This is a genomic window from Blattabacterium cuenoti (genome assembly GCF_014252015.1).
Taxonomy (GTDB): Bacteria; Bacteroidota; Bacteroidia; order Flavobacteriales; family Blattabacteriaceae; genus Blattabacterium; species Blattabacterium cuenoti_U.
In genome coordinates this window covers 1-115,343 of the sequence record NZ_CP059206.1, presented here as the reverse complement: position 1 = coordinate 115,343, position 115,343 = coordinate 1, and the positions used below count along the sequence as shown (strand labels likewise).

Annotated in this window: 95 protein-coding genes, 5 tRNA genes, 1 other RNA gene and 1 pseudogene (1 of these 102 running past the window's edge); 35 read left to right on the top strand and 67 right to left on the bottom strand. The window is 24.8% G+C overall.

The features are described 5' to 3' along the window. The 3 genes in view from fabD to H0H50_RS00495 are tightly spaced (at most 49 nt apart) and all read left to right on the top strand, a layout consistent with a single transcriptional unit that may run on beyond the window. Positions 1-138 carry the 3' portion of an ACP S-malonyltransferase gene (fabD, locus tag H0H50_RS00505; protein ID WP_185867232.1) on the top strand. The gene continues 723 nt to the left of window position 1, outside the view, so only the last 138 of its 861 coding nucleotides appear in the window; its start codon lies off the left edge, out of view; it ends in the stop codon at positions 136-138. 16 nt (positions 139-154) lie between these two features. Next, positions 155-1,090, top strand: coding sequence for a GYDIA family GHMP kinase (locus H0H50_RS00500; RefSeq protein ID WP_185867231.1), 936 nt, complete (start codon positions 155-157; stop codon positions 1,088-1,090). Positions 1,091-1,139: 49 nt separating this feature from the next. Continuing rightward, positions 1,140-2,390 carry a citrate synthase gene (locus H0H50_RS00495; RefSeq protein ID WP_185867230.1) on the top strand — a complete coding sequence of 417 codons (1,251 nt, stop codon included), beginning with the start codon at positions 1,140-1,142 and terminating at the stop codon, positions 2,388-2,390. Here the strand turns inward: H0H50_RS00495 and H0H50_RS00490 are convergent. From H0H50_RS00490 to H0H50_RS00480, 3 genes are all read right to left on the bottom strand, one after another. Next, positions 2,391-2,473: transfer RNA gene (locus H0H50_RS00490), tRNA-Leu, on the bottom strand. Positions 2,474-2,501: 28 nt separating this feature from the next. Continuing rightward, positions 2,502-4,049 (bottom strand): Rne/Rng family ribonuclease, encoded by a 1,548-nt coding sequence (locus H0H50_RS00485; RefSeq protein WP_185867229.1) that lies wholly within the window; start codon positions 4,047-4,049, stop codon positions 2,502-2,504. A 162-nt stretch (positions 4,050-4,211) separates the two neighbouring features. Beyond that, the gene (locus H0H50_RS00480; RefSeq protein WP_185867228.1) at positions 4,212-4,505 is read right to left on the bottom strand and encodes an HU family DNA-binding protein; all 294 of its coding nucleotides are present in this window, start codon (positions 4,503-4,505) and stop codon (positions 4,212-4,214) included. 82 nt (positions 4,506-4,587) lie between these two features. Between H0H50_RS00480 and mutY the strand changes: the two genes are divergently transcribed. The 6 genes from mutY to H0H50_RS00450 all read left to right on the top strand — a co-directional run bounded on the left by mutY (position 4,588) and on the right by H0H50_RS00450 (position 10,677). After that, positions 4,588-5,637: an A/G-specific adenine glycosylase gene (gene mutY, locus H0H50_RS00475; RefSeq protein ID WP_185867227.1), complete on the top strand. Its 1,050-nt coding sequence runs from the start codon at positions 4,588-4,590 to the stop codon at positions 5,635-5,637. Between the two features lie 94 nt (positions 5,638-5,731). Further along, positions 5,732-7,060: a gliding motility-associated protein GldE gene (gldE, locus tag H0H50_RS00470; RefSeq protein WP_185867226.1), complete on the top strand. Its 1,329-nt coding sequence runs from the start codon at positions 5,732-5,734 to the stop codon at positions 7,058-7,060. 61 nt (positions 7,061-7,121) lie between these two features. Continuing rightward, positions 7,122-7,736, top strand: a complete 615-nt coding sequence (locus tag H0H50_RS00465; protein WP_185867225.1) for a tetratricopeptide repeat protein — start codon at positions 7,122-7,124, stop codon at positions 7,734-7,736. A gap of 9 nt (positions 7,737-7,745) precedes the next feature. Further along, complete coding sequence (gene ribH / locus H0H50_RS00460; RefSeq protein ID WP_185867224.1) at positions 7,746-8,234, top strand: 6,7-dimethyl-8-ribityllumazine synthase; 489 nt, start codon at positions 7,746-7,748, stop codon at positions 8,232-8,234. Further along, positions 8,231-9,976 carry a DNA mismatch repair endonuclease MutL gene (mutL, locus tag H0H50_RS00455; protein ID WP_185867223.1) on the top strand — a complete coding sequence of 582 codons (1,746 nt, stop codon included), beginning with the start codon at positions 8,231-8,233 and terminating at the stop codon, positions 9,974-9,976. Before ribH ends, mutL begins: the two co-directional genes overlap by 4 nt. Then, positions 9,973-10,677 carry a rhomboid family intramembrane serine protease gene (locus tag H0H50_RS00450; RefSeq protein WP_185867222.1) on the top strand — a complete coding sequence of 235 codons (705 nt, stop codon included), beginning with the start codon at positions 9,973-9,975 and terminating at the stop codon, positions 10,675-10,677. Before mutL ends, H0H50_RS00450 begins: the two co-directional genes overlap by 4 nt. Positions 10,678-10,679: 2 nt before the next feature. Here the strand turns inward: H0H50_RS00450 and lepB are convergent, their stop codons facing one another. Together lepB and dapB are read right to left on the bottom strand one after the other, a co-directional pair. Then, complete coding sequence (gene lepB, locus H0H50_RS00445; protein WP_185867221.1) at positions 10,680-12,161, bottom strand: signal peptidase I; 1,482 nt, start codon at positions 12,159-12,161, stop codon at positions 10,680-10,682. A gap of 5 nt (positions 12,162-12,166) precedes the next feature. Next, on the bottom strand, positions 12,167-12,877 hold the full coding sequence (gene dapB, locus H0H50_RS00440; protein ID WP_185867220.1) for a 4-hydroxy-tetrahydrodipicolinate reductase: 711 nt from the start codon (positions 12,875-12,877) through the stop codon (positions 12,167-12,169). A gap of 140 nt (positions 12,878-13,017) precedes the next feature. On the opposite strand from dapB, the gene H0H50_RS00435 reads away from it, so the two are divergent. Next, a tRNA-Leu gene (locus tag H0H50_RS00435) sits at positions 13,018-13,103 on the top strand. A gap of 18 nt (positions 13,104-13,121) precedes the next feature. On the opposite strand, the gene ilvA is transcribed toward H0H50_RS00435, so the two are convergent. The 15 genes from ilvA to atpB form a co-directional block, all read right to left on the bottom strand. Beyond that, a complete protein-coding gene (ilvA, locus tag H0H50_RS00430; RefSeq protein ID WP_185867219.1) occupies positions 13,122-14,390 on the bottom strand; it encodes a threonine ammonia-lyase in 1,269 nt (422 codons plus the stop codon). Positions 14,391-14,416: 26 nt separating this feature from the next. Further along, positions 14,417-15,472: a ketol-acid reductoisomerase gene (ilvC, locus tag H0H50_RS00425; RefSeq protein ID WP_185867218.1), complete on the bottom strand. Its 1,056-nt coding sequence runs from the start codon at positions 15,470-15,472 to the stop codon at positions 14,417-14,419. Positions 15,473-15,510: 38 nt separating this feature from the next. After that, the gene (locus tag H0H50_RS00420; protein WP_185867217.1) at positions 15,511-15,822 is read right to left on the bottom strand and encodes an acetolactate synthase; all 312 of its coding nucleotides are present in this window, start codon (positions 15,820-15,822) and stop codon (positions 15,511-15,513) included. Positions 15,823-15,841: 19 nt separating this feature from the next. Continuing rightward, a complete protein-coding gene (ilvB, locus tag H0H50_RS00415) occupies positions 15,842-17,536 on the bottom strand; it encodes a biosynthetic-type acetolactate synthase large subunit (protein WP_185867216.1) in 1,695 nt (564 codons plus the stop codon). Between the two features lie 6 nt (positions 17,537-17,542). Beyond that, positions 17,543-19,228: a dihydroxy-acid dehydratase gene (gene ilvD, locus H0H50_RS00410; protein WP_185867215.1), complete on the bottom strand. Its 1,686-nt coding sequence runs from the start codon at positions 19,226-19,228 to the stop codon at positions 17,543-17,545. A gap of 260 nt (positions 19,229-19,488) precedes the next feature. Further along, on the bottom strand, positions 19,489-20,715 hold the full coding sequence (gene mnmA / locus H0H50_RS00405) for a tRNA 2-thiouridine(34) synthase MnmA (RefSeq protein ID WP_185867214.1): 1,227 nt from the start codon (positions 20,713-20,715) through the stop codon (positions 19,489-19,491). Between the two features lie 155 nt (positions 20,716-20,870). Further along, a complete protein-coding gene (gene dnaJ / locus H0H50_RS00400) occupies positions 20,871-21,989 on the bottom strand; it encodes a molecular chaperone DnaJ (RefSeq protein WP_185867213.1) in 1,119 nt (372 codons plus the stop codon). 14 nt (positions 21,990-22,003) lie between these two features. After that, on the bottom strand, positions 22,004-22,573 hold the full coding sequence (locus H0H50_RS00395; RefSeq protein WP_185867212.1) for a nucleotide exchange factor GrpE: 570 nt from the start codon (positions 22,571-22,573) through the stop codon (positions 22,004-22,006). A gap of 85 nt (positions 22,574-22,658) precedes the next feature. Beyond that, entirely contained in the window at positions 22,659-23,648 is a 990-nt protein-coding gene (trpS, locus tag H0H50_RS00390; protein WP_185867211.1) for a tryptophan--tRNA ligase, read from the bottom strand. A gap of 22 nt (positions 23,649-23,670) precedes the next feature. Continuing rightward, positions 23,671-24,543: an ATP synthase F1 subunit gamma gene (gene atpG, locus H0H50_RS00385; RefSeq protein WP_185867210.1), complete on the bottom strand. Its 873-nt coding sequence runs from the start codon at positions 24,541-24,543 to the stop codon at positions 23,671-23,673. Between the two features lie 14 nt (positions 24,544-24,557). Then, a complete protein-coding gene (atpA, locus tag H0H50_RS00380) occupies positions 24,558-26,138 on the bottom strand; it encodes a F0F1 ATP synthase subunit alpha (protein WP_185867209.1) in 1,581 nt (526 codons plus the stop codon). Between the two features lie 20 nt (positions 26,139-26,158). Further along, complete coding sequence (atpH, locus tag H0H50_RS00375; RefSeq protein WP_185867208.1) at positions 26,159-26,698, bottom strand: ATP synthase F1 subunit delta; 540 nt, start codon at positions 26,696-26,698, stop codon at positions 26,159-26,161. 20 nt (positions 26,699-26,718) lie between these two features. Further along, complete coding sequence (gene atpF / locus H0H50_RS00370; protein WP_185867207.1) at positions 26,719-27,207, bottom strand: F0F1 ATP synthase subunit B; 489 nt, start codon at positions 27,205-27,207, stop codon at positions 26,719-26,721. A gap of 7 nt (positions 27,208-27,214) precedes the next feature. Continuing rightward, positions 27,215-27,442 carry an ATP synthase F0 subunit C gene (gene atpE / locus H0H50_RS00365; RefSeq protein WP_185867206.1) on the bottom strand — a complete coding sequence of 76 codons (228 nt, stop codon included), beginning with the start codon at positions 27,440-27,442 and terminating at the stop codon, positions 27,215-27,217. A 15-nt stretch (positions 27,443-27,457) separates the two neighbouring features. Next, on the bottom strand, positions 27,458-28,528 hold the full coding sequence (gene atpB / locus H0H50_RS00360) for a F0F1 ATP synthase subunit A (protein ID WP_185867205.1): 1,071 nt from the start codon (positions 28,526-28,528) through the stop codon (positions 27,458-27,460). A 156-nt stretch (positions 28,529-28,684) separates the two neighbouring features. Here atpB and H0H50_RS00355 point away from each other — a divergent pair, with 156 nt between their 5' ends. Then, on the top strand, positions 28,685-29,836 hold the full coding sequence (locus H0H50_RS00355; protein WP_185867204.1) for a trans-sulfuration enzyme family protein: 1,152 nt from the start codon (positions 28,685-28,687) through the stop codon (positions 29,834-29,836). On the opposite strand, the gene cysS is transcribed toward H0H50_RS00355, so the two are convergent. The 3 genes from cysS to nadE form a co-directional block, all read right to left on the bottom strand. Then, on the bottom strand, positions 29,831-31,306 hold the full coding sequence (gene cysS / locus H0H50_RS00350) for a cysteine--tRNA ligase (RefSeq protein WP_185867203.1): 1,476 nt from the start codon (positions 31,304-31,306) through the stop codon (positions 29,831-29,833). The two genes, H0H50_RS00355 and cysS, sit on opposite strands and share 6 nt — an antisense overlap. 9 nt (positions 31,307-31,315) lie before the next feature. Next, entirely contained in the window at positions 31,316-32,017 is a 702-nt protein-coding gene (folE, locus tag H0H50_RS00345) for a GTP cyclohydrolase I FolE (RefSeq protein WP_185867202.1), read from the bottom strand. A gap of 79 nt (positions 32,018-32,096) precedes the next feature. Beyond that, the gene (gene nadE / locus H0H50_RS00340) at positions 32,097-32,882 is read right to left on the bottom strand and encodes an NAD(+) synthase (RefSeq protein WP_394798962.1); all 786 of its coding nucleotides are present in this window, start codon (positions 32,880-32,882) and stop codon (positions 32,097-32,099) included. Positions 32,883-32,919: 37 nt separating this feature from the next. On the opposite strand from nadE, the gene tsaB reads away from it, so the two are divergent. The 3 genes from tsaB to H0H50_RS00325 all read left to right on the top strand — a co-directional run bounded on the left by tsaB (position 32,920) and on the right by H0H50_RS00325 (position 36,132). Further along, a complete protein-coding gene (gene tsaB, locus H0H50_RS00335; RefSeq protein WP_185867201.1) occupies positions 32,920-33,561 on the top strand; it encodes a tRNA (adenosine(37)-N6)-threonylcarbamoyltransferase complex dimerization subunit type 1 TsaB in 642 nt (213 codons plus the stop codon). Between the two features lie 122 nt (positions 33,562-33,683). Next, positions 33,684-35,432, top strand: a complete 1,749-nt coding sequence (locus H0H50_RS00330) for a TrkH family potassium uptake protein (RefSeq protein ID WP_185867200.1) — start codon at positions 33,684-33,686, stop codon at positions 35,430-35,432. Position 35,433: 1 nt separating this feature from the next. Further along, positions 35,434-36,132 (top strand): potassium channel family protein, encoded by a 699-nt coding sequence (locus H0H50_RS00325; RefSeq protein WP_185867199.1) that lies wholly within the window; start codon positions 35,434-35,436, stop codon positions 36,130-36,132. A 46-nt stretch (positions 36,133-36,178) separates the two neighbouring features. On the opposite strand, the gene H0H50_RS00320 is transcribed toward H0H50_RS00325, so the two are convergent. Genes H0H50_RS00320 through H0H50_RS00295 form a run of 6 tightly spaced genes read right to left on the bottom strand, consistent with a single transcriptional unit; the run spans position 36,179 to position 44,346 of the window. Continuing rightward, positions 36,179-37,408 carry a hypothetical protein gene (locus H0H50_RS00320; RefSeq protein ID WP_185867198.1) on the bottom strand — a complete coding sequence of 410 codons (1,230 nt, stop codon included), beginning with the start codon at positions 37,406-37,408 and terminating at the stop codon, positions 36,179-36,181. Positions 37,409-37,444: 36 nt separating this feature from the next. Next, positions 37,445-38,059, bottom strand: a complete 615-nt coding sequence (locus tag H0H50_RS00315) for a c-type cytochrome (RefSeq protein WP_185867197.1) — start codon at positions 38,057-38,059, stop codon at positions 37,445-37,447. Positions 38,060-38,092: 33 nt separating this feature from the next. Then, positions 38,093-38,611 carry a DUF3341 domain-containing protein gene (locus tag H0H50_RS00310; protein ID WP_185867196.1) on the bottom strand — a complete coding sequence of 173 codons (519 nt, stop codon included), beginning with the start codon at positions 38,609-38,611 and terminating at the stop codon, positions 38,093-38,095. Further along, on the bottom strand, positions 38,608-39,984 hold the full coding sequence (nrfD, locus tag H0H50_RS00305; RefSeq protein ID WP_185867195.1) for an NrfD/PsrC family molybdoenzyme membrane anchor subunit: 1,377 nt from the start codon (positions 39,982-39,984) through the stop codon (positions 38,608-38,610). The genes H0H50_RS00310 and nrfD overlap by 4 nt, the downstream gene beginning before the upstream one ends. An 8-nt stretch (positions 39,985-39,992) precedes the next feature. After that, positions 39,993-42,971 carry a 4Fe-4S dicluster domain-containing protein gene (locus H0H50_RS00300; protein WP_185867194.1) on the bottom strand — a complete coding sequence of 993 codons (2,979 nt, stop codon included), beginning with the start codon at positions 42,969-42,971 and terminating at the stop codon, positions 39,993-39,995. Between the two features lie 49 nt (positions 42,972-43,020). Continuing rightward, positions 43,021-44,346, bottom strand: coding sequence for a c-type cytochrome (locus H0H50_RS00295; RefSeq protein WP_185867193.1), 1,326 nt, complete (start codon positions 44,344-44,346; stop codon positions 43,021-43,023). Between the two features lie 143 nt (positions 44,347-44,489). Between H0H50_RS00295 and H0H50_RS00290 the strand changes: the two genes are divergently transcribed. The 5 genes from H0H50_RS00290 to H0H50_RS00270 are packed head-to-tail and all read left to right on the top strand — an operon-like array spanning position 44,490 to position 48,888. Next, a complete protein-coding gene (locus tag H0H50_RS00290; RefSeq protein ID WP_238784202.1) occupies positions 44,490-45,821 on the top strand; it encodes a M16 family metallopeptidase in 1,332 nt (443 codons plus the stop codon). Beyond that, the gene (locus H0H50_RS00285) at positions 45,790-47,256 is read left to right on the top strand and encodes a M16 family metallopeptidase (RefSeq protein ID WP_185867191.1); all 1,467 of its coding nucleotides are present in this window, start codon (positions 45,790-45,792) and stop codon (positions 47,254-47,256) included. The genes H0H50_RS00290 and H0H50_RS00285 overlap by 32 nt, the downstream gene beginning before the upstream one ends. After that, positions 47,246-47,575, top strand: a complete 330-nt coding sequence (locus tag H0H50_RS00280; RefSeq protein ID WP_185867190.1) for an iron-sulfur cluster assembly protein — start codon at positions 47,246-47,248, stop codon at positions 47,573-47,575. Before H0H50_RS00285 ends, H0H50_RS00280 begins: the two co-directional genes overlap by 11 nt. A 12-nt stretch (positions 47,576-47,587) precedes the next feature. Continuing rightward, entirely contained in the window at positions 47,588-48,523 is a 936-nt protein-coding gene (locus tag H0H50_RS00275) for an SPFH domain-containing protein (protein WP_185867189.1), read from the top strand. Between the two features lie 11 nt (positions 48,524-48,534). Further along, positions 48,535-48,888: a DUF3127 domain-containing protein gene (locus H0H50_RS00270; protein ID WP_185867188.1), complete on the top strand. Its 354-nt coding sequence runs from the start codon at positions 48,535-48,537 to the stop codon at positions 48,886-48,888. 4 nt (positions 48,889-48,892) lie between these two features. Here H0H50_RS00270 and H0H50_RS00265 read toward each other — a convergent pair whose 3' ends face one another. From H0H50_RS00265 to sucC, 4 genes are all read right to left on the bottom strand, one after another. Next, a complete protein-coding gene (locus tag H0H50_RS00265) occupies positions 48,893-49,528 on the bottom strand; it encodes an endonuclease III domain-containing protein (protein WP_185867187.1) in 636 nt (211 codons plus the stop codon). Then, positions 49,525-51,642, bottom strand: coding sequence for an ATP-dependent Clp protease ATP-binding subunit (locus H0H50_RS00260; protein ID WP_185867186.1), 2,118 nt, complete (start codon positions 51,640-51,642; stop codon positions 49,525-49,527). Before H0H50_RS00260 ends, H0H50_RS00265 begins: the two co-directional genes overlap by 4 nt. Before the next feature lie 114 nt (positions 51,643-51,756). Next, a complete protein-coding gene (locus H0H50_RS00255) occupies positions 51,757-53,373 on the bottom strand; it encodes an AAA family ATPase (protein ID WP_185867185.1) in 1,617 nt (538 codons plus the stop codon). 23 nt (positions 53,374-53,396) lie between these two features. After that, the gene (gene sucC, locus H0H50_RS00250; protein WP_185867184.1) at positions 53,397-54,596 is read right to left on the bottom strand and encodes an ADP-forming succinate--CoA ligase subunit beta; all 1,200 of its coding nucleotides are present in this window, start codon (positions 54,594-54,596) and stop codon (positions 53,397-53,399) included. A gap of 77 nt (positions 54,597-54,673) precedes the next feature. Between sucC and H0H50_RS00245 the strand changes: the two are divergent. From H0H50_RS00245 to H0H50_RS00235, 3 genes and pseudogenes are all read left to right on the top strand, one after another. Continuing rightward, positions 54,674-55,350 (top strand): annotated as a pseudogene (locus H0H50_RS00245) (ABC transporter ATP-binding protein). A gap of 8 nt (positions 55,351-55,358) precedes the next feature. After that, positions 55,359-56,018, top strand: a complete 660-nt coding sequence (locus H0H50_RS00240; protein WP_185867183.1) for an alpha/beta hydrolase — start codon at positions 55,359-55,361, stop codon at positions 56,016-56,018. An 11-nt stretch (positions 56,019-56,029) separates the two neighbouring features. Further along, complete coding sequence (locus H0H50_RS00235; RefSeq protein ID WP_185867182.1) at positions 56,030-56,590, top strand: hypothetical protein; 561 nt, start codon at positions 56,030-56,032, stop codon at positions 56,588-56,590. Here H0H50_RS00235 and H0H50_RS00230 read toward each other — a convergent pair. From H0H50_RS00230 to H0H50_RS00170, 13 genes are all read right to left on the bottom strand, one after another. Continuing rightward, positions 56,587-57,717, bottom strand: coding sequence for an ABC transporter substrate-binding protein (locus H0H50_RS00230; protein ID WP_185867181.1), 1,131 nt, complete (start codon positions 57,715-57,717; stop codon positions 56,587-56,589). The two genes, H0H50_RS00235 and H0H50_RS00230, sit on opposite strands and share 4 nt — an antisense overlap. A 33-nt stretch (positions 57,718-57,750) precedes the next feature. After that, the gene (gene odhB, locus H0H50_RS00225; RefSeq protein WP_185867180.1) at positions 57,751-58,965 is read right to left on the bottom strand and encodes a 2-oxoglutarate dehydrogenase complex dihydrolipoyllysine-residue succinyltransferase; all 1,215 of its coding nucleotides are present in this window, start codon (positions 58,963-58,965) and stop codon (positions 57,751-57,753) included. A 10-nt stretch (positions 58,966-58,975) separates the two neighbouring features. Further along, positions 58,976-61,720 (bottom strand): 2-oxoglutarate dehydrogenase E1 component, encoded by a 2,745-nt coding sequence (locus H0H50_RS00220; RefSeq protein WP_185867179.1) that lies wholly within the window; start codon positions 61,718-61,720, stop codon positions 58,976-58,978. Positions 61,721-61,773: 53 nt separating this feature from the next. Continuing rightward, complete coding sequence (gene alaS / locus H0H50_RS00215; protein WP_185867178.1) at positions 61,774-64,440, bottom strand: alanine--tRNA ligase; 2,667 nt, start codon at positions 64,438-64,440, stop codon at positions 61,774-61,776. A 13-nt stretch (positions 64,441-64,453) separates the two neighbouring features. Next, entirely contained in the window at positions 64,454-65,248 is a 795-nt protein-coding gene (locus tag H0H50_RS00210; protein ID WP_185867177.1) for a lysophospholipid acyltransferase family protein, read from the bottom strand. 3 nt (positions 65,249-65,251) lie between these two features. Further along, positions 65,252-68,413 carry a cytochrome c biogenesis protein CcsA gene (gene ccsA / locus H0H50_RS00205; RefSeq protein ID WP_185867176.1) on the bottom strand — a complete coding sequence of 1,054 codons (3,162 nt, stop codon included), beginning with the start codon at positions 68,411-68,413 and terminating at the stop codon, positions 65,252-65,254. A 35-nt stretch (positions 68,414-68,448) separates the two neighbouring features. After that, complete coding sequence (locus tag H0H50_RS00200; RefSeq protein WP_185867175.1) at positions 68,449-69,219, bottom strand: MBL fold metallo-hydrolase; 771 nt, start codon at positions 69,217-69,219, stop codon at positions 68,449-68,451. Further along, a complete protein-coding gene (gene recA, locus H0H50_RS00195; RefSeq protein WP_185867174.1) occupies positions 69,216-70,202 on the bottom strand; it encodes a recombinase RecA in 987 nt (328 codons plus the stop codon). Before recA ends, H0H50_RS00200 begins: the two co-directional genes overlap by 4 nt. Positions 70,203-70,271: 69 nt before the next feature. Continuing rightward, positions 70,272-71,375: a lytic transglycosylase domain-containing protein gene (locus H0H50_RS00190; RefSeq protein ID WP_185867173.1), complete on the bottom strand. Its 1,104-nt coding sequence runs from the start codon at positions 71,373-71,375 to the stop codon at positions 70,272-70,274. Positions 71,376-71,454: 79 nt separating this feature from the next. Further along, positions 71,455-71,637 (bottom strand): Sec-independent protein translocase subunit TatA/TatB, encoded by a 183-nt coding sequence (locus tag H0H50_RS00185; protein WP_185867172.1) that lies wholly within the window; start codon positions 71,635-71,637, stop codon positions 71,455-71,457. Between the two features lie 46 nt (positions 71,638-71,683). Next, a complete protein-coding gene (locus H0H50_RS00180; RefSeq protein ID WP_185867171.1) occupies positions 71,684-72,703 on the bottom strand; it encodes a sugar nucleotidyltransferase in 1,020 nt (339 codons plus the stop codon). A 14-nt stretch (positions 72,704-72,717) separates the two neighbouring features. Next, positions 72,718-73,095: a dCTP deaminase/dUTPase family protein gene (locus H0H50_RS00175; RefSeq protein WP_185867170.1), complete on the bottom strand. Its 378-nt coding sequence runs from the start codon at positions 73,093-73,095 to the stop codon at positions 72,718-72,720. Positions 73,096-73,104: 9 nt separating this feature from the next. Next, entirely contained in the window at positions 73,105-74,562 is a 1,458-nt protein-coding gene (locus H0H50_RS00170; protein ID WP_185867169.1) for a lipopolysaccharide biosynthesis protein, read from the bottom strand. Between the two features lie 111 nt (positions 74,563-74,673). Here H0H50_RS00170 and clpP point away from each other — a divergent pair, with 111 nt between their 5' ends. After that, positions 74,674-75,345 (top strand): ATP-dependent Clp endopeptidase proteolytic subunit ClpP, encoded by a 672-nt coding sequence (clpP, locus tag H0H50_RS00165; RefSeq protein ID WP_185867168.1) that lies wholly within the window; start codon positions 74,674-74,676, stop codon positions 75,343-75,345. Here clpP and H0H50_RS00160 read toward each other — a convergent pair. From H0H50_RS00160 to H0H50_RS00135, 6 genes are all read right to left on the bottom strand, one after another. Then, a tRNA-Arg gene (locus H0H50_RS00160) sits at positions 75,343-75,416 on the bottom strand. The genes clpP and H0H50_RS00160 overlap by 3 nt on opposite strands. An 11-nt stretch (positions 75,417-75,427) precedes the next feature. Then, a tRNA-Pro gene (locus H0H50_RS00155) sits at positions 75,428-75,502 on the bottom strand. A gap of 10 nt (positions 75,503-75,512) precedes the next feature. Beyond that, positions 75,513-75,597: transfer RNA gene (locus tag H0H50_RS00150), tRNA-Ser, on the bottom strand. Between the two features lie 51 nt (positions 75,598-75,648). Then, positions 75,649-77,676: an HD family phosphohydrolase gene (locus tag H0H50_RS00145; protein WP_185867167.1), complete on the bottom strand. Its 2,028-nt coding sequence runs from the start codon at positions 77,674-77,676 to the stop codon at positions 75,649-75,651. A 118-nt stretch (positions 77,677-77,794) separates the two neighbouring features. Beyond that, positions 77,795-78,319 (bottom strand): Lrp/AsnC family transcriptional regulator, encoded by a 525-nt coding sequence (locus tag H0H50_RS00140; RefSeq protein ID WP_185867166.1) that lies wholly within the window; start codon positions 78,317-78,319, stop codon positions 77,795-77,797. Between the two features lie 355 nt (positions 78,320-78,674). After that, positions 78,675-82,478, bottom strand: a complete 3,804-nt coding sequence (locus tag H0H50_RS00135; RefSeq protein ID WP_185867409.1) for a translocation/assembly module TamB domain-containing protein — start codon at positions 82,476-82,478, stop codon at positions 78,675-78,677. Positions 82,479-82,506: 28 nt separating this feature from the next. Here H0H50_RS00135 and tsaD point away from each other — a divergent pair, with 28 nt between their 5' ends. Beyond that, a complete protein-coding gene (gene tsaD / locus H0H50_RS00130; RefSeq protein ID WP_185867165.1) occupies positions 82,507-83,538 on the top strand; it encodes a tRNA (adenosine(37)-N6)-threonylcarbamoyltransferase complex transferase subunit TsaD in 1,032 nt (343 codons plus the stop codon). A gap of 18 nt (positions 83,539-83,556) precedes the next feature. Here tsaD and gcvP read toward each other — a convergent pair whose 3' ends face one another. After that, the gene (gene gcvP, locus H0H50_RS00125) at positions 83,557-86,442 is read right to left on the bottom strand and encodes an aminomethyl-transferring glycine dehydrogenase (protein WP_185867164.1); all 2,886 of its coding nucleotides are present in this window, start codon (positions 86,440-86,442) and stop codon (positions 83,557-83,559) included. 72 nt (positions 86,443-86,514) lie between these two features. On the opposite strand from gcvP, the gene mdh reads away from it, so the two are divergent. Next, complete coding sequence (mdh, locus tag H0H50_RS00120; RefSeq protein WP_185867163.1) at positions 86,515-87,441, top strand: malate dehydrogenase; 927 nt, start codon at positions 86,515-86,517, stop codon at positions 87,439-87,441. 1 nt (position 87,442) lies between these two features. Here the strand turns inward: mdh and H0H50_RS00115 are convergent, their stop codons facing one another. Further along, complete coding sequence (locus tag H0H50_RS00115; RefSeq protein ID WP_185867162.1) at positions 87,443-88,081, bottom strand: thiamine diphosphokinase; 639 nt, start codon at positions 88,079-88,081, stop codon at positions 87,443-87,445. Further along, on the bottom strand, positions 88,071-88,814 hold the full coding sequence (gene lptB, locus H0H50_RS00110; protein WP_185867161.1) for an LPS export ABC transporter ATP-binding protein: 744 nt from the start codon (positions 88,812-88,814) through the stop codon (positions 88,071-88,073). Before lptB ends, H0H50_RS00115 begins: the two co-directional genes overlap by 11 nt. Before the next feature lie 50 nt (positions 88,815-88,864). Here lptB and H0H50_RS00105 point away from each other — a divergent pair, with 50 nt between their 5' ends. Then, a complete protein-coding gene (locus tag H0H50_RS00105; RefSeq protein WP_185867160.1) occupies positions 88,865-90,121 on the top strand; it encodes a peptidylprolyl isomerase in 1,257 nt (418 codons plus the stop codon). Here the strand turns inward: H0H50_RS00105 and H0H50_RS00100 are convergent. From H0H50_RS00100 to folK, 8 genes are read right to left on the bottom strand one after another with little or no spacing between them, the layout of a single operon-like run. Beyond that, on the bottom strand, positions 90,111-91,868 hold the full coding sequence (locus H0H50_RS00100) for an ABC transporter ATP-binding protein (RefSeq protein WP_185867159.1): 1,758 nt from the start codon (positions 91,866-91,868) through the stop codon (positions 90,111-90,113). The genes H0H50_RS00105 and H0H50_RS00100 overlap by 11 nt on opposite strands. Further along, entirely contained in the window at positions 91,865-92,176 is a 312-nt protein-coding gene (locus H0H50_RS03120; RefSeq protein WP_394798961.1) for a tRNA pseudouridine synthase A, read from the bottom strand. The genes H0H50_RS00100 and H0H50_RS03120 overlap by 4 nt, the downstream gene beginning before the upstream one ends. Continuing rightward, on the bottom strand, positions 92,136-92,612 hold the full coding sequence (locus H0H50_RS03115) for a tRNA pseudouridine synthase A (protein WP_394798960.1): 477 nt from the start codon (positions 92,610-92,612) through the stop codon (positions 92,136-92,138). Before H0H50_RS03115 ends, H0H50_RS03120 begins: the two co-directional genes overlap by 41 nt. Before the next feature lie 14 nt (positions 92,613-92,626). Continuing rightward, positions 92,627-93,814, bottom strand: coding sequence for an aspartate aminotransferase family protein (locus H0H50_RS00090; protein WP_185867158.1), 1,188 nt, complete (start codon positions 93,812-93,814; stop codon positions 92,627-92,629). 12 nt (positions 93,815-93,826) lie between these two features. Further along, positions 93,827-95,509, bottom strand: a complete 1,683-nt coding sequence (locus tag H0H50_RS00085; RefSeq protein WP_238784201.1) for an OstA-like protein — start codon at positions 95,507-95,509, stop codon at positions 93,827-93,829. 21 nt (positions 95,510-95,530) lie between these two features. After that, entirely contained in the window at positions 95,531-95,914 is a 384-nt protein-coding gene (locus H0H50_RS00080; protein WP_185867157.1) for a Rid family detoxifying hydrolase, read from the bottom strand. A gap of 17 nt (positions 95,915-95,931) precedes the next feature. Beyond that, entirely contained in the window at positions 95,932-98,136 is a 2,205-nt protein-coding gene (locus H0H50_RS00075) for a putative LPS assembly protein LptD (protein ID WP_238784200.1), read from the bottom strand. A 28-nt stretch (positions 98,137-98,164) separates the two neighbouring features. Next, complete coding sequence (gene folK, locus H0H50_RS00070) at positions 98,165-98,665, bottom strand: 2-amino-4-hydroxy-6-hydroxymethyldihydropteridine diphosphokinase (RefSeq protein WP_185867156.1); 501 nt, start codon at positions 98,663-98,665, stop codon at positions 98,165-98,167. 87 nt (positions 98,666-98,752) lie between these two features. On the opposite strand from folK, the gene H0H50_RS00065 reads away from it, so the two are divergent. The 7 genes from H0H50_RS00065 to lnt all read left to right on the top strand — a co-directional run bounded on the left by H0H50_RS00065 (position 98,753) and on the right by lnt (position 106,374). Then, a complete protein-coding gene (locus H0H50_RS00065) occupies positions 98,753-99,793 on the top strand; it encodes a rod shape-determining protein (protein WP_185867155.1) in 1,041 nt (346 codons plus the stop codon). A 6-nt stretch (positions 99,794-99,799) separates the two neighbouring features. Further along, a complete protein-coding gene (gene mreC / locus H0H50_RS00060; RefSeq protein WP_185867154.1) occupies positions 99,800-100,633 on the top strand; it encodes a rod shape-determining protein MreC in 834 nt (277 codons plus the stop codon). Beyond that, the gene (locus tag H0H50_RS00055; protein ID WP_185867153.1) at positions 100,633-101,142 is read left to right on the top strand and encodes a hypothetical protein; all 510 of its coding nucleotides are present in this window, start codon (positions 100,633-100,635) and stop codon (positions 101,140-101,142) included. The genes mreC and H0H50_RS00055 overlap by 1 nt, the downstream gene beginning before the upstream one ends. Beyond that, entirely contained in the window at positions 101,139-103,031 is a 1,893-nt protein-coding gene (gene mrdA, locus H0H50_RS00050; RefSeq protein WP_185867152.1) for a penicillin-binding protein 2, read from the top strand. The genes H0H50_RS00055 and mrdA overlap by 4 nt, the downstream gene beginning before the upstream one ends. A gap of 49 nt (positions 103,032-103,080) precedes the next feature. Further along, positions 103,081-104,256 (top strand): rod shape-determining protein RodA, encoded by a 1,176-nt coding sequence (gene rodA / locus H0H50_RS00045; RefSeq protein ID WP_238784212.1) that lies wholly within the window; start codon positions 103,081-103,083, stop codon positions 104,254-104,256. 27 nt (positions 104,257-104,283) lie between these two features. After that, positions 104,284-104,694, top strand: a transfer-messenger RNA (tmRNA) gene (ssrA, locus tag H0H50_RS00040). A gap of 102 nt (positions 104,695-104,796) precedes the next feature. Then, a complete protein-coding gene (gene lnt / locus H0H50_RS00035) occupies positions 104,797-106,374 on the top strand; it encodes an apolipoprotein N-acyltransferase (protein ID WP_238784199.1) in 1,578 nt (525 codons plus the stop codon). Here lnt and H0H50_RS00030 read toward each other — a convergent pair. Continuing rightward, positions 106,364-107,896 (bottom strand): NAD(P)H-hydrate dehydratase, encoded by a 1,533-nt coding sequence (locus H0H50_RS00030; RefSeq protein ID WP_185867151.1) that lies wholly within the window; start codon positions 107,894-107,896, stop codon positions 106,364-106,366. The genes lnt and H0H50_RS00030 overlap by 11 nt on opposite strands. 105 nt (positions 107,897-108,001) lie before the next feature. Here H0H50_RS00030 and H0H50_RS00025 point away from each other — a divergent pair, with 105 nt between their 5' ends. Both H0H50_RS00025 and H0H50_RS00020 read left to right on the top strand, forming a co-directional pair. Next, entirely contained in the window at positions 108,002-109,222 is a 1,221-nt protein-coding gene (locus H0H50_RS00025; RefSeq protein WP_185867150.1) for a dihydrolipoamide acetyltransferase family protein, read from the top strand. Positions 109,223-109,232: 10 nt separating this feature from the next. Continuing rightward, positions 109,233-109,730 (top strand): inorganic diphosphatase, encoded by a 498-nt coding sequence (locus H0H50_RS00020; RefSeq protein WP_185867149.1) that lies wholly within the window; start codon positions 109,233-109,235, stop codon positions 109,728-109,730. Here H0H50_RS00020 and aspS read toward each other — a convergent pair. The 3 genes from aspS to nusA form a co-directional block, all read right to left on the bottom strand. Next, a complete protein-coding gene (aspS, locus tag H0H50_RS00015) occupies positions 109,716-111,422 on the bottom strand; it encodes an aspartate--tRNA ligase (protein WP_185867148.1) in 1,707 nt (568 codons plus the stop codon). The genes H0H50_RS00020 and aspS overlap by 15 nt on opposite strands. Positions 111,423-111,427: 5 nt before the next feature. After that, on the bottom strand, positions 111,428-114,025 hold the full coding sequence (infB, locus tag H0H50_RS00010; RefSeq protein ID WP_185867147.1) for a translation initiation factor IF-2: 2,598 nt from the start codon (positions 114,023-114,025) through the stop codon (positions 111,428-111,430). A 64-nt stretch (positions 114,026-114,089) separates the two neighbouring features. Beyond that, positions 114,090-115,343 carry a transcription termination factor NusA gene (gene nusA, locus H0H50_RS00005; protein WP_185867146.1) on the bottom strand — a complete coding sequence of 418 codons (1,254 nt, stop codon included), beginning with the start codon at positions 115,341-115,343 and terminating at the stop codon, positions 114,090-114,092.

The window sequence follows — 115,343 nt, the reverse complement described above, 5'->3', positions numbered from 1 at the left end:
GAACAATTGACTTATCCAGTTAAATGGAAACAATCTATAAAAAATATGATGGATGATGGCGCTAGTACATTTACGGAAATAGGACCTGGAAATATTTTACAAGGTTTAATTAAAAAAATTTTAAGAAAATCTACCTAAAAAATATAAGTCCATAATGCATCGACATAGATATAAACATTTTTTTTATAGTCATGGAAAACTCCTGCTAACAGGAGAATATTTTATTCTGTGTGGAGCTTGTGGATTAGCTCTACCTACAGTGAAAGGACAATCATTAACTATCTTTAGACATAATTTATCTTCTATTTTACATTGGAAATGTTATGATGAAATTAATAAACCTTGGTTTGAAGGAATCTTTAAACTTCCTTCTTTAGATATTTGTTATGAAACAGAAAAAAATACAGCTCTTAAACTAAGAAACATATTATTAAAATCAAAAAAAATTCAAAAAAATTTTCTTCCTAATTCATTGGGAATATATGTTGAAACACAATTGGAATTTCCAAGAAATTGGGGTTTAGGCAGTAGTTCTACTTTAATTAATAACATAGCTAAATGGGCTAAAATAAATCCTTATATGTTATTAGGTAACTATTTTCCAGGTAGTGGGTATGATATAGCTTGTGTTTCAAGTTCAAAGCCCATAATTTATAAACTATGGAATAATAAACCTCATATTATTCCTATAGAATTTAATCCACCATTCAAAGATCAACTTTTTTTTCTCCATCTTAATAAAAAACAGAATACTTGTGATGAAATACGATTTTTTCGTTCTAATATATCTAATATATCTGATAAAAATATTGAGTCTATATCTTATATAACTCATAAAATTCCTTTTTGTCAAACTTTAAAAGAATTCGAAGAATTATTGCTACAACATGAAAATATTATATCCAAAATACTGAAACTTCCTACTGTTAAAGAAGTATATTTTCCAGATTATATAGGAGTAGTAAAAAGTCTAGGTGCTTGGGGAGGAGATTTTGTTTTGATAAGTTATAGAAAAGGAATGAAAAATTATTTTTCTAAGAAAGGATTTGATACACTTATTTCATTTGACGAAATGATTTATAAAATATAAAATTTACATTTTATTTTATATATTTAAAAAATTTATTAATTAATTTATTATGTGCAGTGTCGTGAATTTTAATATCAATGGATATCATTACCAACTTCCTGTAATTTATGGAACTTTTTATGAAAAAGCTATTAATATTTCTCAATTAAGAGAAAATACAGGTTTTATAACATTTGATCCTGGATTTAAAAATACAGGAATAACCAAAAGCTCTATTAGTTTTATAGATGGAGAAAAAGGAGAACTTTTATATAGAGGATATCCTATTGAACAAATTATTAATAAATGTTCATTTATAGAAACAAGTTATCTTATTTTAAATGGAGAACTTCCTAACACTGCACAACTCAAGTCTTTTTCTGAAAAAATAAAAAAATTTAATTATATTCATAGAGAAATAAGTCAAATACTTGATAATATTCCTAATTTTTATCATCCAATGGGGATTTTGTCTTCTCTTACTTATATTTTAGATGCATTTACAAATTGTTTACAGGAAGAAGACATGTATCTTCACTTGATAGCTCAATTACCTATATTAGCTGCTTTAACTTACAGAAAAAAAGTTGGATTACCTCCTTCTCATGCAGATCATCATCTTGATTATATTTCCAATTTATTAAAAATGTTTTTTTCTATTCCTAATAAATCTTATGAACAAAATCCGATTATTGCGGATGCTTTGAATAAACTTTTAATATTACATGCTGATCATGAGCAAAATTGTTCCACAACGACCGTTCGATTGTTAGGTTCTGCTCATGCTGGATTATTTTCGTCTATATCTGCAGGAATGAGCGCACTTTGGGGAAGATTACATGGAGGGGCTAATCAAGCTGTAATTGAAATGTTAGAAGCTATTTTAAATAGTGGAGGGAATATAAAAAAGTGGATAGAAAAAGCAAAAAATAAGAAAGATCCATTTCGTCTCATGGGATTTGGACATAGGATTTATAAAAATTTTGATCCTAGAGCTAAAATAGCTAAAAAAGTAGCTGAAAATGTTATTCAAAAATTAGGAATTTATGATCCAATATTGGAATTGGCAAAAAATCTTGAAGAAAATGCACTTCAGGATCCTTATTTTGTAGAAAAGAAACTGTATCCTAACATTGATTTCTATTCCGGAATTATTTATAAAGCTATAGGTATTCCAAAAGATATGTTTACTGTTATGTTTGCTTTAGGTAGATTACCAGGATGGATGGCTCATTGGAAAGAGATGAAATCAAATAGAGATCCTATAGGTAGACCTAGACAAATTTATATAGGATACAAAAAAAGAAATATAAAAAACTAGTGCGGGCGAAGGGATTCGAACCCTTATGCCTAATAGGCATCAGATCCTAATTCTGACGTGTCTACCCATTTCACCACGCCCACTTACTGGTTTGGAAATTTATAATAAATTTTAATGAAAATAAAAAGAAGATGATACTATTTCGTTATTTTTATTTAGAATTTGATATTCTGTGTATTTAAATGAATCTCTTGGAATTATTTTAATCCATTTTTTATATTTTAATAACCATTTTTGTTGAATAGAAGGGAATCCTTTTTTTAAATAAGCTGAAACAAAAGAATGAGTATGTAATTGAATTCCTTTGTGATTTTTTATAATAGTTTCTATAACAAATTCTAAATGATGAATATAATTTTCAGGATAATTTTTCGATTTTTTATTATCTATATTCATTTTTTTTAATTCAGGTCTGACTCTATGACGAGTAAATTGAACTAGACCAAATTTATTGGGAGGTAAAATTTGATGTTTTGCTCTATCATTTTTCATTTTATCTTTTAGATGTTCATATAATTGTTTTTTTTGCATGGAATCAGACATATCTATAAAATCCACTACAATGATACCTCCCATATCTCTCAATCTAAGCTGTCTTGCTATTTCAGTAGCCGCTAATAGATTTATTTTTAAAATATTATCAATTCTTTCTGATTCCGTACAGTTCTTCATCATGTGATTACTCATTCCACTATTAACATCTATGACATGTAAAGCTTCAGTATGTTCTATGATAAGATATGCTCCGTTATCAAGAGGGACATTTTTACCTAAAAAAATTTGTATTTGCTTTTCTATTCCATATTTTTCAAATATGGGAATATTTCCTTTATAATATTTAATGATATTGGTTTTTTCTGGAGCAATTATAGATAAATATGAATGAATTTCTCGGCAAAGAAAACTGTTATTACAATAAATAGATTTAAAATCGTCATTAAATATATCTCTTAATATACAATAAGTTTTACTGTTTTCACTTAATACCCGAACTGGAGGAAAAAGTTTTATTAAATTATTTAATGTTTTTTTCCATTTTTTAATTAAAAAAATTAGTTCTTTATTCAATACTTCTTCTATTTCATTATCAGCAGCTGTACGAATAATAATACCAAATTCATTGGGTATTATTTCTTTTATATAAGAAATTAATCTACTTCTTTCTTTTATGTTTTTTATTTTTTTAGAAATAGAAATTTTTTCTGAAAAAGGTATAAGTACTAAATTCCTCCCTGGAATACAAATTTTTGTAGTAAGTTTTAGTCCTTTATTAGAAATAGGTTCTTTTGAAATTTGAACCAATATTTTTTGTCCAATATGCAATATATGATCTATAGAATTTTCTTTTTCTTTATTTTCAAAATCATTAATAAAAGACTTTTTTTTTACTTTTATGTGATTTTTATATATAAAATCTAGTATTTGATTGGTTTGAAATCCTACATCATCATAATGTAAAAAAGCACCTTTTGAATGTCCTATATCTATGATCGCAGCATTTAATCCATATAAAATTTTTTTAACTATTCCTAAATAAATATCTCCTACAGAGAATTTTCTATCAAAAACATCTCTATGAAGCTCCCGTAACTTTCCTGCTTCCAAAAGAGCTATCTTAACTTCTTGTTCTTCTGCATTTATAATTAACTCTTTACACATACACAAAAACAAGGAAAAAAGTTTTAAAAATTATTATTTCTTTTTATGTCTATTTTTCCTATTTCTTTTTTTTCTTTTATGGGTAGCGATTTTACGTCTTTTTCTTTTTTTTCCGTTTGGCATAATTTTCATTTAGTAATGATATGATTCTATATTCCCATTTTATTTTTTTATAGGAACATTTTTTTTCACTAATTCTGTAAAAGATTTTGCAGGTTTAAATGCTGGTATATTATGCGCAGGAATTACAATAGACATATCTTTGGATATATGACGTCCAAGTTTTTTCGCTCGGTATTTAATAATAAATGACCCAAATCCTCTTAAATAAACATTTTCTCCTGATGTTAAACTTTGTTTAATTTTTTTCATAAATGTTTCTATAACCTTTTGCGTATTAATTCTCTCAGATCCAGTTTCTGATATGATTTCTGTTATTATATCTGCTTTTGTCATGTTAAATCATTATATCGAATAACAAAATTTGGTTTCCTAAATATACCAATTTTTTATAAAATTGCTCTAAAATTAAAGATATATGGATTTTTCTAAAAAAATAATAAATTGGTACGAAAAAAATAAAAGAAAACTTCCTTGGAGAGAAACCAAAAATCCATATTATATATTGGTTTCAGAATTTATGTTGCAACAAACAAGAGTTTCACAAATCATAAAGTATTATCTAAACTTTATCAAAAAATTTCCAAGTTTAGAAAAATTAGCTCAAGCAGAAGAAAAAGATGTGTTGAAAGAATGGGAAGGGTTAGGTTACTATTCTAGAGCCAAGAACTTACATTTTTTTGCTAAAAAATTAAAAAATGATAAAAAATTTTTTCCAAAAAAATATAAAGAATTAATAAAATATAAAGGAATAGGTCCATATACAGGGGCTGCTGTGGCTTCTATATGTTTTAAGGAAATAATCCCCGCTATTGATGGAAATGCTTTCAGAGTTTTTTCTAGATATTTTGGAATTTACAATGATATCACATCCACTGCTACAAAAAATATGTTTAGAGTTATTGTTTCAAAAATAATGGATTTTGAACAACCAGGAATTTTTAATCAAGCAATTATGGATTTAGGTTCTATTTTATGTACTCCAAAAAATACTAAATGTTTATTATGTCCTATTAAAGATTCTTGCTTTTCCATTCAAAATAAAACTGTATATAAATTACCTGTAAAAAAAATAAATAAATTTATAAGACATAGATTTTTTTATTATCTTTTCATATGCGATCGTAATAATAATATTTGTATAAATAAAAGATCAAGTAAAGATATCTGGAAGGGCCTTTATGATTTTCCTTTAATAGAATCGAAAAACAATCTTTTAATTAATGAAATAATAGATACAGTTTGGGAAAAATTTAGAATAATTGTTTATAAAACTTTAATTTATAAAATAGAACATAAACTCACTCATCAAATTTTATCAATTCGATTTTTTAATTGTGAAATTTTACAAGATTTAAATAAAAATATATTTTTTCAAAAATTTTTTTTTATACCACATAATCAAATAGGAGTCTATCCTTTTCCTCGTCCTATTATCTTATTTTTAAAACATAAAAAAATGATTTAGTTTTTATTTTTTGATGATCCCTAATCTAATATGAATTTAAGATCCATTTTTTATCATATTTTTTTTCTAAAAATTATTATCAAAATTTAATCTATTGGAAAAAGAATCTTCGACGAATATTTTTTTGGAAAAAACTTTATATTTAGTTTTTTATTTTGCATTGATAATAATACTGTTATTATTTTCTGCATTAATATCTGGATCAGAAACTGCTTTTTTTTGTATCGAAAAAAAAACTCTTGATAGAGAAAGAAAAAAAAACTCTTATAAAGGAAATATAGTGTTTCAAATTCTTAGAGATAAGAAAAAACTCTTAGCAACAATATTAATATCTAATAATTTTTCTAATATTGGAATAGTCATATTAAGTTCTTATTTAATAACAGAATTTTTACAAAACAAATATTTAATTATTTATAACCAATTTCATATCCCTATTAATTTCCTTTTAGAAGTGATTGTTCTTACTTTTATTTTACTTTTATTTGGAGAAATTATCCCTAAAATCTATGCTAGTAAAAATAATTTACGTTTCGCTATTTTCATGGCAAGACCCTTAATGATTCTTAGCAAAATATTAGATCCAGTCAGTAAGATTATAATCTTTATTTCAAAATCTATAGAAAGAAAAATAATAAAGAAAAAAAATATTATTTCTGTAGATCAGCTTTCGAAGGCTTTGAAAATCACATCTAAAAATCAAAAAAATGTGAAAGAACGTCAATTTTTACAAAGAATTGTTGATTTTGGAAATACAGAGACTCATCAAATTATGACTCCAAGAATAGATATGTTTGCTTTAAACAGTAAAGTAAATTTTTCTTCTGTTTTAGAATTAGTTCGGAATCAAGGATATTCTCGCATTCCTGTGTATAAAGATAGTATTGATGATATAGAAGGAGTTCTTTTTGCTAAAGATCTACTTCCGTTTATTTATGACATAAATTTTAAATGGAATAGACTAATTCATACTCCTTTTTTTGTTCCAGAAAAAAAAAAGATAGATGATCTTTTGAACGATTTTAAAAAAAGAAAAATACATTTAGCTATTGTAGTAGATGAATATGGAGGAACATGTGGTTTAGTTACTCTTGAAGATGTGATAGAGGAAATAGTAGGAGATATTATTGATGAATTTGATGAAGAAGACATGACTTATTCTAAACTAAATAAAAATAATTATTTATTTGATGGAAAAACATCTTTAATTAATTTCTATCGTATTATGGATATTAAAGAAGAAGTTTTTTTTGAAAATAAAAAAGGAGATGCAGATACTTTAGGAGGATTTATTATGGAAATAAGTAAAAAATTTCCCAAAAAAAAACAGGAAATAAATTTTTTAAATTATTCTTTTATTATAAGAAGTATTGATCATAAAAGAATCAGGACTATAGAAGTTATAAGAAAAAAAATGAATTAGAAAAAAAAATTAAATTTATGTAACATTATAGTTTTTTAATTTATAACATAAAATGAATATCATGAAAAAAAACATGATTTTTGTTTCTATTATATTTTTAATCATAGTAACTGCTGGTACATATTTTTTTTTAAAAAAATTTTTTTTATATCCTTCAGAAGAAAAAGCAATGAAAGAATTGAATTATGCTCAACAATATCTTTCTATGGGAGATATAAATAAAGCCTTAAATAGAAAAAATATTAAAATAAATTATTTAGGATTTTCAGGGATAGCTTCTAAATATCCTTTTACTAAAGCAGGAAATATTTCTAAATTTTATGCAGGAATTTGCTATTATAAATTAGGTTATTACAAAGAATCCATAAAAATCATGAAAAGTTTTTACGCAAAAGACGAATTTTTATCTTCTATAAAATACGGAATGATAGGCGATGCTTTTATTCAAATAAAAAATAAAAAGGAGGCTTTAAAAAATTATGTTATAGCAGCAAATATAAGAGATAATGAAATCACAACACCTCTTTATTATTATAAAGCCGGATTGTTAAATTTTTCTATGAAAAAATATAAAGATTCTAAATATTTTCTAAAAAAAATAGATAAAAAATATCCTTTGTTTTTGTATAAAAAAAATGTTGAAAAATATCTTATGTTTATTGAAAACAAGTTATAAATTATATGTATGAAAATAGATCCTGCTTATTCTTATTCATTAGATAAAAAAAAAATAAAAAATGCAAATTTAAAATTTGCTATTATAGTTTCTTTATGGAATAGAGAAATTACGAGTAGATTATATAAAGGTGCTTATGATACTTTAATTCAATCAGGGGTGTTAAAAGAACAAATTCAAACTTGGGAAGTTCCTGGAAGTTATGAATTAATTTATTCTTCTAAAAAAATAGCTCATTATTATAACTTTGATTCAATCATTGTAATAGGATCCCTAATACAAGGAGAAACACCTCATTTTGAATATTTATGTCAAGCTATTTCGCATGGAATTAAAGATATTAACATAATATATGATGTACCTGTTATATTTTGTGTTCTTTCTGATAGAAATCAACAACAATCTTTTGATCGATCAGGCGGAAAAAATGGAAATAAGGGAATAGAATGTGCCAGAACAGCTATATATATGTCTTTATTTAAAAAATCTATAAAATGAAAAATGTTATTCAATTTTTACCTGAAAAAGTTATTCAGCAAATAGCTGCAGGAGAGGTCATACAACGTCCTTCTTCTGTTTTAAGAGAACTTTTAGAAAATGCAATAGATGCAAACGCAAAAATGATTGATATTTTTATAAAAGATTCAGGAAAAACATTGATTCAATTAATAGATGATGGAATAGGAATGAGTATTCATGATGCTAAAATAAGTATTCAAAGACATGCTACTTCTAAAATTAAAAAAACTGATGATCTTTTCCAGATTAAAACAAAAGGATTTAGAGGAGAAGCTTTAGCTTCTATAGCACTTATTTCTCAATTAGAAATACAAACTAAAAATAAAGAAAATATTGTAGGAATTCAACTTTTTGTAGAAGAAGGAAAAATAAAAAAAAAAATTCCTTTAAATATGCTTCAAGGAACAAGAATTTCGGTAAAAAATATTTTTTATAAACTTCCTGTCAGAAGACAATTTTTGAAATCCTCTAAAATAGAATATCAACATATTATTCATGAATTTTATAAAATAGTTTTAGCACACAGAAATATAACATATCGTTTTTATCATAATGATAAAATTATTTTTTTTTTTAAAAAAGCTTCTTTAATAGAAAGAATACAAGAAATTTTTAAAAATAAAAAAAAAAATTTAGTTCCCATTTTTATAAAAAAAAATAGAATTCTTGTAGAAGGATTTGTTAGTGTTCCAGATGTTTCTATTAAAAAAGGAGATCAATTTTTATTGGTCAATCAACGTTGTGTTACGCATTTATTTTTACATAAAAAAATTATTCATGCCTATGATGGTTTTTTGAAAGATTTTAAAACAGCTTCTTATTTTATTTTTATTTCTATAGATTCTAGTTTAGTCAATTGGAATATACATCCAACAAAAAAAGAAGTAAAATTAGAAGAAGAAGAGATTATTGGTAAAATGATTCAACAAGAAATTAAAAATATTCTATTTTTTCAATATAAAGTAAAAAGCAAAGAATTGAAAAACTATGATGTTTTTTTATCTTGTAAATCACTTAAAAAAGATTATTTATTAAGTAGTTTTTATGATAAACTTTATAATAAAGAAAAAATTTTTCAATTAGAAAATTGGTTTCAGAAAATTAATGAATCTGATTCTGATACATTGACATTTAAAAATAATTTTCAATTAACAAATGAACTATGTTATTATATTTCTCGTAAAATAGAAATAAAAACTCTTCAGATTAATAGAAAATACATAATTTTTGTATTGAATAATGAGTATATGATATTAGTAGATCAACATAGAGCACATCAAAATATATTATTTGAGTTTTTTTTAAGGAAAAAAAATTTGTTAAGCCAACAATTTATTTTTCCCATAGAAGTTAAACTTTTGAATAGAGAATTCATTTCTTTGAATAATATTAAAAACGATTTGATAGATTTTGGATTTCATTTATATATTTGTAACGAATCAGTTTATTTATATTCTGTTCCTGAAAATATACATCAAAATATGTTGATTGAAGTTATTCAAAATATTATAACATATGATTTTATTAAAGGAGAAAAAAATAATAAAAAAAAACTTATTCAAATTATATCAAAATCCGCATCCATAAAATACGGGACAAAATTATATTCTGAAAGAATGGAATGTATAATTAAAGATTTATTTTCTTGTCATAATCCAAATTATACATATTCAGGAGATCCTGTATTTTTTGTTTTAAACAAAAATTTTTTTAAAAAGTGAATTTTTATACAAATTTCAATTCAGATGCTGTAAAACATTTAATTAGTATTAATATACTTGTATATACAGCTATTTTTGTTTTTTCACAATACAAAATAGAAAGTATCCTTTCTTTATATCATCCTTTAGATGAACGATTTGAATTATATCAAATTTTGACTCATATGTTTGTACATTCCAAACGGCTTTTTTTACATATAATTTTTAATATGTTAGCTTTATTTATGTTTGGAGGACAAATAGAAACTCTTTTGGGAGTAAAAAAATTTATAATTATATATTTTTTATCAGGTATTTTAGCTGCATTATTTCAGATCATATTTAATACCGGGGTGTTATATTATTTTGTTCAAACTTTAGATTTTTCACAAGCTAAAAAAACGTTAGATTATTTAAATGAAGAACAAAAAATAAATCTTTATAGTTCTATGTATTCTCCTATGATGGGAGCTTCTGGAGCCGTAAGTGGAATAGTAGGAGCTTTTGCTAAATTTTTTCCAGAACATAAAATTTTTATTTTACCTTTTCCTTTTCCAATAGCAGTTAGAAAAGCACTTGTAATTTTTATTTTTGGAAGTTTGGCTTCAGCTATTTTTAATTTAGCGCCTGGAGTTGCACATTTTGCTCATATTGGTGGTATTTTATCTGGTTATTTTATAGTAAGTTTTTTTATAAAAAATGAAAGAAATACTTTTTATTGAGTTTATTCGCTTTTAAATAAAAAAGAGGTCAAATATATAAATGACAATAAAGAAAATAAAGATAAATAAGAATATTTTCCATTTACTGTTCTCATAATACGATCCCAACGAAATTTCCAAAAAAATATATTCAAAGGACTTTTTCTATTCCAATCAATACTCATCCATATAAATATAGGTTTTCCTACTATATGATCTTCTGGAACAAAACCCCAATGTCGAGAATCAGATGAATTATGCCTATTATCTCCCATCATAAAATAATAATTATTTTTTACTTTGTAATATTTTTTTGAATCTATATTTGAATCTATATCAGATTTTTTAGCTTTTTCATAAGTAAAAATATCATTGTAAATATGAATATTTTTTAAACTTAATCTAATGAATTCTCCTTTTTTAGGTATGTGTAATGGACCAAAAAAATCCCTATTCCAACCATAATAATTAGGAGTTATACAATCTTCCTTAAAATCAATAGGAAGAATATACTCTTTTATAAAAACTATATTTTCGAATAAATTTTTTATCTGAGTTGCTTTTTTTTTGTTTAACATAATTTGATAAAAATATTCATCATTTTTTTCTCCAATATATTCAATATCTTCTATATCCATTTTATTTTTAATATATTCTATATTTAAAGGAATATTCACCGTTTTAATAAAATAAGCTTGTTGTTTTTCCAAAAAATATTTTTCTTTTTTATGGTTAACAAATAAAATTCCTTTTCTAATAGAAATTAAATCTCCAGGTAAACCTACACAACGTTTAACATAATGATCTTTTCGATCTATTATTTTATGATTAGAATCTTTAGGAAAATTAAAAACGACTATATCATTTCTTTGCACAGATTGTATAGATGGAAGACGAAAATAAGGCCATTGAAAAATGGAAATATAAGATTTTATATTTCCAATAATATTATTATGCGTGAAAGGGATGGAAATAGGAGATATAGGCATTCGTAATCCATAATGAATTTTACTAACTAATATAAAATCTCCGACTAATAAAGTTCTTTCCATAGAAGAAGTAGGAATGACAAAAGGTTGAATTATATAAGTATGAGTTATAAAAGAAAAAATAACAGCTAATAAAATTCCTCTATTATTTTCTTTTTTTTTTATATTATCTATTCTCGATAATTGTATTTTTTTAAAATAATTTATGTAATAAATATATAAACCTGCAGATAAAAAAAATAAAATAATATTTTTTTTTGTTTTTTTTAAAAAAGTATAAATTAGATCCATCCATAAAATAAAAATCAATATTATGCTAGTTAATGGAATAAGTAATAGAAAAATCCACCATATAGATCTTTTATAAATTTTTAAAAGAATGAAAATATTATATATAGGAATAAAAATTTTCCAATATTCTACCCCCAATTTTTTATAAAATTTCCATGTTCCTAAAACATGAATAATATGTTCAAGAAATAAAAAAATACCACTAAAAATAAAATATTGTAGCATAGATTTTATATTCCTAAAACCTCTTTCATAGAAAAAATACCTTTTTTATTTTGAATCCATTCTGCTGCAATAACAGCACCCAAAGCAAACCCTTCTCTACTATGTGCATTGTGTTGAATTTTGATATCCTCTATTTTAGATTCATATTTTACGATATGTATTCCTGTCACATTCTTGAATCTTTTTGATAAAATTAAGATCTGATTTTTTGTTTTTTTTTCATCCAAAATCCATGTTTTCTTCATTTTATTATGAATTATATCTTTTGCCAAAGAGAGTGCAGTTCCACTAGGTTTATCCATTTTTTCTTTGTGATGAATTTCTTCTATTGTTACTTCATAATCTTCAGAATAGAAAGATAATAGTTTTGATAATTTTTTATTAATTTCGAATAAAATATTCATTCCAATACTAAAATTAGAAGAATACAAAAAAGATCCATTTTTTTCTTTACATATTTTTTGAATGATTTCAAATTTTTCTAGCCATCCTGTAGTTCCACTCACTACAGGAATATTATTTTCTATACAAATTTTTACATTGTTAAATGCAGAATGAGGTTGACTAAATTCTATTGCTACATCTGAATTTGAATTATTTAATAAATGTAGAGTAGGAGTTTCATCATAACATAATGAAATTTTATGGTTTCTAATTTTTGCTATTTTTTCTATAGATTTTCCCATTTTTCCATATCCTATTATTGCTATATTCATATTATTTATTTTATGTTTATGATTGAAATAGAATTCATCATTCAAAGATAACTTATATTTTTTTTTGATGAAATATAAAGAAGTTCTATCTTTGAACAGATAGATATGAAAGAACAGTAATGATAATCAGGATTAGAAAAGCCCACGTGGTGAAAATGGTAGACACGCCACTTTGAGGGGGTGGTATCCGATATAGGATGTGCTGGTTCAAATCCAGTCGTGGGTACAAAATATAGAAATTTATTTATATCAGAATACGAAATAAATCTGGATTTTTATTCAAATATTGAAAATGAACTTTATGTTTTTTCATTCTTCCTATCAATCCGGAAAATTCGTTTTTATCTGCTAATTCTATTCCTATTACTGCTGGGCCTTCTTCTTTAGAAGTTTTCTTAGAGTATTCAAAATAAGCAATGTCGTCTTTTGGCCCTAAAATATTATTAACAAATTCTTTTAAAGCGCCAGCTCTTTGAGGAAATTTGACAATAAAATAATGCTTTTTTTCTTCATACAAAAGAGATCTTTCTCTTATTTCTTCCGTTCTGGTAATGTCATTATTTCCTCCACTTAGAATACATACGATAGTTTTTCCCTTTATTTCATCAGAATAAAAATCTAAAGCCGCTATTGAAAGAGCTCCAGCTGGTTCTGCTACAATAGCTTCTAAATTGTACAAATCTAAAATTGTTGTGCAAACTTTTCCCTCTGGAACAGTTCTTATATCAAATAATATTTGATTGCATATATTAAAATTTAATTCTCCTACTTTTTTTACTGAAGCTCCATCAATAAATCTATCTATTGTTTTTAACTCAACAATTTTACCTTTTTTTAAAGAATAACTCATAGATGGAGCCCCTTGAGGTTCTACTCCTATAATTTTAGTTTTAGAACTAAACTCTTGAAAATGACTACCCACACCAGAAGCTAATCCTCCTCCCCCAATAGGAATAAAAATATAATCTATATCCAAAACAGATTGTTGTAGGATTTCTAATCCAACCGTAGCTTGTCCTTCAATAATTTTAATATCATCAAAAGGATGAATAAAAATTTTTGCATTTTTTTTACAATCTTTCATTGCTTCATAACTAACTGCATCAAAAGTATCTCCTATAAGAATAATTTCAATATATTCTTTTCCAAACATTTTGACTCTTTCTACTTTTTGTTTAGGTGTAGTGCTGGGCATGTAGATTTTTCCAGGTATTTTTAATATGTTACAAGAATAAGCAACTCCTTGTGCATGATTCCCTGCGCTAGCACAAATAATTCCTTTTTTAAGTTGTTCTGTATGAGATAAACTTTTTATTTTATTATAAGCTCCTCTAATTTTGTATGAACGTATGATTTGCAAGTCTTCTCTTTTCAGAAAAACATTAGCTTTATATTTTTCTGATAAAAGATAATTTTTCTGTAATGGAGTTTCATAAATGATATCTTTTAAGATATTTTTGGCTTTAATTATTTCTTTGTAAGAAGGAAAATATCCTTTAAACTTATTTTTCAATATTTTAAAAATAAAATGAGTAAATATTATTGGTTTTTATCTTTTTCTTCCGGTCTAAGATTACGAATGATGGATCCTACTTTCCACAATTCACTTTTTTTAAGATTTTGCAATTCTTTTTGTAATTTTTCTCTATAATTTATATCACTATTAGCTTTTATAATTCTTTTTGCTTCGTTTCCAGAATAAACTTCATGATATAATTCTTGAAATATTGGAAAAGTAGCATCTCTAAATTTTTTCCACCAATCTAAAGCTCCTCTTTGCGCAGTCGTAGAACAATTAGCATACATCCAATCCATTCCTTTTTCCGATACTAGTGGCATTAAACTTTGAGTTAATTCTTCTACAGTTTCGTTAAAAGATTCTGAAGGAGAATGTCCTTTTTCTCTTAATATTTGATATTGCGCAGCAAAAATACCTTGTATTGCTCCCATTAAAGTTCCTCTTTCTCCTACTAAATCAGAATAGACTTCATTTTTAAAATTTGTTTCAAATAAATATCCAGAACCTATTCCAATTCCAATTGACAAAGTTTTTTCTAAACTATTTCCACTATAATCCTGATAAATAGCATAACTAGAATTAATTCCTTTTCCTTGTTTAAAAAGTTTTCTTAAACTGGTCCCTGATCCTTTGGGAGCTACTAAAAAAATATCTATATTTTTAGGAGGAAATATTTTTGTTTGATCACAAAAAGTTAATCCAAATCCATGTGAAAAATATAAAGATTTTCCTGTAGTTAAATATTTATTAAGAGTAGGCCAAAAAGATATTTGTCCTGCATCTGATAATAAATACATGAGTATAGTTCCTCTTTCAGAAGCTTCTTCCAAAGAAAAAAGATTTACATTTTCTATCCATCCGTCTTTTAACGCTTTTTTCCAAGAAGAAGAATGTTTTCTTTGTCCTACTATCACTTTAAATCCATTATCTCTTAAGTTCATAGATTGTCCAGGCCCTTGAACTCCATAACCTAATATAGAAATAGTTTCTTTTTTTAAAATTTCTCTAGCTTTAGATAATGGAAATTCATCTCTCGTAATAATAGTTTCTTCTATAGATCCAAATTTAATTTTCATATTTTATAATTTTTATTTAATTGTTTAAATTGATTAATTTAATATGTCGCTAGTGGTAAATCCATTTTTTTCCATGGATTTTTTATGGAATTTTCTTCTTCTAGTTTAGAATAGTAAACATGAATAATTCCAACTAACTTTTCTATTAATTTTTTGATTTTAAATAATTCATCTTCTTTACATTCTAAATCGAGAACATATTGAACATTATTGATTGCTTCATTATCATTATTACTAGATACATTAATATGATTAGTTTTTATATTTCTTCGATTTAATATAATAAGTATTCTACTTAATAATCTTGTTTCTTTTTCTCCTAAAATTATTATTCTGAATTGTTGCTTCATAGAGTTATATATTTATTAATTATGTTAAACGAATTTCATCTACAGCTGCTCCTGCAGGAATCATAGGAAAAACATTATCTTCTTTTTCTATTACAATTTCTAATAAAAAAGCTTTTTCATGATTTAATGCTTTTTTTACTGATTCTTTTAATTCTTCTCTTTTCTTCACTTTTTTTGCTTTAATGTTATAAGCATTAGCTAATTTTATAAAATCTGGATTAACTAATTCTGTACATGAATAACGTTTATCAAAAAAAAGTTGTTGCCACTGACGTACCATTCCCAAAAAATTATTATTTAATAATATAATTTTTACGGGAATATTATTTTGTAAAATAGTCCCCATTTCTTGTATTGTCATTTGGATCCCTCCATCTCCTACAACGCAAAGAACTTGCCTATCTTTGGCACCTAATTTAGCCCCTATAGAAGCTGGTAAAGCAAATCCCATAGTTCCTAAGCCGCCAGAAGTTATTTGACTTTTTTTGCAGGTAAAATTGAAATATCTTGAAGCAATCATTTGATGTTGTCCTACGTCCGTCACAAGAATTGCATTTTTTTGTTTGTATAGATTGATCCACTTGATCACTTCACCCATAGTAATCCCCTTTTTTTTTGGATTTAGATCTCTTTGTATTACAATGTCTTTTTCTTTTTTTTTAAGATGAAAAAATTTATCAATCCATTCTTGATGAATAGATTTATTAACATAAGAAATCAATTTTTTTAAAGATGCTTTACAATCTCCTAAAATTGGTATATGACATGAAATATTTTTATTTATTTCTGAAGAATCTATTTCTAAATGAATAATTTTAGCTTTTTTAGCATATTTTTTAACATCTCCAGTTACACGATCGTCAAATCGCATCCCTATTGCAATGAGAATATCACATTGATTAGTTAAAATATTGGGAGCATAATTTCCATGCATTCCTAACATACCTACATATAAATGATGATTACTATTCAGTGCTCCTAATCCTAATAGTGTGCTAGCTACCGGGATACCAGTTTTTTCAACAAAATTTTTGAACTCTTCTTCTGCTTCAGCTAAAATTATCCCTTGACCTACAAGAATCAAAGGTCTTACTGCCGAATTTATTAAATTTGCAGCTTCTATTATTCTTTTGTTTTCTATACAAGGATACGGATGAAAATTTTTCATATATTCGCAACGTGTATAGTGAAATACAGTTTTTTGAAACTGAGCATCTTTAGTAATATCTATTAATACAGGTCCTGGTCTTCCTTTTTTAGCTATAAAAAATCCTTTTTGAATTGATTTACAAATATCTTTAGCTTTTAATACTTGAATATTCCATTTAGTTACAGGAATAGAAATATCTATAATATTTGTTTCTTGAAAAGCATCAGTTCCTAATAAATGAGAAGAAACTTGTCCAGTAATACAAACAATAGGAGTACTATCTATCAAAGCATCTGCCAATCCAGTAATCAAATTAGTAGCTCCTGGACCTGAAGTGGTAAAACAAACCCCAATCTTTCCAGATGCTCTAGCGTATCCTTGTGCTGCATGAATAGATCCTTGTTCGTGACGCATGAGAATATGCGAAATAGAATTTAAATAATCGTGTAAAGAATCATATATAGGCATAATAGCACCACCTGGATATCCAAATATATATTCTACCTCTTCATATAAAAGTGCTTTTATTACTATTTCTGATCCATAGAATAACTTTTTTTCCATACACAACTAAAATTGATCTGTAATGCATCCTTCAGAAGCTGGAGATACCATTTTTGTATATTTATATAAATATCCTTTTTGAATTTTTAATAAAGGGGGAATCCATGATTTCCTCCTTTTTTGTATTTCTTCATTTTCTACTTCAAGAGTAATGGTATTATTTTCCGTATCTATTTTAATGAAATCATCATTTTTTACTAGAGCAATTAATCCTCCAGATTGTGCTTCTGGAGAAATATGTCCTACAACAAAACCATGTGATCCTCCTGAAAATCTACCATCTGTAATAAGAGCTACTTTTTTTCCTAATCCGGATCCCATAATGTATGATGTGGGTTTTAACATTTCTGGCATTCCTGGACCTCCTATTGGACCTACATATCGAATAACAATGACAACTCCAGGTAAAATTTTATTATTTAAAATAGCTTGATTTGCTTCTTCTTCTGAATTAAAAACATTTGCCTTTCCCCTAAAAATTGTTCCTTCTTTTCCTGTAATTTTAGCTATAGCTCCTTCGGGGGATAAATTTCCATACAAAATTCTAATATGTCCGTTTTTCTTTATGGGATTATCTAAAGAATGAATAATTTTTTGATTAAAAGTTATATTGGGAATATTTTTCATATTTTCAGATAATGTTTTACCAGTAACGGTTAAACAATCTCCTGATAATATTCCTTCATTCAATAAATATTTTATAATGACAGGCATTCCTCCTATATACATATGAATATCCTCCATTAAGAAAACTCCACTAGGTTTTAGATTTCCAATAAGAGGAACTTTATTGCTAATTTTTTGAAAATCTTTTAAAGAAAAATCAATATTTGCTGATTTAGCAATAGCTAAGAAATGTAAAACTAGATTTGTAGAACCTCCTAAACACATAGCTAATTTCACTCCATTTTTTATAGAAGTTTTTGTGACTATATCTTTTGGTTTTATTTTTTTTTTCAACAGATTTTTAATGTATATAGAAACCTCTTTACATTCCATCTTTTTATTTTCACTTGTTGAGGGAGAAGATGAAGAATAAGGAAGCATCATTCCCATAACTTCTAAAGCAGAAGCCATAGTATTGGCTGTATACATACCTCCACAAGCCCCTGGTCCTGGACAAGAATGTTTTATTATATTTTTATATTCATTTTCAGTAATTTTACAGGTATTTTTTTTACCTAAAGCTTCAAAAGAAGATACTACATCTAATTTTTTTCCATTATAATAACCGGAAGAAATACTTCCTCCATATACAATGATGGATGGTCTATTTAATCTAAGCAGAGCAATCATAACCCCTGGTATATTTTTGTCACATCCAGGGATGGCTATTACTCCATCATAATGATGAGAATCCACTACAGTTTCTATACTATCTGCTATAAGTTCTCTAGAAGGAAGTGAATATCTCATTCCTGATGTTCCCATAGTAATTCCATCACTTACTCCTATAGTAGTAAATTGAAATCCTACTAAATTTTTAGTTATAACCGATGATTTTATTTTTTTAGCCAATTGATCTAAATGCATGTTACAAGGATTTCCTTCGTACCAATTACTTACTATTCCTATCTGAGCCTTACAAAAATCTGATTCTTTCATTCCTGTGGCATATAACATAGCATGTGCCGCTGGCAAATTAGGTTCCTTTGTGATTTTTTTGCTAAAATCGTTAATTCTTTTTTTCATGAAATATTTTAATAAATCAAAAAGCCCTACTAATCTATCAAGTAGGGATAAAAAATAACACCAAACTTGAATAGTTTTATAAAAAAAACTAGACAAATTATAAATTATATAATATGCAAAAATATGAAAAAAATAGATTATATAAAAGCGGTTTTTAGGTATTTATTTTTATAATATTATTAATTTTTGACTAATTAATGAATATATTATAAAGTTTGCAATAAGAAATTATTTAAATTAAAAAAAACGAAATTTTATACTTATAAAATATATTCAATTTTTGAAAAAAATATAAAATATGAAATGATAGCAATTACTCCTGATCCTATCAATTCTTTTCCAATATACCAAACTGCAAATTGTCCTTCCGTAATAGCACACTGCATGTTATCAAACTCAATAAACATTCCTTTTTTTGTTTTATATAATTTTGATTTTTGTAACGGTTGTCTGTAACGAATTCTACAAAACACATTCATTTTTTCTCCTTCAAAAAGAGTAAGATCTTCCCGTATCCAATGAATATTCTTTTCCTGAATAAATAAAGATTTTCTATACAATCCTGGATGTTTTTTCCCCATACCTATATAAACAATATTTTCTTCTACATCAGTATCTATCACAAAAAGAGCCTCTTTGTAACCTCCTAATGCTATTCCCTTACGTTGACCTTTAGTAAAATAATAAGCTCCTTGATGATATCCAATTATTTTCCCATCTGATTTTTTGTATTTTTTTTTTCTTGATAAAAAAAATAATTCTTCTTCTTTAGAAGGAAAAATTTTTTTTTCTTGATATATTGAAGCATTAGAATTAATGTAAACTATTTCTCCTTTTTTTGGAAAAATTCTTTTTTTCAAAAATTTTGGCAAATTAATTTTTCCTACAAAACATAAACCTTGAGATTCTTTTTTATAAGCGTTCCATAATTTATGCATTTCTGCAATTTTTCTAACTTGATTTTTAGTTAGCGAACCTAATGGAAATAAAGATTTTTTCAATTGATATTGCGTTAATTGACATAAGAAATATGATTGATCTTTATTAAGGTCTTTTCCAATTAAAAGACGATAAATTGTTTTTCTATTTTTGACAATTTTTTCTTTATTAACATAATGTCCTGTAGCAATAAAATCCGCTCCTAAATCAAGAGCTTTTTTCAAAAAAATGTTAAATTTTATTTTTTTATTACATAAAATGTCTGGATTAGGGGTTTTTCCTAATCTATATTCGTCAAACATATAATTTATTACATGTTTTTTGTATTCATTTTTCATTTCAATTACTTGAAAGGGTATATTTAACTGTTTGGATACTAACATAGCATCAATACTATCTTCTTTCCAAGTACATTGATATTGATTAGAATTTTCCTCTTCCCAATTATGCATAAACAAGCCAATAACTTCATAACCCTTTTTTTTAAGAATTAATGCAGCAACACTTGAATCTACTCCACCTGAAAGTCCAACTACTACTTTTTGCATAAAAGTTCATAAATTTGTTTAATTTAATTCATATGATATGAATAAGTGATCATAATCATATTAAAATCAATCAAAATAGAATGAAATAACGCAATAAAAAATTCTTAATAAAAAAAAAAAAAGTAGAATCAATCAATAAAAATTGATCTTATAAATTAAGAAAACATCTCTCTTACACGATCAAAAAACGATTTTTCTGAATTACCAGGATGAGGAAGAAAATTTTCATTTTTTCTCATTTTTTCAAAAAATTTTCTTTGTTCTTCATTAATTTTTTTTGGTGTCCAAACATTAACATGGATTAAGAGACTTCCGTATCCATATCCTTCAAGATTAGGCAATCCTTTGTTTTTTAATCTAAGTGTCTTTCCTGATTGTGTTCCTGGATCTATTTTTATTCTTGCTTTTCCATTAATAGTAGGCACTTCTTTTAACGCTCCTAATATTGCATCTGGAAATGATATGTACAAATCATAATGAAGATTAATCCCCTCTCTTTTTAGTTTAGAATGAGTAATTTCCTCAATTAACACAATCAAATCACCAGGAATTCCTCCAAATGGGGCTTCATTTCCTTTTTCAGAAACTTTCAATTGAATTCCTTCCGTAAGACCTGCGGGAATTTTAATATTCACTAACTCTTCTTCTTTAATTAATCCATGTTTATTAGCTCCATAAGGAATATTTTCAATAATTTTTCCAGTTCCAGAACACATACCACATTGAGAAGTCGTTTGCATTCTTCCTAAAATAGTATTGGTAACTCGTATTATTTGACCTGTTCCATTACAAGATATACAATCTTTAAATTGTGTTCCTTTGGCTACTTTAAGTCTTTTAACTTTAACTTTTTTTTCTACTCCATTAGCTATTTCTTCTAATGAAAGTTTTACTCTGATTCTTAAATCACTTCCTTTAATAGTTTTATGTCTGCTTGATCTTCCAAATCCAAAACTAGAAAATCCTTCCCCAAATGCATCAGCGAAAATATCTCCAAAATTTGCAAAAATATCTTCCATGTTCATTCCTGAACCCGATCCACTTCCTTTTATTCCAGAATGTCCAAATTTATCATAACGTTGTCTTTTTTCTGAATTGCTTAAAACTTCATAAGCTTCAGCCGCTTCTTTAAATTTTTCTTCTGCTTTTTTTTTATTATCTAAATTCTTATCTGGATGATATTTTATTGCTAATTTTCGATAAGCTTTTTTAATTTCTTCTGGAGAAGCATTTCTAGAAACTCCTAGTACTTCGTAATAATCTTTTTTCATCATGAAGATAAAAATTATTAATTATTTTTTCCGGTAATGACTTTAGCATGTCGTATCACTTTTCCTTTTAGAATATATCCATTTTCTATGGTTTCTATAATCTTTCCTTTTAAATCTTCTGTCATAGCTGGAATTTGTGTTATAGCTTCATGAAAATCCGTGTTAAAATCATCTCCTTTTTTTATTTTTATTTTATTTAATCCTTTTTCTTTTAAAATTTTAATAAGTTTTTCCTGTATCAAAAAAACTCCTTTCACAAGATATTCATCTTTAGATTTTTTTAATTCTTTGATACCTCGTTCAAAATCATCCAAAATTGGAATTAAATCTATAAGAATTTTTTCATGAACATTTATAAAAATATCAAATCTTTCTTTTTGAATACGTTTTTTATAATTTTCAAATTCTGCAAAAAGACGCAAAAATTTATCTTTTTCTTTTTCTAATTCTTTTCTAAGAAATTCGATTTCTTTTTTTATTTCTATTTCTGATGAATCATGTATTTCTTCTTTACAGGATGATCTTTCATCATATATATCATTAGATGATTCTGACTGTTTTTCAGTGTTTTTTTGATTGATATTCATAATATAAAAAATATTATAATTCTATGTATTTTTTAGCAAAAGATTTGCCAAAAATTATAATTATGTCATTATGACATTCTCAAAATCAATCTATAGAATTGAATTTCAAATGTTTTCTAATCCAATTTAATCTCTCATGAGCTATACTCTTTGCTTTTTTAGCACCTAAAGCTAAAATATGATCTAATAAAGGCTTATTTTTCATAAAAGAAAAAAATTTTTTTCTTTCCGATGAAAATTTATGAATAATATATTCGTATAATGCAACTTTAGCCTCAAAATATCCATATCCTCCTTTTAAATATCTTTTTTTCATAATTTCTATCTTTTCTAAAGGAGCAATCAAACTGTATAAAGACATGATATAATCTGTTTCAGGATCTTTCTTTTCTTCTACAGATTTACTATCTGTACGGATACTCATTATTTGTTTTTTCAAAACTTCATCTGAAGAAAAAATATTGATATAATTTTTTTGAGATTTACTCATTTTCTTTCCGTCTGTTCCTAGAACAAACATATTTTTTTTTTGTAAAAAAGCATTAGGTAATACAAATAATTTTTTTCCTATTTTTTTATTGAAAAAATAAGCTATACGACGAGCTATTTCTATATGTTGTAATTGATCTTTTCCTACGGGAATAATTTTTGCATTGTAAAGTAAAATATCAGCAGCCATTAAAATAGGATAAGTAAATAAACCCACACTTATTTTTTCTATTTCTTTCATTTTATTTTTTTTAAAAGCATGTGATAATGCAAGTCTTTGGTATGGGTAGAAACAATTGAAATACCAGGCTAATTCAGTAACGTATGAAACATCAGATTGTCTATAAAATAAACAATTATCTATATCTAATCCAAAGGCTAACCATGCAGCAGCTATTTGATAAGTGTTATTTTTTATTATTTTTATATTTTCTATTTGAACCATAGAATGTAAATCCGCTATAAATATAAATGAAGAATGTTTTGCTTTTTTATTAGCTATGGATATAGACGGAATAATAACGCCCAAAATATTACCTAAATGAGGAATCCCTGTGCTTCTAATTCCTGTTAACATTTTTTCCATAATAATAATTGAAATTCTTTTTCTATTTTTTTTTACTTAAAGATTCTAATCCGCTAATAATTTCAAGGATTTCTTTAGTAATGGTAGTTTGTCTCTCTTTATTATAATTTAACATTAAATCCTGTTTAATATTATATGCATTTTCCGTAGCTTTATGCATAGATATCATACGAGATGTATGTTCTGACATAGTGGATTCTAAAAAAATTTTTAATAATTTCGCATCTAAAAATTTTGGAATTAGTATATTCAATATTTTTTTTTGAGAAGGTTCTAAAATATATAAAATTTCTGACCTTTTTCTTTTAAAATTTTTATCAGTAATTGGAAGAAACTTTTCTATTATTACTTCTTGAAATAAGGATTTTTTTAAATGATTATATATTAAATAAATTGAAGAAATTTTTTTTCTTAAAAAATCTAAAATGAACTCTGATCCCAAATATTGTATTTTTTGATTCGATAAATTGTTACTAATCCAACTTTTGTTGTACATATTATATTTATTACATAAAAAATCGAATCCTTTTTTTCCAATAGCAAAAAATACACACTCATTATGTAAATATTCTTTTTTTTGAAAAAAATGATTAATTTTTTCAAAAATTAAAGAATTAAAAGAACCACATAAACCACGATCAGAAGTAAATACAATAAATAATTTAATTTTTCCTTTCTCTGCAAAATATTGATTATTATTTAAAATATTTTCATATTCTGTAAATACAAGATCTAAAAAAACTGTTTCTATATAATCTAAATAAACTTTTGCTTGCGTAAGCTGATCTTTTATTTTACGTAATTTTACTATAGAAACCATTTTCATAGCTTCTGTAGTTTTTATAACGGATTCTATAGATAATATCCTTCTTTTGATTTCTTTTGGATTAGACATATGATAAAAAAAATTTAAGAAACATATTGATCACTTAATTCTAAAGCTACTGTTTCTAATATATCAGATATTTTTTCATCCAAAATTCCACTTCTTAAAGAAGTTAAGACATTTTCATGTTTTTCTTTTAAATAAAAAAGATATTTTGTTTCAAAATCTGAAATTTTATCAATAGGTATTTTTTTAAGAAGATTTTTAGTCCCAGCATAAATAATAGCGATTTGATCTGCTATATCATAGGGTGTATGAGGAGGTTGTTTTAATATTTCTATGTTAATTCTTCCTTTTCTCAAAATGTTCATAGTAGATCTATCTAATTCAGAACCAAATTTAGAGAAAGATTCTAATTCTTTAAATTGAGCTTGTTCTAATTTTAGAGTTCCAGATATTTTTCTCATAGATTTAATTTGTGCAGATCCTCCAACACGAGAAACAGATATACTTTCATTAATTGCAGGACGAATTCCAGAATGGAATAAATCTTTTTCTAAAAAAATTTGACCATCTGTAATGGAAATAACATTAGTAGGAATGTAAGAAGATATATCTCCAGATTGAGTTTCAATAATTGGCAATGCAGTTAAAGACCCTCCTCCTTTGATTTGTTTTCTAATAGAAAATGGTATATCATTCATTTTTTCAGCCATTTTCTGATCAGTTATAATTTTAGCTGATCTTTCTAAAAGACGAGAATGTAAATAAAAAACATCTCCTGGATAGGCTTCTCTACCAGGTGGACGTCGTAATAATAGAGAAATTTCTCTGTAAGAAACCGCTTGTTTTGAAAGATCATCATATACAACTAAAGAAGACCTACCTGTGTCTCTAAAATATTCTCCTATAGCTGTTCCAGAAAATGGGGCGAAAACTTGCATTGAAGCTGGATCCGAAGAATTTGCACAAACTATAATTGTGTAAGACATGGCTCCCTTTTCTTGTAAAATTTTTGAAATTCTTGCTATTGTAGAACCTTTCTGACTAATAGCTACATAAATGCAATAAACTGGCTTATTTATTTCAAAAAATCTTTTTTGATTTATAATAGTATCAATAGCTATAGTTGTTTTCCCAGTTTGTCTATCTCCAATAATTAATTCTCTTTGTCCTTTTCCTATGGGAATCATAGAATCTATAAATTTTATACCTGTTTGAATAGGTTCTTTAATAGGTTCTCTGTAAATAACACCTGGAGCTTTTCTTTCCAAAGGCATTTCAAATAATTTTCCTTCTATAGGACCTTTTCCATCTATAGGATTTCCTAATATATCTACAACACGACCTAACATACTTTCTCCTACTTTAATAGAAAATATTTTTCCTGTTCTTCTTACTATATCCCCTTCTTTCAAATTTTTTGATGGACTAAGTAAAACAATGCTTACATGATCTTCTTCAAGATTCAAAACCATACCTTTTGTTTCATCATGGAATTCTACTAATTCTCCGTAAAAAGCGGAATTTAATCCGAAAGATCTCACAACTCCATCTCCCATTTGAACAATCACACCAGTTTCAGATAATTTTGATTCAAATTGAAAATTTGATAATTCTTTTTTCAGAATTGATGATATTTCAGAATATTTTAAATCTGACATATGAAAATAAAAACTTTTATTTAATTTTGAAATATTTTTTTAATACTGAACAACTGTTTCTGAACACTAAAATTCCATTCTTTATATCCTACACGAAATATAAAACCTCCAATAATAGATTGATCAATTTTATTAATGATATGAAATTTTTTTTTGTTAGTTATTATTTTTTTTGCAATTATTTCTTGTATATCCTTATTCAAAGGAATAGCAGAAGTAATAATAGATTTTATAAATCCTTTTTGATTTTCTTCGTATATTTTTTGATATTCTAAAAAAATTTCTTGTAAAAAAGTTTCTCTCTTTTTTAGAATTAAAAGTTTAATAAATTGAAAAAGCAAAACATCAAAAGTAAAAAATATTTTTTTAAATATTTTTATTTTTTTTTCAGAGTTTAATAAAGGAGTACTAATAATTTTACCTATATCTAGATTTTTATTAAAAAATAAAGATATTTTTTTTATCTTATGGTAAAAAACTTCATGATTCCTCATATTCATAATAGAATACTCAAAAAGAACTCTAGCATAATGTTGAATTATTTTTTTATATGAAAACATTTTTATCCAATTCAATAAAATTAAGATAATTTTTCTACTAATTCTTTTATAAATTTATTTTGTTTATCGTTTTGATATAATTCTTTTTTTAATATTTTTTCTGCTATCTGAATAGAAATATTTCCTATTTTATTTTTTAATTTAGAAATTGCAATTTCTTTTTCTTTTTGAAGATTTTTTCTTGTTTCTTCTATAATTTTGATCTTTTCTATCATTCCTTCTTCTCTAGCTTTCGATTTTATTTTTTCTTTTATTTGAATAGCTTCTTTCAAAATCATGTCTCTTTTCACACGAGTTTCCTTTAAAATTTGATTTTTTTTATCTTCTATATATTTTAACTCTTTTTTCACTTGATCAGCTTTTTCAATAGATATTTTAATTTCTTCTTCTCTTTGATCAATAAAATTCATGATTGGTTTCCAAGCAAATTTTGAAAGAAAAAAAATAAGAAATATAAATATTATTGATTGCCAAACAATTAATCCAATAGAAGGTGTAATTAAATCCATTTAAATTTCATTTAAATACAGCTAATAATGTAGTAACTATACCAAATAACGCGGCTCCTTCAATTAGTGCAGCTGCTATAATCATAGCATTTTGTATTTTATTTGAAGCTTCAGGTTGTCTAGCAATAGCATTCATTGCAGAACTTCCAATATTTCCAATGCCTAATCCAGCCCCTATTACTGCAAGACCAGATCCCAAAGCAGCTAAACCTGAATAAGTTAAATCTATATCCATATTATTAATATTTTTTTAATGCGTTTCATTATCATAATTTTTAACAGACATTCCTATAAGTAAAGCAGATAAAGTTGTAAAAATAAAAGCCTGTAAAAAAGCAACCATAATTTCTAACATAGAAATAAAAAAACCAAAAATTATAGAAAAACCAGCTATGAAAAAATTTTTAAAAATAAAAATGAGACAAATAAAACTCAAAATAATTATGTGTCCAGCAGTGATATTAGCAAACAATCGAATACATAAAGTTAATGGACGAATAAAAATTCCAATCAATTCAATAGGAGCTAATAAGAATCTAATTCCCATTGGAATACCTGGCATACAAAAAGTATGTTTCCAGTAACTCGTGCTTGCATTTATATTGGATATAATAAATGTCATTATAGCTAACACTAATGTAACATTTATGTTTCCTGTTACATTTGGAAATCCGGGAATAATACCCATTAAATTATTAATTAATATAAAGAAAAAAGATGTTAATAAAAAAGGAAGAAAAGTTTTATATTTTTTATTTCCAATATTAGGAATTGCAATCTCATCCCGTATAAACAAAATGAAAAATTCTAAAACAATCCCCAAATTCCATTTCACTTGATGATTTAGATAACTACATTTCATTCTTATAAAAAGATAACATAACAAAAAAGAGGACATCAAAATGGATATCACATTTTTTGTAATAGAAAAATCCCAAGGTTTATCATTTTTTGGAATTCCTTTCGAATCTACATATAGTCTTCCACTATTATTAGTTTTATATATTTTTCCTCGAAACATTTTATAATATCCATATTTTCCTTTTACTATATTTTCACATGAAAATTTTGATGAAGAAAAAAATTCTAATCCATCGTTCCATAAAATAACTGGCAAAGAAAAAATAATTCCATGATTATGAGTTCCTGCAATATGCCATTCATGAGAATCACTTACATGATTAAAAATAGTACTAGCTATATCCATTTTATTATTCTTTTTATCCTTATCCATTCTAATATTAGTATTAGTAGTATTAGAAGATTCAACCAAAAAAAACAAAAAAAAGAATAATGAATATATTATTTTTTTTGAAATCATTATTAAATGATAGAAAAATAGAAAACAAATTTATATTTTTTCCAAAAAAAATGTTGTTTTTTTATAAAAAAAATTTTTTTCAAAAATTATATTTTCATTTTTAGTACATTTGCATACAATATTATTTATGAAATTTTATAATTACAACTTATAATAATGAAGGAAGAAACTCAACTTATTCAAAACATTTTATCTGATCCCCTTACAGGGGCAATATCTACTCCAATATATCAAACCTCTACTTACGTACAGGAAGCACCCGGGGTTCATAAAGGATTCGATTATACTAGAACTAATAATCCTACAAGAAAAATACTAGAAGATTTAATAACAAATTTGGAATATGGTCACGCTAGTTTAGCTTTTTCTTCTGGATTAGCATCTGTAGATGCCATACTAAAATTATTAAAATATGGAGATGAAATAGTCGCTGTAGATGATATTTATGGAGGAACATTTCGTTTACTAAATTTGTACAAAAAATTAGGGATTAATACCCAATTTGTAGATACAACGGATGCAGAAAAAACTATTTCTGCTATTTCCAATAATACAAAATTAGTTTGGTTGGAATCTCCAACTAATCCTACATTAAAAATTTCCGATATAGAATATATTAGTAAAAAATCTAAAAATAAAAATCCAACTATTTTAGTTGTTGTAGATAATACTTTCGCTTCTCCTGCCATTCAAAATCCTTTAAAATTAGGATCAGATATAGTAGTTCATAGTGCAACAAAATATTTAGCAGGTCATTCAGATGTATTAGCTGGATTAATTACAGTTAAAGATATAGATTTATATGAAAAGTTGAAATATATTCAAAATGCAACTGGTGGCGTTTTATCTCCTATCGATTGTTGGTTAACTATAAGAGGATGCCAAACATTATATTTACGTATAAAAAAACAATCTCAAAATGCATTTCAAATTGCTTCTTTTTTAAAGAATAAAAAAAATTCTGAAATAGATAAAATTTATTATCCTGGATTATCTCATCATAAAAATCATTTTATTGCAGTAAAACAACAACGATATTTCGGAGGTATTGTGTCTTTTAGTCTTAAAAAAAATACAATAGAATCAGCAAAAAAAGTTGTAACTTCTACCAAGTTATTCAAATTAGCAGAAAGTTTAGGAGGAACAAAAAGTTTAATTTGTCATCCAGCAACTATGACTCATAAATCCACTCCTTCAGAAATAAGAATTAATGCAGGAATACAAGATTCTCTTATTCGTTTATCTTTGGGGATAGAAAATGCAGAAGATCTTATAGAAGATCTTGATCAAGCTTTCAAATCATTATAATTTTTTATCATGCAATAAAATGCCTATATAAGAAAGTTCTTTACGAATCCTGTCCGATACAATCCAATTTCTTTGTTTTCTTGCCTCTGTATGAAATTGGATTAATCTATTTACGAGTATTTTTAATTTTATATAACTTTTTTCATAAGAATTCACTTCCTGAATTCCTAATATATCAAAAACAAAATAAACCATATATTCCTTTAATAAATTAACATGAGATTTCTCTATCTTATGAAGATAATTGTTATTAATAATACGGACAGCTTGAAATAGATGACTAATTAATAAAGGAATATTAAAATCATCATTAATAGCTTCATAACAAATGTCTATCCAATGATAGACATTAAAATAATTTTTTAATATATCTTTTGATGCTTCAGGTTCAAAATTTTTTAATACACTCATGGCTCTCATTATGCGATGATATCCTTTTTCTGCATCCACAAGTCCTTTATTGGAAAAATCTATAACATTTCTATAATGGGATTGTATAATAAAAAATCGAAAAATACTAGGAAAAAAAGTATTTTCACAAACCTTTTTGTGAATTACGTCTTTCAATTCTAAAAAATTTCCCGTAGATTTACTCATCTTCTTTCCGTTTAAAGTTAGCATATTAGTATGCATCCAATAATGTGCAAGATATTTTTTATTATAAATACCTATAGCTTGTGCTAACTCGCATTCATGATGAGGAAATTTTAAATCTATTCCACCCCCATGTATATCAAAAGTTTCGCCTAAATATTTTGTACTCATAGTAGTGCATTCTATATGCCAACCTGGAAATCCTTTTCCCCATGGAGAATTCCAATTCATAATATGACTCGAACAAGCTTTTTTCCAAAGAGAAAAATCTTGAAATCCACGTTTTTCCTCTGAAAATTTTAATTTTTTATGAAAAAGTTTATCAATTTTATTTTTACTAATAACACCGTAAGGATATAGTTTGATATATTTTTGTAAATCAAAATACACAGATCCATTGATCTCGTATGCCAATTTTTTTTTCATCAATACCTGAATCATATCTATTTGTTCTATAATATGGCCTGTTGCTGTAGGTTCTATACTTGGAGGTAGGACATTTAACATATTTAATAAATCGTGAAACGATAAAGTATATTTTTGAACTATTTCCATAGGTTCAAGACCTTCTATACGAGATTTTTTATAAATTTTGTCCTCTACATCATAATCTTCATTTTCTAAATGTCCGACATCCGTAATATTTCTGACATAACGAACTTTATAACCTAAGTGTTTTAAATAACGAAAAACAATATCAAATGATATAAAAGTTCTACAATTTCCCAAATGTAAATGGTTATAAACCGTGGGCCCACATACATAAATTCCAACATATTCCTTATGAATAGGCTTAAAAAATTCTTTTTTTTCTGTTAAAGAATTATATATTTTTAGATCATTTCTATTTTTTTTTTGATAATTTTTATTATCCATTTTTTACATTTAAGAAATTCCAATATGATGTAAAAACTCTCTTCTGATTTCTGAATTATTTTTGAAAGATCCTATTAATTCAGTAGTAATAGTACTACTATCTATATCCTTGATTCCACGAGAATTTACACATAAATGTTTTGCCTCTATAACACAAGCAACATCTTTTGTATCTAATATTTTTTGTAAAGATTGAACAATTTGTATAGTTAAACGTTCTTGAACTTGTGGTCTTTTTGCGTAAAAATTTACAATTCTATTGATTTTGGAAAGACCTACAACTTTTCCATTAGAAATATAACCTACATGAGCTTTTCCCACAATAGGAAGAAAATGATGTTCACAAGTAGAATAAACTGTTATATTTTTTTCTATTAACATTTGGTTATATTTATATTTATTTTCAAAAATGGAAAGATTAGGTCTATTTTTTGGATTCAAACCATTGAATATCTCTTGTATAAACATTTTTGCTACCCGTTTAGGTGTTTTACGTAAACTATCGTCATTCATATCTAAACCTAAAATTTTCATAATCTGAAAAAAGTGTTTTTTGATTTTTTCAATCTTTTCTTCATCACTAATAAAACAAGCTTCCTTATGCAAAGGCCCATCTGTATGGTCTGTATTGATTGAATGATTTAAAATAAAATTAGATTTTTGAGTCAATTTTTCTTCTTTTAAAATTTTTTTATGTTTTCCTTCCATCATAGAATGAACTTAATACATGAAAAACAAAGTTACGAAAACGATTCTGTATGATATATTTTATTTTATAACAATATAATTTTCATATTTTTATTTCATTAGGAATCTTGCATAGAGGAATAGGATTCATTTTATGTATATTTTTATCATGTAAGATTTTATATTTTTTTAAAATTTTATCTTCTATTTTAGAAAAAGTATAATCTTTTTTTTTCATAATTTCCATAGCCCATTCTAGCTCCTCATAAGTGGCACCTAACTGATCTTCATCTGATCTTTGATCTTCCCAAAGTCCATCAGTTGGTTTTGCTTTTTGAATTTCATCAATGATATTTAATTTTTTAGCTAAAAAACGTATTTCACTTTTGTTTAAATCAGCAATAGGATGGATATCCACCCCTCCATCTCCATATTTTGTAAAAAAACCTACACCAAAATCTTCCACTTTATTTCCAGTTCCAACAACAAGATAATCTTTCACGTTAGCATAATAGTATAAAGTTAACATACGAACACGAGATTTAACATTAGCTAATGCCAAAGAAAGTTTAGAATTTTCAATATCATTAGTAGTGATATCGCAAAAAGTTTTGAATAAAGTAGATAAATCTTTTTTTAAATAAAAAACATTTGAAAATCTTTTGATCAAGAATTTTGCATGTTTTATAGGTAACAAATTTTTTTTTTTTTCTAGAATAGGCATTTCTAATACTATAGTAGGAAATTTAGTCATAGCTACCAAAAAAGATGTTACTGAAGAATCAATTCCTCCAGATATTCCAATAATAAAGCCATTCGCTTTAGATTTTTTAATATATTCTTTTAACCAAAAAACAATATATTTCATTACTTTTTCTGTTTTCATCATTATTTAAATACATTAATTTAAAAAAAAAAAATTGAATATGTCTTTAATTCTAAATTTAGAAACTTCTACCAAAAATTGTTCAGTTAGTATTGCTAAAAATGGAAGATGTTTAGCTTCTGTAGAAGAATGTTCTGAAAAATATTTTCATGAAGAAAAATTACATATATTTATACAATATGCTATAAGCATTTCCGGAATTCATATTCAGGATTTAAAATCTATATGTGTTAGCAAAGGACCAGGATCTTATACTTCTTTGAGAATAGGTGCATCGGCTGCTAGAGGACTATGTTATGTTTTAAATATTCCTTTGCTATCTATAGATACACTAACTATAATGAGTTATAAAATAAATATAAAAAAAGGATTTTTGATTCCCATGATACATGCTAAATCAGATTTTTTTTATACTTCATTATTTAACGAATCAAAAGAAAGACTGAATCCTATTAGTATAAAAAAATTGGATGAAAATTTTTTCAATTTTTTATTAAAATTCAAGAATAAAAAAATCTCCTTTATAGGAAACATTCCTGATAATAAATTATTTTTCCATAATAGAAAAAAAGAATTTATATGTAAAACACCATCTGCGATGGATATGGCCCTTCTTTCTTACAAAAAATTTTGTAAAAAAGAATTTAATGATATAAAAAAATTTATACCTTTTTATTTATAAATAAACACGTAATATTTTTCAAAAAAAATTAGGTTTTCATGCCTAAAAATTGTTTATTTTACCGGAATGTTACTGAGTTTTTTAAAAAAAAGAGAAAAGATAAATATATTTCATAAAAAATTATGATCCAAATTAGATTACGAAATTTTTTGGATATAACTGCTCCAATTATATTTTTTTATATAATTATCTCTTTAGGATGGAAAACTTTTCGATTTTTTAATGTAGAAATTCTTTTAGGAATTGTATTTATAATAAGTATTATACACTTTTTTATTCTTTTTGATAAAAATATTGAAAAAGGTTATAAATCCATGATTTTTTTATCATTTTTTATATTGGTGCTTGCTCTTATTTTTCCTATTATAAAAATTTTATTCTGTTATAAAGATATAAATGCAAAAGATATAAAAATATCTACACTTATTAGTTTAATTCTATATGTACTAATTCGTGTTACATATTTTATGCGAATAGTATATGTTAAAATTCACAATCCTATTTTCATATTTATTACAAGTTTTGTTTTTTTATCTTTTTTGGGATCTATTTTATTAATGCTTCCTGCATCTACAATAAAAAAAATATCATTTATAGACGCTTTATTTACTTCTACTAGTGCGGTATGTGTAACCGGATTAGTAGTGTTAGATACAGCTAAAGATTTTACCTATTTAGGAAAAATTTTTATACTGATATTAATAGAATTAGGAGGATTAGGTATTTTAACTATAACTTCTTTTTTTAGTTACTTTTTTAGAGATGGATTTTCTTTTAAGGAAGCCATTTTTATTAGTAATTTTTTAAACACAAAAACAACAAGTAATGTTCTTAGTTTAGCTGTAAAAGTAGTCATGTTTACTTTATCAATAGAATTTATTGGTGCTTTATTAATTTATTTTTCTGTTAAAGAAAAAAATACAATAGAATCTGATGGTATTTTATTTTTTTCTATTTTTCATTCTATATCCGCTTTTTGTAATAGCGGATTTTCTACCTTAAGTCAAGGACTATATTCACCATCAGTGAGATTTAATTATCTATTGCAACTAATTATTGCTTGTTTATTAATATTAGGAGGAATAGGTTTTAATATTTTATTCAATTTTTTTACATATATGTGGTTAACTATAAAAAAGTATTTTTTTAAAATTTTTAAATATGAAGATTTTAGACGTCCTGCACATGTAGTAACTTTAAATACACAAATTGTTATTTTAACAACTTTTTTTTTGCTTTTTTTTGGAACCGTTTTTTATTATATAAGTGAATATAATTTTTCTCTTTCAGAACATTCTTCTTTTTATGGAAAATGGATAGTTTCGTTTTTCTCTTCAGCTACATCTAGAACTGCAGGTTTTCATGTATTAAACATGAATAGTCTAGCTCCAGCTACTATTTTTTTTACTATTTTTTTAATGTGGATAGGTGCCTCTCCAGCTTCTACTGGTGGAGGAATAAAAACAAGTACTTTTGCATTAGCATTAATGAATATTATTTCTTTATCTAGAGGAAAAAATAGATTAGAAATACAAAGAAGAGAAATATCTTCAGAATCCATTAGGTTATCTTTTTCAATTATCATGTTGTCTATAATAATAATATACATAAGTATTTTAATAATAATTTTTTTAGATCCAAAAGAAGATATTTTATCTATTTCTTTTGAAGTTTTTTCCGCTTTTTCTACAGCAGGATTATCTTTAGGTATTACTTCTAATTTATCAAACGGAAGTAAATTAATTTTAATATTTTTAATGTTGTTAGGAAGAATAGGAGTTTTCAATGTTATGATCGGTTTATTAAGAAAAAACAAAATTGGCTCTCATCATTATTACAGATATCCTAAAGGAAATATTCTTATTAATTAATATGAAAATTATAATTATTGGTTTAGGAAATTTTGGAAGATCTTTAGCTCTTAATTTAACAGATAATGGACACGAGGTTTTTGGTATAGATCATAAAATGGAAAAAGTAGATTTATTAAAAGATCATATAGCCAATGTAGTATGTATGGATGCAAATAATGAATCTGCTTATAAGGTGTTACCTATACAACAAGCAGATTTAGGAATTGTAGCCATTGGAGAAAATGAAGGATCATCAATAGTAACAACAGCTATACTGAAAAAATATAAGCATTTGAGAATCGTAAGTAGATCTTTATCTAAGATACATGATACAATATTAGAAGCTATGGGAATTAATGACGTGATTCATCCAGAACAAGATGCCGCCTTTCGATTGACTAAACAAATATCTTTTAATTATGCTTTAGATTATTTTAGAGTAGATAATAAGCATTCTATAGCAGAAGTTTTTTCTCCATCTTCTTTTAGTGGAAAATCTGTTAAAAGTTTAAAGTTAACACAAAAATATTCTGTCTCTTTAATCACTGTAATACGAGATATAAATAATCCAAAGTCCTCCAAGGGTACTCCTACAAGAAAAGTCATAGGATTAGTTACAGGAGATACTGTTTTACAAAAGGGAGATATATTAACTCTTTTTGGATCTAACAGATCTATCATGAACTTTGTAAAAGATAAAAATAATAATCATAATTAATATTTACTGCTCAAAAAGTTTTGATTAAGGGAAATAAAACTTATTATTACATGTAAGGATATTTATAATCTTTACTTTCCTTAAAAAAAGGATTTCCTTCAGAAAAATTTAATCTTCTAAAATTTGAAAATAAAATATACATAAAAAATCCTCCTATTATTAATAAAGAACCTATTATTTCGAAGATACAAAATTGAATTCCTTGATTAATATCTGGAGCAATTAAATTGTATATATCTATGTAATGACCTATGAGTAAAATGAAAGATACTAAAAATACTATTCGGTAATTTAACTTATTTTTACTACTAATTAATGCAAAAAAAGGAATTACAAAATTAGGAATAAGCATCCAAAAATGAATAGAATTATAGATTTCTTCTCTTTTTATGAAATATATAATTTCTTCTGGTATATTACCATACCAATAAAGTAGAAATTGGGAGAACCAAAGATAAGTCCATAATAAGCTTCCAGAAAATAGATATTTGCTTAAATCATGTAAATGGCTTTTATTAAATAAGGGGAAGTTCCCTTTTTTATTAAGATAAATAGCAGTTATTGTGATTGTACTTATTCCTGTTATAATAAAACTGCTTAAAACATACCATCCAAATAAAGTACTGAACCAATGTGGGTTTAAAGACATAACCCAATCCCATATCATAAATGTAGAAATGATAGAGAAAAATATAACATAAATAACAGATCTAAAATATAATTTTTTATAATCATTTAAAGAATGTGATATGTATAATTTACGAGAAATTTTTCTAATATTTGAATAAAAGAAACTACATCCTAATACATAAATCACACTTCTTACTAAGAAAAACGGAATATTTAAAAATAATCTTTTGCTTGCAATAATTTTATCATACTTTAAAGAAATAGGATTATATAAATTGGGATCCATCCAATGAAATATATGCACAATATCCATTGTATTTAATAATAATATGATAAAAATCATCCCCATACCATATGGTATAAAAGATGAAATTTCCTCCATAATAGGATGAATAATCACGGACCAACCTGATTTTGAAACATTTTGTATTCCTAAAAAAAATAATGATCCTAAAGATATAGAGGTAAAATAAAAAATAGAAATATATAATTCTATCCAAGGGTTATGATCTTTTATATTAAGATTCTTTTTTTCTATCCCTGTAAAAACAGGATAATTTTTTTTATTTTCTATAAATATTTGATCTAAAGAAATGAAAATAAAACCTGTGATGATAATAATAAAAATGATAATTTTTTTATTCATTTTATAAAGTATAAAAAGTATAAAGTTGATACATGTTTATTTGTTTTTTATAAACATAACATATTCTGATACTCTCCATCTATCTGTTTCGTTTAATTGTGAAGCATAAGAGTTCATATTATTTTTTCCATATGTAATAACATAATAAATACTTCCAAGACTAAGGTCTCTGTCTTTATAACTAGGTACACCCAAAATTTTTTCGTTTTTGACTAATTCTCCTTGTCCATCTCCATTTTTACCGTGACATATAGAACAGTTGATTTGATATAATTTTTCTCCTTTTTTTATCATAATTTCTTTTTTTTCATGATTTCTATATAGTGGATTTTGAATTATATTTTTTGAATAATTAAATCCTTTATTTTTAATATCTATAAAATTATAAAATGAATTAGTTCTAGAGACCGTACCTTCTACAGGTAACAATGAAGAAGTCTTGTATTTTGAAAATAAAGGGATTTTAATTCTTTTATTTTTTTTATTCTTGTAATTTGAATAAGGATCTGAATAGGGTTCATATGCTTCTGAATAATACATATCTGGCATATACACTACATTAGGTTTAGTTTTATCAAACCAACAAGATTCTAAAAATACTAAAAAAATGATATCTAGAATCATAATGATTTCGTAAAAATATCTATTCATAACATTTAACTAACTTATATTTTTTAATTGGATCTATCGTTTTTTTATTATAACTTCCATAGCTCCATTTTCTTTTAATAAATTCACTAATTTATCAATATTTCTTTCAGTATGAATTTCTATTAAAAAAATGTTATCAGTAGTTCTTGGATCTGGATTTTTAGGCATACGTCCTGGAAATAATCTACACTGAATAAGGTAAGTAATACACATAAAATGTGCAGAAAAAAAAATTGATAACTCAAATATAACAGGAATAAAAGAAGGAATATTTCTAATCCAAGAAAAAGAGGGTTTTCCTCCAATATTTTGAGGCCAATCCCAAATCATCATATACCAAGTTAATACACAAGCTATGCAAAAACCTAAAAATCCATATATAAAAGATAAAAAAGATAAATTCGTTTTTTTTAATTTTAACACTTCACTCAAATTATGAATTGGAAAAGGAGAATAAACTTCATGTATGTTATAATTATGATATTGTATAATTTTTATACTACTTATTAGCGTATTATCATTATTATATAATGCATGTACATATATATTCATTTCATTATTTTTTTATGATCCGTTTTCAATATTGTTTTTAATTCTGATTGTGAAATCACAGGAAAAGTACGTATGTACAATAAATAAAGAATAAAAAAAAGACCAATAGTTCCTATAAAGATTCCAACATCCACAAATGAGGGAACAAAACCAGTCCAAGAAGAAGGAAGATAGTCATGACTGAGATTTAAAACAATAATATCAAATCTTTCAAACCACATTCCAATATTTATTATAATAGCTATAACATAGGACCAAAAAAAACTTCTTCGTACAGATTTAATCCATAGAAATTGAGGTATAAGAATATTACATATGATTAGTGCCCAAAAAGCCCACCAAAATGGTCCTTTAGATGCTTCTGCAGAAAAATAAATGAATTTTTCAAAAGGATTTCCTGAATACCAAGCAAGAATAAATTCTGATATGTAAGCTAATAAAACAATTCCTCCTGTTAATAAAATAATCATATTCATATACTCAATATGAGTTCTGGTAATATAATTCTCTAGAGAAAGAACTTTTCTTGCTACGCCTAATAAAGTTTGTACCATAGCAAATCCAGAAAATATAGCACCTGCTACAAAATAAGGAGGGAATATTGTACTATGCCAACCCTTAATCACAGAAGTAGAAAAATCAAAAGAAACTATAGTGTGAACAGAGAAGACTAATGGAGTACACAAACCAGCTAAAATTAAGGATATTTCTTCAAATCTTTGCCAATCTTTGGATGTACCTCCCCATCCAAAGCTAAGAATACTATATATTTTTTTTTGAAAAGGATCTGAAATCCGATCTCGTATCATTGCAAAATCTGGAATTAATCCCATAAACCAAAAAACCGTAGAAACAGAAAAATAAGTACTAATTGCAAATACATCCCATAATAAAGGAGAATTAAAATTCGGCCATAAAGTTCCAAATTGATTAGGAATAGGTAATACCCAATGAGCATTCCACGGTCTTCCCATATGAATAATAGGGAATAATCCAGCTTGGATTACTGCAAAAATTGTCATTGCTTCTGCTGATCGATTAATAGATAAACGCCATTTTTGACGAAATAATAATAACACAGCTGAAATCAAAGTTCCAGCATGACCAATTCCAACCCACCAAACAAAATTGGTAATATCCCAAGCCCAGTTAATTGTTCTATTTAATCCCCATACTCCTATCCCTGTTCCGATTGTGTAAAAAATGCATATCAGTCCCCACAAAAAAGCTAAAATAGAAATAAATAAAGAAATCCACCAAAGTTTTCCTGCTTTATTTTTTATAGGATTTAATATATCATCAGTAATGTTTTTAAATGTTTTTTTTCCTAAAATTAGTGGTTTTCTTATAGGAGATTCATAATGATTTAACATAATTTTTTCTATTTCATTTTTTCTATTTCATTTTTCTTATTATTTCTAATTTTTAATTGATAAGAAACATTTGGTCTTACTCCTATAAAATCCAATAGTTTATAAGATCTAGTATTTTTTATTTTTTGAGAAATAAGACTAGATGAATCGTTAATATCTCCAAAAGTAATAGCTTTCGTAGGACAAGAAACACTGCAAGCAGTTTCAAACTCTTCATCTCTCACTTTCCTATTTTCTTTTTTTGCTATTCCTATAACATATTGAGTTCTTTGTATACATAAAGAGCATTTCTCCATTACTCCTCTGGTTCTAACCACAACATCTGGGTTTAATACCATTTTTCCTAAAGGATTATTCATGTTAAAATCAAATTTTTGATTATTAGCATAATCAAACCAATTAAATCGTCTTACTTTGTAAGGGCAATTATTCGCACAATAACGAGTTCCTACACAACGATTGTAAGCCATCATATTTTGCCCTTGTCTTCCATGAGAAGTTGCTCCAACTGGACATACTGTTTCACAAGGAGCGTGATCGCAATGTTGACACATAATTGGTTGAAAAGAAACTCTTGGATTATCATAAATATTTTCTTCATTATTCTTGTTATCTTTTTCTTTTTTTGAAAAATAATATCTATCTATACGTAACCAATGCATATCTCTAGATTTTTCTATTTCCTCTTTTCCAACAATAGGGACATTATTTTCTGAATGACATGCAATAATGCAAGCTCCACATCCGATACAAGCATTTAAATCTATAGATAAATTGAAATGAGGGCCCTTCTCTTTTTCTTTATAACTATTATTCCAAATAGAAATTTTTTCTGTAGAAAACATTCCTTTATGAGTTAAAATTTTTTCCTCTTCATTCCAAATTTCTTTTGGATATTTTAAAAACGTTTCTAAATCTGTTTCCTTAACTAAATTTCTTCCTTCCGTTGTATGATGCAATTGTACGCAAGCAAATTTATGTATTTTGTTTACTTTTTTTATTTGTATATTATCTTGTATTGTAAGAAAATTTTCATAGCTTCTATAAGCATTTTTTCCATTAACTAGCTTAGACAATTTTCCTTTTTTTTGACCATAACCAAAAGCTAAACCTACAGATCCTATGGCTTGTCCAGGTTGAATAAAAATAGGAATACTTTTGATTATTATTTCATTTTTTTTAATTAAATCTACGCAATTTCCATTTAAAGATCCATCCCCTGAATTCCAGTTTTTTACTCCTATTTTTCTTGCATCAAAATGTGATATAGTTAAATAATTATCCCATGTAGTACGCGTAATGGGATCCGGAAGTTCTTGTAACCAAGGGTTGTTATATTGAGAACCATCTCCCATGCTAATTTTAGTGTATAATCTAAGTTCAAAATTTTTTACTATTTTATTATTAATTATTTTTTTTTCATACTCTTGTATTTTTTTTTCATTTATTGAAAAATTTTTTGAATTTAAAATAGACTCCTGGTTTTTAATCTTTACTACTCCATGAAACAAAGCTTCATTAAAAGAAGAAATATTAGATTTAGGAATTATATTTTCTTCCCAAATTTTTTTCAAATATTTATAATAATTTTTTTCTTTAATTCCACTCCAAATAATTAAAGAATCCTGAAATTGTCTTGTATTGAAAATACATTGAATAGTAGGCTGAATTAATGTATAAATATTAGTAATAGGATGAGTATCTCCCCAACTTTCCAGCCAATGAGGAGTAGGGGCTAAGACATCCATAATTTCATTTGTTTCATCTTTATTTGCAGAAAAAGAAACTGTTAAAGGTATTTTTTTTATAAACTTTTTAAATTTTTTAGAAACATATAATGGAAGACTATAAATAGGATTAACATTATGAATAAATAAACCTCCAACATTTTCTCTATCTAAATCTTTCAAAAAATTTTTGAATTCATTATCATTACTTTCTTTCGATAAAAAATATTTATCTTTTTGTAATGCAAGGCTATTAATTTTTTTATTAATTAAAAAGGATAATTCATAAGACTCTTGATCTCCATCTGCAAGAATAACACATTTAGATCTCATTTTATTTATTAATGAAACTATTTTTTCCGTATTTTTATTCTTAGGTTTTTTTCCTAAAAAAATTGTTTGAAAAATTTCAAGCAACATTTTTTTTACATCAGAAGGTTTTTTAGATAAACGAAGATCTGCATTAGCTCCAGTTATTGTCATATTACTTTCTATTTGAATATGTTGTAACATGTTTTTCTTAGGTTTTCTATTAAAAACATAAGATTTAGCCATATTTTCTGGACACCAGTCACCTAAAAAATCTGCATCGAAAGAAATTATTAATTCTGATTTTTTCAAATCAAAAATGGGAAAACCTCTAACTCCAAATATCTCTTTTGAAGCGTCCAAAGCATTGGAATATGAAATAGGATCGTAAGTAATCCATTTAGTATAAGGATATTTTTTTTTAAAATCTTGAATTAATTTTTTTGTAGAAAAACTGGGATAAGAATGAGATAAAAAAATTATATCTTTTTTTGTTTTAGATAAATATTTTAAATGTTGAATTATATAATTATCTACTTCTTTCCAAGAACTTTTTTTTCCTTTTAAAAAAGGATTTTTTAATTTTTCCTCATCATAAAGAGATAACAAAGAAGATTGTATTCTTGAAGAAGTTGCATTAAAATATTCAGAATAAAAATTAGGTTCTATTTTTATAGGACGACCTTCTCTTGTTTTGACTAAAACACTTCCTATATCGAAAGAATCAATCATAGTTGATGCATAATAATTAGGAATTCCTGGAGTTATATTGTCTGGTTTTACAACATAAGGAATAGATTTTATTACTGGTCCTTTACATGCAGCTAAAGTCACTGAAGCTGTGCTAAAACCTAACCATTTAATAAAATCACGTCTAGATGTCTCTCCTTTCATAATATCTTTTACCGGATTGTAATTTTCAAATATTTTTTCTTTTTTATTTGATTTCATAATAATAATTCTATAATAATTAATTGCTTTGGTATTCATTCATTTTCATTCAATAATGACATTTAGCACATTCAGTTCCTCCAACCATATCAACAGTTATTTTACTTTTTTCGTTTGAAAAATATTCTTTATAATACTGATTTTTTGTATCTATTTCTGCATTTCTATGACAAGAAATACACCATTCCATGGTAAAATCATTAGACATTTCTATTGTATCCATTTTTTGTACTTCTCCGTGACAAGCGTTACAAACTAAATTTACTTTTTTTAATTCTTTAATTTTTTTTTCTCCTGTTATGATATGTTGAGAATGATCGAAATAGACAAAGTCTGGCATATTATGAATACGAATCCATTGAATAGGATGAATTTTTTTAGAATATTTCCTTGTTTCTGGATCCCATCCTACAGCGTGATATATTTTTTGTATTTCTTGATTGTATTCCTTTCTATTTTTTCCTTTTTCCAAATAGTCTCCATTATATTCATGAATAGTAATATGACAACTCATACAAACATTAACTGAAGGAATTCCAGATACTTTTCCATATTTTGCAGAAGAATGACAGTATTGACAATCAATTTTATTAATTTCAGAATGAATTTTATGAGAGAAATAAATAGGTTGTTCAGGTTTATATCCTTTATTAACATCTATTTTCATTAACAAATTCCAAGTCTCATATATTCCTGATAAAAAAAATAATCCTATTAAACAAGAAAATAGATACCACTTCCTTTTATTATTTCCTAATATTTTTTTGTATAAAATACTTGTTATGAAATCTATTTTACTTAAAATAGTAACCCTTGTTTCTTCTTTATTATTAATTAATTTGATTAGAATCTGAATTCTATACAAAATCCAAAATAGAATTAAAGACAAAATCACAAGACAAAAAACAATTAATTTTATTAAAAATTGTTTTTCTTCTTTTTCCTTATCATTGTCATTAATATCCTTATTATTAATATCATTAATTTCTTTTTTTTCTTTTACATTGGGATTTTGTATAAAAGATAATATATCATCGATTTGTTTTTCAGATAACTGAGGAAATGAATTCATTTCTATATTTCCATATTCCTTATAAATTGCTATAGCTTCTTTATCTCCACTTTCTCTTAAAGATTTATTATTCTTAATCCATTGATGTAACCATTTACGACTTCTTTTTTCAGTTACATCATGTAAAGCGGGCCCTATCATTTTTTTTTCTAAATCTAGGGAATGACATGCTGTACAATTTTTTTTAAAAAGTTCAGTTCCGTTTTCAACGTCTCCTTTTATGGGATTACTATCAGCTTTCAGTATTCCTTCTCCTATTAAAAAAAAATAAAAAATGAAAATAAAAAACGAAATTCTTATCATACTTTATAATGAATTCATAACTGTTTTATACAACAAAAATAGAATAAAAGAAAAAAATCCCATTTTTTAGAAAAAAAAATTCGTAAATTTCTTTTTTGAATCTTTAACTTTGTTTCATGAAAAAGATTTGTTTTTTTTTCTTAATGTTAGTGACTATGATATCTAATCATTTGAATTCCAAATATTATAAATCTAGAGAATTGTACAAAATTAAATTTTTTGAAGAAAAATTATCGAATGGATTACATGTTATCTTACACCAAGATAAGACTAATCCTTTAGTTTCTATTTCCGTACTGTATCATGTAGGAAGTAAAAACGAGACCCCTGGTAGATCTGGGTTTGCTCATTTTTTCGAACATCTTATGTTTGAAGGATCTAAAAATATTAAAAAAGGAGAATATTTCAAGTATATAGCTTATAATGGAGGAAAAAATAACGCTTACACAAATCATGATGAAACTTGTTATTATGAAATATTACCATCTGATCGACTTCCATTAGCATTATGGTTAGAATCTGAGAGGATGCTGCATGCTAAAGTTGATGAAGAAAGTATTAATATACAAAGAGAAGTGGTAAAAGAAGAAAAGAAAATGCGTGTAGAAAATCAGCCGTATGTAAAAGCAATTACAGAAATTATTCCTTCTTTATTATTCAAAAAACATCCATATAAATATCCAATTATTGGATTTTACCAAGATTTAGATGCAGCTACAGAGGCTGATTATAAAGAATTTTATAAAACTTACTATGTTCCAAATAATGCAATTTTAGTTGTAACAGGTGATTTCGATATGAACGAAGCTAGAATATTAATTAAAAAATATTTTGCATCTATACCTAAAGGAAAAATAGATTTTAGAATGAAAAAAATAGAAGAAGAACCGATAAAAAAAGAAATATTATTTACTTACGTTGATAAAAATACTAAAGTTCCTGGAGTCTTTTTATCCTACAGAGCTCCCAAGCTCACAAATAAAGATTCTTATATATTAAAAATTATAGATCATGTATTATCTTCTGGAGAAAGTTCACGCATAATAAAAAATATAGTAAATACGAAACAAATAGCTTCTTATGCCGGTTCATTTCTAGATAGTATGGAAGATTATGGTATTTTCGTTGTATACGGATTAATTAATCCTGGAATTTCATTAGATCAACTAACAAAAACAATAGATAAAGAAATAGATATTTTAAAAGAAAAAGGAATAACACAATATGAATTGGAAAAACAAATAAACTATTTTGAAAAAAAATTCATTTCCGATAATTATTCTATGAGTGGAATAGCTGCAAATTTATCTCATTATTATCTATATTATTGCAATGCTGATTTAATTAATACTGATATAGAAAAATATCGGAAAATAACCGTAGAAGATATAAAAAGAGTTGCTAATAAATACCTTAATAAAAATAATAGAGTTCGTTTATATAATGTTCCAGATAAAAATAACACAGATAAATAAATTTTTTGTAAGAATTATTTTTAGTGTAATAATTTTTTTTCATACAATAATCATGTTGGCTAATACAAATACATTTAATAGAAATAAACCACCCCAATCTCTAAAAAGAAAAGTCATTATAAACATTGAAAAACCTAAATTTTTTCAAATGAAAAATGGTTTAAAAGTTTTAGTTGTAGAAAATCATAAACTTCCATTAGTTAGAATTGGGTTGGAATTGGATTCCAAACCTTTTTTAGAAAAAGATAAAGCAGGTATAAAAAAAATTTTTGGTCAAATGTTCCGTTCTGGAACAAAAAATTATACCAAGGAGAAATTAGATGATATTATTGATTATATGGGATGTAGTTTGTATACATCGTTTTCTGAAATATCCATTTTTACTATGAAGAAGTATCTGGATAAATCTGTATCTATTATGAGTGATCTTTTGATGAATAGTCAATTTGATAATTCTAGGGAATTAGAGAAAATAATTAAACAAAGAATTATAGATATTAATCTATCGGAAAAAGATCCAAATGCTATTTTACAACGAGTACAAAATGTTTTATATTTTGGAAAAAATCATCCTTATGGGGAATATGAAACTCATGAAACGATTAAAAACATTACTCTTCATGATCTGAAAAAATTGTACGAAAAATATTATCTACCAAATAGATCCTATTTATCTTTTATTGGAGATATATCCAAAAAAGAAGCGGAAAAATTATGTTCACTTTATTTTTCTAAATGGAAAAATAAATCATATGTAGATGACCCTATTATCAAGGAATATAAAATTCCATCGGAAATAGAAATAGATATAGTGGATATTCCTTCTTTAACTCAATCTACTATTTGTTTTGGTGGACCAGTTTGTTTAAAAAAAAGTGATCCTGAATATTTTTCTTCTATATTAGCGAATGGAATTTTGGGTGGAGGACCTCAAAGTCGTTTATTTTTAAATCTTAGAGAAAAAAAGGCTTATACATATGGGGCTTATTCTGTTTTAAAATCTGATAAAAATATTGGCTACTTCTCTGTTTATACTCAAGTGAGAAATGAAGTGACAGAGAAAGCTATAAAGGATATTATAAAAGAAATTGTTAAAATAACGGAAAACAAAATTTCTTTAGAAGAATTAAATATTAAGAAAAAAGAAATAAGCGGTCAATTTATTCTTGATTTTGAAGATCCCAATAGAATTAGTGATCTTTTTATATGTGAATTAAAAAATAATCTTCCAAGTGGATTTTATAAAAATTATTTGAATAAACTAGAATCAGTTACTATAAATAATATACTACAATCATGTAGAAAATTTTTCTTAACAAAAAATGGTAGAATTATAATTGTTGGAAGAGCCCGTGATATATTACCTAATCTAAAAAAATTAGGTTATCCTATTCGTTATTTTGATCAATTTGGATCTTTAATAAATGAAAAATGAACAAATAGATTCTTCTTTAAATTTAGAAGAACGTATTATTTCTGTATTAAAAAATATATATGATCCAGAAATTTCAGTAGATATTTATGAATTAGGTCTGATTTATGATATTCAAATTTCAGGAGAAAAAAAAGTTAAAATAGTAATGACTTTAACTACGCCTAATTGTCCAGTAGCAGAAAGCTTACCTTTAGAAGTCAAAGATAAAGTTCAATCTATACAAGAAATAAAAGAAGTAGATGTAGTTTTAACATTTGATCCACCTTGGAGTAGGGAATTTATGAGTGAAGAGGCTCGTTTAGAATTAGGATTATTATAAATTTTTTTGAATATGAGTATTTTCAGTTTACTATTTTATGGAATGTTAGCTATTTTGATTTTATCTCTTTTTTCTAGTTTTATTTTTATAGTTAATCAAGAAACAACAGCTATTCTTGAAAGAATGGGAAAATTTCATAGTATTCGTTATGCTGGATTAAATTTTAAGCTCCCTATTATAGATAATATAATAGGAAAACTTACGTTAAAAATTCAACAATTAGATGTATTAGTAGATACGAAGACAAAAGATAATGTTTTTGTTAAAGTAAAAGTATCGGTTCAATTCAAAGTAATAAAAGATAAAGTATATGAAGCTTTTTATAAATTGGATAATTCTCATGCTCAGATTACTTCTTATATATTTGATGTTGTTAGAGCAGAAGTTCCAAAAATGCGTTTAGATGATGTTTTTGAACGAAAAGATCATATAGCTCTTGCAGTTAAAGGAGAACTGGAAGGATCCATGTTGGATTATGGATATTCGATCATAAAAGCATTAGTCACAGATCTTGATCCAGATGAACAAGTAAAACAGGCTATGAATCGTATTAATACAGCCGAAAGAGAAAAAGTTGCGGCTGAATATAAAGCAGAAGCTGAAAGGATTAAAATTGTAGCTAAAGCAAAAGCAGAAGCTGAAAGTAAAAAATTACAAGGGAAAGGAACAGCAGATCAACGTAGAGAAATAGCTAGAGGAATTCTAGATTCTGTAGAAGTATTAAATAATGTAGGAATTAATTCACAAGAAGCTTCTGCTTTGATTGTGGTTACACAACATTATGATACTCTTCAGTCTATGGGAGAAAGTGGAAATACAAATTTAATTTTATTACCGAATTCCCCAGGATCAGCTAGTGAAATGTTAAACAATATGATCACTTCATTTAATATTTCTAACCAAATTGGAGAAACTCTTAAAAAAAAGAATAATAATAAAAAAAATTAATTTTAAATTTCATGGAAATCATAGGTATAGTAAAGAAACTATTTGATATTCAAAAATTTGATAGTGGATTTCAAAAAAAAGAAATAGTTCTTACCACGGAAGAGCCATATCCTCAAAATATATTAATTGAATTCATTCAAGATAAAGTGAATTTGTTAGAGAACATAAGACTAAAAGATAAAATAAAAGTTTTCATTAACATTAGGGGAAGAGAATGGACAAATCCTGAAGGAATTATAAAATATTTTAATTCCATACAAGGATGGAAAATAGAACATTATTCTCATCCTAATTCTATAGAAACTTCAAATAAAACTTCTACTACTTCTTTATCCTCTGATGATTTTGATGATTTACCTTTTTAGTTTTTTATAATAAATTATTATTGAATAATTCTTTGTAAATAATATCTTTTTTTAAATTCCATCTTTGAGATGGAGAATATTCTTTAGCATAAGAAATAATTTGAAAATGTAATTTTTTCCAATTTTGTTTTTTGAAAACACGTTTTGCATCTTTTTCTGTTTGTTTTACACTTTTTCCATTACTCAATTTCCAACGAAACATCATTCTGTGAATGTGAGTGTCTACAGGAAATAAATATTGATCGGATACATAAGATAAAAAAACAGATGCCGTTTTATCTCCCACTCCGGGTAAAGACTTTAATTCCAAAATATTCTTAGGAATAATTCCATTATATTTATTTATTAAAATATTCGATAAATCATAAATATTTTTAGATTTTTTGTTATAAAGTCCTATATTTTTTATAATATTTTTTATTTCTTCAATAGAAAAACGAATTATATCCATGGGAGTCTCAATCTTTGTAAATAAAAATTTTGTTATTTCATTTACTTTTTTTTCTTTGCTTCTGGCAGTTAGTATTATGGATATAAGTAAAGAATATTCGTTGATATAATACAAAGTACTGGTTGGATTAGGATATAAAAAATCTAATATATTTTCAATAATTTTTATTTTCTTTGAAAAAAAATTCATATATTCTTATGAATCTCAACTTTTATATCGTCATTTTTTGCATTCATTTTTAATGAAATTTGATCTCCTTTTTTTAATTTTTCGCTAATTATATATTCCGATATGGGATTTTTTATAAATTTTTCTATAACTCTTTTTAAAGGACGAGCCCCATATTCTTGATCAAATCCCTTCTTTTGAATAAAATCTTTTACTTCAGGAAACAGTGTTAATTCATAACCTAAATTGGATACATGAAGAATTATTTTTTTCAATTCAATACAAGTTATTTTTGATATATCTTCTTTTGTTAAAGAATTAAAAATAATAATATCGTCTATTCTATTTAAAAATTCAGGAGAAAAAGTTCGTTTTAAAGCTTGTTCCAATACATTTTTAATATAATTATTAAGTTTTCTTGCTTGAGTGTGAAAACCTATTCCTTGACCAAATTCTTTTAACTGTTGTGTTCCCGTATTTGAAGTAAAAATAATAACGGTATTTTTAAAATTTATTTTTCTTCCAATACTATCTGTTACACATCCATAATCCAATATTTGTAATAAAATATTAAATACTTCATGATGTGCTTTTTCTATCTCGTCCAATAATATTACAGAATAAGGCCTACGACGTATAATTTCTGTTAATTGTCCTCCTTCTTCATAACCTACATAACCTGGAGGAGCTCCTATTAATCTAGATACAGAAAATTTTTCCATATATTCACTCATATCTATCCTAATTAATGATTCTTCTGAATCAAACAATTCTTTAGCAAAAATTTTTGCTAAATATGTTTTTCCCACACCTGTTTGTCCTAAAAAAATAAAAGAACCTATAGGAGAATTAGGATCTTTTAATCCAGTTCTATTTCTTTGAACAGCTCTTACTATTTTTTTCACAGCTTCATTTTGTCCTACTATTTTTTCTTTTAATATATCTATCATTTTGCTCAATTTTTTCATTTCAGCTTGAGCTATTTTATTTACTGGAACTCCACTCATCATAGATACCACTTCTTCAACATTTTCTTCGGATACAATTTCTTTGTTTTTTTTAGAAGATTCTTCCCATTCTTTTTGAGCTTTTATTAATTGTTTTTCTATACGTTTTTCTGTATCACGTAAACGTGCAGCTTCTTCATACTTTTGACTTTTTACTACTTTAGATTTTTCTTCTCTAATACTTTCCAATTCTTTTTCCAAAAGAACTATTTCTTGTGGAACTTTTATATTCTTAATATGAACACGAGATCCTGCTTCGTCCAAAGCATCAATTGCTTTATCTGGTAAAAAACGATCTACAATATATCGTACGGTAAGATCTACACAAGCTTTTATTGCTTCTTTTGTATAAATAACGTTATGATGACTTTCATATTTTCCTTTTATCTTTTTTAAAATTTCTATAGTTTCTTCTTCAGAAGAAGGTTGCACTATGATTTTTTGAAACCTTCTTTCTAAAGCTCCATCTTTTTCTATATATTGTCTATATTCATTGAGTGTAGTAGCCCCAATACATTGAATATATCCTCTTGCTAAAGCAGGTTTAAATATGTTAGAAGCATCTAATGAACCTGTAGTACCTCCTGCTCCAATCATAGTATGAATTTCATCTATAAAAAGAATTAACTCTGCATTTTTTTCTGATTCATTTATAATGGCTTTCATTCTTTCTTCAAATTGTCCTCTATATTTAGTTCCAGCAACTAAACTTGCTAAATCTAATACAACGACTCTTTTATTGTACAAAACTCTAGAAACTTTTTTCTGCACAATACGCAATGCTAATCCTTCGGCAATAGCAGATTTTCCTACCCCAGGTTCTCCTATAAGAAGAGGGTTATTTTTTTTTCTTCTACTCAATATTTGAGAAACACGTTCAACTTCTTTATCTCTACCTACCACTGGATCTAATTTTCCTTCCATCGCTATAGAATTCAAATCTCTTCCAAAATTATCTAAAACAGGAGTTCTACTCCTTATTGAAGTTCCTCCATAATAACCAGAACCTGTTCCACTCCCTCCAGATCCATAAGAAGAAGCAGAACTTTCATTTTCAATATCTTCATCGGAATAAGCAGAATAGAAAAAAATTTTTTTTCTACTGTTTGATGAATAATGATAAATCATAAATTAAAATCATTAAAAGTATTTTCTAAAAAAAAGATAAAACATCTTAGAATAATTTAAATAGAAATATTCTGCAAACAAAAAGAATCATTGATAAAATTTTTTTTCTATTCTTTATTCTTGTATTTCCGAAGAAGATATTTTCAAATTTAATCGTTCTATTAATGTTTCTATTAATTTATTTTTTTTATATAAAAGATGATATTGTTCTATTGCACTTGAATTTTCTTTCACTATTTCTGCATTCGAATTTTCTTTCACTATTTCTGCATTCGAATTTTCTTTCACTATTTCTGCATTCGAATTTTCTTTCACTATTTCTGCATTCGAATTTTCTTTCACTATTTCTGCATTCGAATTTTTTTTCACTATTTCTGCATTCGAATTTTTTTTCACTATTTCAAATTCTAAATGTGTGTTATTCAATTTTTCTTTAAAATATTTTACAAAATGTGTTTTAATCAATAAAAAACCACGATTTTTTAATTTATCGGGTATAATAAAAAATATTTTATTTTTTTTTACTCGAAATTGTATTTCGTTTTTTAAAAAATATAAATAAATAGGATTTATTTTTCCATAAAATTTATGTATGAATTTTATCCAATTTTTTTGTAAAAACTCAATTTTTACATTTTCTTTTTCTTCTTCTAAGAAAAAATAATTTTTATAGGAATCAAATAAATATGACAATTGTATTAAATAAATTTCTATTGTTAATCTAGAATTTTTATTGAATTTTTCATATTCGTTTTTCAAACGAATACAAATACTTAAAGCATTTATTAAAAAATAATAAGATATTCTTTTTGATTGTGCAATATAAGATGACAATATCTCTTTCTTGAAATTCAAAAGATAAGATGTTTCATAATTTTTAGAAAAAAATAAATTTCTAAAATGTTTGATTAAACCTATGATAAAATCATAAGATTTCATCTTTTTTTGTAATATTTTATCTAATAAAATGAATATTTTATATATTTTTTTATCTAAAAGATAATCTACTAGTTTAAAATAGTATTCTATGTCAATAATCCCTAATTTTTTAATTAGAAATTCTTTAGATATTTTTTTTTCACTATATAAAATCAATTTATCAAATAAATAAAGAGCTTTACTAATAGATCCTTTTACATATTTGGACAAAATCAATAATGCTTCATTTTCTATTTCTATATTTTCTTTTGTAGCAATCATTTTTAAATGTAAAAAAATTTCTTTTGTAGAAATACTTTTGAATTCATATACTTGACAATACGATAGAATAAATTTGGGAATTTTTTTTTCTTCTGTACCACAAAAAATAAATAATATATGTGGATGTTTCTCTTCTATGAATCTTAGAATAGAATTGAAAATACATTGAGAAAACATATGTACATCATTAATAATAAATACATTATATTTTCCTACTCTAGGAATAAAACGAGATTCATTAATAATTTTATAAAAATATTCTAATGAATTATTAAAAATTCCATTAATCTCAAATCTATTTAAAGAAAAATCTCTTAATTCTGAATCTGAAAAAGAATTTAATTCGTTCGATAAAATTCGTGCACATGTATTTTTTCCTATTCCTTTTGGACCAAAGAAAAATAAAATTCGAGATAAACGATTTTCTTGTATTGCTTTTTTTAAAATAAAAATGATATCTTTTTGTCCTATTACTTCATTCCATTTCAAAGGCTTATATTTATCAGATAATACAGAAAAAACTTTATTCATAAATCAATATTATTTTCCACATATTACACATGCAAAATTTCTTGAATTTTTTCAGCAGCTTCCTTTAAAGTATCAGTAGAATAAATAGGAAGCAAACTTTTTGTCATTAATTCTTTTGCTACTTTTTCATTCGTTCCTTGTAAACGAACAACTATAGGAATTTCAATATCTTGATTAATTTTATAATAAGAATTTATAATTCCTTTTGCAACCGTATCACAACGTACAATTCCTCCAAATATATTTATTAATATCGTTTTTACAGATTTATCCTTTAATATAAGATAAAAAGCTTTTTCTACACGTTCTCTATCAGCAGATCCACCTATATCTAGAAAATTAGCGGGAACTCCTCCGTAAGATTTAATCATATCCATAGTTGCCATTGCTAATCCAGCTCCATTGACCATACATCCTACATTTCCTTCCAATTTTAAAAAGTTTAATTGAGCTTCATTAGCTTCTTTTTCGATTGAATCCATATCATCTCTATCACGTATTAAAGCATATTTTTTATGACGAAACAATGCATTATTATCTAAAACTATTTTTATATCAACTGGTATAATTTTTTTATCAAATGTTATTATCATAGGATTGATTTCTAATAGTAAAGCATCATAATTCATATAAGCTTTATAAAGTGATAATAAAAAAATACTAAAATTTTTCAAAGATTCATTATTATGTATCCCTAAATTGAACCCAATTTTTCTAGTTTGAAATAATTGAATCCCTAACATAGGGTCTATTATTTCTGTATATACTTTATTTTGATCTTTTTTTGAAACATTTTCTACATCTACTCCTCCTTCTTTAGAGTATAAAACTATATTTTTTTCTATATCACGATTTAATAATATGGATAAATAATACTCTGCAGGTGGAGTACATTCAGAACAATAAATATCTTCAGATAACAATATTTTTTTAACCAATTTACCTTGATTAGAAGTCTGAGAGGTTATTAAAAATTTTCCTAAAATATTTTTTGATTTTTCGTAAACTTCATCCAAATTTTTTGCAATTTGAATACCACCAGCTTTTCCTCGTCCTCCAGCATGAATTTGAGCTTTGATAACTAAAGAATTTTTTTTAGTTTTTTCAAAAAGAATTTTGGCTACTTTTACAGCCTCTTCTGGAGAAGAAGCGAGGATTCCTTCAGGAACTTGAATTGATAAAGAATTCAATATTTCTCTACCTTGGTATTCATGTAAATTCATTGAAAATAATTTTAATAGTAAATTTAAACTAAAATTCGTTTATTTTTGAAAGGAATAATTTTTAAAATTACAAAAAAATGATTCAGGCTAAAAACATTTACAAATCTTTTGGAAAAGACGAAATTTTAAAAGGAGTAAATATAAAGGTTAAAGAAGGAAAAATGGTGTGTCTATTGGGAGAGTCTGGAGCGGGAAAAAGTACTTTATTACATATTTTAGGAACTTTAGAAAAACCAACGATAAAAAAAAAATAAAAACTGTTATAAAAATTAACAAAAAAGAAATATTATCTCTAACAGATAAAGAACTTTCCCTTTTAAGGAATCAAAAAATAGGATTTATATTTCAAACTCCTCAACTTTTTACTGAATTTACTGTGTTAGAAAATGTTTGTTTACCAGGTTTTATTTACAAAAAAAATAAAGAATATGTAAAAAAAAAAGCTATAAATTTATTAAAAAAATTAAATTTATCTAAGTATAATAATTCAAAAATAGAAGAATTATCTGGAGGACAAAAACAAAGATTATCTGTAGCAAGGGCTTTGATTAATGATCCAAAAATTATTTTTGCAGATGAACCTTCTGGTAATTTAGATGCAAAAAATGCAAAAAAATTACATAATTTTTTTTCTTTTCTAAACCAGAAATTAAAACAAACTTTTTTAATTGTCACTCATAATCTAGAATTAGCAGATATGGCTGATGAAAAATTAAAAATAGAAAATGGAATTGTATACAAGGTTTATAAATAAAAATATTTATGCTTTTAAAAAACAAACTTTCTCTTAAACATATCATAAAAAAATCCGTAAATAAAAATGAAAACACACTCTTTTTAATGATTCATGGGTATGGAAGCAATGAAAGAGATCTTTTTTCTTTTGAAAAAGATCTTCCAGAAGATTTTTTCATAATTAGTATTCAGGGTATTTATTCTATTGGAGCAGATCAATATTCTTGGTATGATATAGATTTTGATAATGAAAAAAAATTCATTAATATAATACAGGCTAAAAAAACTATTGAAAAAATATCATTTTTTATAAATGAAGCTATTAAAGAGTATAAATTAAAAAAGAATCCAGTATGGATATGTGGGTTTAGCCAAGGTGCTATTTTAAGCTACGCTATAGCATTGAAAAATTCTGATAAAATAAAAAAAGTAATTGCTTTAAGTGGATATTTAGAAAATAATATTTTGCCAGAAGAAATGAATCATATTACTGATTTAGAATTTTTTATATCTCATGGTAAATATGATTCCATAATTCCCGTGAATTGGGTAAAAAAAGGATTAAAATTTTTAAAACAAAAAAAAATACTTTCTTTATTTTATAAAGAGTATGAGTCTGGACATACCTTGAATGATTTCAACTATCAAGATCTTATTAATTGGATTAAAGAAAAACATTCTGAATAAAAATTTGAATTATGAGTAAACATTCAAAAATGATATTATTTATATTTATTTTATTGGGATCTATTTTTTCGTTTTTTTTTAAAAATTATTTATATGGATATATTTTATTTTTATTAAGTTTAATCCCTATTTTCTTCATTTTTAGAAATGAATTTTTATTATTAGCCTTTCTTAAAATAAGAAAAAAAGACATGAAAGGATTAAAAAAATATTTAGGATATATTAAAAACCCTCAATTACAATTGACTAAAAATCAAATAGCTTATTATTATTTTTTGAATGGAATTTTGTACTCAGAAAATAACATTTTTAGATCAGAAAATTATATGAAAAAGGCTTTAGATTTAGGATTGAAATTTAAACAAAATATAGCTATTGCTAAATTAAATTTGGCAATAGCTTCTTTGTCAAAAGGAAACAAAAAAAGAGCTGAATTTTTATTATTAGAAGCAAAAAAAATGGATATTTCTGGTTTATTGCACGATCAAATTCAAATCATCAAAATACAAATGAAAAAAATAAATATAGGAAATATAAATAGACCTAATCCTTATATTAGAAAAAAATTCTAGCGTAAACGAATAATCCATAATCCTCTATTGATATATCCTTCTTCATCAGAAATTTTATGATATTCATATTTACTTACCAATCCTGAAAAAGATTTTTTATTTATTATTTTAAATAAATTGTTATTTTCAATAAGCCTATATAATATATCATAAGATAAATCAAATCCTAATAACTGGTATTTATTTAGATTATCTCCAAGTTTTTTTTTCATGAAAAAGAACATTTTTTTTTTATTTTCATCATTCTTATTGAAATGATACCTACTTGTAAATAAGAATTTATACTCTTTTAACAAGGAAATATTTTTATAATAAATATTATTATAACCTATTCCAAAAGGAATAATTTTGTTTATTGGAAATCTTTTAATAAATTCAATAAACTCTTTTCCTAAAAGAGAATTTCCTCCCAAAAAAACAGCAAAAAAAGGTGTATTATTAATAATATTGGAAAAATTATTTTTTAAATAATAAATTTGAAAATGAAGATTCCATTGTAACAATTTATTTTTTATGAAATTTGTAATTTTTTTGGATGGATCTTCTCCTAACAGATATAATTTTTTTATTTTTTCTTTTTGATGAATAATTTTTATTTCTTTTAAAATCGGTTCTATTAGATAAATATCTTTTGCTTCAGCTTGAATAATGTTAGGATAAAAATCTAAATGATCAGAAGATATAAAAGGAGAAATAATAGGTATTCTTTTATTATTTCTAGCTACTTCTTCTAAAGAAGAACGAAAAAAAGGTCCGATAATAGCATGAATTTTAGATAAATCATATGAATGAATAAAATTAGTAATCCTTTTTCTTTCATTTTTAGTATCAAATATTTGAATATTAATTTTTTGTTTTTTTTTCAATAAAAGAACAAAATCAATAGCAGTTTTAGATCCAAGATAAAAGGAAAAAGCATGATCACTAAGTTTTTTATTTTCCTGATTTATTTCTGTAGAACTAAAAAATAAAGGAAGCATAAATATAATGTTAATAGGTTTTGTGTGATATGATTTATCTTCTTTTTTTTTTATGATGATTTTTTCTTGATTATATTCAGATTTTTGGTTTTTTACACCTCCTAATAAAATGATAAAAGAAAAAAGAATGATAAAAGTTTTTTTCATGTTAAAAAATTTCCATCATTTTTATATTAAAATTTATAATTCTAATTTCTTATTAATATTTTCTTCACTTCCTCCCATCAATAATTTTATAGGATTTTCTAAGGATTCCTTTACAGACACTAAGAATCCTACAGATTCTCTTCCATCAATAATTCTATGATCATAGGATAAAGCTAAATACATTATAGGACGTATTTCAATGGATCCATTAATTACTACAGGTCTTTCCATAATCTTATGCATTCCTAATATAGCACTTTGTGGTGGATTTATAATCGGAGTAGATAGCATAGATCCAAAAATTCCTCCATTAGTAATCGTGAAAGTTCCTCCTGTCATTTCATCTATAGAGATCGTTCCATTATAAACACGAGTTGATAATTTGAATATTTCTTCTTCTATTCCTCTAAATGATAAATGTTCAGCATTTCTAATTACGGGAACCATTAATCCTTTAGGTCCAGATATAGCAATACTAATATCATAATACTCAAAATTAATTTTTTCTCCTTCATTAATCATAGCATTAACATCTGGATAAAGTTTTAAAGCCCTAATACAAGATAAAGTAAAGAAAGACATAAAACCTAAATTAACTCCATGTTTTTTCTTAAAAAGATCTTTATATTTTTTTCTTATAAAAAAAATTTCTTGCATATCTACTTCATTAAATGTAGTCAGAGAAGCTGTCTTATTTTTTACATCAACTAATCTTTCTGAAAGTTTTCTTCTTAAAGAAGAAAGAGGAGTTATTGTTTTCGATCTATATGTTGTAATAGTTCTACCTATACTCGTATTAGAAACGAAAGGAGTATTATTTTCTTCTAAATGAAAAATACAATCTGATTTTGTAATTCTACCATGTTTTCCAGTACCTTGAATAGATTCAATAGAAATGTTTTTTTCTTTTAAAATTTTTTTTGAAGCTGGAGAAGGAATTTTAAAATTTATAGAAGAGGTTTTTTCAATATTATCTTTTTCTTTATATTTATCCTCTGTAATCAGATATTCTTTAGAAGAATCGATAGAACATAAAGTATCTCCAACTCGTATTTTTTCTCCTTTTTTTACCATTAAGGTTATTATTCCATTCTCTTCTGCAGAAATTTCTAAAGTAGCTTTATCCGAATCTATTTCGGCTATTGTCTGACCTTTATTAACATAATCTCCAGTTTTTACAAGCCATGCGGAAACTTCTACCTCTGTTATGGATTCTCCTGGAGAGGGGACTTTTACCTTTACTATCATAATTTAAATTTTAAAGAAAAGCTTCTTTTAATATTTTGTTTTGAATTCTTAAAAAATCAGGATAAGATCCTGTAGACGGGCTAGAACTTTCAGATGGAGCGATTAAATGGAATGAGATAATATTTCCCAATTTTCTTAAAATAAAACTCCATAAACCCATATTTTCTGGTTCTTCTTGTACCCAAAAAATTTCTTTTTTATTTTTATATTTATCAATAATTTCCTTAATTTTTTCCACTTTTAATGGATATATTTGTTCTATACGAATTAATGCGGTTTTATCATCTTGAATAGATTCTTTTTTATTTAATAATTCATAATACATCTTACCAGAACAAAAAATTAATTTTTTTATTTTATTTATGTCCTTGATATAAGGATCATCCAATATTTCCTGAAACATTTCTGTTGCGAGATCATTTATGGTAGATAAACATTTCATATTTCTAAGCAAACTTTTAGGAGTAAAAACTATCAGAGGTTTTCTATATTTTAATTTCATTTGTCTTCTTATAAGATGATAAAAATTAGCTGGAGTGGTGCAATTAACTACAAATAGATTATTATTAGCACAAAGTTGTAAATAACGTTCAATACGCGCAGAAGAATGTTCTGGTCCTTGTCCTTCATATCCATGAGGAAGTAATAATACAATTCCATTTCTAATTTTCCATTTATTTTCTCCAGAAGAAATATATTGATCTATTATAATTTGCCCTCCATTTACAAAATCTCCAAATTGAGCTTCCCACAAAGTTAAAACATGAGGAGAATACATGGCATATCCATAATCAAAACCTAAAACTCCATATTCTGAAAGTGGTGAATTAAATATTTGTATTTTACCTTGTTCTGTACAGATTTGATTAAGAGTAATAATTTCTTCTTCTTCTTCTGTTTTTACAACAGCATGACGTTGAGAAAACGTTCCTCTTGCTACATCTTCTCCTGATAAACGAATATGAATTCCTTCGTACAAAAGCGTTCCATATGCTAATAATTCTGCCATACTCCAATCAACTAATTCTTTTTTAATCATTTCTAATCTTTTTTGAAAAATGAATTTTGTTTTTTTAAAGAATTTTTTATTTTTGGGAAGAGAAAAAATTTGATTGGATATTTTTCTAATTTTTTCTATTGAAAATTGTGTATCTACCTTTTTAAAAATTTCTTCATTATTAGATACTATAGGAAAATTTCTCCATTCTTTTTCTAAAAAAGAATTTAATACGTTCCATTTAATATTACTTGCTTCATTATATTTTGTATTAAGAACGTTTTCATATTCTTTTTCCATATTTTTTACGTCATCATGACTAATAACTTTTTCTTTTTCCAATTTTTTTCTATATAAATTGTAAGAATTAGTATGTTTGGAGATAGCTTTGTATAAAGAAGGTTGAGTAAATCTCGGTTCATCTCCTTCATTGTGTCCATATTTTCTATATCCCAATAAGTCTATGAAAATATCTTCATGATAACGCATTCTAAAGTCTACAGCAAAATAAATAGCTCGGATAACAGATTCTACATCATCTGCATTAATATGTAATACTGGTAGCATAAGGGTTTTAGCTATATCAGTACAATATACACTGGAACGACCTTCAGTATAATCTGTGGTAAATCCTATTTGATTATTAATGACGATATGAATTGTTCCTCCAGTTTTATATCCTTTTAATTGAGATAATTGAAGAACTTCATATACAATTCCTTGACCGGATAACGCCGCATCTCCATGAATTAAAATGGGAATAATTTTTTCGGAATTACTATTTTGATTATAAATCATATCTATTTTTGCACGGGTAATTCCTTCCACAATGGCATCTACAGATTCTAAATGAGAAGGATTAGGAACTAAATTCATTTTAATATATCGGCCTTTTCTAGTTGTTCTTATTTTTGAAAATCCTAAATGATATTTAACATCGCCAGAAAAAGTTTTTTCTTTATATTCCTTTCCTTGAAATTCACTAAATATCTGAGAGTAATTTTTTTGAAAAAAATTAGAAAGTATATTTATACGACCTCTATGTGACATTCCAATTATGAAATCTTCAGTGAGATATTTATCAGCTGTATATTCTATCATTTCTTCCAATGCAGGTAATATGGATTCATTTCCTTCAATAGAAAATCTTTTTTGTCCTACAAATTTGGTATGAATAAAATTTTCAAAAGTAATTGCTTCATTTAATTTTTTCAAAAAAAATTTTTTTTCTTCCGGAAAAAATTGTAATTTATTTTTTTTAAACCATTTTTCAATCCAATTAATTTTTTCATAATCAGAAATGTGCATGTATTCAATTCCTATAGAACCGCAATAGATTTTTTTTAGGTGATTAATTATATTTCTTAATGATGTTTTTCCTATTCCTATTATCTTTCCAACTTCAAAAGATATATCTAATTCTTTTTCAGATAATCCAAAATTATCCAAATTTAAAGAAGGAAAATGGATCCTCCTTTTTCGTATAGGATTTGTATTTGTGAAGAAATGACCTCTTTTTCGATAAGCCTGAATTAAATTATATACTAAAAATTCTTTTTGTATGATATCGTTGATATCAATTTCTGATTCTGATTCTGATTTTGTAACGTTTTCATTGTTTTCTTTACCAAAATCAAATCCATGGAAAAAGGCACTCCAACTTGATTCTATTGAATTAGGATTTTCTTTATATTTATTATATAGAAATTCTATATCTTTAAAATGAATAGCATTTAGAAAAGAATATCTATCATTCATACATATACTGTTTTTTTATTTCAAATTTAAACATTTTAAATATCTATCAAAGTTTATTTTTTATTTGTAAATAATTTTGATATACTATTACATTTTTCAATCACTAAATTCAATTCATTTTTTTTTGTTCCCATAGCAGTAGCAAAAGAAGAATTTCCCCAATATTTTCCGTTTATATGAGAAGCTATTTTACATATTATTTTATGAGCATGAACATTATTATTATTAATAATAAAATCAGAAATAGATATAAAAATAATTACTTTTTCATTTTTTACAAATCCTATAACCATAAATAAATTATGAATTTCATATCTTAAATCTAAGGCAATTCTCCTCATAATATTGATTTCTTTTTCTTCATCAAAATCAATTTCACATATATATTTTATAGAAGATAATTGAATGGCTTTCAAAGTATATTCTTTTTTTAATATTTTAATTTTTTGTAAATTAATTTTTGATATTTCTTGTTTTAATTTTTCATTAGAATTTCGTAAAATTGAAAAACTTTTTATAGGAGATTCTGGATATTTCATTATCTCTTTTAAAGATTGATACTGATCACGAATATATTTCAAATATTGAACTGCTTTTTTTGAAGTTATGGCCTTAATTCTACGTATTCCATGTGATACAGAAGATTCTGATAAGATTTCAAAAATTTGAATTAATCCAGTATGTTGAACATGAGTCCCAATACACAATTCAGAAGATTCTCCAAAAGTGACAACTCTAACTTCTTGTTTATATTTATATTCAAATATTTCTATTTCACTAAAAGAAACATTTTTTCTAGCTTCTTGCAAAGAAGAATATATTTTTGTTTTTAAAAAAATATCAGAAAAAATTAATTCTTGAACTAAATTTTCTATCTGATGTAATTCTTTAATAGTTATTTTTTTATAATGAGAAAAATCAAATCTTAGATAATCATCTCCTACATAAGAACCTTTTTGTTGAATATGATTTCCTAGAATTTTTTTCAAAGCAAAATGTAATAAATGGGTAGAAGTATGATTTTTTTCTATTTTTTCTCTCCTATTTTTATTTACTATAGCCTTAAAATAAGCAAAAATATCTGAAGGTAGTTTTTCAACAGAGTGTATAATAATGGAATTTTCTTTTTGAGTATCAAAAATATAAATTTCATCAATTTTATTTTTTATAATTCCGGTATCTCCCAATTGACCACCCCCTTCCGGATAAAAAGGAGTTTTAGAAAAAACTAATTCATAATAATGTGTTTTTTTTAATTTATTTTCTACTTCTCTATATTTTAATATAAAAATATTACACTCTGTAAAATCATATCCTATAAAATTTGAATTTTCATAAAAATTATCATGTACTTTTATCCAATCATTTTTAATGATTGAATTACTTTCTTTTTTTGATCTTTCTTGTTGTTCTAATAATTTTTTTTGAAATGATTTTTCATCAATGAACAGATTATTTTTTTCAACCAATATTTTAGATAATTTCATAGGAAAACCATAAGTATCGTATAATTGAAAAATTTCTTTTCCATCGATAATTTTTTCATTTTTTTCTTTATATTGATCGATTATATATTGAATTTTTTTACTTCCTTTTTCAATCACATTGAAAAAAGATAACTCTTCTTCTTTAATGATATCTTGTATGTATTTTTTTTTATTTTCCAATTCTGGAAAAGAACTTTTCATTTCTATCACTAAAGAATCTACGAATTTATAAATAAAAGGTTCCTTTTGTGCTAAAAAACGGTTAGCAAAAATAATGGCTCTTCTGAGTATTCTTTTTATTATATAACCTGCTCCATTATTCGATGGAAGTTGTCCATCTGAAATAGAAAAAACAATAGCTCTTAAATGATCAGCTATAACCCGTATAGAGATCCTTTGATGAAAATCGTCTTGATAAATATTTCCTAAATAATCTTTTATATTTTTAATAATAGGATAAAAAATATCAGTTTCATAACTGGATATTTTTCCTTGCAAAACCATACATAATCTTTCCAATCCCATTCCTGTATCAACATGTTTTGTATAAAGTTTTTCTAATGTTCCATTTGACTTACGCATAAATTCTATAAAAACGAGATTCCAAATCTCTATTACTTTAGGATGTTTTTTATTAATAAGGTATTTTCCAGGTAACATTTTTTTTTCTTTTTCGTTACGTAAATCTATATGAATTTCTGAACAAGGCCCACAAGGACCTGTTGATCCCATTTCCCAAAAATTCTCCTTTTTTCCAAAAAATAGAATATTATTTTCGTTAATTAAAGTTTTCCAATATCTGAAAGTTTCCTGATCCATGGGTAATTCATCTTTTTTATCTCCAATGAAAATAGATACATAAATATTTTGATTGGGAATATTATATACTTTAATTAATAATTCCCAAGCCCACTCTATAGTTTCTTTTCTTGAATAATCACCAAAAGACCAATTTCCTAACATTTCGAACATAGTATGATGATAATTATCAAATCCTACATTTTCTAAATCATTGTGTTTTCCAGTTACTCTCAAACATTTTTGAATATTTGCTATTCTCGTATGTATAGGTTTTACATGCCCTAAAAAATAATCTTTGAAAGGATTCATTCCGGCATTAACAAAAAAAAGAGTAGGATCACTTTTTGAATAAATGGGAAAAGAAGAAATGATTTTATGTTTTTTTTTTTGAAAAAAATTGAGAAAAGTGTCTTTAATTAATTTATATCTCATTGTTATTTAGCATTTAGAAGTTATCTTTCCTATATTTAGGAGACTGTTCTATGGCATCCATAATTTTTTCCATGATAGAATCTGTCGTATCATTTTTTAAATCTAATTGAATTGGTTCTTTAAATTTCATTTTTTGTAATACTCCTTTTTTTTTAATTCGGATTCCTTTTTTATCATAAGCTTTTTGAAATCCATCAATCACAATGGGAACAACAATAGGGCTATATTTCCTAATTACATGAACTATTCCTCTTCGTCCAGGTGCAAAAGCTTCAGTTGTTCCTTGTGGAAAAGTGATTAACCAACCATCATTAATAGCTATACCCATACGAGTTATTTCAGATATATCTACGGAACGATTAACTTTTTTTTTACCTTCTCTCCAAGTTCTTTTTACTGTAATTCCCCCTGAATAAGTAAATAATTTAGTTAAAAAACCTTGGTTCATAGTTTCTTTAGCCGCAACATAATATAAATTGACTTTAGGATTTAAAAGATAAATCGGATTTTTAATAGTATTGATAAAACCATTTTTTACACTGCAAAAAACATGAAACATAGCAAAAACATCTGCAAAATAAGTTTGGTGATTAGATACGAAAAGGACTTTTTTATCAGGTAAATCTTTTATATATTCAGTTCCTTCCAAGTGCAATTGATTGAATCCATTATAACGATTATAAGATATACAACCGAAAGTAAAAATTAGAAAACGTTTTATAAAATGCAAATTTCCAAATGCATCTCTAAATAGAGTACTTTCTTTTTTTTTTAAATATTTTTTAAAAAAAGACGAATGAAAATTCACTGTTTATTTATATATTTTTTTTCTATGAAATTTAAATGAATAATAAGATAAAATAGTGATAATTAACAAAATTAACAAACTATAATATATCCAACGAGGAATAGAAACAGGATCTCCTTTTGCGTAAGAATGCAGTCCTGACAAATAGTAATTTACTCCAAAATAAGTCATTAATATAGAACTTACTGATAATATACTGTAAAAGTTAAAAGTAAATATGCTTTTTAAATATGGAACTAATCGAGTATGCAATACAAAAGCATAAATCATTATACTAATCAATGCCCAAGTTTCTTTAGGATCCCAACTCCAATAACGTCCCCAACTATTATTAGCCCAAACAGAACCTAAAAAAGTTCCTATAGTTAATAAAAAAAGCCCTATAGTTAAACATATTTCATTAATAATGGTCAATTTTTCAATATGAACATGAATCATATCGCTATATTTAGGAAAATATGCCTTTAATATAAAAAAAAGCAAGACTAAAAATCCTAAAAATGCTCCTGTTAAAAAGAAACCATAACTTGAAGTTATGGTAGCTACATGTATAATTAGCCAATGAGATTTTAAAACGGGAACCAAATTGGTTATTTCTGGATCCATTGCATTTCCATGTGCTACCATTAATAAAATAGATGAACCCAAAGCGGTAATTCCTGAAACAAATTGATTTTTATAAAATAGAAAACCTATTCCAATTAAACTCCAACTAATAAAAATTGCTGACTCATATCCATTAGTCCATGGAGCATGTCCAGAAATATACCATCTGGCAATTAAACCTAAAAAATTTGAAATAAATAGAATGAATAAAATGATAATAAGTATTTTAGAAAAAAAAAATATATTCTTTTTTTCTAAAAAAATTAGAAAAAAAGAATTAATAAGAATAATTATTCCAAAAAAAGCATACAGAAAAGATAATACATAAAATATATTCAATTTATTATAAATAATTTCTGCATATATTTTATTTTCTGAAGGCAAAATAGATTTGGCATATTTGAATTGATATAATCGTATTTTTTGAACTTCATCATTCGCAATGTTCCAGTTTTTTTCATTTTGAGCAAATGATAAAGATTTAAGATAATTATTAAACATAGAGAAACCTGTAGGATTTAGTTTATTTGTCTCTGATATCATCCAACTAGACCAAGTATGATTGATATCATGAGGGATAGGAAAAATACGAATATACCTTCCTTGAAAAATTTCATGTATTATTCCTACACGTTCACTAAGATTAAGCACTGCTTTATCATATTCATTTCTCTGAATAGGGTTTTTAGAAAAAGCATTTTCATAATCTTCTTGTAGAAGAAATTTTAGTTTTGAAGTTTTTGAATCTATAATATATAAATCCATTAGAGAAACATAATATTGTCGATTTGCTTTTACTTTTTTTAAAAATTTAAATCCTCCTTTTTTATCAACTTTAATAAAAGGTATTTTTGTCCAAAAAATATTATCTTGGTGTATAGATATAAACCATTGATTAGCATCTAAACTTCCTATAGAATCTTTTTTATGTATTTTTCTCAATAACTCAATAGCGATTGTATTTATAGGTTTAATTCTACCTTTATGATCTTGGACTAACAAACGTCCAAAATTTTCGCTATGCTTTTTAGGAATATGAACAGCATCGAAAAGATTTTCTATAGGAATAGGAATTTTATTAAATTCATGTATTTGAGCAAATACAACATTTTGTATACTTAATAAACTTAATAAAAAGAATACAATAAAAAAATAGTTTTTACAAGATAAATGTTTAAGTTTTTTTTTAAGAAAACTAAATCTTGTCCCTTTCCAAAATAAGGTGAGAAACATTCCTATACTCATAAAAATATAACCTGTATAGGAAAAATATGTTCCTAAATAATCATTATTAACAGAAAAATGAGTTCCTTTTTTATCCGGATCATATCCAGATTGAAAAAATCTAAATCCTTTATAATTAAGAACATTATTCATATAAATTAAATGGTCTTTTTTTTTATTTTTATTTATTAATGTGACATAACTCATAAAAGTAGATGGGAATCCAGAACCTGGATAATTTTGCACTTTAAATTTTCTTAATCGAATTAAGAAAGGAAGATTCAAAAAAATGGACCCATATCCAATGGATATTTTACAATTATTAAAAAATAAAGGAGAACTCATGTTCATTGTATTTTTTCCTCCTAAAAAGGTTATCAATTTAGATTGATTTTGAAAAAATATTTTTGCCGTAATAGCACTTAATTCATTATTTTCTTCCTGGTTACATGATTTTACATATTTTAATTCTCCTTTCACTACTCCTTCAGGAATAACCCATTGCAAAATTTCATTATTTTTATTAATAAAAATTTGATATAAATGTTTTATTTTTAATACACTATCATTTTTTTTTAATAAAAAATTACTTTTTTTATTTATCATATTAATACTTTTTCCTGAAAAAGATGATTTTATGTATAGTTTATTTTTCTTTTCGAAAATTTTAATTCCAAAAGGAATTTCTTTATTAAAAGAAAATAGAACCCCATTTACATTTGTGATGTCACCATTTTTAATAAAATGCTCAGTTCTTCCTTTTTGATTTGCTGAAACTATTTTTATAATTTTTTTTTTAGGTTTTTCTTTTGATAAAATAATTTTAGCACATGGAATATAATCTATAACTTTCACTTTCAAAGGATTTTCTTTAAAATCAAAACCCCCTGTATATCCATTATGAAAAGAGGAAAGAATATAAGGATCGTAATAAAATCTAGTATAAGATCCTTGACTTATTTTTAATTTTATATAATTTTTTCTAGAAAAAATTTTATCATTTATTTCTCCCTCTCTTATAGACATTGTTCCTTCAAAACTAAAATATCTAGAAAAAATTCCACCAATAAAAATTAATATAAATGACAGATGAAAAATAAATAAAGGGAATTTATTATAATTCCATAATTTGTATTTCCATATATTTCCTATTAAATTGATTATGATAAATAACGTGATAATTTCAAACCAAGTAGACTCATAAATAAATACTTTTGCTACATCTGTAGAAAATTTTTTTTCTATAAAAGTGGCTATAGCCATAGTTAAGGCTAACAATAAGAATAAAAAAGAAGTGATTTTTGTGGAAAAGAGTATTTTTTTTAATGTTTGCATTTACTTGTATTTTATTATAACATGGAATACTTCATTTATTCATAAATAATTAATTTATCATAAGCTAGATAAACATCTTTAGGTAATTGTTTTTCAATTTCTTCATGAAATCCAAATGTATGGCTAATATGAGTTAAATAAGTTTTTTGAGGACAAATTTGTTGAGTGATCTTCAGAGTTTCAGAAAGCATGAAAGGAAAACTATGTTTCATCTCTTTTCTTAATATATTTAAGACCAAAATGTTAATCCCTTTCAATCTTTGTATTGTTTGAAAGGGAATATGGCTAGCATCTGTGATATAAGCAAAATTTTCTATACGAAAACCTAAAATAGGAAGTTGTCCATGCCATGTCAATAAAGGAAAAATTTTATAATTTTCTACGATAAAAAAATTTTTATAATCATCTAATTCATAAACGGAAATTTTTGAAACATTTGATTTTTTATTTTTTGAAAAAATATAAAAAAATCTTTTTTTTAAGTTTTCTATAACTCTACGTAAACCATAAATAGGAATAGGTTGATTCATATTAAAATTAATTGGTCTTACATCATCTAACCCTCCTATGTGATCTTGATGTTCATGTGTAATAAAAATAGCATTTAATCTTTCATGATTACTTCTTAGCATTTGATAACGAAAATCTGGACCACAATCTATTAAAAAATTTTTCTGATCTTTTTCAATTAGAATAGAACTTCTAAGTCTTTTATCTTTTGAATTTTTAGATAAACATACTGGATGTTTAGAACCAATAATAGGAATTCCTAGAGAAGTTCCAGTACCCAAAAAAGTAATTTTCATATATTTCTATATATATTTTTCTGTATTTCATTCATGATATTTTGTTTTTTTTTAAAAAATTCTTTTACAGAATCTCTTCCCTGACCTAATTTTATATCTCCATAACTAAACCAGGAGGCATTTTTTTTAATAATTCCTAAATCTACTCCTATATCCAAAATTTCTCCAACTTTAGAAATTCCTTCCCCGTACACAATGTCAAATTCGGCAGTTCTAAAAGGAGGAGATAACTTATTTTTAACTACTTTTACTTTTGTTCTATTCCCCAATATTTTTTCTCCACTTTTAATTTGATTTCCTTTTCGTATATCTAGTCGTATTGAGGAATAGAATTTTAAAGCATGACCTCCTGTTGTGACTTCTGGGTTCCCATAAACTCCTATTTTTTCTCTTAATTGATTAATAAATATAAGTATGCTTTTAGATTTTCCTATACTAGAAGTTAGCTTTCTTAAAGCTTGAGACATTAACCTTGCTTGTAATCCTATTTTTGAATCCCCCATTTCTCCTTCTATTTCGCTTTTAGGAGTTAAAGCTGCGACAGAATCAACCACTATTATATCAATAACACTAGATCTAATTAAATTATCCACGATTTCTAGTGCTTGTTCCCCATTATCTGGTTGGGATATTATTAATTCTTTTATATTCACTCCTATTTTTTTAGCATAAATACGATCAAAAGCATGTTCAGCATCAATGAAACTGGCAAAACCTCCTAATTGTTGGGATTGAGTTATAGCATGTAAAGCTAAAGTAGTTTTTCCAGAAGATTCAGGTCCAAATATTTCAATAATACGACCTTTTGGAAACCCTTTGATTCCTAAAGCAATATCCAAACTTAAAGATCCAGAAGAAATAATTTCTAAATTTTCTGTATAAGAATCTCCCATTTGCATTACAGTTCCCTTTCCATATATTTTATCTATTTTTTCTAATACAAGTTGTAAGGATTTTCTTTTTTGTTCAATTTTTTCGTTCATAATTTTGAAAATTAGTTTTTATTCAAAAAAATAATTTTACTTGTAAACACATAATAGGGTTTTAGATAGTTAATTTTTATTTTTTTTTTTAAAAAAAGATCCTTCTTTACTTTTTAAGAGTAAAATCTTATTTTTTGGAAGTCTTAATTTATTACCAGGAGGAACGAGGTCTACAAGATATTTTGGATTAAGAAGAATTAAATCTTGATAAGAAATATTTAAATTATAAGCAAAAAATTTCAAAGAAATTTTTTCTTTTATAGAGATTAATGCCGTTTCTTTATATTTATATTTGTAAGGAGAAGAATAGTATGTAGAAATATTATGTTCTTTATAATAATTCATGACATAATTTATAGCAATAAATTTTGGAATATAATTTTGAGTTTCTTTCGGAAATGATTCCCATAATCCCCAAAAATCTTTTTTATTTTGATTATGTTGTAATATTTTATTTACCGTTCCAGGACCTGCATTGTAAGCGGCTAAAACTAATTCCCAATTTCCTATTTTTTTATATAAAAATTTCAAATATCGGCAAGCTGCTTCTGTAGATTTAATAGGATCATTTCTTTCGTCATAAATATGATTAATGTTAAGATTATATATTTTTCCAGTTTCAGGCATAAATTGCCAAATTCCTTGTGCTCCAGCTTTAGAAGTAACAATAGGATTTAAATTAGACTCTATAATAGCTAAATATTTTAATTCTTTTGGAAGACGGTGATTTTCAAGTTTCTCTTCAAACATAGGAAAATAAAACTCTGACAATGAAATAATTCTACCTATATATTTGTCCATACGAAGATAACTTTCTACAGATGCATGTACAATACTGTTATATTTAAGTATTTTAATTTGAGATTTTTGATTTAGAAAATTAAGTTTTAATCTTAATTCTTCAGCATTAATATTGGTAATAACAGTATTTTTTTTATTATTATGATTATGAGATAACTTTTTTCCAGATAAAGATTTTTTCTTTCCTCCTAACATTTTTTTCCACAACTTCTCTATACATACATTATTTAAATCTAGTTTTGGATGATAAATACTTTTATGAAAATTTATTACATTTTTTTGTTCTAAAAATGGTTTTGATATAGCTTGAATAGCTAAGCTTTTTAATATGAACATAAAAAACATAATATTTCTTATAGTTGTCGTTCCCATTATTTATTAGTTTGATTAATTTCTAAAATTTTAGAAAAAAAAGTACTAATAAACAAACGGAAAGTGAAAGAAAAATTTTTTATTCTTTTTCAGACTCTGAATTTTTTTCTTCAGAAGCTTTTTTAAATTCTTTCAAACCGGTACCCAACCCTTTCATTAATTCTGGTATCTTTTTACCTCCAAATAATAAAAGAGCGAGGATGACAATAACCACAATTTCTGTAGTTCCAAAAGTTCCAAGTAATATATAAAAAAAATACATGTATATGGGATTTTTATCAAATATAAAAAAATTCCAAATTTATAATTTATTTTGAAACAGAATAATCACTTAAACTTACTTCTCTTGCTTCTCCTTTATAAATAGAGTAATTTCCTATCATAGAATGATTTAAATTTGCATATTGAATTTTTGTATAATCTTGAATTAAAGATTTTTTTATATTGCTATTCTTTATTTTTGCATATTTTCCTATTGAAACATAAGGACCTATAATACTATTTTCAATATTTGTATTTTCTTCTATAGAACAAGGTTTTATAATCAAACTATTTTTTATAATAACTTTTTCATGAATTAATTCTGATTTTTTGGATTCAATGGATAATATTCTTGAATTTGAATAAATAGTTCTTTTATGATTTCCAAAATCCATCCATTCTTTAATTATTTTATTAGTAAATTTTGCTCCTTTTTTTCTCATATTTTCTAAAACAGACGTTAACTGATATTCTTCTTCATTTTTAATATTATTATCTAATATAGATTGTAATTCTTTTTTTAAAAACAAACTATTTTTAAAATAATAAAGTCCAACAATTGCAAGATTTGAAATATAATTGTTTGGTTTTTCTATAAAATGTGTAATAAATCCTGAAGAATCACATTTTACAATACCAAATAAATGAGGATTTTTAACTTTTTTCGTCCATATTATGTTATCTACCTCATGATTAATTTCTTTATCAAAAGAATTATGAAAAAATAAAGAATCAGAAAAAGCGACAATAATTGGTTCCCCTGTTAAAGATTTTTTAGCTTTTAATAAAGCATCTGCCGTTCCGAGTGGAATAATTTGATAATATATAACAGGATTAACCCCCATGTCATGGGATAATCTTATTAATTGATTTTCTATTTTATTTCCAAAATTACCCACAATAAAGATAATTTCTTCTATAGAAAAAACCTGAATAAGTTTAGCCAAACTTTCTAATAATCTTCTCAAGATTGTTTTTCCTGCAATGGAAATAAATGGTTTAGGATTATTTAAAGTATGGGGGAATAGACGGGTCCCTTTTCCAGCCATGGGTATTATAATTTTCATATTATTATTTATTTTTATATTCCAGTGCTTCCAAAACTATTACTTCCTCTTATACTTTGATTTAAAATCAAACATTTATTCCATTTTACTTTAACACCTTTAATTATATCTAATATTCCCAATTTTTCATAAGGTTCAATAATCATATTTTTAAAAAAAACATTAATTATAATTATATTGATTTCTTTATAGAAGATATCTTCTTTATTTTTTGTTAAATGAATTATACAAATAGATTCTATAAATTTTCTTTTCAAAAAGAAATAATATCTGGTATTTATCGAAATTTTAATAAAAATACCTGTCGGTATTAATTTTCTTTCCAAAAAATTAATAGAAACAGATTTTTGGGTCTTAGCAATCAAAGCTGATTGATATATTTTTTTTAACAAAGTTTACTTTTATTTAATTAAATTAATCAATCTTTTTTTTTCTAAAAAAAGAATAATTGTTAAATATAAAAATTGTAATAAAAAACTCAATTTCATTTCTTTTTTTATTATAAAAACGATAAAAAGCGCAAATAAAAAATGAATTATGATATTTCTTATTTTTTTATAACAAAACTTAAAAAAGTTTTTTTTACCCCAAATGTATAAAACTGTTAGCATACTGCCATAAGATGTCAAAGTCCCCCATGCAGGAATCATAAAACTATTATTAGAAATAAAAAAAATAACATTAAATAAAAAAGTAATAAATACACCTATTAAGGAGATGTAAGTTCCAATAAGAGGTTTATCTATGATTTTATAAAAAATGGATAAATTAGTATAAACTCCCAGAAATAGATTTCCCATCATTATTATAGGAATAATAGGTATAGCTACATGATATTTTTCATCAATTAAAAATTTCATAAATATGTTAATATTTCCACATATTAATACATAAAAAATTAATCCAAATAGAATAAATATATAAGTGATTTCTTCATAATAAAGTATAGCATCGGAATCCTTAGATTTTTTAAAAAAAAAAGGTTCAATCCCTAATTTAAAAATTCTGAGATATAAACTCATAAAAGCGGCTATTTTATAACAAGCAGAATAGGATCCGTTAATTTCATCTGAAATATATCTTTTTATCAAAATCTTATCTAGATTTTCATTAATAGAAAAAGCTATAGTTCCTAACATAATAGGAATACCATAACTGAACATATTCATAGCAAGAATTCTATTAAATTTTTTTATAGTTACTTTTTTTAAAAGAATAGGAAGTATTAAAAAAAAATTACCTAAAGAAGAAATCATGTTTGCAAAAAATATATAACCTATTTTATCTGTAAAAGAATTAACCCATTTAAAAATGAAAAAAAATAAAGTTTTGTTTTCATAAATATTTTTATAACAAAAAAATAAATATATTATGATAAATGATTGTATTAATATGTTTATTATATTTATTGTGGAATATTGTAATGGTTTATCATTTACACGAAGCCAAGCCATAGGAATAATACAAATTGTATCAAAAAATATAATTAAAAAAAACATGAGGAAATATTCTGGATGATTATGATATCCAGCAGCAAAAGACAAGTAGTTTATTAAATTGATAGAAATTATTAAAAAAAAAGAACTAATCAATAATTGCATTATGACTACCGTGGAAAAAACAATTTCTTTATTATAATTTTTTTTATATAAAAATCTAAAGTAAGTATTTTCTAATCCAAAAGAAAGAAATCCTATAACTATAAAAGATAGTGCGTACATATCTGTATAAAGAGAAAACTCTTCTCTTTTAAAAAAAACAGTGAAAAATTTTAAAAAAACATAATTAACAATTTTGGGAAATATAAATCCTATAGAATAAAGAATTGTTTGTATAGCTAATTTTTTGTACAAGTTCATTTTAATATTAAAGTTTCTAATTTCTGCATTTTTTTATGCACGTATCAACTTTTTTTTTTCGAAACTTTACACGGAAGAAAGTAACTTTGATGAAATTTTTAACATAAAAAAATGGATTATCATAAAAAATCACAAGAATTTATGCTATATGCTATAAAACATAAAAGAATCAGTAGCTTAACAATTGATGAATATATTAAGTTTATGACTCCTTATATTGTTGAAGAAAGAAAATTAAATGTAGCTCAAATGGATGTTTTTTCTCGTTTGATGATGGATAGAGTTATTTTTTTAGGAACTCCAATAGAAGATCAAGTAGCAAACATAGTACAAGCTCAGTTATTATTTTTACAATCTGTAGATTCTATGAAGGATATACAAATATATATTAATTCTCCTGGAGGAGATGTTTATGCTGGATTAGGTATATATGATACAATGCAAATTGTAGAACCAGATGTAGCGACAATTTGCACTGGAATGGCCGCATCAATGGCTGCGGTTCTCCTTTGTGCAGGAGTAAAAAATAAAAGATCAGCATTAAAACATTCTAGAATCATGATTCATCAACCTATAGGAGGAACACAAGGACAAGCTTCTGATATTGAAATAACAGTTCGTGAAATTTTAAAATTGAAAAAAGAGCTTTATGAAATTATATCGAAACATTCAGGATTACCTATTGAAAAAATAGAAAAAGATTCGGATAGAGATTACTGGATGACTTCTATAGAAGCTAAAAAATACGGGATGATAGATGAAATATTAGAAGGTAAAAAATGATCACGACAGGATTTGAACCTGTAACCTACTGCTTAGAAGGCAGTTGCTCTATCCATTTGAGCTACGTGATCTTACCTTAGCATCGGGGTAGCAGGATTTGAACCTACGATCTCCTGGTCCCAAACCAGGCGCGATAACCAAACTACGCTATACCCCGTTTTTTTTTGCGGAGAATGTGGGATTCGAACCCACGCGGTATTTACATACCGACAGTTTAGCAAACTGTTCCGTTAACCACTCCGGCAATTCTCCAATAAAATACAAATCTAAAGTAGATCTACTTAATAAACAAATAATAGAGAATTAGGGGCTAGGATATTCTATTCTAGTATGATAAATATTTCTTAATTTTTTTTTCAAAACTTTTTTTACTTTTTCTATTTCTTTCAAAGTAATATCTGCGTTAGAAAATTGACTTTCCGTTTTTTGTTTTTCTATTATATTTTCTACCAAATTTTCCAAATCTTTAGTAGATGGATTTTTTATACTTTTAGAAGCTGCTTCTACAGAATCAGCTATCATAACAATAGCAGTTTCTTTGGAAAATGGTTTAGGTCCAGAATATTGAAATTGTTTTTTATCCACTTTTAAATTTGGATATTTTTTTTTTTGTTTTTCATAAAAATAGTAAACTATACTATTTCCATGATGAGTACGTATAAAATCAGTAACAGAATCGGGTAAATGATATTTTCTTGCCAGTTCAACACCTGTTGATACATGTTCTAAAATAATTTTTGCACTTTCTTTTGGACTTAATTTTTCGTGAGGATCAATAATATTATGTTGATTTTCAGTAAAAAATGTAGAGTTTTCAATTTTTCCTATATCATGATAAATAGCTCCTATTTTTACTAATAAAGAATTAGCTCCAATTGCAACGGCAGCTTCTTCTGCGATATTCGCTACTGTTAGAACATGTTGTAATGTACCTGGAGCTTTTTGAGATAATAATCTTAATACAGGAGTATTGGAGTCAGATAATTCTAATAATGAAATATCTGAGGTTAAATTTAACAGTTTCTCGAAAAGAAATATTAATGGATGAACAAATAAAGTTAAAAATCCACTAAAAAAAAATAAAGAAAAAGTATGTAAAGAAATTTTTTCTAAAGATCCTTCACGAATTAAAGTGAGTAAACTAAAAGTAATGATATAAGTTATGGTTATTTTTGCTGCAGCAATAAAAAGATTAGCCATTTTATAAATATTTTTTTTTGTTAACATAACAAAAAAACCTGCTGTGATTTGAATAAAAATAAATTCAAAACTATTTGGTGTAATAAAGGATAATAATAATATAGTTATTAAATGAATAAAAATACTCAAGTGAAAATTGAAAAAAGAACGTACACTTATAGGAAGTATACAAAAGGGAATTATGTATAATATTTTAGAATGGTATTTTAAAATTGTAATGGTAATTAATGATATTAATAATATATTTATAATCAAAAAATTTACTTCTCTATTATTCTGAAATATTTTGTTTTCAAAATAAAAAATATATAATATAAATAAAGTAAATATTATGGTTATTATTAATAAATATCCTGTAATAAGACAATAATATTTTTGTTTATTCCATACTTTATTTTCATATTCTTTTTTGAAATAGAATAAAATTTTCAATTTATTTTTATTTACAATCTCATTTTTTCTGATAATATTATCTCCTTTTGTAAAAGAATATTTTATTTTTTCTATAGACTGAATTTTTTTTTTCAAAAAAAAATCTGTATAATACTGACTATAAAAAAAATTGGGTAATATAATTTTTCTTAAGATCCTTTTTAAAATTTTAACACGACGGCTTTTTATTCTAAAACTTTTATCAATAATATTGGTAACTTGATCATGAGTAAAGATTTTATTGTGTAAAATTGGAATCCACTTTTTATCCTTTTTAAAAAAAATTATGTTAGTATTGTTTAATTTTGTTAAATTATTATAATCTTTTATATATCCATATTTATATATCGTATTTATAATCTTATAAACAATTTTATAATCATGTTTGTTTTTTCGTATGAGCGAAATTTTTTTTAGTTTTTTTTTTATATTTCTTACTATTTTTTCATTTCTAATACAGAATATTCCTTGATTTTCTTTTAATTTTTTGATTTCCAAATCTGTATCTTGATTAGTTTTTAAAACTAAAAAATTAAATGGAGAAAATAAATCTCCATAAGACCAAATTTTTCCTTCTGAAAATTTATATTTAAAAATCTCTTTTTTTGGGAAAAAAAATGTCAATAATAAGATTGCAATAATTAGAGTTAAAATTTTATATGCAATATTTTTATTATAAAACTTGAAGAAGTTAGCCATTACCTAAAAATTGAAACTTATGCAATTTTTTCGGAAGGATAAATTTTTTTTCTTTAAAGAATAAGTTTTATATTGAAATAATAGAAAATTATAATAATAATTATCAATTATTATATAATCATGTTTTTTTTTTATAAGATGTTTGATGTTTTTGCAAAATATTGGATAGCAGTCTATTTTCATCATTTATGCTTTCTTCTAAACAAATAGTAGATTCTGTTCTAAGTACACCTTTTATTTCCCCTATTTTCGAAATAACATCTCTTGCATCTGAAGGATCCCTAGCAATAATTCTACAAAACAGATTATACTTCCCTGAAGTAATATATAGTTGTACTATATTTGGAATTTTTTTTAATTCTTCTTTTACCAATTTAGATTCACGAGAATCTGATAAAATTCCTACAAAAGCTATCAAATGAAAACCTAATGATTCATATCCTATAATCAGAGTACTTCCCTTTATAATCCCTGCATCTTCTAATTTTTTTACTCTAACATGAACTGTCCCAACAGACAATGGTTTTATTTCTTTACTGATTTGCTTGCTAATTTCAGTATAGGGGGTTCTAGCATTTATGTTTAGTTTTCTGACAATAGTATTGTCAATTTCGTCTGTATTATATCTATATCTTAGAATCATTGTTTTATATTTTTATTATTGTTTTTTTTAAATAAAGGTATTAAAAATATCAAGATACAAAACTTTCTTTTGAAGAAATAGGTTCTTATTTTCTAATATATTAGTATTCATTCTATATCGAAAATAATTTCATATTTTTTAAAATTTATTTTCAGTTAATTTAGTTTGTAGTTTGATATGAATAATTTTATGTTGATTTTATCAAATTGTTATTTTAAACAATAAATTAACACATTATATATATATTGCATTTTTAATGAAAAAACTATAATCTTTGATAAATAAAAATTATAGTAGAAACAATGATTCTTAATATTTGGAATACTATATTTTTTTATAAATTGATTAATTTCATTTATAATAATATATGTTTTAATTTTTTTAAAAAAATTTCATATATAGAAAAATATAAAAAGTTTTTTATAATATCATTTTTTAAGAAAAATTTTCCTAATATTAGAATAGATATAAATTGCATTGTTTTTTCCTCGAAAGAATTCAGTTTTTCTGATAATTTTTTTTGAAGATCTTCTTTACTTTCAGGAAGTAAAATTTCTATATTAATATTAGGTTTTTGTATTTTACCAAAAATATGAATTCTTAATTCTGTAAATACCATATTTTTATCATATTGTGATTTTTTTATAAAATCTATATATTCAATGTAATTGAATACATATTTAGTATCATAAGCGATCAAATTAATATTTGATTGATAAAAATCATTTTTCCAAGTAATAAATCCTCCTGGTTTTATTTTGAATTTTCTTTCTAATTTTATCGGAATCTTTTCATTATTATAATAATGATATAATCCGTCTTTTACAAAGAAAGTACCACTAGTTTGTACATTTTTTTCGTATTTTTTTTCTATAAAAAGAAAACCTCCTCCCCTGAGTTGAATAAAATGATTTTTATCTAAAAATATTGATACTTTAGTATTTTCATTTATGATAGTTTTTATATCTATTAATAACGAATAATGATTTTCTTTTTTTCTTTTTAAATTATTCAATTTGGATATATCTTTCTTATTATATTTTAAAGGATTAATATATAAATAAGAAGTATTCAAAATTTTTCCATTGTTCATAGAAATACAAATTTTATTTGTATTTTCTTTTTTTATTATTTGAATTTTTCCATGAGTAAATATTTTTCCAAATAAAAAATTATTTTGTTTCTCATATGAATCTAAAACAAGTAAATTTTTTGTATTGATAGATAATTTTATTAAACGCCATTGAATAAGATTTTTATGTGAAAAAAAACCATTAATATAGCCTTTCGTATTATATTTAGTATCTACAAAACAAGAATTGGATAATATGCAAGATTTAGAAAAAATATCTATATAAGCTGTATTTTTAATCTCATAATTCGTATTTGAAGAATTAATTTTGATTCCAAATTTTTTAATTTCTACTTTACCAAAGTAATGAAGATCATACAAAGATCCAAAAATTTGGATTTTTCCTGTCAAAGTACCTCTTACTTCAAGATTCATTTTTTTCCAAAAAGAAGAAAAATTATCTATTTTAAAGTTTTGAATCATTATATCCAAATTAAGTTTTGATTGATTTTTTGATTCATTTCTAATATTTCCAAATATTTTCAAAATATTCTCAGAATCTTTTTTAATAATTCCATTAATTTCATAATTCTTCTTCTTTTTTTGAAAAGAAAAAATGTAAAAATTTCCTAAAATAGTTTTTTCAATTGAAAAATTTTTAATTATTATATTGATATTGGGTTCTATTTGATTAGAAATATTTTTACATAAAAAAAAGCCATTAGCAAAACCATTGATATTTAAATTTTTATTAAGTATGATTTTTTTTAATTGGACATTTTCAAGATAAAATTGAAATATTTTTTGTTTGTTTTTAACATAATTTGTATTAATAACAATTTTTTGTTTTTTAGAGTCTGAGAATAAAATAATATTATCAATAATATATTTTTTATGTATTAAATCTATTTTAATAATACCTAAATTATGATAATTGTAGTCAGTTAGCCAATCATAGCCATTTATATTTAATTTAGAAAGAAAAGGATAACACATTAAAAAATTACCTTTTTTTTTGCAAAAAAAATTTAGTATTTGTTCTTTATATTCTTGTTTTTTTAATTTAAAAAAGAAATTAGAATTTATTATCCAAAAATTTTTTTGATTTAAAACAGATATATTTATTTTCTTTGAAAAAAATTTTTTAAAAATTATTTTTTCTACATGAATTTTCATTCTTTTTTTTAAAGAATAATCCACCATGACAAACAATTTATCAAAAGAAATTTCATTTAATTGCATTTTTTTTGTGTGAAAAATCATTTTGAATGCATTATCTCTTTTTTCTCCTGAAATTTGAATATCAGAAAATATATTTTCATTTTTTACTGGTTTTATAAAATCAAAAAAAGATTTCTTAATTAAAAAATCAAAGTTTATATATTTAGATGAATCTTTTAAACAAGAAATTTTGAATAAATTTTTCCATTTCAAACATCCATAAATATGACCAATAATCATATCATATATATTTATGCTAATCTTTTGAAAAGACTGATTTTTATTATTTAGGAATATTATTTTTATATTTTTTTTATTTTTATCATATACGTTAATACATATTTTTTGAAAATGGGAAAATATTTTTCCTGTGAAATACATTTTATACCCTGAATGAGAATTAGAAAATAATAGAGTTACAAAAAAATTATACAAATTTCCTTTGAAATTCATAATATATAAATTCAATAATTTATTATATATGAAAGGTTGTATTTTTGACGATAACCAAAATATATTGGTTTTTTTTCCAAAAAAAAGAGAAAGATATTTTTTTTCTATGGATATTTGACCTGTATATTGATTATTAAAAAAATCAATATAAGTTGATATTTGAACTATAAAAAAACGATTTTTAACAATTCCTTTTATTTCTAAATTTCTTTTTTTTCCGTATAAGGATAATATAATATCTCCTTTGTAAATATAACATTGTTTAAGATTTAAAATAAATCTCGTCAACTTGAATTTGTAATAATAAAAACTATATGGTATTATTTTTTTTATTTCATGAGGACGAAACTGAATAAAAGTTTTCAAAAACTTTATTTTTTTCCATTTTTTTTTTGCATAAAGGATATGAATTTGATCTGCATACAATTTGTTTCCTTGTAAATCCTTTATAAAAACATTATTAAGAAAAAATATTTTTTCTTTATGATTAAATTTCCCATGAATACTACCTCTAAAAAATACTTTGTAATCAAAATTCCATTTTTTATAAAAAAATATTCCTAGATCTTGACCTAATTTTGATCCTTCAAAAATTTGACATTGTATATTGATTTTTGGAAAAAGAATTTGATTTTCTTTATATTGAAATATGGTAAAATATCCTTTCAAATAACTATTAGGAGTTTTTATTAAAAGATTGTAAATTAAAAATTTAGAAGGATAATGATATACAAAATTACAAAATAAATTTTCTATAATAAGAAATTTATCTTTTTTTACTAATCCTTTAGATTTAGATTGTAAAGAAAAAACAGAAGCTTTTATTTTTTTATTATCAATTTTAATATTTTTTATACAAATAGAAAAAAAATGTTTAGATTTATTAATATTATTATATTCTAAATAAGATTTACTTATTATTAATTTGGAACAGGTAACAAAATTAATGTTCAGTTCCCTTAATTTTTTACTCATTAAAAAATATTTGATAAAAAAAAGAATGTTATTCTCTTTTTCTTTAAAATATTTTTTTATAAAAAAAGAAGAATTATCAATAAAAATATCTTTTATTTTTAAGTATTTTGAGTTAAAAAGAATAAAATAAAGTAAATTTTCAATGGATATTTTACATTTAGATAGATGAATAAAAGAAAAACGATGATGGTCTATAATTTTTACATCATAAAAAATAAGTTCTTTTTTTAAAAAATTAATGGAAACATTTTTTATATATATTTTTTCGTTTAAATGATTTTTTATTTTTTTTAAAAAAATTTTCAAAAAAAATGTGGAAGCTTTTTCTTGTATTTCTTGCCTATGTCTATAATAAATAGAAAAAAAAAACAATCCTAATAAAAGAAATAAAATCAGGATTCTCGTTTTTTTTAATTTATGAAAAAAAGCATTATTCATTTTCAAAGATATTGTTATTTTTTTATGTATGAAGAATAAACCTATAATTATTGGTATAGAGTCATCATGTGATGATACAGGAGTTTCTATTATTCAAGATAGGAATGTATTATCTAACATTATTATTCATCAAGAGATTCATAAAAAGTATGGAGGAGTTGTTCCTGAATTAGCTTCAAGATTACATGATATAAATATGACAAAAGCAGTTCAGGATGCTATTTTTTATGCAAAGATTAAACCGCATCAAATTGATGCGGTATCTTTTACTTTAGGACCTGGATTAATCGGTTCATTATTAGTAGGAGCTTCTTTTGCAAAATCGTTTTCTATGGGATTAGGAATACCCTTATTAGCAGTAAATCATATACAAGCTCACATACTTTCTCATTTTATAGAAAATTCAAATCTTAATAATTCTTATCCGGAATTTCCATTTTTAGGTTTAGTTATAAGTGGAGGTCACACACAGATCATAAAAGTAAATGATGTTTTTCAAATGGAAATATTAGGATCTACTTTAGATGATTCTGTAGGAGAAAGTTTAGATAAAATAGCTAGAATACTGGGGTTTTATTATCCTGGTGGACCTATGATAGAGTTTTTTTCTAAAAATGGGAATGACAAGAAATTTATTTTTTCAAAACCTGTAGTAAATGGACTAGACTTTAGTTTTAGTGGATTCAAAAGCGACGTTTCACAATTTATAAAAAAAAAATTAAAAAAAAATACATTATTTATAAAACAAAATTTATCTGATATTTGTGCATCTGTACAGAAAATAACAGCAGAAATACTTTTAGAAAAAGTACAAAAAGCTATATTAGAAACAGGTATTTATAAAATAGCGTTAGCAGGAGGTGTCTCCGCTAATTATGAAATTAGACGAAAATTTATATCTTTCGCAAAAAAGAATACAAAGTGTGAAATTTTTATTCCAAAAAAAATATATACTACTGACAATGGAGCCATGATAGCTATTACAGGATTATTTAAATATAAAAGAAATTTATTTGATTCTATTCATACCGTTCCATATTCAAAATTTAAAAAATTTTAACTTAACTATACTTTTACTTTACACACATGTACATATTAAGTTTCTATCTCCATATCCATCATCAATACGATTTATTGATGGCCAGAACTTTCTATCTTTAATCCAATGTAAAGGATAAGCTGCTTTTTCTCTACTATAAGGATATTTCCATTCATTTTGAGTTAAAATATCTATACTATGTGGAGCATTTTTAAACACATTATTTTTTTTTGAAAATTTTCCATATTCAATTTCTTTAATTTCTTGTCTTATATTGATCATAGTTTCAATAAAATGATCTAATTCTTCTTTAGATTCGCTTTCTGTAGGTTCTATCATCATACATCCTTCTACAGGAAAGGATATAGTAGGTGCATGATATCCATAATCCATCATTCTTTTTGCTATATCTACAACTTCTATTTCCATATGTTTAAAAATTCTACAGTCTATAATTAATTCATGTGCTACGGTATTGTTTTCTCCTACATATAATATATTATAAAAATTTTTCAATCTTTCTTTGATATAATTCGCATTCAAAACAGATATTTCTGTACATTTTCTAAGTCCATATGGTCCTAATAGACGAATATAAGCATAAGAAATTGTTAAAATTAAAGAAGAACCATATGGAGAAGAGGAAATCGTCAATGTTTCTTTGTTTTTTTCTTGTTTTTGAAAGGGATGATTTGGGAGAAAAGGTTTTAAATGAGAAGCAACACAAATAGGCCCCATGCCAGGACCTCCTCCTCCATGAGGAATAGCGAAAGTTTTATGAAGATTAAGATGACAAACATCTACACCTAAATTTGCTGGTCTAATTAATCCTATTTGAGCATTCATGTTGGCTCCATCCATATAAACTTGTCCTCCATTTTCATGAATTATATCTATAATTTCCTGAATATTTTTTTCATATATGCCATAAGTGGAAGGATAAGTGATCATTAATACAGATAATGAATTTTTATTTTCTTTTACTTTTTTTAACAAATCGTTTTTATTAATAGATCCATCATTTGTTGTAGAGACCAACAAAACTTTCATTCCAGCCATATTTGCTGAAGCAGGATTGGTTCCATGAGAAGAAGAAGGAATTAATGCTATATTTCTTTGATGTTCTTTTAATGAATGATGATAATGTTTTATAACCATGAGTCCAGCATATTCTCCTTGAGCTCCTGAATTTGGTTGTAAAGAAATTCCAGAAAATCCAGTAATTTCTTTTAAATATTTTTTTAAATTTTTAATAATAAAATGATATCCCATTGCTTGTTTTTCAGGAACAAAAGGATGTATATTTCTCCATTCTTGTTGACTTAAAGACAACAATTCCGCAGAAGCATTTAATTTCATAGTACATGAACCAAGTGGAATCATGGAATGAATCAAGGATATGTCTTTTTTTTCCAATCTCTTGACATAACGTATCAATTCATTTTCTGAATAAAATTTATTAAAAACTTTATGTTTTAAAAAATCAGATTTTCTTTTCAAAAAAAAAGGAAATTTGTATTCATGACGAATATTCCTATTATATTTTATTTTTTTATACGTTTTTTTATCTTTATTATATACCTCGTAAAAAATTGATAAAATATGATTTATATCTTTTTGACAAGTTGTTTCATCTAAAGTAATGGTTAAATGATTTTCATTTACATATCTAAAATTAGTCTTTTTACGTTCTGACACTTTTTTTATTTTACTTACACTTTCGGAATCTGTTTTAATTCTAATAGTATCAAAATAAGAAGTATTTACTTGATCAAGATGATTTATGCTATTAACCAATAAAAATTCTAATTTTTTAGTATATTCATGAATACATTTCGCTATTTCTATCAATCCTTTTTTTCCGTGATATAAAGCATACATAGAAGCCATTATAGCGGGTAGCACTTGTGATGTACAAATGTTAGAAGTAGCTCTTTCTCTTTTAATATGCTGTTCTCTGGTTTGTAAAGCCATACGAAAAGCTTTTTTATTTCTTATATCTACAGATATTCCAATAATTCTTCCGGGAAGAAAACGTTTATATTGTTCATGAGTAGAAAAAAAAGCAGCATGAGGTCCACCATATCCCATAGGAATTCCAAAAGATTGACTGGATCCTATCACTACATCCGCACCCCATTCTCCAGGAGGTTTTAACAAAGATAAAGATAAAAGGTCTGTGGAAACTATTATTGATATATTGTGTTCTTTTGCATATTCAACTGTTTCACTATAATCATATATTTCCCCTAGACTAGAAGGATAAGATATTATTAATCCAAATATTTTTTTATTATTATATTTTATTTTTAAATTTTTATGAGAATCATTTATGATATGTATTCCCAATCCGAAGCACCTTGTTTTTAAAACAGAAATAGTTTGTGGAAATATTTCATTTGAAATAAAAAAATAATAATTATTATCTATTTGTTTTTTCTTGATTTTCTCTTGATAAATCATGAACATAGCATCAGCTGCTGCTGTGGATTCATCCAACATAGAAGCATTACTAATTTTCATTCCGGTTAGATCTGAAATCATAGTTTGAAAATTAATTAAAGCTTCTAAACGTCCTTGGGATATTTCTGATTGATAAGGAGTATAAGGTGTATACCAAGCAGGATTCTCCAAAATATTTCTTTGAATAACACTTGGAGTGATAGTATTTTTATATCCTAATCCTATATAAGAACGATAAATTTTATTTTTTTTACTTATTCTATATATATGATTCAAATATTGATATTCAGAAATAGAATTGGGAAGATTTAATTTTCTTTTTAAACGTATTTCTTTAGGTACAGTTTTATTTAAAAAATCTTGAATAGAAGAACATTGTAATTTTTTCAACATATTGTTAATCTCATCACGAGACGGTCCTATATGTCTGTGATAGAATTTTTTTACGTAATTCTCTTTCATAAAAAGAATAAAAATTGTTTTATCTTTAGAGATTACAAATTTAGCTAAATAAGCATTAATAAATAAAATAAAATGAAAGTAACTATTATTGGAGCAGGAAATGTAGGCGCTTCTTCTGCTAGTCTGTTAGCTCAAAAAGACATAATAAAAAAAATTGTTTTGTTAGACGTTAGAGAAAAACTTTCAGAAGGAAAAAGTTTAGATATATCTCAAATGCTTCCTATGATAAAATCGAATACTGAAGTGATTGGAATTACTAATGACTATTCAAAAAGCGAAAATTCTGAAATAATCATTATTACTTGTGGAATTCCAAGAAAACCTGGAATGAGTAGAGATGATCTTGTTAATACAAATGCCGAAATTATTCGAACTGTAACTAAAAAATCTATCCTTTTTTCTCCAAAAGCTAAATTTATTATTGTATCCAATCCATTGGATGTTATGGCATACGTAAGTTATATGACGGCTAAAGTAGATTCTTCTCGTATAATTGGTATGGCTGGAATATTAGATTCTACTAGGTATCGTTTTTTTTTATCAAAAAGACTAAATATTTCCCCTATTGATATACAATCTTTATTATTAGGAGGACATGGTGATACAATGGTCCCTTTATATAGATATACATCTGTTTCAGGAATTCCTATAAAAGAATTTTTATCAGAAGAAGAAAATAATGCGATTATTGAAAAAACAAAAAAAGGGGGAGAAGAAATAGTTAATTTATTAGGAACATCTGCTTGGATGGCTCCTAGCGCCTCTGTTGTAAAAATAGTGGAAGCTATTTTAAAAGATTCTAAACGTATTTTTCCTTGTTCTGCTTTTTTAAAAGGTCAGTATGGCTTGAAAAATATATATTTAGGTGTTCCAGTGATTTTAGGTAAATCTGGAATAGAAAAAATTATAGAATTACAATTGAACCAAAAAGAAAGGAATCTTTTAAAAACATCTGCCCATCACGTTCAAAACATGATTGATAAACTCAAAAATTTTTAATTTATTTTTCTATAAATATTAATAATTCTCCTCTTTTGTAATTTATTTCAATCTTTTTATTGATATCATATGCTTCATTTCTGATGCCTATATTTTTTCCTATTTTTAATAAGCCTTTTTTTATGGAATATTTAAGTCCATGAGTGTATAATCCTTCTACTTTAGGAAAAGGAAATAAAGATACTTTTTTATTTTTTTTCTGATAAAAAGAAATTTTTTTATCAGAAAAAAAATAAGAATGATACTTGTCGTGAAATATAATAGATAATTTATTTTTATATTTTAAAGCTGTAGATAGATTTCCTAAAAAATGATCTTGTTCCATTCCACTTGCGCCCCAAACGTTTATATTTAAAAATCCTTTTTTATAAAGAATATTTAAGGCTTTATCAAAATCAGTATATCTTTGATCATAAGTTTTCAATAAATTAGTTTCTAAAGGAATATTTTTTTTTAATTTTAAAAGAGAATCAAAATCTCCAATAATATAATCAACTGAAATTCCAAATGTATTTAAATAATAAAAAGCCCCATCTACTGCAAATATTTTTTCATAAAAAGAAAATTCCCTTTCTAAAAAAGGAGGAATTTCTCCATTTAAAAATAATCCTACTTCTACGGCATCAAATCTATGATTCATTTTTTATTTCAAAATTTATGGTTCTATTTCCTAAATAAATTTTTTTAACTACAGAATCTCGCATAATTTCTGAAGTGGATCCATATTTTATAATTTTTCCATTAAACATTAAGTAAATACGATCTGTTATTGTAAAAATTTCTTGAACATTATGATCTGTAATTAATATTCCTATATTTTTCTTTTTGAGAGAAAAAATTATTTTTTGTAATTCTTCTATAGCAATTGGATCTATTCCAGAAAAAGGTTCATCTAAAAGAATAAATTTAGGATTTATAGCTAAACATCTAGCAATTTCGGTACGTCTTCGTTCACCTCCAGAAATAAGATCTCCTCTATTCTTTCGAATTTTTTGCAATCCTAATTCCTCAATCAGTTGATCTACCTTTCTTTTTCTTTCTTGATTCGATATTTTTTTTTGCATTTCTAATATGCATAAAATATTATCTTCCACAGATAATTTTCTAAATATAGATGGTTCTTGAGCTAAATATCCAATTCCTTTTTTGGAACGTTGATACATTGGATATTCTGTAATATCCTTGTGAAAAAGGAGTATTTTACCTTGATCTGGTTTAATCAAACCTACAATTATATAAAAAAAAGTAGTTTTTCCTGCACCATTAGGCCCGATTAATCCTACTATTTCTCCTTTATTCAATCGAATTGAAACATTTTTTACTATATATTTATTTTTATATTTTTTACATATATTATTAGTTTTCAAGGTCATAATGTAAATAATTTTTTTTTTAAATAAAAAAATATTAATATTTGCATGTAATGAAAAATTTTTTTAAAAAATATTTTTTTATTTTGTTTTTGTCTTGTTACTTTCCATTCTCATATGGTTTAGAAAAGATGAGTGGAATTGCCGTTGTAATTGGAAATGATATAATATTAGATTCAGAGATTAGAAATGTGAATGATAAAAAATTATTTTGCAATACTGACATTATAAATGATTTTATAATTCAAAAATTAATGCTTCTTCATGCAAAAAAAGATCCCAGCATACAAATAAATGATAAAGAATTGGAGTTTAAAATTCAAGCATTTCTATCAAATATGAGAAAAAAATATATAAATCAGGAAGAATTTTTAACACAATTTGAAAATAAAAAATTATTAGAAGAATTAAATGAAAAAATTAGAAATCAACAATATATAGAAAAATTCTATAATAAAATAACAAATGATGTAGATCCTTCTCCAGAAGAAGTAAAATATTTTTTTACTATAAAAAAAAATAAAATACCTTATACGTCTAAAAAACTATATATTTCCTATATAATATTTTATCCTAAATTAAGTAAGATTAACAAAAAAAAAATAATTGATTTTTTAAACCAAATTAAAAAAGAAATCCATTCTGATAATGATTTTTCTACCAAAGCTATTTTATTTTCTGAAGATAATGATTCAGCATTAAGAGGTGGTTTTGTCCAGGGAATTAAAATTAATAATCTTCCCCAAAAATTTTCAGATTCAGTTTTATCCTTAAAAGAAGGAGAAATATCTGAACCGTTTGAAACGGATTTAGGATTTCACCTAATCAAATTAGAAAAAAAAAGAAAAGATGAGATTGATTTTAGACATATTTTAATTAAACCTAAGTATTCTAAATATGAATTATATAAAACAAAATCATTTGCAGAATTCTTTAGAAAACGTATTCTTCATCATAAAATAAATTTAGATAAGATTCCATATTTACTAAGTCAAAACAAAATAGTGGATGTCATAGTTCAAAATAAAATTTGGGTAGAGGAAAATAACCTTTCAAAAAATACGAAAAAAGCATTTTTTTTTTTAAAAAAAGGAAAAATAACAAAACCTTACAAAGAAATTATAAATGATAAAGAAGCGTTTGTTATAATTAAATTGTTAGATGAAATACCATCTAAACCCGTTTCTTTTGAAAAAGATTACACTATATTAAAAGATTTTGTTAAAAATATCAAGAAAAAAGATAAAATAAAAAATTGGGCAAAGAAAATATTAAAAAAGACTTTTTATGTTATAAAAATCAATTGTTAATTTTTTTTTTCAAAGATTCTTTGTATAATCCAGCATAATATCCATTTGATTGAATTAGTTCTTTATGAGTTCCTTTTTCTACAATAGATCCTTTATCAATAGCTAATATTTTATCGGCATTTTCTAATGTGGAAAGACGGTGGGTAATAATTATGGAAGTTTTGTGTTTAGTTAAAAGATCTGTAGCATGATAAATCATTTTTTCTAATTCCTTATTTAAGGATGCGGTGGCTTCGTCTAATATAAGCACAGAATAAGGATGCATTTGAACTCTCAAAAAAGAAATCAATTGTTTTTCCCCAAGAGAGAGTAAATTACCTCTTTCTTTTACTATGAATTTATATCCGTTAGGTAAAGATGTAATAAAATTATGTATTCCTATTTTTTTTGCCATATTTTCTATTTTATTTATGCTAATAGACGGATCCCCCAAAGTAATATTATTAATTATAGAATCATTAAATAAAAAAGTATCTTGTGTTACCACTCTTATATGAGATCTTAAATTTTTAAGCTCTATATCTTGAATAGAGTGTCCATCAATCCAAATATTTCCTTTTTTTATTTCATATAATCTAGAAATTAAATGAGTAATTGTAGATTTTCCAGAACCCGTGGATCCTACTATAGCAACTTTTTCTCCTGGTTTGATTTCAAAAGAAACTCCATTCAATACCATTTCATTCTCTCTATAAGAGAAATGAACATTATTAAATACAATATGTCCCTTTAATTTATTAAAACGTAAATTTCCTCTATTAATAATAATTTCTTCAGAATTTAATATGGAAAATATACGTTCTATTCCAGCTATCCCTCTTTGTATAATATTAAATCTGTCAGCTATTTGTCGCATAGGACGAAAAAGAAGATAAATAAAAAAAATAAAAGCAATAATTTGACCCGGTTTAACATTTCCTATTTCAATAGCATGAAATCCTCCATAAAATATGATAATACTTATTGTTATTGCAGAAATTATTTCTACTATAGGAAAAAAAATAGAAAAATAAAAAATGGTTTTAAAATGAGCATTCATTAACTTATAATTGATTGATTTAAATTTTAAGTATTCTTCTTTTTCTTTATGAAAAAGTTGAATAATAGACATCCCTATAATATTCTCTTGTAAGAAACTGTTTAAACGTGAAGTTTGAATTCGTTCTTCATGAAACGTTTTTTTTAATGTTTTTTGAAAAAAACGAGTAATAATATACATAAAAGGAATAGTTAGAAAAACTATAAAAGATAATTTTTGATGTACTGTATACATCATGACAATAATCATAATAATTCTTAAAACATCTCCAGAAACAAGTAAAATTCCATCATTAAATATTACAGTTATAGTTTCTATATCTGATACAGAATAAGATACTAATTTTCCTATTGGAGTTTTATTAAAAAAAGAATTTTTAAAATGTAATAATTTTTCAAATAAAAGAATTCTAATTTTTTCAATTACATTTTGAGCTAATCTATTAGATAGATATAATAAAATAAAATGAAATATACTTTCTAAAAAAAGAAGCATAATTATCAACGCCAATATATTTTTCAATCCTAAAAAATCTTTATAAAGGATATGAATATCTATAGCCTTTTGTATTAATTTAGGACGATACGCGGAAATAAAGGAAATTAATATAGAAGTTATAATTGTTGATATCAATATCAGTTTATAATTTAGGCTAATTATAATAAGCTGTTTTAAAGATGACTTTTGTTTATTCAAATTTTCTTTCATAAAAAAATATCTTCTGGATAGAGAATCTTGGTCAGAAATAAACCACATGCAGGAGCTATAGATTTGCAAAAATCAGCATTTTTTAATTCTATGATTTTTACAAATTCATTGATACTAATTTTATTTCTTCCCACATCAACCAGCGTCCCTATAATAGCCCTAACCATAGATCTAAGAAATCGATTAGCTTCAATAGTAAAACATAAAATATTATCGGTCACTGACCAATAAGCATAATAAATTTTACATATATTATTTTCCTTTTCATTAATTTTTTTTTTTTTTACAAAAGGAACTAAAATCTTCATACTCCATGAGTTTTATTGAAGCTGCATTCATTTTTTGAATATTCAGTGGATAAAAACAGTACCAAGAGAAATCTTGATTAAATGGATTTTTATCGCGTGTTAAGTAATATTTATATGTTCGTTTTATAGCGTCAAATCTTGCATGAATATTTTTTTTTACTGGAAAAATATTAAATACTCTAATAGAATTAGGTAAAAAAATGTTTAGTTTATCAACAAAATTTTTGCTAATTTCTTTTTCATAGTCAAAATGAGCAAACATTTGTTCAGCATGAACACCTTTATCGGTTCTACCAGCTCCTACTATATTTATAGGAGTTTTTAATAATTTTGATAAACAATATTCTAATTTTTCTTCTACTGTACTTACTTTTTTTTGAATTTGCCATCCAAAAAAATGTTTACCATTATAAGCTAATTCAATAAAAAATCTCAATTACATTATTTTTTTTAAAGTTCATTTAAACTTTCAATAATAATAGAACATCCTTTTTGGATTTCCTTTTTTGTGATAGTTAATGGAGGAGATATACGCAAAAAGTTACTGTGAAATAAAAAACGAAATAATATTAATCCTTTTTTTATACAATTTTTTAAAACCTTTTCCACTATTTCTTTATTTTTTAATTCAAAAGATAAAAGAAGACCTTTTCCATGAATATTTTTGATTTCATTATGAACTAAATGTTCCCTAATCCACTTTTCTTTCAGTGGTACTTGTTCCATTATATCAGAATCGATAAGTTGATTTAAAGTAGCTAAAGATGCAGAAGCAGAAACTGCATTTCCTCCAAAAGTAGTTAAATGTCCTAAAGGAACGATATCAATAAAAGTCCTCATAATTTTGTGAGATGAAACAAAAGCACTTATCGGCATTCCACCTCCCATTCCTTTTCCCATTATTAATATATCAGGAAAGACTTCATAATGTTCAAAAGCAAAAAGTTTTCCTGTTCTTCCAAATCCAGTTTGGATTTCGTCAAGTATCATTAAAGCTTTTTTTTGATCGCACTGTTTTCTTATTTCTTTTAAAAACGAATCATCAGGTAATATAATTCCAGCAGAACATTGAATAGTTTCTAATATAACACATGCAGTTTTTTCTGTTATAGAAGAAATTAATTCTTTTATATTATTAAACGTTATAAATTTAACTAAAGGTAATAAAGGTCTAAAAGACCTTTTATAATCTTGATTTCCCATAACACTTATAGACCCAAGGGTACTTCCATGATAAGACCATTTACAAGATATTATTTCTTCTCTTCCTGTATAACATTTAGCTAATTTTAAAGCTCCTTCTACAGCTTCTGTTCCAGAATTAACCAAATAAGTAGTAGTAAGTGGATATGGAATATTTTCTGATATTTTCTTACAAAGAATAACACAAGGATTTTGTATGAATTCTCCATATACCATAGTATGCAAATATTTATCTACTTGTTTTTTTATAGCTTCTTTTATTTTTTTATTTCCATGTCCTAATACGTTTACGGAAACACCTGCTACAAAATCTAGATATTTTTTACCATCTGTTCCATAAATATAACTTCCTTCACCATGATTTACCATAATATTCATGGATGATGGATTGATTTGAGTTTGATATTGAAAAAAGTCTTTTTCTAATTCTTTCATAAGAATTTTATTCTATTTATTTTTTATCATAGTTGTAATTTGTTTTTTTTCTAACAAGCTTTCTTTTTCATATTTATTTATTTCTTTAAATACAAAAGATTTTTTATTTTCTTTCGGTTTATCTATTTTTTTCCAAGAAAATTTGGAAAGATAAAGAAATTCATTAGGAGTTTCTTTATGTATTGGAATTAATTCTGAACGCACTTCTTTTGCATAAGAAAATTTTCTTATTTTTTTCGATTTATCTAAATATATTGACAGGGTATTACAAGATAACTTATGAATTATTTTTTTTTCTTGATCAGGATAAATAAAAATAATACTATTGATATTTCCTTCAATCATCACTTTTTCTAAATCATTTTCTTCATTAAAAAAACCAGTCATAATATCTCCTTCTATATGATTAAATTCTTTTGAATTTATTTTTTCTATATAAGAAGCATTTTGGAAAATTTTTATACATTTTAATAAATTATTATTTTTTTTTCGAAAATGAATATATATGATTTTTCCAGTGATTTGTTTATTTTGAAACCAGAATATAGGATTTCCATTAAATTGCATATAATCATTTGAAGAGTCAAAATTGAAGTATTCACATTTACCTTGAATAGTTTCATTCAAAAAAAAACATTTAACATTAACAGAATAAGCTTGAATTGAATATTTATAATTTTTACCAATCTTTATCTTTAAAATATTTGAACAAATAAAAATTGAATCATTTTTTGATATTTGAATGATTTTAGGATTTTTTTTTAAAATTAAAAAACCAAAATTCAAATCAAATTTTCCATATCCGCTCATCAAAAAATATTTTTTATTCGAATATTCTAGCAGAATATTTTTAATAAAGCCATGTTTTTTTTTATAATCAAAAAACAAATATTCTCCTTTAACAATTTGACCATTATAATGAATACTTACATAATTTTTAAATAAAAAAAAACTCTTTTTTACTAAAAATTGTGCTTTTTTAGCATAAATAAAATTATCAAAATTTGTATTTTGTACTATGATAACGGTATTATGAAAATGAATTTTATCTTGTTCAAAAAGATATTCTAATGTATTGGCATATACAGTATAAATTTTACTAATCAATTTAATTTTATGTTTTAACTCTATCTTTTTTTTTTTGATATAAAAAAAACCTTCTTCACTACAGATAGTATAATCTCTATAATGGATAATACTTTTTTTATTATAAAAAATTTGATTTAGAATTAAGTTATATTCCAATATATTAGTAGTTAATTTTATTTTATTAAAAAATAGAATAACATTATTTATAGCTTGAATTGATTTTTTTTTGAAATTATAATGAATAATATCCGCTGTTAATTTTATTTTTTTTTGATATAAAACTACTTTACCTGATAATTGAAAATCAAATATATTTCCTACTATATTTTGAGATATTATTTTATTTTTTATTGACACTAATCTAACATTTCCATATCCATAAAATTTATTATTTATTTTATAATATATGATCTTATCACAAAAAAGATGATATTCATCATATTTTAAATGAACATTTCCTGTTAAAACGAAAGCTTGATTATGAATATTATTTTGTATTAGATCAGCATGAATTATTTGTATACTTCTTCTGATTTTTATTTCATTAGAATATATTTTATTTAATAGAAATAAAAAAATAATAAAAATTAAATATCCATATTTCACAATTAATTATAAATAAAATAATTAATTCTTATATGCTATTAAAGATATTTCAATATTAGCATTTTGAGGAAGTCCAGATACTTGTATTGTTTCTCTAGCAGGATAACTTCCTTTATGAAAAAACTTAGCATATACATTATTTATTTTGGAAAAAAAATTCATATTTGTTACAAAAAGAGAAGTTTTTATAACATTTTGGAATCCAATTCCATTTTCTGAAAGAATAATTTTTATATTATCCATAACTTTTTTTGTTTCCATTTCTATATTATCTGATACTAGTTTTTTAGTATTGAAATCTACAGCTATTTGTCCAGAAACGAATAAAAAATTTCCAACAAGTACACATGTATTATATGGACCATAAGATGGAATTTTTTCTATTGAAAATTTTTTTGGTATCATAATTAAAATTATATTAATTAGCTTTTTTCATTGTACTGAACGATTTTATTAAAATTTGGATCTTTCAATCCTATAAAAAAAGACCAAGAAGGATTTTTTATTAGAGTCCAATTAAAACTCATCTCGAAGCTTCTTAAATCTCTATCAAAAATAATATTAGTGAATATTATTTGATTTTTCAAAAAATCGTAATCTGTATTAAAACTGATTTTCCAATATTTTGTGATATTAACAGATCCATTAATATTTAAAAATGTATGAAAAAATTTTTGTTTATTGAAACAATTTTCATAATTAGAATGAAAATCAATTTTTAAATTAAACGGAATTGGATATCTTGCATAATTTTTTTGATCGAAAAAAAAATAATCATAACGATTTTTTCCTTTTTTTTGAAATAAATTTTTTTTAGAAAAAAAATTTATTTCATAATTGGAATAAAAAGAAAAATCAAAATATATCATATTTTTTTCTTTTTTTCCAAAATTTATTCCTGCTTTATATTTCGCTTCCAAATTTTTTGTTAAATCAGTATTTCCTATAATATAAAAATTTTCCCATTTTATAAAATTATGATCAATAATGAATGAAGTGTTTATTTCTTTTATAATTTCTGTTTTTTTATATATATCTACATGATTACGTCTATTTTTTATTTCCCAATCGTTATTCAAAATTAAATTTATCCTTTTTTCAAAAGGATTTTTTTTGTTATAAAAAACAGGAGGAAAATATATCATTTGAAATGATAAAACCGATTTTATTTTATGTTTTAATAAAATAGTATTTTTTAAATACCAAATTTTATAAAATGGGATAGATACTATATTTGTTGATAAATCAATATTCTGAAAACTGGAAACATCAAAATAAGGATAATTCCATATATAAAAATCCTTATATAAAATTTTAGATGAAATTCTTAAATAAGGATAAAAAAAAGGAAAATAGGCCGTTATGCACATATTGTGATTAAATACAGGAGTAATTTTCTTGTTAAAATCTATTGAATTCTTAAACTGTAATCTATTTTCAATATTTACTCTATTTAAAAAAAAGTTTTTTTTATCATTAAAGAGTATATTATTTGTATGTAAAATCAATTCTGGAATTATAAATTTTATTCTTTTTTTATCATGTTTTTGGATCATATAAGCATCCATAAATAATAAATAATTAGATAACTTTTTTCTTACATTGATATAAGAAAAATTTTCATTTTTATTATATAAAATATTATCATAATTAATATTTGCATTGAAATTTATTTCAGAATTTGATTTAAAATCTGAATTATGTTTCCATTGAAATAAGTAATTTTTTTGTTTATCTGACATGTTTTGATAATCAAAATCAATAGATCCAGAATAAGCATGTTTCAATTTATATTCTATTCTTGTTTTAATTTTCCATTTTTCAATATTATATATAGAAGTACTCATCATAAAATTTATAAAATTAGAGATAGGAAAAAATAAACCTAAATCTTCCATATATATTTTTTTATTCTGAATTCCTAATTTTGGATACACAGCTCTATAAGATGTTTTGTTCAATTCTATAGGCATATATAAAAAAGGTATAAAAATAGGCATTGGAACTCTATACCAATAAAAAAAAATAGGACCCGAAAAAATGTATTTTTTTAAATAAGAATATTTTAAATAATTTGTTTTTAAATAAAAATCAGGAAAACTATCTTTTTTTTTTAAAAAAAAAGGATCTGATATGTATGTAATTTTTTTCATTAAAATATCCTCCTTTTTTTTAAAAACTTCATTGGCTCTCACAATATAATTTTTCTCTTTTATATAGAAATTTTTTGCTTCTCCCATTTTATTTTCTAAATTGAAGTGAATTTGACTGAAAAAATATTTATGATCATCTTTTTGTAAAAAAACAGATTTTTCTTCTTTTGAAGAAGCATATAAATCTCCATTTTTCCAATTATATTCTATATAATCTGCTTCAATTTTTGTATTATTATATTCTATAGATGCTTTTCCTTTTAAATATGATTTTCCTTCTTTTATGTCATGTTCTTGTATGTGAGATTTATATTTTAAAATATCTTTTAAAAAAGATAAATTATTTTTCATTTTATGATGATTATAATTATTATATAATATAACATCATCATAATCATTTTTTTCATTTCCGTAAAAAATAGAAATGGAAAAAATAAATAATATGATATAAACAAAAAATTTAGTTTGATACAAATTGTTTTATTTAATAATAATAGAAAATTTATTCTATAATTTTTTTTACATATAATTTATCCATACATAATCCTAACATATCTAGGATGGTCAAATTAAATATTGGATGATTTTTATTTGGAGCTATTTCACACATAGGTTCTAAAACAAACCTTCGTAAATGTAACAATGGATGTGGAATTGTCAAAATAGAGCTATATATAATAATATGATCATAAAATAAAATGTCTATATCTATTTCTCTACTTTGATATTTTTCTTGAAATAAATTTTTTTTCCTTCCTATAAGTATTTCTATATCCAAAATTTTTTTTAAAAGATCAATAGGAGAATAATTAGTTTTTACATATAAAGCTCTATTATAAAAAATAGAAGAATTTTTCATCTTCCATGCTTCGCTTTCAAAATATGATGAAATTTTAATAATTCTACCTATTTTTTTAGATATTGAAATTAAAGATTGATCCAAATATTCTTTTTTATTTCCTTTGTTACTTCCTTGCAACAAGAATACATCATGTTCTTTCAAAATAAAAAATTGTTACAACATATTTAATATACTGAAAAACTGTATTTTTTATTTAAATTAGAAAAATATTTTCATAAAAAAATATTAATGAGATTAGTAATAGATTTTATGAAGAATCTTTTTACCCAAGAAATAGCCATAGATTTAGGAACAGCAAATACACTTATTATGCATAATAACAAGGTAATAGTTGATTTACCTTCTATAATCGCTATAGATGTAAGAACAAAAAAAGTATTAGCTGTAGGAGAAGAAGCTAAACAAATGCAAGGGAAGACACATGAAAATATTAAAATTTATAAACCATTGAAAGATGGGGTGATTGCAGATTATCAAGTAGCAGAACTTATGATTAAAGAGTTTCTTAAAAAAGTTCCGGGTGTAAATAATAAGTTTTTTACCCCATCATTAACAATGGTTATTTGCATTCCATCCGGAATAACAGAAGTGGAAAAAAGAGCAGTAAAAGATTCGGCTCAACATCTGAATGCTAAAGAAGTTTATCTTATTGAAGAACCTATGGCCGCTGCTATTGGTTCAGGTATTTCTGTGACTAAAGCAGAAGGAAATATGATTATTGATATAGGAGGAGGAACAACAGAATGTGGGGTTATAGCTTTGGGTGGTATAGTATGTCAAAAATCTATAAAAATAGCTGGAGATGTTTTTACAAATGATATTTCCTATTTTCTTCGTTCTAAATATAACCTATATATTGGAGAAAGAACTGCAGAGAAAATAAAAATAGATATTGGGGCAGCTATGGAATCCATAGAAGCTCCTCCAGAAGATATTCACATACAAGGAAGAGATCTTACTACAGGAAAACCCAAAGAAATGAATCTTTCTTATAAAGAAACAATTCCTGCTTTAGATAAATCAATTTTACGAATTGAGGATGCCGTGATGGAAACACTTTCTAGAACTCCACCGGAACTTGCAGCAGATATTTATAAAACAGGAATATATATGGCGGGAGGAGGCTCTCTTTTAAGAGGTTTAGATCAAAGAATATCCAAAAAAACGGGTCTTTCTGTTTATTTAGTGGAAGATCCTTTAAGAGCGGTAGTGAAAGGAACAGGAGTTGCATTAAAAAATATTGATAAATTTACATTTTTAATGAAATAGGGTTTTATGCGTGAATTTTTTAATTATTTTTTTAAATGGCGTTTTTTTATTTTCTTTTTTTTACTAGAATTCACTGCTATTTTTTTTTCTTTTTCAAATTCAAAATTTCATCAATATATTTATGCCGGTTCTTCCAATTTTATGATAGGAAAAGTTTATGAAACCATTTACAAATTACGTAGTTATTTTTTGTTAGAAATTGAAAATAAAAAACTTCTGAATGAAAATAAAAGATTACGTGATGCTCAAATATTATATAAAATAAGAAAAATATCTAAAGATTTTAATAAAGAAGACATTAATTATTTACAACAGTATACTTTTACTCCAGTACAAATTATAAATAATAGTATTCATGAACAAGAAAATTATATAACTATTAATAAAGGAAGTATAGATGGAATCAAATCAGATATGGGAATAATATTATCTAATGGAATTGCAGGTATTATTATAAAAACTTCTACACATTTTAGTATAGCAATTTCTCTTTTAAATCCAAAAATTAAAGTTAATGCCAGGCTAAAAAAAAATAAATATTTTGGAACTCTTAGTTGGGATGGATTGGATCACGAATATGTAGTATTATATGATATTCCTAGACATTCTACTATATATAAAGGAGATATAGTAGAAACAGATGGAAAATCAGCTACTTTTCCTGAAGGAATTCCGATTGGAAAAGTTTATTCTTATAAACTTGATGAGGAAAATGCTAATTATATTATAAAAGTGAAACTCATGGCCAATTTTTCTACTATAGAAAATGCTTATGTTGTCAAAAACTTATTCAAAAAAGAATGGAATGATCTTCAACTTTATAAAGTTGAAGATAAGTAATGAATTTAATTAAAAGCTTTATTATTTCTGTATTTTATATTTTTCTTATTTTTCTAATTCAAATATCAATATTAAATTCTTCATTTTTAGGATGTTATTCTTATATATATATTATTTTTATATTAATACATCCATATAATGAAAATAAATTTTTATTTTTATTATTATCCTTTTTAATAGGGTGGGTAATCGATCATTGTATGAATTCTGGAGGTATTCATGCTTTTTCTTCTACTTTATCTGCTTTTTTAAGACTCAAATTTCTACAGTTTTTTGATGGAAAAAATTTTATAAATAGGAATGATTTTTCTATTTATGAATTGTCTTTTATTAGAAAAACGCTTTATATATTTTCATTAGTTGTTACACATCATTTTTCTTTATTAATATTAGAAATATTGAAGGGAACTATTTTAAACCAAATTGTTTTATTTAGAACAATATTTAGCAGTATTTTTACAACTATTTTATGTATTATATATTTTTTTTTCAAAAAAATTAAACATTGAAAAAATTATATAAGTTTTACATTTTATTGAGTTTTGTAGGTGTCATTTTTATAATTAGGCTATTTTATATACAAATATATACGGAGAAATATATTCTGAATGCTTTTAATACTTCTATTAAACAAGAAATTATTATTCCTGAAAGAGGATCAATTTTTGATAGAAATGATAATTTATTAGTTTTTAATAAATCTATTTATGAGTTAATAGTTATTCCTATTCTTATAGATGAACATTTTAATATTATGGAATTTTGTAATCTTGTAGGAATTGAAAAAAATACTTTTTCTAAAAATTTAGAAAAAGCAAAAGCTTATTCTAAATATTTGCCATCTGTTTTTTTACCTTTTATTTCAAAGGAAAAATTTGCCACAATACAAGAAAAATTGTATAAATACAAAGGATTTGATTGGACAAAACGTTCTCTTAGGGATTATAAAGTAGAAAGTTCAGCTAATGTTTTAGGATATATAGGAGAAGTCACTCAAAAAGATATTAAAAAGGAATCTAATTATTATCAAATAGGGGATTTTATTGGTTGGGCTGGAGTAGAAAAATCTTATGAAAAAACTTTGAGGGGGAAAAAAGGAGTAAAGTATTGGGTTAGAGACAGAAAAGGATGCATTATAGGTAGTTATAATAATAATAAAAATAATATTAAAGCTGTAAGTGGAAATGATATCTCTTTAACTATAGACTGGAATTTACAAAATTATGCAGAACAGCTTATGTATCAAAAAAAAGGAGGAATAGTCGCTATAAATCCTAAAAATGGTGAAATTTTATCCTTGGTATCTAGTCCCATTAATAATCCTAATTTATTTGTAGGTATTAATCGTTCTAAAGAATTTCAAAAATTAATAAAGGATACAATAGATAATCCTTTATTTGACCGAACTACACAAGCTCGTTATCCACCTGCCTCTCCATTTAAATTACTTACTGAATTAGCAGGACTTCAGATGGGGGTAGTAGATACCAATACAACTTTTATATGCTATAAGGGATTTAAATATGGAAAAAAAAGAATTCATTGTCATTCTGGAATTCATGGATTACCTATAGGAATAGAAACTGCTGTTGCTGTTTCTTGCAATAATTATTTTGCACAAGTTTATAAACGTGTTATAGAAAAATATCCTAGAAATTTGACAAAAGGTCTTAATGAATGGTGTGATATTATAAAAAGTTTTGGTTTTGGAAATTACTTATATAATGATTTAGCTACAGGAGAAAAAGGAGTAATTCCTTCTGGAGATTATTATAATAAAAAATATGGAACAACAAAATGGAATGCCATTACAATTATTTCTAATAGTATTGGTCAAGGGGAAATCAATGTTACTCCTATACAATTGGCTAATATGGTTTGTGCTATAGCAAATAGGGGTTTTTTTTATACTCCACATATAGTAAAACGAATTAATCACCAACCTATATCCAATCCTAATTATACTGTTGCTAAACACACTAAAGTTAAAAGTAAATATTTTGATTTAATTATTAATGGAATGGAAAAAGTTTTCATGATTGGAACTGGAAGAAATTTTAAGTCATCTGACATTAGAATGGCTGGAAAAACAGGAACCGCTCAAAATTTTATTAAAATTAATCATAAAATAGTTTCTTTACCTGATCATTCTATTTTTATATTGTTTGCTCCAGTAGAGGATCCAAAAATTGCTATTTCTGTTATAATAGAAAATGGAGGATTTGGATCTCGTTGGGCCGGACCTATTGCTAGTCTTATTGCAGAGAGGTATATTAAGAATAATGTCGATAGAAAAAATCTTGAAACAAAAATAATGACTTCAGGACTTAAAAAAGTATATAATTCAATAGCAAAAATGAAAAGATTAAATAATTCTTATACAAAAATTGAGAAATAAAATATTGTTTAGAAATATAGATTGGGGAGTTATTATTATTTACATTATTATGATTTTTTTTGGATGTATGAATTTATATTCCGTATCTCCAGAAAAAGCAGAAAAACAATTAATATGGATATTATTAAGTTTTGTTTTCATATTTATTATTTTTTTATTTAAACCTATTCATTATAAACATATAACTCCATTTTTCTTTTTGTTTACATTATTCCTTTTGATTGGAGTATTTTTTTTAGGAAAAAATGTAAATGGATCAAAATCTTGGTACGTTTTTGGATCTATTAGTTTTCAACCATCTGAACTAGCTAAAATTTCAACATCTTTGATGATAGCTCATATTATGAGTCAAGAGGATATAAAGAATAATAATAAAGTATTATTACATATATTTATTATCTTAGTATTACCTGCTTTCTTAATATTTTTACAACCTGATCCTGGTTCTTCTATAGTTTTTTCTTCTTTTATCCTCACTTTATATAGAGAAGGTTTATCCATATCTTTTATACTTTATTTTTTATTTTCTATTTTTTTGTTTTTGATTTCTTTAAATTTATCACCTTGGATTATAGTTTTATTTTTATTCATTATTTTCGCATTTTTCTTTTCTTTTAAGAAAAAAACATCATTTATTGATTTATTTTTTTATATATTTTTATTCATTAGCTTTTCAATTTTTTCTATTTTTTCTCCATTTTTTTTTCAAAAATTTTTAAAACAACATCATAAAGACAGAATCAATATTTTATTTCAAAATGAATTTGATAGAAAATACAGGGATAATGTAGGATATAATTTGTTATATTCTAAAACGGCTATTGGTTCTGGAAAATTTTTTGGAAAAGGATATCAAAAAGGAACTGTTACAAAAGGAAAATTTGTACCTGAACAACATACTGATTATATTTTTTGTACAGTAGGAGAAGAATGGGGTTTTATAGGAAGTGCGATTCTGATTATATTTTATTTATTATTTATTAGTCGTATTTATTTTTTATCTGAAAGACAAAAAGATACTTTCGTAAGAATTTTTGGCTATTCAGTTGGAAATATTCTTTTTATTCATCTTATTATTAATTTAGGGATGGTTATGGGTCTTTTTCCTACAATAGGAATTGTTTTACCTTTTTTTAGTTATGGAGGGTCGTCTCTTTGGTCTTTTACTGTTTTATTATTTATCTTTATAAGAATGGATGTATCAGATCAAACCTGTTTGATTTGAGATGATTTCATTCCAATTAATATGATAGGGGCTGATTTTGGATTTGACAGCAAGATAAGTAATAAAAGAAAGCATATCGTGTCACGTAAGGTATTACACGAAAATAAAGCGTTACATAACATATAAATGGCGAAAAAGAATACGCTTTTGCTGCTTAATTAATGTTTAAAACATTATAGCCTGAGTCTGCAAAAAATGCAGAAGCAAAATATCTCTCAGAAATTTTTCCTTATAATTTCTGATATAGAGATACTCAAAAATATTAAGGATAGGAAAACAAATGATTCTTAAGTTTTCTGAAATTATATTTTGAATCTAAGTTTTTATTCTGGATCCAAAACTTGGATAAAAATGGATCAAATTTTTTTTTGGATAAATATGTAGAAATCTTTTATGCTACTTGTTTGGACGCGGGTTCGAATCCCGCCAGCTCCACTTAATTATTAAAATATCATAAAAAAAATTGAATTTTTTATATATAGTATATTTTCAGGTTTTTTACTAGGATTAGGATGGCCTACTGATGGGGATCCCATATATTTGTTTATAGCTTTTATTCCTTTATTATATATAGAAAATTATTTGAATCATTCTTTTTTTTCTATTTTATTATTTTCTTTTATTACTTTTTTAACATGGAATGTAATTTCCACATGGTGGTTATCTTATTCAAAAAGAACTAATGGAACTTTTGCTGTAGAAGCTTTTTTAATTCCTGTGTTACTTAATGCTTTTTTCATGTCAATTATTTTTTCTTTTTATTCATGGATTAAAAAATATGAAAAAAGTAAAAAAATAGGATATATATTTTTAGTTTGTTTATGGATTTCATTCGAAAAAATGCATTTAGAGTGGGAATTATCTTGGCCATGGCTCAATTTGGGAAATGGTTTTGCTAGTCGTACTGAATGGATTCAATGGTATGAATATACGGGAATTTTAGGAGGATCTATATGGATATGGATAGTAAATATTGGATTTACAGAATCCATTGTTAAATATAATATTGATAAAAATATTTTATTATTCTATAAAAGAATATTTCTTAATATAGGAATAATTTTTTTCATGATTTTTATTTCAAATCTTATATATATAAAATATAAAGGAAGTCAATATAAACGTACCGCAAATGTATTAATTTTGCAACCCAATATAGATCCATATAATCAAAAATATTCTTTTTCAACAGATAAATTAGTTTCAAAATTAAAGAAATTAATAAATAAAAAAATATCTGAAAAATCTATGATTATCGTCGCACCCGAAACTATATTTCCAGGAAAAGGAAATAAAATACAGATAAAAGATATAAATAAAAATAAGATTATATTTTCATTCAAGAATTACTTGAAAAAAAAATCTCCAAATACAGTATTTATAACAGGAGTGGAATTAATAACTTTATATCATAAAAATAAAAGCAAAACTTCTACTCCTATTTTTTTGAAAAAAAAAAATATACAATGGGTAGATATTTTTAATTCTGTGATTCAAATAGGAATTAATAAAGATATTGAATTTCATCATAAATCTAAATTAGTACCAGCAGTGGAAACTTTTCCTTATAAAAAATTTTTTTCACCTATATTAGGAAATATATTACTTAATTTTGGAGGAACTGTAATGGAACTTGGAAAAGAAAATTATCCTTCTGTTTTTCTAAATCCTTATTTAGGAATTAAAATAGCCCCTATCATTTGTTATGAATCTGTTTTTGGAGAATATGTATCTAATTTTTTTAAAAAAAAAAATGTAGAATTAATGGTTATCATTACTAATGATGGATGGTGGGGGTTCTCACAAGGACATAAACAACATATGTATTATGCTCGTATTAGAGCAATTGAAAATAGAAAATATATAGCTAGATCTGCAAATACAGGTATTTCTTGTTTTATTAACGAAAAAGGAGAAATTATGTCATATATTCCTTATGGAAAAGAAGGTTTTTTATATAATAAAATATATCTCAATGATAAGAAAACTTTTTACATTAAACATGGAGACTTTCTTTCTAAAATTAGTTTATTGACAATAATCATAATTTTATTGTATACCCTGACATATAATATCATATCAAGCAAAAAATGTGCAATAAATAAACTCAAGCCTTAATTTTTAAAAAAGCTTCCCCTATATGATTAATAATATCATTAGCTATGATAGCTTCTTCACTTAATTTTTTTGAAGCAATATCTCCTGATAATCCATGTAAATAAACTCCCATTATACATGATTCTTCCGGAGAATATCCTTGAGATAACAAACTCATTATCATTCCAGTGAGAACATCTCCACTACCGGCTGTTGCCATTCCTGCATTTCCTGTACTATTAAAATAAAGATTTCCATTAGGTGTTGAAATAACGGAATATGCACCTTTTAATACAATAAAAATTTTATATTTTGTAGACATTTCTTTTAATAGATATAATTTTTCATAATCATTTTTCCATAATTTTTTACATAATTTCTGAAATTCTTTTGGATGTGGAGTAAGAATAGTTCCTTCCGGAAGAAGATCCAATAATTGTAATTGATATGATAAGATATTTATAGCATCTGCATCTATCACCATAGGGATTTTTTTTTTTTTTAGTAAAAAAGATTCTAGAGCGTATACAGTTTTGGGATGAATTCCCATACCCATTCCTATTCCTATTGCATTTATATTATCATTAGAAATAACAATATTACTTATACAATATTTTTTTTCGTCTGTATTTACAATGGCTTCTGGAAGTGCATTTTGTATAATTTGATAACCACAATAAGGAACATATACACTTAATTTTCCTATTCCAGTACGAAAACTAGCTGTGGCAGAAAGAATAATAGATCCTATCATACCGAAACTTCCTCCTATAATTATTCCATGTCCATAATTTCCTTTATGTGAAAATTTTTTTCTTACTTTTTTTTTATATATAGCATGAATATATACATTATCTACATAAAAATTTTGAGTTTGTATTTTACGAAAAAAATCATTTTTCCATCCAATGTTTATTAAATACCATTTTCCAACATAATCTGCGTATTTTGGTAATAAAAAAGGTAATTTTGGAACTTGAAATGTTAAAGTGTGTGTAGCTTTTATTATCCCTTTAAAATCTTCATTATTTTTTTCCATAAATAGTCCAGATGGGATATCTATAGATATAACTGCTAGAAATTTTTTTTCGTTAATATAGTGAAAAAAAGATTTCCAATATTGATTAATTTCACGATTGAATCCTATTCCAAAAATGGCATCAATCAAATAACTTTTTTGATTTAAAAAAGGAAATTTTTCCCCTTTATAAATTGTTTTAAAAGTTATTTTATGTTGTAATATTTTATGTTTATTGATTAAAAACTCATTTGAAAAATGATTAGAAATGTTAACTGCATATACTGAAACTATTGCTCCGTATAAATGTAACATATAAGATAAATACAGTCCATCTCCTCCATTATTTCCATTTCCGACTAATACTATAAATGGAATTTTTCTAATTTTAAAATATTTATTATGAATAATCCAATCAAAACAACTTTTAGCTGCTCTTTCCATTAATTGAATAGGAGAAATTAATTCGGAATCAATACAATATTGATCGGCTTTTCTAATTTGATTTAAAGAAAGAATTTTCATTTTTTAAAATGAATTTATTATTTTTGATTTTGTAAATTTTCTATTTTAATTAGATTAGATTGTAAAATCTGATCAGTATCTGCAAATATAAAACGATTAATCTAGATGGCCGAGTATAATTTGACCCTTCCAGCCATGGGTGAAAGTATAGCTGAGGCTACTATCATTCGTTGGTTAAAGGAGGAGGGAGATCCTATAAAAAAAGAAGATCTTTTAGTAGAAATAGCTACAGATAAAGTAGATTCTGAAATATCTTCTCCTGTAAATGGTATATTAAAAAAGAAACTATTTTCTCCTAATGAAGTTGCTAAAGTAGGAAGTTTCATAGCTATTTTAGAAACGGAAGAAAAATTTTCTTTAGAGTTAGAGGATCTTACAATAATAGAAAAGAATAAAAAACGTTTTTATTCTCCTCTTGTACGTACTATTGCTCATAGAGAAGGGATCAGTTTCTATGAATTGGAAACAATAGAAGGAACTGGAGATAAGGGACGTGTTACTAAGAAAGATATATTAAAGTATATTCATATTAAAAAAAACAGAATTATTATCCCTAAATATGAATATGATAGAATTTTATTTTCATGTAATAATAATAAAAATACAAATCATAATCAAAAGGAAGAAGTAATTGAAATGGATAGAATGCGTAGGATAACTGCAGAACATATGATGAACAGTAAAAATATTTCTGCACATGTCACTTCTTTTGTAGAAGCAGATGTCACTAATATAGTAAAATGGAGAGAGAAAATAAAAGATACATTTCAAAAAAATACGGGAGAAAAATTAACTCTTATGTCTGTTTTCGTGGAATGCGTAGTAAAAGCTATAAAAGATCACCCCATGATAAATATTTCTGTCAATGGAACAAATATAATAAAAAAAAGAAATATTCATATAGGATTAGCTACAGCTTTACCCAACGGGAATTTAATTGTTCCTGTAATCAAAAATGCAGATTCTTATAATTTAGTAGGATTAATAAAAATTATCAATGATTTGATAAAAAGGGCGAAATCTAATCAATTAAAACCTGAAGAAACTCAAGGAGGAACTTATACAATTAGTAATATTGGAAGTTTTGGAAATCTTTTTGGAACACCAATTATACATCAACCGCAGGTAGCTATTATGGCTATAGGTTTAATTCAAAAAAAATTATCTATTATAGAAACTCCAGATGGAGATATAATAGGAATAAGACACAAAATTTATTTGTCTCATTCTTATGATCATCGTGTAATAGATGGAGTTTTAGGTGGATGTTTTGCTAAAAAAGTAGCTCTATATTTAGAAAAATTTAATTGTTATATAAAAATATAAATATAAAATTATGAAATTCAGTTTTGATGCACTTATTGAAATTCCCAAAGGGAGTAGAAATAAATATGAATTTGACAAAAAAAATAATCTAATTCGATTGGATCGGGTATTGTACTCTCCTATGAGTTATCCCACAGATTATGGTTTTATTCCAAAAACTCTTTCTATGGATGGAGATCCATTAGATGTGTTAGTTTTTTTGACAGAACCTACAATTCCAGGTTGTTTAATAGAAGTAAAACCTATAGGAATTTTTTTCATGACAGACGAAAAAGGAGAGGATGAAAAGATTATTTGTGTTCCTGTTGCAGATCCTAATTATAATAGGATAAATGATATTGATGAGATTGCTTTACATACTAAAAAAGAGATAGAGCATTTTTTTTTAGTATATAAAGATTTAGAAAACAAAAAAGTGAAAATAGGAAATTGGAAAAATAGAAAAGAAGCTATCTCTGTATATCAACAATCTTGTCTGCGATATCAAAATCATTTAACGCAAATGTAACTCTTTTAATTTTTCTTTTTCTAAAAAAGATGGAGCATTTATCATTACATCTTTTCCATAATTATTTTTTGGAAAAGCGATGAAGTTTTTTATATTTTTATCTTCTTCCATAAGATTGACTAGTCTATCTAAACCGAAAGCTATACCTCCATGAGGAGGAACTCCATATTCAAAAGCTTTTATAAAAAAACCAAATTTAGATTCTATTTCCTTTTGAGAAAATCCTAAATGTTTAAAAATAAAATTCTGTATATTTTTATTGTGAATACGTATAGATCCACTTCCGATTTCTATTCCGTTTATAATTAAATCATAAGATTTAGAACGAATTTTTTTTGGATTTGTTTTCAGTAAATGAATATCTTCTTCTTTTGGACTAGTAAATGGATGATGTACAGATTTATATTTTTTAAATTGTTTATCCCATTTTAAAAGAGGAATATCTGTAATCCACAAAGGTTGATAAATTTTAGAATTTTTTAAATTAAAAAAATCTGCTATTTTTAGTCGTATTTCTCCGAGTTTTTCTCTAGTTTTTCTTTTTTTTCCATAAGAAAAAAATAAGAAATCACCGGGTATAGCTTTAAAATACTTTACAAAAATTTCTAAAATTTTTTTGTTTAAAAAACTTTGATTAGAAGAAAGTAAAGTTTGATCACATAAGTATTTTATCCAAAAAAAGTTATCATTTTCTATTTTTTTCAAAAAAAAATCTATTTTATCATAAATATTATGATATTTTTTAATTTTAATTCCTATTACCAATTCTTGTGTTTTCAAAAAATTAATATCTTTTTTTTTAACTAAATCATTTAGTTCAATAAAAGGCATACCAAAACGAATATCAGGAGAATCTGTTCCATATATTTTTATAGCATTAGAATAAGAAATACAAGGAAAAGGATCTAATTGAATTTTTTTAATTTTTTTGAAAATATGTTTGATAAAATTTTCAAAGAAAACTAATACATCATGAACTTCTACGAAAGACATCTCACAATCTATTTGTGTAAACTCTATTTGTCTATCAGAACGTGAATCTTCATCCCTAAAACATTTCACAATTTGAAAATACTTATCTATTCCTCCTATCATCAACAATTGTTTAAATAATTGTGGAGATTGAGCTAGAGCATAGAACTTATCAATATGTATTCTAGAAGGAACAACAAAACTTCTTGCTCCTTCTGGAGTATGATTGATTAAGACAGGAGTTTCTATTTCCAAAAATCCATTTTCAGAAAGAAAATTACGTATCTCCAAAGTTAAATTATGACGAATAATCAAATTATTTTTAATAGGATTTCTTCTCATATCAAGATATCTATAAATCATTCTAATTTCTTCATTTCCATCTGTTTGATCTTCTATAGTAAAAGGAGTAGGTAGAGATGAATTTAACAAATCTATATGAGAAACTGAAATTTCTATTTCACCTGTAGGAATATTATTATTCTTAGAAAATCTTTCTACGACCTTTCCTCTTATTCTAATTATAAACTCTTTTCCTAAAAGAAAATTTTTTTTTACTAATTTTTTAGAAATCATTAACTGTGTAATTCCAAAATAATCTCTAATATCCATAAATAATAAAGATCCTAAATTTCTTATTTTTTGAATCCATCCAGATAATATGACTTCTTTTCCTACATCTTTGATCCTCAATTCTCCACAATTATGTGTTCTATACATTGTTTTTAACTTTTTTTATATTCAGATAATTCTTCATAAACCTCTATAAGATCTCCAGATTTAAGATTATGATAATTTTTTATTCCTAACCCACATTCATATCCTTTTGAAACTTCTTTAACATCTTCCTTAAAACGTTTAAGAGAAGTAAATTCTCCATTATGAATAACAATTCCTTCTCTAATTAACCTAACTTTTGCTTGACGTAATAATTTCCCTTCTATTACCATACATCCAGCTATAGTTCCTGTTTTTGGTATTTTGAATATTTCTCTAACTTCAGCATTCCCTAATATCTTTTCTCTTACTTCAGGAGATAGCATTCCATCCATAGCTTCTTGAATATCATTGGTAATATCGTATATAATTGAATAAGTTCGTATTTCTATATTTTCTTTTTTTTCTATATTCTTAGCTCCAATATTAGAACGAACATTAAATCCTATAATTATAGCATCTGAAGCACTCGCTAATAAAACATCAGATTCTGTAATCTGACCAACCCCTTTATAAATAATATTGATCATAATATTATTTGTAGATAATTTCTGAAGAGCATCAGCAATAGCTTCCACTGATCCATCCACATCTCCTTTAATAATAATTTTCAATTCTTTAAAATCACCTAATGCTATACGTCTTCCTATTTCATCCAATGTAAGATGTTTTTGAGCTCGTATATTTTGTTCTCTTTGCAATTGTTCTCTTCTAGAAGCAAGTTGTTTTGCTTCTTTCTCATCTTTAAATACTTTAAATTTATCTCCAGCAGTAGGAGCTCCGTTCAATCCTAATATAGTAATAGGCTTAGATGGACCTACTAATGGAACAGATTTCCCCCGTTCATCCAAAATACTTTTTACTTTTCCATGATGACTTCCTGCTAATACATAATCTCCAACTCTTAATGTTCCTCCTTGGAGAAGTAAAGTTGCAATGAATCCTCTTCCTTTATCTAAAGAAGCTTCTATAACTGTTCCTATTGCAGGTTTATTTGGATTAGCTTTTAAATTTAACGATTCAGAAACTAAAATAACTTTTTTTAATAACTCATCTATCCCAGATCCTAATTTTGCTGATATTTCTTGAGTAGAATATTTTCCTCCCCATTCTTTAACTAAAAAATTCAAATTAGCTAATTGTTCTCTAATTTTATCTGGATTAGCGTTGGATTTATCCATTTTATTAAAAACAAAAAGGATAGGAACGCTAGCAGCTTGAGCATGACTAATTGCTTCTTTGGTTTGAGGCATCACCTGATCATCAGCCGCTATAACTATGATTGCAATATCCGTTATTTGTGCTCCTCTTGCGCGCATAGCAGTAAAAGCTTCATGTCCTGGAGTATCTAAAAAAGTAACACTTTGATTATTAGAACATTCTACACTATAAGCGGCTATATGTTGAGTAATTCCACCTGCTTCTCCTGCAATAACATTGGTATTTCTAATATAATCTAATAAAGACGTTTTTCCATGATCTACATGCCCCATAACTGTAATGATAGGAGGCCTAGGTCTTAAATGTTCTTCTAAATCTTTATCATCTTGAACTGCTTCCTCTAAATCCAATCCGACAAATTTTACATTATATCCAAATTCATCTGCAACTAAGGTTAATATCTCTGCATCTAATCTTTGATTCATGGTAACCATAATTCCCAAAGACATGCAAGATACTATCACATCTGTAGCATTGACTTTCATCATAGATGCTAGTTCATTTACTGTAGTAAATTCAGCTAGTTTAAGAACTTTTTCTTCTTTTTTATTTTCTATTTCATTTTGTATAAATTTTTTTTCCTTCTTGGATTGACGTTTTTCTTTCCTAATTTTTGAAGCTTTTGATTTGATTCCTTTGGAAGATAACTTTTCTAAAGTTTCTCTGATTTGTTTTTTAATTTGTTCATCAGTAATTACAGATTTTTGTAAATTCTTTTTATTTTTTGATTTATCTATTTTTTTTTCATTATAATATTTATTAGATTTCTTTTCTTTATTTTGTTTTTTACTTGTAGAAATATTTTTCACTTCATCAACAAAAACTTCTTTTTTTATTCTCTTTCGTTTCTTTTTAATTTCTGATTTTGTTCTTTTTTTTTCAAATTGAGATAAATCTATTCTATCTCCTGTTAACATAACCCCATCCAATTTTTGATATATGGTATCAATATGTTCAGGTTTGTTATGATTTTTAAATTTATTTTCTATTTTTTTATGTTGATGTAAATTGTTTTTTTTTTCTTCTTTAATTCCATATTTTTTGTCTAATGTATCAATATCTATTTTTCCTACTTTTTTAAATTCAATTAAATTTTCTGATTTGGCACGTATAATTTGATAATTATGAATATGTTTTGATTTTAATAATTCTTCTTTTATTTTATCTTTTTCCATTTTTTTTTGCAAAAAAACCTTCTCAGATGCATCTCGTATTTCCTTGTGAGTTTTAAATTCTCTAACAAGAAACTTATAGACTGGTTCTTCTATTTTGGCATTAGGATTATTTTCTATTTCAATTCCTTTTTTTTGTAAAAAACTAATTACTCGTTGTAAGGAAATATTAAATTTGGTTAATACTGTTTTTAATCTGATTTTATCAGTCATATAAAAATATAAAAATGTAGTAAAAAATATAAGAATAAAAATAGAAATCTTGGAAAGAAAAAACTTATGTATTTACATTTAATTCTTCCTCAAATTCTTTTTTTAATATGGTAAATACTTTATTTATAGTTTTTTCTTCAAGATTAGTCCGTTTACTTAAATCAGTTTTGCTGTAGTTTAAAACAGATTTTGCGGTATTTAAACCTACTTTATGAAATCTTTCCAATACTTCCGATTCTATTTCATCAGAAAATTCTGTTAATTCCACATCATCTTCATAAGGAAAATCTCTGAATATATGTATTTTATATCCAGTTAATTGACTAGCTAATTTGATGTTTTGACCTCCTTTTCCAATTGCTTTCGATATTTCTTCAATTTTTACATATACATTTACATATTTATGTTCTTCATTAACTTCCATCATAGAAACTTTAGCCGGACTTAAAGCTCTTGTTATATATAACTGTATATTAGAGGTGAAATTAATAACATCTATATTTTCATTTTTTAATTCTCTAACAATAGGATGAATCCTAGACCCCTTCATTCCTACACATGCTCCTACTGGATCTATACGATCATCATAAGATTCTACAGCTACTTTAGCTTTTTCTCCTGGAATACGTGCTACTTTTTTAACTGTAATTAAACCATCAGAAACCTCTGGAATTTCTAACTTAAAAAGTTCTTCCAAAAAAGATTCATCTTTTCTGCTAAGAATAGCAAAAGGTTTGTTATCTTTCCAATCTACTCGTTTAACTAAAGCTCTAACGGGGTCTCCTTTTCTAAAAAAATCACTTGGTATTTGCTCTTGTTTAGGTAAAACCATTTCATTTTGTTCTTCATCTCTCATAATAATTTGTTTTGGCAAGATATGATAGACTTCCACATTAATAATCTCTCCTACTTTATTTTTGAACTTTTTATAAGTATTTGTATTATCATACTCACTAATTTTAGAAAGCAAATTTTGTCTGAGAGCTAAAATAGCTCTTCTTCCTAAAGATTGTAATTCTACTTTTTCCGTAACTTCTTCTCCAATTTCAAAATCAGGTTCTATTTTTCTAGCTGTAGATAGTTCTATTTCCTTATTTATATCTTTTATTTCTCCATCTTGCACTACTACGCGATTCCTCCATATTTCTAAATCCCCTTGATCTGGATTTACAATAATATCGTAATTTTTTGATGATTCGTATTTTTTTCTTAAAACACATCGTATAGATTCTTCTAAAATGGCCATTAGACTCACTCTATCTATATTTTTTTCATATTTAAAATCTGAAAAAGAATCTATTAAAGCTTCATTATCCAT

Bases quoted from the DNA above. Each gene is read 5' to 3' on its own strand.
- aspS (WP_185867148.1), bottom strand. From the start codon at position 111,422: ATGTATAGAACACATAATTGTGGAGAATTGAGGATCAAAGATGTAGGA.
- sucC (WP_185867184.1), bottom strand. From the start codon at position 54,596: ATGAATTTACATGAATACCAAGGTAGAGAAATATTGAATTCTTTATCA.
- H0H50_RS00480 (WP_185867228.1), bottom strand. From the start codon at position 4,505: ATGACAAAAGCAGATATAATAACAGAAATCATATCAGAAACTGGATCT.
- H0H50_RS00240 (WP_185867183.1), top strand. From the start codon at position 55,359: ATGCTTTTAAAAAACAAACTTTCTCTTAAACATATCATAAAAAAATCC.
- atpE (WP_185867206.1), bottom strand. From the start codon at position 27,442: ATGGATATAGATTTAACTTATTCAGGTTTAGCTGCTTTGGGATCTGGT.
- H0H50_RS00080 (WP_185867157.1), bottom strand. From the start codon at position 95,914: ATGATACCAAAAAAATTTTCAATAGAAAAAATTCCATCTTATGGTCCA.
- tsaB (WP_185867201.1), top strand. From the start codon at position 32,920: ATGTCTTTAATTCTAAATTTAGAAACTTCTACCAAAAATTGTTCAGTT.
- lepB (WP_185867221.1), bottom strand. From the start codon at position 12,161: ATGCTACAATATTTTATTTTTAGTGGTATTTTTTTATTTCTTGAACAT.
- H0H50_RS00465 (WP_185867225.1), top strand. From the start codon at position 7,122: ATGAAAAAAAACATGATTTTTGTTTCTATTATATTTTTAATCATAGTA.
- H0H50_RS00115 (WP_185867162.1), bottom strand. From the start codon at position 88,081: ATGAATCATAGATTTGATGCCGTAGAAGTAGGATTATTTTTAAATGGA.
- dnaJ (WP_185867213.1), bottom strand. From the start codon at position 21,989: ATGATGAAAAAAGATTATTACGAAGTACTAGGAGTTTCTAGAAATGCT.
- H0H50_RS00355 (WP_185867204.1), top strand. From the start codon at position 28,685: ATGAAGGAAGAAACTCAACTTATTCAAAACATTTTATCTGATCCCCTT.
- H0H50_RS00495 (WP_185867230.1), top strand. From the start codon at position 1,140: ATGTGCAGTGTCGTGAATTTTAATATCAATGGATATCATTACCAACTT.
- cysS (WP_185867203.1), bottom strand. From the start codon at position 31,306: ATGGATAATAAAAATTATCAAAAAAAAAATAGAAATGATCTAAAAATA.
- mutY (WP_185867227.1), top strand. From the start codon at position 4,588: ATGGATTTTTCTAAAAAAATAATAAATTGGTACGAAAAAAATAAAAGA.
- H0H50_RS00265 (WP_185867187.1), bottom strand. From the start codon at position 49,528: ATGAATTTTTTTTCAAAGAAAATAAAAATTATTGAAAATATATTAGAT.
- H0H50_RS00320 (WP_185867198.1), bottom strand. From the start codon at position 37,408: ATGAATAAAAAAATTATCATTTTTATTATTATCATCACAGGTTTTATT.
- H0H50_RS00270 (WP_185867188.1), top strand. From the start codon at position 48,535: ATGGAAATCATAGGTATAGTAAAGAAACTATTTGATATTCAAAAATTT.
- H0H50_RS00290 (WP_238784202.1), top strand. From the start codon at position 44,490: ATGTTAGTGACTATGATATCTAATCATTTGAATTCCAAATATTATAAA.
- H0H50_RS03120 (WP_394798961.1), bottom strand. From the start codon at position 92,176: ATGAAGATTTTAGTTCCTTTTGTAAAAAAAAAAAAAATTAATGAAAAG.
- ilvD (WP_185867215.1), bottom strand. From the start codon at position 19,228: ATGAAAAAAAGAATTAACGATTTTAGCAAAAAAATCACAAAGGAACCT.
- H0H50_RS00255 (WP_185867185.1), bottom strand. From the start codon at position 53,373: ATGAATAAAGTTTTTTCTGTATTATCTGATAAATATAAGCCTTTGAAA.
- H0H50_RS00315 (WP_185867197.1), bottom strand. From the start codon at position 38,059: ATGAATAGATATTTTTACGAAATCATTATGATTCTAGATATCATTTTT.
- gcvP (WP_185867164.1), bottom strand. From the start codon at position 86,442: ATGAAAGAGAATTACGTAAAAAAATTCTATCACAGACATATAGGACCG.
- H0H50_RS00260 (WP_185867186.1), bottom strand. From the start codon at position 51,642: ATGATTTATCATTATTCATCAAACAGTAGAAAAAAAATTTTTTTCTAT.
- H0H50_RS00325 (WP_185867199.1), top strand. From the start codon at position 35,434: ATGAAAATTATAATTATTGGTTTAGGAAATTTTGGAAGATCTTTAGCT.
- H0H50_RS00285 (WP_185867191.1), top strand. From the start codon at position 45,790: ATGTTCCAGATAAAAATAACACAGATAAATAAATTTTTTGTAAGAATT.
- folE (WP_185867202.1), bottom strand. From the start codon at position 32,017: ATGATGGAAGGAAAACATAAAAAAATTTTAAAAGAAGAAAAATTGACT.
- H0H50_RS00235 (WP_185867182.1), top strand. From the start codon at position 56,030: ATGAGTAAACATTCAAAAATGATATTATTTATATTTATTTTATTGGGA.
- H0H50_RS00190 (WP_185867173.1), bottom strand. From the start codon at position 71,375: ATGGGAACGACAACTATAAGAAATATTATGTTTTTTATGTTCATATTA.
- infB (WP_185867147.1), bottom strand. From the start codon at position 114,025: ATGACTGATAAAATCAGATTAAAAACAGTATTAACCAAATTTAATATT.
- H0H50_RS00065 (WP_185867155.1), top strand. From the start codon at position 98,753: ATGAGATTAGTAATAGATTTTATGAAGAATCTTTTTACCCAAGAAATA.
- H0H50_RS00145 (WP_185867167.1), bottom strand. From the start codon at position 77,676: ATGGCTAACTTCTTCAAGTTTTATAATAAAAATATTGCATATAAAATT.
- H0H50_RS00030 (WP_185867151.1), bottom strand. From the start codon at position 107,896: ATGAAAATTCTTTCTTTAAATCAAATTAGAAAAGCCGATCAATATTGT.
- H0H50_RS00185 (WP_185867172.1), bottom strand. From the start codon at position 71,637: ATGTATTTTTTTTATATATTACTTGGAACTTTTGGAACTACAGAAATT.
- mutL (WP_185867223.1), top strand. From the start codon at position 8,231: ATGAAAAATGTTATTCAATTTTTACCTGAAAAAGTTATTCAGCAAATA.
- H0H50_RS00280 (WP_185867190.1), top strand. From the start codon at position 47,246: ATGAAAAATGAACAAATAGATTCTTCTTTAAATTTAGAAGAACGTATT.
- H0H50_RS00135 (WP_185867409.1), bottom strand. From the start codon at position 82,478: ATGAATAATGCTTTTTTTCATAAATTAAAAAAAACGAGAATCCTGATT.
- H0H50_RS00300 (WP_185867194.1), bottom strand. From the start codon at position 42,971: ATGAAATCAAATAAAAAAGAAAAAATATTTGAAAATTACAATCCGGTA.
- ilvB (WP_185867216.1), bottom strand. From the start codon at position 17,536: ATGGAAAAAAAGTTATTCTATGGATCAGAAATAGTAATAAAAGCACTT.
- atpF (WP_185867207.1), bottom strand. From the start codon at position 27,207: ATGGATTTAATTACACCTTCTATTGGATTAATTGTTTGGCAATCAATA.
- ribH (WP_185867224.1), top strand. From the start codon at position 7,746: ATGAAAATAGATCCTGCTTATTCTTATTCATTAGATAAAAAAAAAATA.
- trpS (WP_185867211.1), bottom strand. From the start codon at position 23,648: ATGGAAAAAATGTTAACAGGAATTAGAAGCACAGGGATTCCTCATTTA.
- H0H50_RS00100 (WP_185867159.1), bottom strand. From the start codon at position 91,868: ATGAAAGAAAATTTGAATAAACAAAAGTCATCTTTAAAACAGCTTATT.
- H0H50_RS00500 (WP_185867231.1), top strand. From the start codon at position 155: ATGCATCGACATAGATATAAACATTTTTTTTATAGTCATGGAAAACTC.
- H0H50_RS00025 (WP_185867150.1), top strand. From the start codon at position 108,002: ATGGCCGAGTATAATTTGACCCTTCCAGCCATGGGTGAAAGTATAGCT.
- H0H50_RS00180 (WP_185867171.1), bottom strand. From the start codon at position 72,703: ATGAAAATTATAATACCCATGGCTGGAAAAGGGACCCGTCTATTCCCC.
- H0H50_RS00395 (WP_185867212.1), bottom strand. From the start codon at position 22,573: ATGAATATCAATCAAAAAAACACTGAAAAACAGTCAGAATCATCTAAT.
- nusA (WP_185867146.1), bottom strand. From the start codon at position 115,343: ATGGATAATGAAGCTTTAATAGATTCTTTTTCAGATTTTAAATATGAA.
- H0H50_RS00055 (WP_185867153.1), top strand. From the start codon at position 100,633: ATGAATTTAATTAAAAGCTTTATTATTTCTGTATTTTATATTTTTCTT.
- clpP (WP_185867168.1), top strand. From the start codon at position 74,674: ATGGATTATCATAAAAAATCACAAGAATTTATGCTATATGCTATAAAA.
- H0H50_RS00330 (WP_185867200.1), top strand. From the start codon at position 33,684: ATGATCCAAATTAGATTACGAAATTTTTTGGATATAACTGCTCCAATT.
- H0H50_RS00020 (WP_185867149.1), top strand. From the start codon at position 109,233: ATGAAATTCAGTTTTGATGCACTTATTGAAATTCCCAAAGGGAGTAGA.
- ilvC (WP_185867218.1), bottom strand. From the start codon at position 15,472: ATGAAAATTAAATTTGGATCTATAGAAGAAACTATTATTACGAGAGAT.
- atpB (WP_185867205.1), bottom strand. From the start codon at position 28,528: ATGATTTCAAAAAAAATAATATATTCATTATTCTTTTTTTTGTTTTTT.
- H0H50_RS00090 (WP_185867158.1), bottom strand. From the start codon at position 93,814: ATGAAAGAATTAGAAAAAGACTTTTTTCAATATCAAACTCAAATCAAT.
- alaS (WP_185867178.1), bottom strand. From the start codon at position 64,440: ATGAGATATAAATTAATTAAAGACACTTTTCTCAATTTTTTTCAAAAA.
- tsaD (WP_185867165.1), top strand. From the start codon at position 82,507: ATGAAGAATAAACCTATAATTATTGGTATAGAGTCATCATGTGATGAT.
- atpH (WP_185867208.1), bottom strand. From the start codon at position 26,698: ATGTTTTCATATAAAAAAATAATTCAACATTATGCTAGAGTTCTTTTT.
- H0H50_RS00485 (WP_185867229.1), bottom strand. From the start codon at position 4,049: ATGTGTAAAGAGTTAATTATAAATGCAGAAGAACAAGAAGTTAAGATA.
- ccsA (WP_185867176.1), bottom strand. From the start codon at position 68,413: ATGCAAACATTAAAAAAAATACTCTTTTCCACAAAAATCACTTCTTTT.
- H0H50_RS00200 (WP_185867175.1), bottom strand. From the start codon at position 69,219: ATGAAAATTACTTTTTTGGGTACTGGAACTTCTCTAGGAATTCCTATT.
- H0H50_RS00220 (WP_185867179.1), bottom strand. From the start codon at position 61,720: ATGAATGATAGATATTCTTTTCTAAATGCTATTCATTTTAAAGATATA.
- mreC (WP_185867154.1), top strand. From the start codon at position 99,800: ATGCGTGAATTTTTTAATTATTTTTTTAAATGGCGTTTTTTTATTTTC.
- H0H50_RS00420 (WP_185867217.1), bottom strand. From the start codon at position 15,822: ATGAAGCAACAATTCAGAATAATAATTTTAGGAGAAAAAGAAACAAGA.
- H0H50_RS00105 (WP_185867160.1), top strand. From the start codon at position 88,865: ATGAAAAATTTTTTTAAAAAATATTTTTTTATTTTGTTTTTGTCTTGT.
- H0H50_RS00310 (WP_185867196.1), bottom strand. From the start codon at position 38,611: ATGAATATATATGTACATGCATTATATAATAATGATAATACGCTAATA.
- mdh (WP_185867163.1), top strand. From the start codon at position 86,515: ATGAAAGTAACTATTATTGGAGCAGGAAATGTAGGCGCTTCTTCTGCT.
- rodA (WP_238784212.1), top strand. From the start codon at position 103,081: ATGATTTTTTTTGGATGTATGAATTTATATTCCGTATCTCCAGAAAAA.
- recA (WP_185867174.1), bottom strand. From the start codon at position 70,202: ATGAACGAAAAAATTGAACAAAAAAGAAAATCCTTACAACTTGTATTA.
- lptB (WP_185867161.1), bottom strand. From the start codon at position 88,814: ATGACCTTGAAAACTAATAATATATGTAAAAAATATAAAAATAAATAT.
- H0H50_RS00230 (WP_185867181.1), bottom strand. From the start codon at position 57,717: ATGAAAAAAACTTTTATCATTCTTTTTTCTTTTATCATTTTATTAGGA.
- atpA (WP_185867209.1), bottom strand. From the start codon at position 26,138: ATGTCAGATTTAAAATATTCTGAAATATCATCAATTCTGAAAAAAGAA.
- H0H50_RS00275 (WP_185867189.1), top strand. From the start codon at position 47,588: ATGAGTATTTTCAGTTTACTATTTTATGGAATGTTAGCTATTTTGATT.
- atpG (WP_185867210.1), bottom strand. From the start codon at position 24,543: ATGTCTAATCCAAAAGAAATCAAAAGAAGGATATTATCTATAGAATCC.
- dapB (WP_185867220.1), bottom strand. From the start codon at position 12,877: ATGAATATAGCAATAATAGGATATGGAAAAATGGGAAAATCTATAGAA.
- nrfD (WP_185867195.1), bottom strand. From the start codon at position 39,984: ATGTTAAATCATTATGAATCTCCTATAAGAAAACCACTAATTTTAGGA.
- nadE (WP_394798962.1), bottom strand. From the start codon at position 32,882: ATGATGAAAACAGAAAAAGTAATGAAATATATTGTTTTTTGGTTAAAA.
- H0H50_RS00140 (WP_185867166.1), bottom strand. From the start codon at position 78,319: ATGATTCTAAGATATAGATATAATACAGACGAAATTGACAATACTATT.
- mnmA (WP_185867214.1), bottom strand. From the start codon at position 20,715: ATGCAAAAAGTAGTAGTTGGACTTTCAGGTGGAGTAGATTCAAGTGTT.
- odhB (WP_185867180.1), bottom strand. From the start codon at position 58,965: ATGATAGTAAAGGTAAAAGTCCCCTCTCCAGGAGAATCCATAACAGAG.
- H0H50_RS00295 (WP_185867193.1), bottom strand. From the start codon at position 44,346: ATGATAAGAATTTCGTTTTTTATTTTCATTTTTTATTTTTTTTTAATA.
- H0H50_RS00170 (WP_185867169.1), bottom strand. From the start codon at position 74,562: ATGAACTTGTACAAAAAATTAGCTATACAAACAATTCTTTATTCTATA.